Consider the following 87,125-nt stretch of genomic DNA (forward strand, 5'->3'; position numbering starts at 1 on the left):
TTCCTGGCTGCGGCTCGGGGCGGCGATCTCGAGACGTTGGTCCGGCTGCTGGATCCGGACGTGGTGGTCCACACGTACGGCGCGCTGCGGCCGGCCAGCGTCCTCCAGGGCCCGCAGGCGGTAGCCGATGGCGCCGCAACCTTCGCCCAACTGGCCGAAATCACTCGACCGGCGCTCCTCAACGGCGCCCTCGGCGCGGTAGCCCTCACCCGGGGCGCACCAACATCGGCCGTACTCTTCACGATCGCCGCCGGCCACGTCGCAGCCCTCGACATCCTCACCGACCACACCCTCCTGACCGGCGTGTCAATCACCTACCTCGACGAGACCTAGCCGAGCCGTACCCGCGACCGGTCGTGGACCCCGCCGTCAGACGCGCCTCTGCGGCCTCCCAGCTCTCGACCACGACCTCACCGATGGTTGCTGCGCTCCAGGGTCATGGTCTGCGCACCGACGGCGTCGCCCAGCAGATCGGTACGACGACCACACACCCCAACAGGACCTAGTCGTTCGGCTCCTCGGCCACGATCAGCGCACCGCGGGCCTCGCTGAGCAGGTCGGCGTGGCGATCACGTACCTCGACGGGGCCTAGTTGTTGGGTTCCTCGGTGATGATTTGGGCGCCGAGGGTGTCGCGGAGGAGGTCGGTGTGGGAGCGGGAGTCGTCTTCCAGCACCACGTCGTCCTCGCCGATCGCGTCCGCCTCCTCCTCAGGCGTCAACGGGACCTCCGGAGCAACCGACGCGGCAGCCGCCCGCCGAGCCTGCTCAGCAGCCACCGCCGCCTCCGCCGCCCGCCGCTTACTCCCCGCCGTCTCCCGCGCAGCCGCGCTGTCCGGCGTGGCTGACGTTGCTGGTACGGCCGGTCGACCTGCGTCTGAGGTTGGCCGCCGGACCGGGCCGTCCTCCCACGGGTCAGGCTCCGGCGGTACGTCGTACTCGTCCGGCGGCTCCTGTACTGCGATGGCCGCACCCGCCCCGTCAGACCACTGACCCGCCCGTGCCGACCCAGATCCGCCCGCCCCCGGACCACCGCCGGCCCGGTCAGGCCCCGAAGCCGAAACACCGCCGGCACCTCGTGCCGACGTACCGCCCGACTGGTCTGCGGACAGCCCCTGCGCGGCGCCGCCACCTGGTCCGCTCGCCGCCGGACCGTGCCCACCCGAGCCGGCCGCTTGGGTGCCCGCAGGTCCACCCGCCGCCGGCCCACCGGCCGAAGTCACGTTCGCTCCAGCACCAGCCGCGGGGCCTCCCGCTGCCGCAACACCAGCCCCGGCGCCGCTCGCCTCTGGCCCGCCCCAACCGGCACCGCTCGTCCCTGGCCCGGTCGAACTGGCATCACCCGGCCCTACTCCACCCCGTCCTGTTGGACCGCCGCCGAGGGCGTTAGCCGCGCCACCTGCTCCGGGACCCGCTAGGCCCGTCCCGCTGGCACCTTGCCCGCCGGATCCGCCGTCACCCCAGCCGCCCGCCGTGCCGGCAGCGCCGCCGCCTGTGCCGCCCGCATGGCCGCCGGGTGCTCCGACGCCCGGACCGCCGCCGTGAGGTCCACCGCCCGCGGTACCGCCGTCGGCCGCACCGCCTCCGGGACCGGCGCCGTGGGGACCAACGCCCGGACCGCCAGCTTCCGAACCACCGCCGGGGCCGTGCAGGCCGGCGCTTGGGCCGCCAGCCTGCGCACCACCGCCGGGGCCGCCCTGTGGACCGCCGCTCGGGGCACCGCCTTGCGCTCCGCCGCCGGGGACGCCGTGCGGGCTGCCGCCGGGAGCGCCCTGTGGGGCGCCGCCTTGGGGGCCGGTGGGGCGGGGGGCGGCTTGGCCGCCGGTGGGGCCTGGGTCGGTGGAGGGGTCTACTACGGCTTCTACGCGGCGGTTGAGGCCGATGGTGTCGATCATGGCCTGGCGGAGGATCTCGTCGCTGCCGGAGCGGGCGAAGCTGTCGCGGGCGCCGGAGTTCACCAGGCCTAGGGTCAGGGTCTGGTCGTCGATGGCGACGACCTGTGCGTTCTGGCTGAGCATGATCCAGGCGAAGCGGCGCTTGCTCTTCACCGCCTCGAGGACCTCAGGCCACAAGCGCCGGATGTCCGCCAATCCCACAGCCCCCGCAGACGGAGCCGCCGCCGCACCGCCCGCCGGCACCCCGCCGCCAGCCCCAGCCGAACCGGTGCCACCTACCGGAGCAGCCGCACTGCCCGCAGCTGGGGCGGACGAAGCGCCCGGAGCGGGTGACGTGCTCGGAGGGGGCGACGCGGGGGCGGGTTGCGATGAAGGTGCGGGTGCAGAGGGTGCGTCTGACCAGGAGCCTGTTCGTGCCGAGGCGGCATCTGCTGGTCGCGCGGCATCTGCGACGCCGCGGTCGCCGCTCGGACCCGCCGTACCACTCCCGCTGGCCGCAGCGTTGCCTTGAGCCCCAGCGGTTGCCGCCACGCCTTCGGCGCTCGGCGCCTCAGCAGCGCCGCCGGCCGCGGCTCGGGCTGCGGCTCGGCTCGTGGCGGCATCTGGGCCTGGGGCCGGGGCGTATTCGGCTGGTTGGGTGCCGGCGGGGGCTCCGATGGTGAGGCGGCGTTCCATGCGGTCGAGTCGGGCCTGGATGCCGTTGGTGGAGTCGTCGGCGCCCGGCAGCAGCACCTTGGCGCAGATGAGCTCCAGCTGCAGCCGAGGCGCCGTCGCCCCGCGCATCTCCAGCAGACCGGCCGCGACGATGTCCGCCGCACGCGTCAGCTCTGCCGCCCCGATCCCGGCGGCCTGCGTCTGCAGTCGCTCGCCCTGGTCCTCAGCAGCCTCGATCAGACCCGACAGGATGGCATTCGGTACGGCGGACAGCACCACAAGATCACGCAGCCGCCGCAAGAGGTCCTCGGCGAACCGCTTCGGGTCCTGGCCGGTCTCGATGACCTTCTCGATCGTCTCGAACACGGCTTTGCTGTCGTGCGCCGCGAATCCGTCCACGCACGCGTCGAGCAGTGAGTCCGGCGTGAACCCGAGCAGCGCGACGGCCAGCTCGTACGTGACGCCGTCCGGTCCCGCGCCACCGATCAGCTGGTCGAGCACACTCAGCGAGTCCCGGACCGACCCGGCGCCGGCCCGCACGACCAGCGGCAGCGCGGCCGGCTCGATCGCGACGCCCTCGGACTCGCACAGCGAGGCCATGTAGTCGCCGAGCACCTTCGGCGGGACCAGTCGGAACGGGTAGTGGTGGGTCCGGGACCGGATCGTCCCGATCACCTTGTCCGGCTCGGTCGTGGCGAAGATGAACTTCAGGTGCGGCGGCGGCTCCTCGACCAGCTTCAGCAGGGCGTTGAAGCCCTGCGTGGTCACCATATGCGCCTCGTCGATGATGTAGATCTTGTAGCGGCTCTCCACCGGCGCGAAGAACGCCCGCTCACGCAGGTCCCGCGCGTCGTCGACACCACCGTGCGAGGCCGCATCGATCTCGATCACGTCGATGCTGCCGGGGCCGCCGCGGGCCAGGTCGGTGCACGACTTGCACACCCCGCAGGGCTCGGCGATCGGGCCCTTCTCGCAGTTGATCGCGCGGGCCAGGATCCGGGCGCTGGTGGTCTTGCCACACCCGCGCGGGCCGGAGAACAGGTAGGCGTGGTTGACCCGGTTGTTGCTCAACGCGTTCCGCAGCGGGGCGGTGACATGGTCCTGCCCGATCACCTCGGCGAACGTCTCCGGGCGATACCGGCGGTACAACGCAAGGGGTGCTTCCACGCCCGCAACCCTAGCGCCGCTCGCCGACAAATCCTCCCCGCGCCCGGTCAGGTACAACTTTGCCCCCGGCCCAGGAGTCGTACCCGTACGACGAAACATCCAGGGGACCATGACAGGACAAGGTTTCGACATACGGCGTCGCACGCGCCGTCGCGCGATCATCAGCGCCGCCGCTGCCGCCACGCTGCTTGCGGGCACAGCCGTCTCGAGCTCGGCAAGTACGACGGACGCCCGCCGACCCTCTGCCGCCACAGCGGCCGCATGCCAAATTGATGCCGGCTCAGTAACCGCTGGAGGCAACCACAGGTCACCGACCGGCCGTACGTCCTGGACCGGATCGGCGGGGGCTGGGACCCGTTCGTGGCGCTCAGCAGTTCACAGCGGGTCGCATCGGACCCCGCCGGCGCCACCGAGCGACTGTACGCGCTGCGCGAAGATGGCACGCTGTACCGCTGGACGATCGAGAACCGTCCCACTCAAGGCGCGGTCTACCAGGCGGCGTCGTACCCGGGCTTCGGCGCTGTGAAGGCGATGGCACTGCTCAGCCGGACTAGCACCTACGACACGCTGCTGATGACGACCCGTGGCGGGGCGCTCTACACCGTGCGGATCCCGTTGACGTCGCCGATGCGCCCGGTGGTGAAGGTGGTCCGCAGCTCCACGTGGCAAGGCTTCGAGTCGCTGATCGGCAGCCGCTGCGGTCAGTCTGGGACGCTGCTGCTCGGCATCGACAAGGGCACCGGCGCGGGTTACCTGTACTCCGTCGGCCACGCCGCCGGGACCGCAACCGTCATCCGCGACTCGGCAAGGTGCCCGGCACGTTCGGCGATCCGGTCGACTTCCGGTGGGCCGATTACCACGGGCTGCCGTTGTACGGCGAGTAAGTACGCTGGCGCGGGTGACGATCGGAGACGACAGGCAGCAGCAGGTCATCGAGCGCGCCCGCGCCGTACTCCCCGCCGACGAACGTATTCTCGCCGTCTACCTGATCGGCAGCTACGGCACCGGCCAGGCAGACAGGTTCAGCGACGTCGACGTCCACCTGGTCGTTGCCGACGACACCATGGACTGGTTCGCGGAGCACTGGGCCGACGTACTGCGGTCCATCACCGGACCGACCGTTCTCGTCGACCAGATCCCGGGGCTGGTGGGCGCCGGTCTCGCGATCACGCCCGACTGGTTGCACGTCGACCTCGTCATCCATCCGCTGGCTGCTTTCGATCGCTTCCAGTACGACGGAGTCCGGGTGCTGTTCGACCGGGACGGCACGCTGTTCCCCGATGGCGACCAGCCGGCGACAGGCGGTCGCCCTGGTACGCCGTACTGGCCTGAGCAGACCGTGAGCCTGTTCTTCTACTTCCTCGGCAACCTCGTGACTGTGCTCGGGCGTGACGAGCGCATCGTGGCCAACCAGGGCGTCGGTGTGCTCCGCGACCAACTCATCGCGCTGATGCTGGCTGAGCGCGGAGTACGCCGTACCAGTGGAGCGAAACGCCTCAACGCGCTGCTGTCCGACGAGCAGCGCGCTGTTCTCGAAGCGATCCCGGCCGCTGGCACCGATCGGGCCGACATCCTCGACGCCAATCGGTACATCGTGCGCGACTTCATCCGCCGCGGGTGCGCGCTGGCCGAGCAGACCGGCGAGCGCTGGCCGGCGGAGCTCGTCCAGGCAACGCTCGACCATCTGCAGCGGCACTTCGGCGCGGACTTCGCCTGAGATCTATGCGAATCGCATGCAATTGGCCGTATGGAGTCTGCCCTGGAAGTAGCAGTCAACCGATGGCACGCGCACTGGGTCGGGCGATCGGGGATCCGGCTCGTGCCGAGGTCGTGGCATCCGGTCAGTGAGCGGCTCATGGTGGTCGAACAGGACGCTGCGTGGCCCGGGAGCACGTCCCCTACCCTGGTGGCGACGCTGTTCAGAGTCACCGGCGAGCAGGTCTCGGCAGCGCTTCGGCTTCCGGATCTCAAGTCGGCGCTCGAACTGGCCTACACCCGACGCCGCCACGTCACCGTCACCCAAGCCGGCCTCGACATGCTTGACCACGAGCACCAGTGGCAGGAGGAGGTGTTCGACCACCTGACCACCGGTTGGACCATCCGCCAACGCACCACCTTTCACCAGGCGATGCAATCCCTCCTCAACCGCTCGCACACCCTCCCGCTCTGACCCGAGCGGGCGCAGGCGCTACTCCTCCAGGTGGTAGTCGGCGAACCGCGTGCGCAGGTCCTTCTTGGAGAACTTGCCGACAGAGGTCTTGGGGACCTCCTCGATGAACTCGACGGCATCGGGGAGCCACCACTTGGCCACCCGCGGGCGCAGGTACTCCAGGATCTCTTCGGCCGTGGCGGTTTCGCCTTCGGCGAGAACGACGCAGGCCAGCGGGCGCTCGTCCCACTTCGGGTGCGGCACACCGATCACAGCGGCCTCCTTGACCGCCGGGTGGGCCATCAGCAGGTTCTCCAGCTCGACCGAGCTGATCCACTCACCACCGGACTTCACCAGATCCTTGGTGCGGTCCACCAGTCGCACCGAGCCGAACTGGTCGATCGCCGCCACGTCGCCGGTCTTCATCCAGCCGTCTTCCGTGCTCAGCTGGACCCCCGCGTCGGGCCGGTAGTAGTCCGCCGCGATCCACGGCCCACGCACCTGCAGCTCACCCGTCGCCTCGTCGTCCCACGGCAACGGCGTGATCGACCCGGGCTCGACGATTCGCACCTCGACACCGGGCAGCGGCTGCCCTTGCCGAGCCCGCAACCGCGCCTTCTGGTCCTCGGGCAACTCCTCGTACCGAGCCGGCACGTGCGCCGCCGTCGCCACCGGGCTGGTCTCGGTCATCCCCCACGCCTGCAGAATCGGTCGCCCGAGCTTCTCCCGGAACGCCTCCGACAAGGCCATCGGTACGGCGGACCCGCCACAAGGCACCCGCCGCAGCTTCGGCAACTCGACCCCGTCCAGCAGCGGCAACAACCCCTGCCAGATCGTCGGCACGCCGGCCGCCAGCGTCACCTCCTGCTCCTGCAAGAGTTTGAGAATCCCCTGCGGACTCATGTCCGGCCCCGGGAACACCAGCGAGGCACCGGCCATGGGCGCCGCGTGCGCAAGCCCCCACGCGTTCGCGTGGAACATCGGCACGACTGGCATCACCGTGTCCGTCTCCGTCAGGCCGATCCCGGCGTTGGTCAGTACGCCGATGGAGTGCAGCCAGGTGGATCGGTGTGAGTACACCACGCCCTTCGGATGTCCCGTCGTACCGCTCGTGTAGCACATCGCGGCCGCCTGGTTCTCGTCGTCGACGTGGAACTCGACCGGGTCCGCAGCGGCCAGCAACTCCTCGTAGTCGTGGAACCGGGGATCGTCGGGCACCTCCGCCCCGGGCGCGCCGGCCGGCAGGTCGTCCATCACGACGACATGTCTGACCAGCGGCAGCCGATCGAGCAGCGGCAGGAAGAGCCCGAGCAGCGAACGGTCGACGAAGACGACCTCGTCCTCCGCGTGGTTCGCGATGTAGACGACCTGGTCGGGGAAGAGCCTGATGTTCAGCGTGTGCAGGACCCGGCCGGTGCAGGGCGCACCGAAGTACAGCTCGAGGTGCCGCCCCGAGTTCCACGCGAAGGTCGCCACCCGGCCGTCCGCGCTGATCCCGAGGGCTTTCAGCACGCCGCCCAGTCGCCTGGTCCGCGCGGCCCACTCGGCGTACGTCAGTCTCGACGGCGCCGGACCGCCGGTGTAGACGATCTTGTCCGGGTAGAACTGCTCAGCCCGGCGAAAGATGGCGTCCAGGGACAGCTGGTAGTTCTGCATCAGACCCTTCATGCCGACACTCTGCCAGCCGCGACGACGCCTTGACCATGACCTCATCCGGACTTTCTCACGCACTCTTCACGCATTCCGGACAGACAGATGACACGACACACATGTCGTGTAATGTATTACCCATGACGACCATCTCCCGAGTGTCCGTGGTGAGCACCGGCACCGTTCAGATCCGGCCCGAGCACGTCGGGCCGACCAAGAAGAACACCTACGTCTGGCTGGCAACCTCGCGACAATGGACGGCCCCGCGCCCGATCAACGCGTACGTCGTCGAGCACTCCGAGGGCCTGGTGCTGTTCGACACCGGCCAGGACCGTGCGTCGGTCACCGACGCCGGCTACTTCCCCGGCGGCCTGAACGGCCTGGTCTACGACCGGCTGGCGAAGTTCGAGATCGGGCCGGAGCAGACGCTGACGCGGCAACTCGCGGCGAACGGGTACGACATCCGCGACGTCCACACCGCGGTCCTGTCACATCTCCACCAGGACCACATCGGCGGGCTGCCCGAACTGACGCAGGCCCGCATCGTGATCAGCGAGCCAGAGTGGAGGTCGATGCGCCGGCCGCTGGCGGCCGCCCGCGGCTTCCTCCGCCGGCACATCGAACTGCCCGGCCTGCGATGGGAACTCGTCCGGCCGGAGCCCCTCGGTGACCCGAGTGTGTCGCCGTTCAGCAGCGGGCACGACCTATTCGGCGACGGCAGCCTGGTCCTGCTGCCGACGCCCGGCCACACCCCTGGCTCACTGTCCTTGCTGGTACGGCGTCCGGACGCACCTCCGCTGCTGATGGTCGGAGATCTCACCTACGACGCCGAACTGCTGGCGGCGGGCGACATCCCTGGGGTCGGCTCCCGCCCGGCCCTGCGCCAAACCGTTGCCCAGGTCAATGAATTGCGCGCGGCCCACCCCGGCCTCGTCGTTCTGGCCGCACACGATCCGGCCGCGACGTCGGCGCTGGCGACGGCGGGGGCACGATGAGGGCCGCGGAGGAGTTGCGGTACCTGATCCTCGCCATCCAGCGCGAAGGGAACCGGTTGCTGGCCGCCGAACTGCGGGAGATCGGGGTGACCCCGTCGCAAGCCGAGGTGCTGCGCGTCCTCCGCGACCACGGCCCGCTGACCCTCAACGCTCTCGGCGGTCTGCTGGTCTGCGAGACCGGCAACAGCCCGAGCCGGCTGGTCGACCGGCTGGTGACCCAAGGACTGATCCAACGCGACACCGATCCGGTGGACCGCCGCTACCTCACTCTCAGCCTCACCGCCGAAGGTCGAAAGGTCAGCCGGCGGATCGTCGCCGCGGAGAATGTTCTGCACGAAGCGATCGACGAGCGCATCGCCGGTCAGCCTGTCGACCAAACCATCGAAACCCTCCGCGCGCTGGCCGCCGCATTCCCCGCCGGCGAGGCCCTCGCTCGCCGCCGCGCGGCCGTCAAGGACAGCTGACATGGAGCAAGCGACCATGGTCATCCCGGCCACCCCGAACCGGATCCGCGCCGTACTCCTCGACCCCCGCGCGCTGCCCTTGTGGAACGAGGCGTTCCTCAGCGTCGACGGGCCGGCCCAGCCCGCAGTGGGACAGCGTTACGCCCTCCGTGTCCGGCCGGGCCTCAGCGGTCGGCTGGAGTACGCGGTGATCGAGGCCGACCGGATCGAGTTGCGGTGGGAGGTCCCGGGCTTCCGCGAGTCCGGGACCTGGACCATCGGCGAGTCCGGACTGGTCGGACACGCCTTCACGCAGGCCGGACCGCTCGCGACCCTCCTACGGACCGCCTACCGCGGTATCGCAGCCGTCCGATTGGACCGCCTGGCCGACCGTGTTCGTCAGCTACCGCAGGTCGGCTGAGGCCGGATCAGACCGCGAGGGGTACGGCGCGTTTGTGGGCGGTGCGGCGGTGGGTGGCGATGATCGTGGCCGCGGCCTTCTCGCTGACTTCGCGGCCCTCGAGGAAGTCGTCGATCTCGTCGTACGTGACGCCGAGGGCGACCTCGTCCGGGAGGCCGGGCTTGCTGGTCTCCAGGTCGGCGGTCGGGACCTTGCCGGTGAGCTCGTCCGACGCACCCAGGCGGGTGGCGATCGCGCGGACCCGGCGCTTGGTCAGTCCCGACAACGGCGTCAGGTCGCAGGCGCCGTCGCCGTACTTGGTGTAGAAGCCCATCACCGCCTCCGCGGCGTGGTCGGTGCCGACGACGAGCCCACCGCGGGCGCCGGCGACCAAGTACTGCGCGATCATCCGCTGCCGGGCCTTGATGTTGCCGGTGTGGAAGTCCTCGCGCTCGCCGAGACCCGCGTGCCGGACCGACTCGACCAGCGCGTCGGTGGCCGGCTTCACGTCCACCGAGAGCGTCTCGTCCGGCTTGATGAACTCCAGCGAGCGCTGTGCATCCGCCTCGTCCACCTGGACGCCGTACGGGAGCCGCATCGCGACGAACGTCGCCTGACCGCCCTCGGCCCGGACCCGCTCGACCGCGAGCTGGCAGAGGCGTCCCGCCGTAGCGGAGTCGACGCCGCCGCTGATGCCCAGCACGTACGACGTCGCGCCGGTCCGCCGGAGCTGGTCGGCGAGGAACTCGATCCGGCGCTCGATCTCGGTGTCCGCGTCGAACGATGCGGGGACGCCGAGCTCGGCGATGATCAGTTCCTGCAGGTAGCGGCGTTCCGCGCTCATCGGGCTCCTCGAATGTCTGGGGTTCCGGACCAGCCTAGACATGAGGATTCCCCGCGCACCCGGAAGAGCTCACTTACCCTTGCTGCCTTCCGGCCCTGGGGGAGTTGGGCGAGATACCGCCACGCGGGGAACCAGCCAGAAGTGTACGTGATGCCCGCGTGCGGTCCGAAATCGAGCGGCCTACGCTGGTTACGTGACGAATCATCAATTCGGTCCGTTCAGGATCACCACAGGCCTGACCAGCAGCCCCGAGTCGGTGGCCGCCGCCGCTGCGGCCGAGGAGCTCGGCTATCCCGCGATCTGGTTGTCCGGCGGCCCGCTGCCCGGGCTCCAGACCATCGTCGACCTGGTCGGTGCGACCTCGTCGATCAAGTTCGTCAGCGGCATCCTCTCGGTCGACGAGTACGGCGCCGAGGACGTCAGTACGACGTACGCCGCGCTGGAGGCGTCCGCGCCGGGCCGGTTCACAGTGGGCCTCGGTGGTGCGCGCGGGCCCAAGCCGATCGCGACACTCAACGCCTACCTCGACACGCTGGACGCCGTACCGGAAGAGCGCCGGCTGCTCGCCGCGCTCGGGCCGCGGATGCTCGGGCTGGCCCGGGACCGGTCGGCCGGTGCGTACCCGTTCCTGATCGCGCCGTCGTACTCCGCCGAGGCGCGGAAGGTGCTCGGCCCGGACAAGCTGCTCGCGGTCAGCCATCTGGTCGTCGTGGAGACCGACGCGGAGCGGGCGCGGGCGATCGCGCGCAACACGATCGGCTTCTTCCCACGACTGCCTGGGTACGCCGCCTCGCTCGAGCGGCAGGGGTTCAGTGCGAAGGACCAGGCCGAGCTGCCGGATCAGATGGTCGACGCACTGGCCGCGTGGGGCACGCGGGCGGACATCAAGGCCAAGCTGAGCGAGCACCTGGACGCCGGCGCCGACCATGTGGCTGTCAACGTCATCACTGGCGTCACTGGACCGCAGCCGGTCGAGCAGTGGCGCGCACTGGCGAGCACACTGCTGGGGTAGCCCGCATCACGCCTCGAGGTCGTCGATGGTGCCGGACATGATGGCGCGGACCTTCGCGGTGACTCGCTCGACGGGCCAGTCCCACCAGGCGACCCTCAGCAGGCGCTCCACGTCGCCTGCCGGGAATCTGGTACGGATCAGCTTCGCCGGGTTGCCGCCGACGATCCCGTACGGCGGTACGTCGTCCACCACGACCGCACCGGACGCGATGATCGCGCCGTCCCCGATCGTCACGCCGGGCATCACCAGGCTGCGGTACCCGAACCAGACGTCGTTCCCGACCACGGTGTCGCCGCGGCCCGGCAGCCCGGTGATCAGGTCGAAGTGCTCCGCCCAGCCGCCGCCCATGATCGGGAACGGGAATGTCGACGGTCCGTCCATCCGGTGGTTGGCGCCGTTCATGATGAACGTCGTGCCCTCACCGAGCGCGCAGTACTTGCCGATGCGGAGCCGCTCGGGGCCGTAGTGATACAGCACGTTCCTGGTCTCGAACGCGGACGGGTCGTCGGGGTCGTCGTAGTACGAGTAGTCGCCGACCTCGATCAGCGGCGACTTGACCACGCCCTTCAGCAACACCACCCGTTCGACGTCGGGCATCGGGTGTACGACGTTCGGGTCCGGCGCTGCGTCCATGCCGCCGACCCTAGATGAGCAGGCCGATCACCAGCAGCAGAATTAGCGCCGCCGCGACCACGACGGCTCCACGCTTCGTGCCGAACCGTCGCATCGCAATCGCCAAGGGACCGATCGGTTTCATCCTCGTTGCTCCAATCGCCTTCTGGTGTGCCAGGTGAATGTCAGGAATCCGAGCGCCACGATCGCGATCGGCAGGCCGAGCAGGCCGCGGCCGGCGAGCGCCAGCCCCACCGCGAGCAGGACAGCGAAGCCGGCCGCGATCCAGCCGGCGATGACGCGATCCCGCGCGAAGAGGTGGCCGCGGCGGCGGAGCGTGCGGGCCGCTCCGAGCATGGTGAGCAGTCCGGTGAGGACGATGGCGGCGAAACCGACCTGTGCCCGGACCGGGAGGCCGTCCTCGGTCAACCAGAGGATCGTGACGAGCGTGACCACCGCCGCCGCGCCGGTCAGTTGCACCAGGGACCGGATCCGTCGCCGCAACGACAGGGCGTCCTGCAGTCCCGCGATCGTCTGCTCTGCCGAGATCACGACTCCGCTCCTTCCCGCAGCATCCGCCGCGCTCGGTGGAGGCGGGACTTCACCGTTCCGACAGGTACGCCGAGCACGTCGGCGCACTCCTCGAGACTCAGGTCCTCCAGGTGAAACAGCACCAGCACCTCCCGCTCGACCACAGGCACCCGATCGACCAACCGCCGTACGTCGACCCGGTCGACCACCTGCTCCGCCGGGTCCGGCTCGTCGTACGGCGTCTGCCGCGGCTGGTCGACGTACGGCGTCTGGTCGGCGTACTGGCCCCGGAGCTGGTTGACGACGCTGCGCCGGGCGATGGTGAACAGCCAGGCGGCGAACCGCTCCGGCTCCCTCAACCGCGGCAGCCCCCGCACGACCGCCAGCCATACCTCCTGCGACACGTCATCGGCCACGTCGTCCCGGCCGAGCATGCGCCGTACGTAGCCCCACACCGGCTCGTGCCACCCCCGCACCAGCTCGGCCACCGCCTCCCGGTCCCCCACCTGCGCCCGCACCACCACCGCCACCCACTCCCGCTCCACGCTCACCTCCTACAAGCACAGTCGCGCGACGGCCCCACCAGGTTCACGCCCCGATTTCAGGTTCCCGAGCCGTCTCGCGTATCCTCTCCGCTTGGAGGATTCGCCTAGAGGCCTAGGGCGCACGCTTGGAAAGCGTGTTGGGGGCAACCCCTCACGAGTTCGAATCTCGTATCCTCCGCCACTCCCCGGAGTCGCATAGGGTCAGGTCAGAGGGCGGTCCCAGACTCACGGAGGACGAACACGAGCCGGGGCGGCTCCCACATCTGGGAGCCGCCCCGGAGTCGTTTGGTCTCGGTCTTGGTCTCAGTTGTTCCTAGGTTCTGTCTGACGGTCGAGCCCCTCAGCCACTTCTCCGTCTTCCGCTTGCCCTCCTGAGGGCGAGACTGTTCACCATGGCCGCTGACCAACTGTTCACCCGCCTGGCACCCGTCCTGAACGTCTCCGATCTCTCCGCCGAGCGCGCCTTCTACGAGAAGCTCGGTTTGCCGGTGATCTATGAGGGCGAGGAGTATCCCGACTTCATAGCCTTCGGGACGGACACGATCCACTTCGGCATCCAGCAGGCAACCGCCGAGAACGACCCACCGAGCGTCCTCACCTGGCAAATCGCCGTTTCCGACGTCGACGCGGCGGCTGAGCGGTGCCAGGCGGCAGGCCTGGAGTTCGAACTCGAACACAACAATCCAGCCCCCGGCTGGACCTACCGCCGTCTCCTCCTCCATACCCCCAGCGGCTACCGCCTCGCCCTCGAAGGCGAATCCGAGTAGGTGTCCGGGACCAGAGCGCAGGCCACGCCGTCATCTGGCGACTCATCGCCGAACCTGTAGGTCATTTCCCAGCGGTTCGGTGATGGGTCAGCGGCACAGGCAGAAGGGGTTGCCGTGTGGGTCGAGCATGACCCGGACGTGCTCCTGCGGCTGGTCCTCGGCGAGACTCGCGCCTGCCTGGAGGGCCCACGCGACCGCCTCATCGAGGTCGTCCACGCCTATGTCGAGGTGCATCGTCGCGTTCTGACCACCGGGCTTGCTCGGCCAGGTCGGCCGCTCGTGCTCCTGATCAGACTCGATGTTGATGCCGAGCAGCGTCCTGTCTGTCTCGCCCTCGGGCGGGTGAAGCTGGACCCAACCGCCCTTCGGCCCTTCGTCGACGATCCGCCAGCCAAGCAGCTGCTCATAAAACCTGGCCAGCTCCCGGGCGTGTGGAGCCGGTGCTGCCGTGATCGTGACGGCCCCAATCCGCATTCGCGGTCGTGTCATGCGGAGACCGTACCCCCGTTGTCTGTGCAGTGCCCGCTAGGCGTCAGGTGAGCTGTTCAGCGAGGCCGAGGATGATGCCGGCGGGGCCGCGAAGGTAGCAGAGGCGGTAGGTCTCGCTGAACTTGACGATCTCGCCGAGAAGTTCGGCGCCGTGAGTGCGGAGCCGGGCGACGGCATCCTCGATGTTGTCGACGGCGAACATGACGCGGTGCATGCCGAGGGTGTTGTGCGGCGGGTTGGGCGGGTTCGGGACGATCGCGGCAGGGATCAGGTACTGCGACAGCTCCAGGCGGCTGTGGCCGTCCGGAGTTCGCAGCATTGCGATCTCGCAGCGGACTTCGTCGATGCCGACTGTGCGGTCCGCCGCGGGGCCCTCGACCTGCGCACGGCCCTCCAGCTCCATGCCGAGCTCCACGAAGAACGCAACCGCAGCATCCATGTCGTCGACGACGATGCCGACGTTGTCCATCCGGTGCAGCGCCATGGTGATTCCCCTTCGTCACGCGACCCGTCGTGGCCGCTGGTGCACAGGGGACGGAGCCAAACCCACATTCTCGACACGCGGCGCGAGACTATTCGGGGTGAGGGGGTCGCGATGGGTGATGTGCTGAGTGTGCTGGCGGGGCAGGAGTTCGAGTGGGGGAAGCACGAGGCGTTGCGGCTGGATGCGCGGTATCGGAGGCGGCATCTTCCGTTGTTGAGGGATGGGGTGCGAGGGCCGCTTGGCCCGGATGTCGGGCCGGGAGAGTTCTGGCCGCCGGTGCGTTCGGTGGTCGTGCCGTTGCCTGATCCGCGGCCGGAGGCATTCTTGGCGGCGCTGGCTGATTCTCGCCTGTCCAACCTCGTCTGGTGGCGCGGGCTCGAGCTGAGGGCGGATCGGGTGCATGCGACCTTGGTGCATGGAAGCGACGAGCCGCGGGTGCTCGACGGACCGATCGATCTCGTTGTGCGCGGGCCGTGGATCGGGCAGTTCAACACCGGGCGGATCTACCTTCCGGTCGAGCCGGCGGATGAGCGGGCCGTACGAGCGCTTGACGTGGAGCGTCCGCTGCTGGCGGGCTATCTGCAGCTGACGTCGGACGTGACCGGCGCCGAGTACGCCGAGCTTCGCGACCTGGTAGCGGTGTTCCAGCCGGCACGGACAAAGGTGCGGGTCGATCGATTCCTGGTGCTGGAGACGATGGACGACCTCGCGCTGAGGTCCCGGGTCGTGAACCTGCAGCTGGAGCAGGGCCGCGAGGAGTAAGGATCCCTCAATGCAGGGTTCGGACTGTGGTTCGGCCGTGGATCATGAGGAGGTGGCCGTCGGGACGGAGTTGGAGGACGGTGCCGGGACGGCGGGAGTCGATGAGGTAGGTCTCGTGGCCGTCCTGGTTTCGGGTGGTGAATCGGCCGTTGGCGTCGATCGCGGCCGACGAGTTCGGCCAGCCGGTGATGTTCGTGCTCCACAGGACGGTCTTGCTGTTCTGGAGCAGGACGAGGTTGCCGTCCGGGCGCATCTCCACGGTGTACACCCGGTTCGTGGCGTACAGGGTCACGTCGGCGCTGAGCTCACTGCCCCGCATCAGGGTGCCGATCGCCCGGGTGGCCGGTCCGGCCGCCGCGGTCCGGCTACGAGGGCCATCGGCAACAACGATCACGGCTCCCGCAACCGCCACCACGGCGAGCGCAGGCGCCAGCCACCTCCAAGTCGACGTCCCATGCCCTCTAGACGCGCGGGCTACCCCCGGTTGCTGCGTCAGTGGCCAGGACCCGCATCGAACCGCTCGTCACGCGGACCTGCCGCCCGCGGAGGAAGCCCAGGTTCTCGACACGCGGGATCAACCGGGACACAGGATCGAGGAGCTCACGCAGACGGCCGGCGACGAACGGAACAGCGTAGTACTGGTAGGCGGGGTCGACCGCGAGGGTAGAGAAGCCGGTGCGACGCAGCAGTTCGGTGATCGTGACCGGGTCGTAGTAGCTGACGTGCTCGGGGATCTTGAACGAGACCCACCGCGGCCCGGAGACCCGGGCCAGCAGGCTCTTGATGTTCGGCGTGACGAGCACGATCACGCCGCCCGGATTCAACAGCCGTGCCGCTGACGACAGGAAGGCGCCCGGATCCGTGACGTGCTCGATCAGGTGCGAGCCGAAGATGACGTCATACTTCTGCTCCTGGATCTCCGCGACCTCGTCGAGCATCCCGCAGAACACCCGGCCGGGAAATCGCTCGGCCGCCCACTTGATCGCGGTCGGCGAGAGGTCGACGCCGTAGACGTCGTACCCGGCGTCGGCAGCGCACTGGAGGAAGTAGCCGTACCCGCAGCCCACTTCGAGCACCCGGCCCGACGGCACGAACTCCGCGATCCGCCGGACGTCCGCACGGAACGTCGCCAGGTACTCGCGCTCCTGGCTCTCGTACTCCGAGTACCCCGAGCCGCCGTCCCCGTCGAAGTACGACGATCCCTCGTAGAGCGCACGCAGTGTCTCGGGCGTGGGAGTCGGCACGAGCTGCACGAGCCCGCAGGCCGCGCACTCCTTGATCTCGTAGCCCTCCTTGGCTCCACGAGGTCGGAACGGCCCTGTCGCAGAGCAGAGGATGCATGTCATGGACACACCCTGCTAGCGATCGCCCGGAGATACCAGCCCTGTCTCGTAAGCAAGTACGACTGCCTGCGCGCGATCACGCAGCGACAGCTTCGCGAAGATGCGGGCGACATGGGTCTTCACCGTCGCTTCGCTGAGCGTCAGCTCGGTCGCGAGCTCCGCGTTGGACAGGCCGTGCCCCATCAGTGTGAGCACCTCGAGCTCGCGCGGCGTGAGGACTGCAAGATCCCTGTGTACGGCGGGCTGCTGCACCGGCCCCTGGTCGCCGGTCGCGAACCGCTCCACCAGCCGCCGTGTGATCGACGGCGCGAGCAACGCGTCCCCGGTGTTGACCAGGCGGACCGCTGCCGCCAGGTGCTCCGGCGTCACGTCCTTCAGAAGGAACCCGCTGGCGCCTGCGGCCAAGGCGGCGTACACGTAGCGATCCAGGTCGAACGTCGTGAGCATCAGCACCCGGCAGTCCGGCGACTCGGCCAGGATGCGCCGGGTGGCTTCCAGACCGTCCATCGTCGGCATCCGGATGTCCATGAGTACGACGTCGGGCCGCAGCCGCCGTACCGACTCGACGGCCTCGTGTCCGTCGGCGGCCTCACCGACCACCTCGATCCCGCGCGCAGTCAGGATCATCCGGAACCCGATCCGCACCAAAGCTTGATCGTCTGCGATCACCACGCGCGGCTCGACCGTCACGGCCGCTCCAACGGAATCTTCGCGCGCACCCGGAACCCGCCGCCGAGTCTCCTCCGTGCGTCGAGGTCCCCGCCGTACACGGCCACTCGCTGCCGCAGGCCCAACAGTCCGCGACCCTCCCCTTCCGACCGCGGTGCACGACCGCCGGACAGCACGCTGGGCCCGGTGTTGAGTACCTCGACCCGCAGCGCGTGGTCGGTGTACCGCACCGTCACCTCCGCCTTCACCCCGTCACCGTGCTTGAGCGCGTTGGTCAGCGCCTCCTGGATGATCCGGTACGCCGTGACGTCGACGCCGGCGGGCAGCGGCCGGGGCTCACCCGAGATGCGCACCTCGACCGGCAGCCCGGCAAATGCGATCCGATCTATCAACGGACTCAGCCGACTCAGGCTCGGCTGCGGCGACAACTCGTCTGCCGAGGCCGACGCTGCCGACGAGCCCGACGAGCCCGAGGCCGTGCCGTCCGCCGACGGCGCGAGCAGGCCGAGCAGATGCCGGAGCTCGGTCATCGTGTCCCGGCCGGCCGCCTCCACCGCGAGGAGTGCCGCCTCGGCCTCGGCCGGTTCGCCCAGCACGTGCCGGGCGGCGCCGGCCTGGATCACCATCACGCTCACGTTGTGGCTGACGATGTCGTGCAGGTCCTGGGCGATCCTGGCCCGCTCTGCGTCGACCGCGCTCTGGGCCGCGCTCTCGCGTTCGCGTTCGAGTAGCCAGCCGCGTTCCTCGAGCGCCCGGGCGTGCGCCCGCCGGGCCCGGACGAGCGCGACCGCGAGCGCGACCGCCGCCAGGCAGGCGATGACGAGCAACCAGGTCGTGATCACAGGACCACTGTCCCAAGGGCCCGGTGAATCCGCATCATCCGCAGGTGGCACGCCGTACATCCCCAGGATGACGGGGCCCGCACGTTACGCCCGCAGGCTGACGTACGGCGCCCGCCGGCAGCCCTAGCGTGAAGGCATGACGGATGCAGAAGGCAACGAACAGGCGGTCGTGCGGCTCACCGAGGTCCGCAAGGAGTACGGCGAGTCCGTCGCACTGGACGGGGTGTCGCTGGAGATTCGCGCCGGTGAGGCGGTCGCGGTGATGGGACCGTCCGGCAGCGGCAAGTCCACGCTGCTCAGCATGGTGGCCGGGCTGGACCGGCCGACCTCCGGATCCGTCGTGGTACACGGCGAGGACCTGGGCGCGCTGGACGAGAAGGGCCTGGCGCTGTACCGGCGCCGGCGGATCGGGATGATCTTCCAGTTCTTCAACCTGCTCGACGACCTGTCGGCGCTGGACAACGTCGCACTGGCCGCGCAGCTCACCGGCACCTCCGCGACGCACGCCCGCAAACGCGCACTCGAGCTCTTCGAGGAGCTCGGCATCGCCGCACGACGCAACACCTACCCGGCCCAGCTCAGCGGCGGCGAGCGCCAGCGGGTCGCGGTCGCCAGGGCGCTGATGAACCGCCCTGCCGTGCTGCTCGCCGACGAACCCACCGGCGCGCTGGACACCAGGGCCGGCGAACAGGTGATGGACCTCCTGCTCGACCTCAACCAGATCGGCCAGACCCTGCTGCTCGTCACCCACGACCAGCAACTCGCCACCCGCTGCGCGAGCCGGCTGATCGAGGTCGTCGACGGACAGGTCGCCCGCGAACGCAGTCTGGAGCCGACGCTGTGAGCGCCGTGTGGCCGGTCTCCCGGGCCGCGGTACGGCGCCGCCGGCTGCAGACGGTCGTGATCGGAGTGGTTGTCGGATTGTCGACAACCATGATCGTGGTCGCCTTGGGGCTGCTCGCCGCCTCCACTGGACCCTTCGAACAGGCATACGCGCGGCAAAGCGGCGCGCACCTGGTGGCGTCGTACGACCGGAGCAAGGTCTCCGACACGCAGCTGACCGAGGCCGCGGGCAAGGCCGAGGCGACAGCGGGACCGTTCGGCCTCGCCGACCTGGAGCTGAACATGGGTGGACCCCCGATGCCGCTCGTGGTCGTCGGTCGCGCGGACCCCGGTGGCGCGGTCGACCGGCTCAACGTGTGGGAGGGGCGCTGGCCGGACAAGCCCGGTGAGATCGTGCTCAACCGGAACCCGATCGAGACCAGCAACCAACGCGGTGCGGCGAAGGTCGGGACCGAGCTCACGACCGGCAGCACCAAGCTGACCGTTGTCGGGTTCGCCTACAGTGTCAGCAAGTCGGGCGACGCCTGGGTCACGCCCGAGCAGATGACTGCGCTGAAGCCGACCATCACGCAGATGCTCTACCGCTTCTCCCCGGCTTCGACCAACGCGGACGTCACCGCCGGTCAGGCCGCGGTGACCGCGGGCCTTCCGTCCGCCGCGCTGCTCGGCACGCAGTCCTATCTCGCGCTCAAGGCCACCGCTGCCGGTGAGCCGAACACGTTCGTCCCGTTCCTGCTGGTGTTCGGGTGGATCGGCCTGATCGTCGCCGTACTGATCGTCGCGAACGTGGTCAGTGGCGCGGTGGTGGCCGGCTTCCGGCACATCGGCGTACTCAAGGCGCTGGGATTCACGCCGACGCAGGTGATGACGGTCTATCTCGCGATGATCTCCATCCCGGCGATCGTCGGCTGCGCGCTGGGCACTTTGCTCGGCAATGTGCTCGCGACCTCCTTGCTGACCAGGGCTTTCGAGAACTACGGCGCCGAGGGGCTTGGCGTCCCGCTCTGGGTCGACGTGGCGGCGTTGCTCGGCGTACCGCTGCTGGTCGCTCTGTCTGCGCTCGTGCCCTCGCTGCGGGCTCGTGGGTTGTCGGCCGCTGAGGCGATCAGCGCGGGAAGTGCGCCGCGGGCCGGGCGAGGTCTGCGGGCCCAGCGCTGGCTGAGCGGGACTCGGTTGCCGCGAGCAATCAGTCTGGGACTCGGCCTGCCGTTCGCCCGTCCTGCGCGTACGGCGTTGACGCTGGCGGCCGTCGTACTCGGCGTCACGAGCGTGACGTTGGCGGTCGGCCTCGGTACGTCGTTGACGAACTACCAGACCGCGGCGAGCCGCGCCGGCGCCGTCGACGTGACGATGTTCGCCGGAATCGAGGAGGGCAACGGTGCTGGGCCTGCTCCGGGGAGCACCGCGCCGCAGCGGCAGCTGGCCAAGCTGAGTGACCCGGCGGACGAGGCGTTGCTGCGATCGACGTCCGGCGCTGCGTACGTGACGGCCAGTCGGGACCTGCCGATGCGGCTCGCCGGGACGAACCAGGAGCTCCGGGTCGCCTTCTACCGTGGCGATTTCACGCAGATCGGCTTCCGGCTGCTGGAGGGAAAGTGGTTCGACGGGCCGGGCCAGGTGGTCGTGTCCGAGCGGTTCCTCAAGCAGCGCGGGCTGTCGGTCGGTGACACGATCACGCTGGAGTCGAAAGGGAAGCGCGCCCAGGTGCAGATCGTCGGCAAGGCGCTGTACAACTCGGGCGACGAGGTGCTGTCCAACTGGCAGACGCTTGCGCTGATCGCACCGGACCTGCGGGCGAACATCTACGAGATCCAACTCGATCCCGGCACCGACATCGACGCCTACGTGAAGGCCGTCCAGGCGGGCGACCCCGGGCTGGAAGAGGTCCCCGGTCAGGATCCGGGCACGTTCGTCGCGGTGGTCCTTGCCACCGTCATCCTGCTCACGCTGATGCTCGGCACCGTGGCCGCGCTCGGCGTCTTCAATACCGTCGTACTCAACACCCGCGAACGCCGCCGCGACCTCGGCATGCTCAAGTCCATCGGCATGACTCCCGGCCAGGTCACCGTCATGGTGGTCACCTCGATGGCCGCATTGGGCGCCCTCGGCGGAGTCCTGGGCATCCCCCTCGGCATCCTCGCCCACCGCCTGGTCGTCCCCGCCATGGCCAACGGCGCCCAGGTCGCCATCCCCGACTTCATGCTCGACGTCTACCCCCTCCCCCTCCTCGCCCTCTTCGTCCTCTCCGGCATCCTCCTGGCCGCCCTAGGCGCCTACCTCCCAGCCCGAACCGCCGCCCACACCACCATCGCCAAGGTCCTCCACAACGAGTAAATCCAGCTGACCGGCGGCCTCGTTGTGGGGGAGACTCGGCGGGTGGATGAGGCTGTGCGGGGTAATCGGGTGGCTTGGGAGACGGCGTCTCAGAAGCACATTCGGGAGTACGACGAACTGCTCGAGGAGGCGCTGAGTGGGCCGCGGCTGTTCGAGCGGGAAGCTGAGCTGCTGCAGCCGTTGCTCGATCGCCGGCCGACGGTTGTGCACTTTCAGAGTGGGCATGGGCTCGACGACGTGGCCTTGGTGAACGCGGGGGCCGATCGGGTCGTCGGAGTGGATTACAGCTCGGTGGCTGCAGGGGCGGCTCAGCGGCGGGCGGTCGAGCTGGGGGTGAGTTGCCGGTACGTCGTCGCCGAAGTCCCCGGCGTACCGGTGCAGGACGGTTGCGCGGATCTCGTCTACACCGGCAAGGGTGCGCTGATCTGGATGCGCGACATCGACGCGTGGGCACAGGACGTGGCGCGAGTACTGCGACCAGGCGGCCACCTGTTCGTCTACGAGGCGCACCCGGCCGTGCCGTTGTGGACGTGGGACGAGGACGAGCCGCGGATCCGCCCGGACCGCAGCTACTTCGCCGAGTCGCACATCAACGACACGTTCCCCGCCAACGGCGCACGCGAATGGCAGTGGAACCTCGGCCACATCGTCACGGCCGTCACTGCTGCCGGCCTCCGCCTCGAAACCCTCGAGGAGTACGCCGAACCCTTCTGGCGACCCGCGGACGGACATGCCGCCGCTGCCTGGGCCGGCCGCCTCCCGAACGCCTACGCGCTGCTGGCCAGCCGCCCCTGAATCACCAGGTACTCCGCGGGCAGCACGGAGTCATAAGAGGCGAACAGCTCCACGAGATCGTCTCGAAGCTCCGGCCACCGATCACCCAACGCCGCCCGTGCCATCACGACCGGCCCGAACTTCGTCGCGTAGAACTCAGCCGCCGCTGCAGGCGAGGAATGCCGGATCACAGCCACCTCGCGGGCGAACCGTAGCGAGATTCCGGTGCCCTCGAACAGCTCGCGCACGTGGTCCTCATCGCCCCAGCCGAGCGGCGGATCGACGTACGACGGATCCGGCGGGAAGTATCCGCCGACGACCCGGAAGAAGTCACCGATCGCGCCGGACGCGGTCCACGTGCACACCCCCATCCGCCCGTCCGGCCGTAGTACCCGGGCGATCTCGTCGGCGACCACCTCGTGCCTTGGCGCCAACATGCAGCCGAAGGTGGACAGCACCACATCGAAGCTCCGAGCCGGGTAAGGCAGCTCCTCCGCATCGCCCTCGACCCACGAGATGTCCAGACCAGATGCCCGTTCCCGAGCCGTCGCGAGCATCGCCGGAGTCAGGTCGAGCCCGGTCACCCGCGCCCCGGCACGAGCCGCCGGGATCGTCGCATTCCCTGTCCCACAAGCGACATCGAGCACATCCTCGCCGGACTGCACGTCCACGGCCTGCACCAGCCGCTCACCGACGACGTACAGACCCTCCTGACGCATCATCGCGTCGTAGTCCCCGGTCGCCCAGGTCGTCCGCACCGATTCCTTGTACTCCGCCAACTGCTGCATGGCACCCAGGATCGGCGCACCACGACCCCACCGCGTCGCCCGGAGCAGCCAACTCCGGACATGGCCTGCTCAGGCCATCAACCCCAGCTGGGTAGCGCGAGAGACGGCCGCCGCCCGGGTCGAGCAGCCCAACCGCGCATAGATGTTGGCCACATGCCGATGCACCGTGTGCTCGCTGATCACCAGCCGAGCCGCGATCTCCCGGTCGCCCAGCCCGGCCGCCACCAGACGCAGTACCGCTACCTGCCGCGTGGTGAGCGTCCCACCGCGGGGCACTCGAGCCAGCTCCGCCCGAGCGCGATCGACGTCGTACGGCGCCAGGTACAACTCGCACGCGTCCTCGAAGCAAACATTCGCCGCCCCGTGCTCGCCGAGAGCAGCCGCATACAGGCCTTCCAGAAAGCGCGCCGCCGCCCGCAGCGGCCGCGTCCCCACCGTCAGCGCGATCCTGCGGAACTCCTCGAGATGCACGCCGGCCGCCTCGACCTCCCCCAGCGCAGTCTCCGCCCGGACGAGCAACTCGAGCGGCCACGCGCGATCGACGGACCCCTCAGCCGGCAGCTGCCGCAGTACCCGCTCCAGCACGGCCCGCGCGGCCGCCGGATCGCCGCGGTCCAGACTCAGCTCAGCCAGCCCGCGCTTCGCCAACGGATGCCACGGCACGTCGTTGAACAGAGACTCGGCCTCCACCAGCCGCCCCTGCCGCCTGCGCAGCTCACCGAGCCGCACGACGGCCTCGGCCCGCCAGTACGGCCGGTTGGCCGTCAGATCCTGCTGCGCTCCGGCCAGCTCCTCCTCCGCCTCGCTCTCCCGTCCGTACCAACCGAGGATCGCGGCGTAGTGCGCCCGGCAGACCCCGTGGACGAACCGCGCCTCCATCCGCCGGCTGAACTCCTCCACCTGCCGGCACCACTGCGCGCCGCGCTCGTAGTCGCGAACCTCCTCACACACCTGCATCAACCGGCAGCACGTCCACGCAGCCGGCGCGAGGTTCTCGTACTCACCGCCGAGCGCAGCCGCCGTCGCCTCGTCGAGGCACCGCATCCCCTGTTCGACGGCGCCCTCGGTCACCAGCGCAACGCCTTCGGTCGCGAGGCTGAACATCTCCAGATCCACAGCCCGATGCCGTCGCCCGATCTCCTCAGCCTGTACGGCGAGCTGCCGCGCCCGACCGGTCTCCTGCCGGCCGAGCGCGGCGTTTGCATCGAACACCGTGAGCCAGCCGCGCTCCGGACAGTCCAAGTCGCCGAGCAACCGCGCGGCCCGGTTGAACCAGCCCTCAGCCACCGCCCCGGCACCGTGGAACTCGTTCTGGTCGTCACCGAGCCACAAGGCCATCCGAGCCGCGCCCCGTACGTCATCGGCCTTCCGGTACAGCCGATACGCCTGCTCACGCGCCTGCAGACAAGCAGCCACGTCCTCCAACCACCAGTTGGCCCAGCTCAGCCCTTCGTACGCCTCAGCAGTAGCCGCAGCCTCGATCGCGCGCCCGAACTGCAGCCGAGCGTCCGGCCAGGCGCCCCGCGACAGGGCGGCCCGGCCGGCCTCGACGGCGTCGTCGTACACGCGTCCCACGCTGCCATGGAACCAATCGGCGCACTACAGGTAAGCCAGCAGCGTGGCCTCCTCATGGTCCAGGTGGGCGTTCAGAGCATCGATCAGCCGATCCACTTGCGAGACGAGGTCAGGCGATGGATCGGACAGCTGCTTCTCCAGCTCCTCCAGGAGTACGGCGATCCGGTCGTGCTCGGACTGCAGTACGGCGATGGTGTCGGCCAGCTCGGGATGCTGGTCGGCCAGAGCCGGGAACAGGCCAAGGGACTCGCCGGTGTGATGGTTGTGCAGCCCCTGGCAGACGGTCAGGCAGTTGATCCGGAGCTGGGCGCCGAGGCCGGCTGTGCCCGAGGTGGCGACCTCCTTGCGGATCAACTCGAGCTCGCGGCGGAACACCATGTGGATGCTCTTCAAGAACTCGCCCACCGTGCCTGTGAACGTGGGCGGGCCGGGTGGCTGGACCAGTGCCACGACCGGGATGGTCCGGGTCGTTCGCTCCTGGTACTCACCCCACCCGGCGTCGGCCTCGACGAGCCGGGCGAACACCTCGTCGCGCTCGGCGTCGCGCAGTACGACGGCCGTCGCCGGGTAGGTGAACAGGCCGGTCTCGACGGTGGCCTCGGGGTTGGCGACCACGTTGTGGTACCAGTCCGGATGCTTGGGTCCGCCGCCGGCCGAGCCGACGACGAGGACGCGGTCCCCGTCCGGGTAGTACCCGAGGATCGCGGTGTGTTGCTTGCCCGAGCGAGCGCCAGTGGTCGTCAGCAGCAGGTACCTGCCGTCGCCGATCTGGCCGGCGTTCGCGCGGAAGCTCTCGATGATTTCGTTCAGGATTCGCTTCTCTCTCGATGGTTTCGGGCATGCGGAAATGACCTTGTCAGCAAGGAGAAACGAGGGCGGGCCGCGAGCGGCCGCACCGGCGCTCAGAAGGCAGCCGGGAACCCGACTCGTGAATGGCCCCGAAGGACCGACCCGGCAGTCACGCCCTGAATCCTAACCGCAGACCGGGCTCTTCACGAGGCGCGGCGGGCATAGGCGTCGACGTACTCCTGCTGCGAGTGGCCTCCGCCACGGCCTGGCCACCTTCCGCACCCAGTCGAGCCCTCGACCTCCTCGGAACAGAAGACGTCCCCTCGTGCAGGAGATCATCCGCGCCCACCTTCGCCAGATCACGCTATGTAACGAACACCCGTCCCAGGACGATGGAACGGTCGGCAGCCCAGTTCTGAGGGGGGCAGGGGGCCGCGATTCGCCGCGTCGACGCCGTGGTGGAAGTCCGGGCTGACCATCGGTGGCGCCGCGTTCGTCGTCGGCGCCGCGGTCGGTGCGGTCACCGTCAACGGTGGCACCACCTCGTCGTCGGTTGCCAGTTCGACCCCGACCGTCACGGTCAGCGTTCCGACGGAGACTGCTACTGGGCTCGATTGAAGAACACCAGTGGAGACTTCGAGGCGATTCTTGCCAACGGCAACGGAGCCAACCAGGTCGTCACGATCAAGAAGTCGGACAAGGCGTTCGAGAGCGCACGATGTGCGCCGTGGACCAAAGTGCGCTGACCGTCAGCTAGTTCCGCGTCAAGCAATGTTGTGGTCGTAACTGTACGAGGCGAGATCGAGCTGTCCTGCCGCCTGTACGGGTTGGCCGGGCTGGTGGGGAGTTCTGCGCCCCTGAAGCGACCAGCCGGACTCTCCGGTCGTGTGGAGGGGCCCATCGGACAGGTAGTGCACCTGCGGGACGCCGTACACTCCGATGCGCTCACGCTCAACCGCACTGCCCGCGCAGTGACACCACCTGTCCGTCTGTCCACCAACCCATCGCGGCGCCACCCGAGGCCGCTGCCCCCTCACCGGCTGACCCCGCCAGCGCTTGGCAACGCCGCGGCGACAGCCTCGACCTATCTGGATGCGGCACTAGCGCGCAGAGCGTCGTACACGTCTCGGACGTAGTAGGTATCTGCGAGGGCGTCGTGGATGGTGTAGTCGGCTTGGTCGACTCCGACGGCGGCGGACATGGCGGCGACGTCGGCGGTTGGTTCGGCGTTGGTGCGGGCGATGAGTTGGCTGATGATGCAGACGAGGCGGAAGTCCCAGGGGACGTCGGCGGCCTCGGCAGCGACCAGGCCGTTGCGGTGCATGAGGTGGAGGACGTCGGTCGCGTCCATCCAGGGTGCTGCGCCGACCCAGAGCGGCTGGTCGGCAGTGAGGTCGACCATGAGCTCGCCGGCCTCGCGGCCGGAGCAGACGTTCTCGGCGGAGTCGTTCAGGGAAGGATGGCGGCGGAAGCGGCTGACCTCCAGGGCCTGCTCGGTCGAGGTCGACAGGTCGAGCTCGTCGAGGCGGATGAACCGGTTGTACGCCGTCTCGCGCCCGTCGTCCTCGCGGCGGATGACGGCCAACTGCCAGATCTGTCGCCCGCCGGGCAGCCAGGGCTCGCGCACACTCGTGGTTTCCAGGTCGACGAAGACGATCGGCATGCCGACGAGTATTCCGGCGATCAGATCAGTTCGTAGTTCAGATCGGTGAGTACGCCGAAGTGGTCGCTGAGCCAGGTGTTGTCGACGGGGGCGTCACCGACGAGTTCGGTGTGCTGGATGTGGGCGCGGGCGTCTGGGTGGGCGTGAGTGGAGCCGACGAAGATGTAGTCGATGCGGCGGCGGTGGCGGGGCTGGCCGATCAGGTGGTCGATCTCCTCGGCGGCCAGCGGGTTCGCGACGGTCCAGGTGAAGCCGAGGCCTTGGCCGGCGACGGCCCAGGCGTCGTGGTAGTGCGTGCTGCGCCCGCGGAGGGCCTGCAGGCCGGCCAGGAAGCGGATGCCGGCCGACTTCGGTGTCGCGTTCAGGTCGCCGGCGATGATCGAGGGCAACCGGAACCGATGCAGCTCGTCGACCTCGACCGCCGCGATCAACTGCTGCTCCCGGGCCGCTGCCTGATCGAGCCGCCACGGCGTCGACGGGTGGATGAACAGCAACTCACCCAACTCGGGTACGTCGACCGCCGCCGCCAGCGTCCACCAATGGTCGTCCGATCCCGCTTCCGGGCGGTGCTCCGCCACGTCGACGACGCGATGCGGCCACCGGGACGCGAATACCGAACCGTGCCGCCAACGGGACACCAGCACCTCGGACTGGTGCGTCGTGTGGGTCAGCCCGGTGCCCTCGATCAACTGACCGAGTTGGGGATCGCAGACCTCCTGCAACGCCACCAGGTCCGGCTCGAGCCGCCGGAGCTCGGCGTTGATCAGCTCGGTACGGCGGGGGTCGCCGGCGTCGTGCTGGACGTTCAGGGTGAGCACGCGGATCCGCATGCTCTCTTTAGTTCCCCAGCGAGGGTCCGCCTACCCACCGTCGCCCGACGGCCGCGAAACGTCGTACGAAAGCGGCATTTCGCAGGAACGCGCAGAAATCCTCCGGAAAGTCGCCCAGAAATCCGGACGAATGATGTAACGACGGCCACACTGTGCCGATAAAAGGGTGAGCGACCCGGCGGGGGGAACCGAGTGGGAAGCTCCGGTGTTTCTTCGGGACCACCGCGTGTTGTGGGGGGCCTCGCAGGTGCTCACCCGGGGCGGGGTGAGCACCTGTACGAGGTTTCTGCCCTCCACCGCCCCGAGCGGGGGCGGTTGCTACCTCTCTCTCCCCGCCCCGAGCGAAGCGAGGGGCGGTTGCTTTTCAGCCCTTGATGCCGACGTTGGCCATTCCTTCGATGAACCGCTTCTGCGCGAACACGAACAGCACGATCATCGGCAGCGCGGCCAGCGCCGTACCCGCCATCAGGTAGGGCCACTGGATGTCGTCCGGATTCTGCGCGAAGATCGCCAGCCCGAGCTGCAGCGGCCGCATCGAGTCCGATGTGGTGATCATCAACGGCCACAGGAACCCGTTCCAGGCCGCCTCGATCTGGAACACGCAGATGGTGATCAGGGCCGGCTTGATCAGCGGCGTCATGATCCGCCAGAAGATGCCGAACTCACCGAGCCCGTCGACCCGGGCCGCCTGCGCCAGCTCGTCCGGCAGCGAGACGAAGAACTGCCGGGCCAGGAAGGTGAACAGCGGCGCGGCGCCGAGCGGGATGATCAGGCCCCACCAGGAGTTCAGCCAGCCGATCCCGCCCTGGCCGAGGATGTTGTTGCCGCCGAACAGTGGGATCGACTTCACGATCAGGAACAGCGGCACCAGGATGATCTGGAACGGCACCAGCAGCAGCACGATGAAGTAGTTCAGCAGCGCCTTCGAGCCGCGCAGGGGCAGTTTCGCCAGCGCGTACCCGGCCGTCGTGCAGACCGCCAGCGTGAACAGCGTCTCACCGACCGCGATGAACAGGCTGTTGCGGAAGTATCGCAGGAACGGCGCGGTCTCCATCGCCTCGGTGAAGTTGCGCCAGCGCAGCTCGTTCGGCAGCCAGGAGAAGTCCATGATCTCCTGGTTGCTCTTCAGCGCGGTCAGCACCATCCAGACGAACGGCGTGATCATCAGGATCGAGCCGACCGTCAGTACGACGTACAACAGGATCCGGCCGACCCGGATCGACGACGGCTTCGGCGCGGCCGCGGGGCCGGCCACAGTCACGCTAGTCATTGGAATCCGCCTTCTGGAGCAGGCGCCCGACGCCGATGAACGCGGCGATCACGATCATCATGATCACCGTCTCGGCGGACGCGTAGCCGAGTTTCAGGTCCGTGAACGCGTTCTGGTAGATGTCCAGCACCAGCACCCGGGTCTCGGTGCCGGGGCCGCCCTGGGTCATCACGTAGACCAGGTCGAACACCTGGAAGGTGCCGACGATCGACGTGATCAGGACGAAGAACTGCACCGGGCCGAGCGCCGGCCAGGTCACGTTGGCGAACTTCTGCCAGCGGCCGGCGCCGTCGATCTCGGCCGACTCCAGCAGGTCCCGGGAGACGCCCTGCAACGCGGCCAGGTAGATGATGATCTTCGTGCCCAGGCCCTGCCAGACACCGATCACCATCAGCGACGGCAGCGCGGTCGCCGGGTCGGACAGCCACTGGGTGGGCGCGAAGCCGAACAGGCTGAGGAAGCCGTTCGCCAGGCCGGAGCCCGGGTTGTAGATCCACAACCAGACTGTGGCGATCGCGACCGTCGCGGTCACCGTCGGGATGTAGAACGCGGTCCGGAAGAAGCCGAGCGCCTTGATCTTCTGGTTCAGCCCGACCGCGACCGCGAGCGCGATCGCCATCGAGACCGGGATCACCACCAGCGCGTACAGCACGGTGTTCCACAGCGACGCCTGGAAGTCGACGTCGCGGAACAGGTCGGCGTAGTTGCCGAACCCGACCCAGGCCCAGGAGTCACCGAAGCTGTAGTCGGTGAGGCTGAGCACCAGGACGGCGATCACCGGGATCACGATGAAGACCCCGGAGTGCAGCAGCGCCGGGGACAGCAGGATCCAGCCGGCCCGGGCCTGGCCGCGGATCAGCGTCCGGCTGTCCTTGGCGGGTGCCACCTTCCGCGGAGTGCTGACCGCGGGACGTTCCAGAGTTGTACTCATCTGCTCTGCCCTGCCAGGTTGGCCAGCACCTTGGCGGGATCCTTCTGACCGAGGACCGCCTGGGTGAGCTGGATGTCGAAGTTGCCACGCATCTCGAGCCAGTTGGACGGCACCTCGTTCTCGTTGACCGCGTAGACGAGGCCGTCGGCGACGAACTGGCTCAACGGGTTCGACTTCGCCTGCGGCGAGTTGCTGGCGTCCTTGTAGGCCGGGATCTTGCGGTTCAGCTTGGCCAGCGCGTCCAGCGTGGTCGGCTTGGTCAGCGACTGGATGAAGGTCCAGGCCGCGTCCTTGTGCCGGCTGCGGGACCCGATCGACGCCAGGTCGCCACCGACGTACTCGATCTCCTTGCCGCTGTTGAAGCGGAAGAACTTGAGGTCGTCGCAGTTCTTCTTGCCGATGCCCTTCTCGGAGCAGTCGACCGCGCCGGTGACGATGCCCATCGCGGCCTTGCCGCTGAACACGAGCGCCGTCTGCGACGCGCTGCGCTCGCCGTACGGCTGGACGTTGTTGATCATCGACTTGATCCACAGCAGCGTGTCCAGGCCCTGCTGGTTGTCGAAGTTCGGCTCGCCGCCGACGTAGAGCGGTGTGCCGGTCGAGGCCAGGAAGGTGGTGAACGACTGCCGGAAACCGGTCGGCGAGGCGAGGTCGAACCCGCTGCGGGTGATCGCCCCGTTCGCGTCCCGCTTGGTCAGCTTCTCGGCCGCCACCTTGATGTCGGCCAGCGAGGTCGGCGGCTTGTCCGGGTCGAGGCCGGCCTCCCGGAACGCGCTCTTGCGCAGCGCGACCGCGCGGGCGTCGGCGAGCAGCGGGTAGGCGTACAGCTTGTTGTCGTACGTCGCCGCCGGGATCAGCGCGGCGACACTCTTCTCCCGGATGACGTCCGGCGTCACGCCGTACTTGCCCAGGTCGGCGAAGATCCGCTTCGAGGCGAACGGCTGGACCCAGCCGACACCGGTGACGATCACGTCGTACGGGATACCGGCCGCGATCGAGGTGGACAGCTTCTCGTTCAGGTTCGTGTACGTCGCGAAGTCCGGCTCGACCTTCATGTTCGGATAGGTCTTGCGGAAGTCGTCGACGACCTTCTGGAACTCCTCCCGGCCCTGCGTACTGGGCGGGAAGGACGGGATCAGTACCCGTAACGTCCCGGTGGCCTCGGCCGGCGGGACGCCGTCCGTGCTCTTGTCGATCACCCCGTTGCCACAACTGCTGACCAGCACGCTGAGCGCGGCCGCCAGCACGGTCAGTCCCACACCACGTCTCACAGGGGAGCTCCTTCGCTGCCGAACCCTGGGTTTTGCCCAAGTGCAGCGAAAGTATGGGAAAGGGCTTTCCTCGTCAATACCTGGACGCTCGAATGATCACTATCGATCAGTTCCGGAACAAAGCGATGCCCGGTTCCACGCTGCGCGCCGCCCCGCAGGAGGTCCGGATGTTGAGGTCGGGCAGCAGGCTGAGATGCTGCACCGGGCCTGGACCGGCCTGGAGCTTGCGCAACAGCAGCTCGCAGGCCATCTCACCGAGGGCGAACTTCGGCGGGCAGACAGCAGTCAGCGGTACGACGGCCAGCGCAGCCGTCACGTCGTTGTACGCGATGACGGCCAGGTCCTCGGGCACCCGCAGATCACGCTCCATCGCCCGCTCGACCAGCCGCGCACCGTGCTCGTCGGAGTGCACCAGCACCGCCCGGCTGCCGAACGACTCGCACTCGGCGAGGAACGCGTCGAGCTGAGCCACCGCGGCCGGATCCTCCCCATGCGCCGGCAGGTCCACCGGGGACAGGAACAGCTCGACGTCCAGCGTGGACGCGGCTGCCTCGATTCCACGCCGGAGCCAGTGCGCCGTCACCGTCGCCTGCAAGTTGATCGCGACCCGCCGGTGCCCGAGTCCGACGAAGTGCCGCAGGGCGAGCATGGCGCCGTACGCGTGGTCGGTGCGGACGTGGTCGTACTCGCGCGCCACCTGCGGGAACCCGAACGCCCGCTCCATCAGCACCACCGGCACGTCGATCTCGTCCAGCCGGGAGCCGAGCCGGTCCGCGTCGCCGTCGCCGAGCGCGGTGCTGATCAGCAACCCGGCCACCCCGACCCCGAGCACCCGGTCGATCCGTTCGCGCTCCTTGTCGGCGTCGTACCCGGAGACTCCGAGCACCAGGCGGGAGCCGTACCGGTCGGCCATCGCCTCGGCGCCACGGATCACGTCGGAGTAGTACGACGCCGCGCTCGGTACGACGATGCCGATCGTCAACTGGCTGCCGTGCCCGGCCCGGCCCTCCGGGCTGGCGCCGATCGCGCCACCGTGCACGCGGCGGAGCAGGCCGGCGGAGTCCAGCTCCGCGAGGTCCCGGCGTACTGTGATCGCGGAGACGCCGAGCTCGGCGGCCAGCTCGGCCACCCGGAGCCGGCCGTGCCGCCGCAGGCTCCGCAGGATCAGCTCGTGGCGCTCCGGTGCAAGCATGCAGTCCCCTTGCTGTGTCCCAGTGATCCCGCGCAGTGATCTGGCGCGTGATTGAACGTGATCATACGATCAACGCAGCCCGCGCGGAACGAGGAGGCAAATCAGTGGAAGGTGCCGGCCGGACCAACGCCGTCCTGGCGAAGCTGACGATGATCGGCGACCTGCTCCTGCTGCAGCTGGTCTTCCTGGTCCTGAGCGTCGGCATCGTCACGCTGTTCCCGGCGGCGTTCGCGATGCAGCGGGTGGTCCCGGACGCGATCAGCCAGGACCGCCCGGCGCTGATGAGGCGGTTCTTCCAGCAGTTCCGCTGGGCGTTCAGGCGGTTCTGGCTGCTCGGGCTGGGGCTGTACTTCGGCGGGATCGCGCTCGCCTTCGGCCTGGCGTTCTGGGCCTACAGCGACGGCGCGATGCGGATCTTCGCGCTGGCCGTGCTGATCCCGCTGACCGGGATGATCGCCGGCCTGTACCTGAGCGCGCTCGCCGTCCTGCCCGAAGCCGGTGACGAGACGACCACGAAGAGCCTGTTCCGGTCCGCGAACCTGTTCCTGCTCCGCCGGTCGCTGCCGGTCGCCGGCGGGGTGGTCGCGCTGTTCACCTGGTTCGCGCTGGTGTCGCAGGTCGTGACCCTGTTCGTGGTCGGATCCGGCCTGGTCCCGGCGCTGATCGCGTACTGGATGTCGAGGCCGTCCAGAAAAACTTCGGAGGACGTGTCAATCTGAGCGGTCCTGGTCCGACGTAAGGGTGTAAGGCCCCCTTCGGACCAAGGAGAGAAACCGGAATGTACGCGACGACCGAAACCCTGGCGACGACGCCGGCCGCGCAGGGCGGCCGCTCGCGCTGGCTGGCCCTCTACACGCTGTGCGCGGGCATGTTGATGATCGTGCTCGACGTCACCGTGGTGAACGTGGCCCTGCCGGCCATCCAGGACGACCTCGGCTTCACCAGCTCCTCCCTCGCGTGGGTGGTGAACGCCTACCTGATCGCCTTCGGCGGCCTGCTGCTGCTGGCCGGCCGGCTCGGCGACCTCCTCGGCCGCCGGAACGTCTTCGTCGGCGGACTGATCGTCTTCACCGCCGCCTCGGTGCTGTGCGGGCTCGCGCAGAGCCAGGAGGTGCTGGTGATCGCCCGCTTCGTCCAGGGTGTCGGCGGCGCGCTGACCTCCGCGGTGATCCTGGGCATGATCGTGACCCTGTTCCCCGAGCCGCGCGAGCAGGCCAAGGCGATCGGCGTCTACGCCTTCGTCGCGTCGGCCGGCGGTTCGATCGGCCTGCTTGCGGGCGGTGTCCTGACCCAGGCGATCAACTGGCACTGGATCTTCTTCGTCAACCTGCCGATCGGCGCGCTGACCGCCGTCCTGGCCGTCCGCCTGATCGACAAGGACAGGGGGCTGGGGCTCGGCCGCGGCACCGACGTGCCGGGCGCCGTACTGATCACCGCGGCGCTGATGGTCGGCGTCTTCACCATCGTCAAGCCGGCCGCCGAAGAGGGCTGGACCGCACCGCGGACGCTGGTGCTCGGCCTGGTCACCGTCGTCCTGCTGGCTGCCTTCATCGTCCGTGAGGCCACCGCCGCCAACCCGCTGGTGCCGCTGCGGATCTTCCGCTCCCGCAACCTGACCGGCGCGAACCTGGTCCAGGCGCTGACCGGCTCCGGGATGTTCGGCATCTTCTTCCTCGGCTCGCTCTACCTGCAGCGAGTGCTCGGGTACGACGCTCTGGAGATCGGACTGGCGTTCCTGCCGACGACCGTGGTGATGGGCCTGCTGTCGGTGCGGTACTCGGACAAGCTGGTGATGCGGTTCGGTCCGCGCCGCCCGCTGATCGCCGGACTGGTGCTGATCGTGGCCGGGCTGGTCCTGTTCACCCAGGCGCCGGTCGGTGGCAACTACTTCGTCCACGTGCTGCCCGTCCTGGTTCTGCTGGGCCTCGGCGCCGGCGTCTGCTTCCCGGCGCTGATGGGGCTGTCGATGGCAGACGTGAAGCCCCAGGACGCGGGGCTGGCCTCCGGGCTGATCGGCACCACCGCCCAGGTCGGCGCTGCCCTGGGCCTGGCGGTCCTGGCCACGCTGTCCGCCACCCGCACCGCCGGACTGGAGGTCGCGGGCAAGGCTTCGCTGGACGCGCTGACCTCCGGCTACCACCTGTCCTTCGCGATCGCAGCGGTCATCGTGGCCGCGGCAGTGGTGATCGCCTGCACCCTGATGCGCCCGGCAAAGCAGCCGGTTGAGGTCGCTCCCGAGGAAGTTGCTCTGGAAGCAGCCTGACGAAGTACGGCGACCTCCCCACACCGCGGGTATGGGGAGGTCGTCACCAACTCCCCCCGCACCGAATTGTCTTTGCCTTTATTTGCGGTGTCTGGCGTGCGTCTCCGCGTACCACTGCCACCAGGCCAGGCCGCGGCGGCGGGCGCCGATGGTCAGCAACAGCATGGCAAGCAGGAGAAGGGCCAACCCACCACCGGCCAGGCCGAGGCCCAGCCGGTAGGTGTTCTTGTCGGCGACCCACTTCTCCGCGTCGACGAGGGCCAGCGCCTTCGCCGGTTCGGACTGGCGGTAGACGATGTGCAGCGGCGAGGCGTAGCGAGTGCCGGCGGCGGGCGTCTGCACACCTTCCGCCATCCCCTGGCGATCGTCCTCGATGTGGTCGAGCGTAGTCCGGATCCGGTCCACGCCACCGGCCGTGAAGTCGACGCGCACCTCGCTGATCGCCGGCCGGCCCGCGCCACCGGTGACCTCGACCTGGACCGAGTCGGCCACCGTCTCGATCCCGTTGTCGAGCAGCTCACGGCTGAGCCGCTGCCGGGACGAGACGTCGACCAGCACCAGGACGCCGAGCACGATCAGGACGACCGCGGGCAGCGCGATCCACGTCGGCCACCGACCCCGGGACTCGTTCTCCCGGCTCATCGGCGTACCGCCGCATCGAACTGCGCCATGTGTTCCTCCCAGGCCGTGGCGTGATCATTGCACGGAAGATGTCCACAGGCTGGGGTATCGGGTTTCGGAGTGGGGGGTGGGATGGGGAAGGATATGGGCCACGCGGGTGCGGGTCGCCCGGGCAGGTTGTCGGTAGAGGGGAATCGGACAGTGGTGGTGCAGTCGGTCGAGCAGCGGATCGCCAGCGAGCTGGAGGTCGGCGAGAACCAGGTGCGGGCAGCGGTGGCGCTGCTCGACGAGGGGTCGACGGTTCCGTTCATCGCGCGGTACCGCAAAGAGGTCACCGGGATGCTCGACGACGCGCAGCTGCGCACGCTCGAGGAACGCCTGCGGTACCTCCGCGAGCTCGAGGAGCGCCGGCAGACGGTGCTCGAGTCGATCGAGAGCCAGGGCAAGCTGGACGACGCGCTGAAGGAGCAGATCCTTGCCGCCGACACCAAGTCGCGGCTCGAGGACATCTACCTTCCGTTCAAGCCCAAACGCCGTACCAAGGCGATGATCGCCCGCGAGGCCGGGCTCGAGCCGCTCGCCGACGGGCTGCTCGCCGACCCGGACGTCGAGCCGTTCGCGGCCGCCGCGGTGTTCGTCAACACCGAGGCCGGCGTGGCCGACCCGCAGGCGGCGCTGGACGGGGCGCGCGCGATCCTGGTCGAGCGCTTCGCGGAGAACGCCGACCTGATCGGCGAGCTGCGCGAGCGGCTGTGGACGCAGGGCCGGCTCGCCTCGGCGGTCCGGGAGGGCAAGGAGACCGACGGCGCGAAGTTCTCGGACTACTTCGACTTCGACGAGCCGTTCACCAAGATGCCGTCGCACCGGATCCTGGCCATGTTCCGCGGCGAGAAGGAGGACGTGCTCACGCTGACCGTCGAGCCGCTCCCGGCCGGCGTCGAGCCCGACGGCCCGACCGAGTACGAGACGACCATCGCCCGCGCCCACGGCATCGAGAACCAGGGCCGCGCCGCGGACAAGTGGCTGGTCGAGACGGTCCGCTGGGCCTGGCGGACGAAGATCCTGGTGCACCTGGGCATCGACCTGCGGATGCGGCTGCGGCAGGTCGCCGAGGACGAGGCGATCCGGGTGTTCGCGGCCAACCTGCGCGACCTGCTGCTCGCCGCCCCGGCCGGAACCCGGGCGACGATGGGCCTGGACCCGGGTTTCCGGACCGGCGTGAAGGTCGCCGTGGTGGACGCCACCGGCAAGGTGGTCAACACCGGCGTCATCTACCCGCACGTCCCGCAGAACCAGTGGGACAAGTCGATCGCCACCCTGGCTGCGCTAGCCGCCGCGCACAACGTCGAGCTGATTGCCATCGGCAACGGGACGGCGTCGCGCGAGACCGACAAGCTGGCCGCCGAGCTGATCGCCAAGCACCCCGAGCTCAAGCTGACCAAGGCAGTCGTCTCCGAGGCCGGCGCCTCGGTCTACTCGGCGTCCGCGTTCGCCTCCCAGGAGCTGCCCGGGATGGACGTGTCGCTGCGCGGCGCGGTCTCGATCGCCCGCCGGCTGCAGGACCCGCTGGCCGAGCTGGTGAAGATCGACCCGAAGTCGATCGGTGTCGGCCAGTACCAGCACGACCTCGCCGAGAACGCCTTGTCCCGCTCGCTCGACGCCGTCGTCGAGGACTGTGTGAACGCGGTCGGCGTCGACCTGAACACGGCGTCCGCGCCGCTGCTGACCCGGGTCTCCGGGATCACCCAGGGGCTGGCCGACAACATCGTCCAGCACCGCGACGTCAACGGCCCGTTCAAGTCCCGCACGGCGCTGAAGGAGGTGGCGCGGCTCGGGCCGAAGGCGTTCGAGCAGGCGGCCGGCTTCCTCCGGATCCCCGACGGCGACGACCCGCTGGACGCCTCCAGCGTGCACCCGGAGGCCTACCCGGTGGTCCGCCGGATCCTGGACGCGACCGGCTCGGACGTGAAGGCGCTGATCGGGTCCGCGGAGCTGAAGCGGCTCAAGGCGGCGGACTTCGTCGACGACATGTTCGGCCTGCCGACGGTGACCGACATCCTGGCCGAACTGGAGAAGCCGGGCCGGGACCCGCGGCCCGCGTTCAAGACCGCGGTGTTCGCCGAGGGTGTGGACAAGATCGCCGACCTGAAGCCGGGGATGCGGCTGGAGGGCCAGGTCACCAACGTCGCCGCGTTCGGGGCGTTCATCGACATCGGTGTGCACCAGGACGGGCTGGCGCACGTGTCGGCGCTGTCGAAGAACTTCGTCAAGGATCCGCGCGAGGTCGTCAAGCCCGGTGACATCGTCAAGGTGAAGGTGCTCGAGGTCGACATCCCGCGGAAACGGATCTCGCTGACCCTGCGGCTCGACGACGAGCCCGGCGCCGGCGGGGGTCGCCCGGGTGACCGTGGCGCGCGCGGCGGCAACCAAGGTGGCCAGGGCAACCAGGGCAACCAGGGCGGTCGAGGCCAGGGCGGTCGCGGGCCCGGCGGTCAAGGCGGTCGCGGTCAGGGTGGCCGGGGTTCCGGTGGTCAGGGCCGCGGCGGGCGTGGGCAGGGCGGTCAAGGTGGCCGCGGCGGCTCGCAGCAGGAGACGCCGATGGACGAGACCTCGCTCGCCGACGCGTTCCGGAAGGCGGGCTTCACCGTCCGTTGATGTCGACGGGTGGCGGTCGGTTCCGACGTACCAGCTGAAACTCGCTGTCAAGGAGGAGTGCTGATGCGGGATCTGGTCGTCACCCAGAACATCACCGTGGACGGTTGCGTCGAGGCGGGTGACTGGTTCGACCCGGGCGGCGGCGGGCAGGACCTGCTCGACGTGCTGAACGAGCAGGCGGCGCGGGCGGACGGGTTCCTGACCGGGCGGCTGACGTTCGAGTCGATGCGCGAGTTCTGGCCGCAGCAGACCGACGACACGACCGGGGTCACGGCGTACCTGAACCAGGCGCACAAGTACGTCGTCTCGACCACGCTGCAGGATCCCGGCTGGGAGCCGACCACGATCCTGCGCGACCTGGACGACGTACGGCGGATCAAGACCGAGTCGGGCCGGGACATCGTCTGCACCGGCAGCATCAGCCTCGCGCACGCACTCATCGCCGCCGACCTCGTCGACGAGTACCGACTGTTCGTCTACCCGACCGTGCTCGCCACCGGCCGGCGCCTCTTCCCCGACGGGACGCCACAGTCCCTACAGCTGACTGACATGCAGTCCTTCGACTCGGGCATCGTCCTGCTGATCTACCGGCCCGCCAGCTCGTAGCCGGCCGCCTCGACCGCCGCCCGGACGGCAGCCGGCTCCAGCTCGCGTTCGCTCACCACTGTGACCAGTTCGGTGGGCAGGTCGACGCTCACCGACTCGACCCCGGGCAGCGCCTCGAGCTCCTCGGTCACGAAGCGAACGCAGTGCCCGCAACTCATCCCGAGCACACGGAACTCCTGGGTGCTCATCGCTCGCTCACGTCCCGCGTCGCCTGCGTCGTACGGCGGATCCGCCCGTCCGGCGCCACCTCGCCGAAGAGATACACCTCGGTAGAGATCGTCCGTCCCCGCCGCAGCTCCGCGTGCACCGTGAAACGCGCGGCCAACTGGTCATCCGATCGCAGCGCCTCATGCACGTCGTACTTCCAGGCCACGAGGTTCTTCTGCACCGGTCGCAGGTGATCGATCAGCCGCTGCCGATCCAACGTCACGCCGTCGGCGACCTGCTCGACCTCCGGCGTGTAGTACCGATCCACGATCGCCCCGGCGTCGCCGCCCGCGACGATCTCCCGGGTGAACGAGTCGAAGAAGTCGGCGACGTACTCCCGCGCACTTAAGTCTGACATGCTGTCAAAGCTAACCCCGTCCGCTAACCTTGACAAGGTGTCAAAGGAAGAGCCGGTACGGCGACGACGGCGCAGAGCGGACGCGGACCGGAGCCGGGGCGCAGTGCTGGCCGCCGCGATCACGCTGCTGGACGAGCGGATCGACGCCAGCATGGAGAGCGTCGCAGCGACAGCAGGGGTCACGCGCCAGACGGTGTACGCGCACTTCCCGTCTCGCGACGTACTTCTGAACGCAGTCGTCGACGAGCTCACCCGCGAGACCATGGCGGCGATCGACGCGCTCGACCTCGACCACGGACCGGCGTTGGACGGAGTGCTGGCGTTGCTCGACGTGGGCTGGCGTGGATTCGAGCAGCACCCGCTGCTCCTGCACCTACCGCTGTCGCTGGAACAGGACGAACGCCACGAACCAGTGTCCGACCGACTCGAACAACTGATCCGCCGCGGTCAACGCACCAACGAAATCACCCGCGACCTCCCGGTCACCTGGCTGATCCCAGCCCTAATCGCCCTCGGCCACACAGCAGGCGATGCAGCAGGCGCCAACCGCCTGCCGCCGAGGAAGGCCGCAGCGGCCCTCCGCACCAGCGTCACCCGCTTGCTGGCTCCGTAAGACCGCGCGGCGATCAGCGGAGGTCGGTGAGGTGGCCTCCGGGGTCGCCTAGGTGGACGGCGGTGGCCTTGGGGGCGTAGCCGAGGCGGCGGTAGATGCGGTCGGCGCCGTCGTCGCCGGGGGTCAGCCAGGCGAGGGTGGCGCCGGCGAGGGTGAAGGCGTGGTGGGTGGCGTAGGCCGTGGCGATTGCGCCGAGACCGCGGCGGCGGTGGGTGTGGATGGTGCCGACGCCGGCGACCTCGGTGACGGCGTCCGCGACTGCGGTCCACGAGGCGCTCGCGGCGGCCACGCCGTCGACGCGGACGAGAACGGTACCGCCGTCGGCCGGATCGCCATGCCGACCGAACTCGGCGCCGGGCATGTCGTACGCGTCGGCGGACACCGTGTTCGCCTCGGCATGAGCCTCGTCGGTCGTGGTCACCTCGACGGTGACGCCGTCCGCGAGCTCCGGAAGCTGCAGGTCGGCCGGCTCGACCACGAGCAGCGGCGGACGGGAGACGACTGTCATCCCCTGCGCCTCGAGGGCCTCGGCCAGGCCCGGATTGGCCTCGTCGACGAGCTCGGCGCTGAGCCAGCGCCCTTCGGCCGCGAACGCCTGGCGGACGGTCGCAATCGCCCACGGAACCTCGTCCGGGTCGAACGGTTTGCCGGGTTCGGCCGCGAGCATCGAGGACAGGTACCAGGCGTCACTCTCGTGCAACAGCCCCACCAAAGGCCCGGCCACCACCTGACGCTTCGACCTCGACAATCCGGCCAGCTGAGCCGCGGCGATCCGCGCACCGATCTCCATACTCCGGACCATACGGTGCGCGCACCGCACGACTCGACTGGTTATCCCCGATCGGCGAGCAGCAGCAGGTCCAGCAGACGGTCGAGATCGGCGCCTGAGGGCGAGCGACCGAGTACGACGGCCAGCGAGTCGAGCGTCCCGATCAGACCGGCCCGGACCGCGGCACGCGGGCGGGACTGAGCTGCCGCGACGGCGGCGATCACCCGAGCAGCTCGGGGGGACGCGCCCACGAGGTCCAGGCCGATCGAGGACGGCGGCGCCGGTTCGTCAGGACCGATGCGCACCTCCAGGTGGGCGCCGAGGGCAGTGGCGAGCCGGTCGAGAGCAGAGACGGTCGGGTTGCCGCGCCCGTTCTCGAGGTTGGCGATGTAGGGCACGGACAGACCGGCGTCGACGGCGACCGACGCGATCGTGCGGCCGGCGGCCTTGCGGCGCTCACGCAGTACTTCACCCAGTTCCACGCCGACACTCTATTTCCACAGAACACTCTTGCCAAGATCTATCTCGTCAGGATAGCTTCCCGAATCGTGAGGAACCGCGACTTCCGCCGGCTGTGGATCGGCAACGGCATCTCCGGGATCGGCTCCTGGCTGCTGATCGTCGCGATCCCGTTCCACGTCTACGACCTGACCGGATCGCCGGTGGCGACCGGGCTGGCGCTCGGCTTGGAGGCGCTCCCGGCCCTGCTCATCGGGCCGTGGGCCGGCGTCCTGCTCGACCGGTGCGACCTGGTCCGGGCGATGTGGATCGCCGACCTGGTCAGCGCGGCCGCCGTCGGGCTGATCCTGCTCGCCGACACCGACCGGATCTGGCCGATCTACCTCGCCATCCTGATCGAGAGTACGGCGACCACCGTCTTCCGGCCGGCCTCCCGGGCCCTGCTCCCCGCAGTCGTTGGCACCGGCAACGAACTGGCGGCGGCGAACTCCCTGAACGCCTTCACCGGCAGCGCGATCCGGCTCGCCGCACCACCGCTCGGCGCCCTCCTGCTCGCCGGTCCGGGGATCGAGTTCGTCCTCGCCGTCGACATCGTCAGCTACTTGTTGTCCGCGGCAATCATCGCGACCGTCCGCACCCGCCGGCACGCGACCACCGAGCGTTTCGACAGCCCGCTCGCCGGCTTCCGGTATGTCGCCGGACACCGCGCACTGCGTGGGGTCCTACTCGGCCAAACGGTCTTCCTGACCGCGAACGCCGGCCTGACCGCCCTGCTCGTTCCCTTCACCGTCGACCGCCTGCACGCCCCCGGCTACGTGCTCGGCTACCTGATCTCCGGCCTCGGCGCGGGTTACCTGATCGGCGCCGCACTCAGCACGAAAGCCCCTACCTGGTTGAAGATTCGCGACCTGCTCGTCGTCACCCAGCTCGCCAACGCAGTCGGCTACTTCGCCCTCTTCAACTCGCCCAGCGTCCCGTGGGCGATCGCAGCCGCGGCCCTCATCGGACTCCCCGGCAGCATCTTGCTGATCACGGCCGAGACCGCCATCCAGCGCACCGCGCCGGCCGGCATGTTGGGCCGCGTCGGAGCGCTCTTCTTCGCCGCCGACTCCCTCGCCCTCCTCGTCGGCGCGCTCGCCGCCCCCGCGTTGACGTTGGCCCTCGGGCTACCCCTGACGCTCAACGTGCTCGCTGGGTTCGCCGTCCTCGCGGGGGCTCTGACGTTGGTCGCCGTACCTGGTCATCCGGCGAACTTCACACGGACGCCGCTGCCGCGTCGTACCTAGCCCGGGCGGCGGCGATCTCGGACTGGTGCGTCTCGGTCCAGGTGACCAGGGACTGGATGGTGGCGTGCAGGGTGACGCCGAGCGGGGTGAGCTCGTAGTCGACCCGCGGCGGCACGACCGGGTGCACGGTCCGGCTGACCAGTCCGTCGCGCTCGAGTTGGCGAAGCGTCACCGTGAGCATCCGCTGGCTGATCCCGTCGATCGTCTTCTTCAGCTCGGTGAACCGCATCGACTCGTTGTCCAGCAGCGCGATCACCAGCAGGGACCACTTGTCGCCGATCCGGTCCAGGATCTGCCGGACGTCGCAGTCCTCCCGGGTGTCCCACTGGAACGCCTCTTCGTTGCAGCAGGAGTAACTCGGTTCCTTTGAAGTGCCTTCTTCCACAACTCCAGATGGTTCCTGATGATGGGGTCAGTTACAAGAGGTAACCGTCATCTCGAAGGAGTCTTTCGTGTCGTCAACCGTCACCCAGGAGCGGCTCACCGGCCGCGCCTGGGCCGTTCTCTTCGTGCTCTGCGGCGCGATCTTCCTGGAAGGCATCGACGTCTCGATGATGGGCGTCGCACTGCCGTCCATCCGGGCCGAGCTCGGCCTGGCCACCGGTGAGCTGCAGTGGATCGTCAGCGCCTACGCGCTCAGCTACGGCGGCTTCGTGCTGCTCGGCGGCCGGGCCGCGGACCTGCTCGGCCGGCGCCGGATGTTCGTCGGCTGGCTGGTCGTGTTCCTGCTGTTCAGCGGCCTCGGCGGGTTCGCCACCGAGGGCTGGGTGCTGATCCTGGCCCGCTTCGCCACCGGCGTCGCCGCCGCCTTCATGACCCCGGCCGGCCTGTCCATCATCACCACGACCTACCCCGAGGGACCGCAGCGCACCAAGGCCCTGCTCGTGTACGCCGGTACCGCTGCCGGCGGATTCTCGTTGGGCATGGTCACCGGCGGACTGCTCACCGCGATCGACTGGCGCTGGGTGTTCTTCGCGCCGGTGATCGTCTCGGCGGCGATCCTGGCCGGCGCGATCGCGCTGCTCCCGCGGGACGCCCCGAACACCCAGCCCCGCCAGAGCTTCGACATCCCGGGGGCCCTCACGCTGACCGGCGCCATGCTGCTGGTGGTGGCGACCGTCGTACGGGCGCCGGACGTGTCGTCGGCGCAGACCCTGGCGACCGGCATCAGCGGCGTGGCCGTGCTGGCCGCCTTCGTGGCGATCGAGAAGCGGTGCGCCTCACCGCTGATCCGGCTCGGGCTGCTGCGGAACACGTCGCTGATCCGGGCCAACCTCGGCGCGATCATGCTGGTCGGATCGTTCGTCGGGTTCCAGTTCGTGGCTGTGTTGTACCTGCAGGAGCTGCTGCACTGGTCCGAGCTGGAGACCGGGCTGGCGATGATGGTGATCGGCATCGACTCGGTGCTCGCGCCGACGCTGACGCCCTGGCTGGTGAATCGCTTCGGCAACGGGCGGGTGGTGTTCGGCGGGTTCATCCTCGCCGCGATCGCCTACACGGCGTTCCTGCCCATGGGGTCGAGCTTTGCGGCCATGCTGCCGGCGTTCCTGCTGCTCGGGCTCGCGTTCGCGCTCGCCTATGGCCCGTTGACGATCGCGGCGACCGAGCGGGTGTCGGAGGACGAGCAGGGGCTGGCGAGCGGCGTGCTGACGACGTCGTTCCAGTTCGGGTCGGCGCTCGGGCTGGCCGTCGTGGCCGCCGTACTGACCGCTGCGGACGAGCTCACGGTCGACGGCTTCCGCAACGGGCTGATCGTTCCACTGGCGGCCGCCGTGCTCGGAATCGCGATTTCGATACCGGCGCGTAAGCAGGTGAGCGCAAACAGTTAGCAGGACGTCATATACTTCGGTCCCGGTCGAAAAAGCAGCGCTGCCGAATCGTTATTGGCAAATTCCTGCAAACATTCTTGACAGGACATTTTCAGTGGTCCAGTCCAGTCCGCTGCACCCGCTCTGACCAGCAGGTTCGTAGGGTTTCCCTACTCTGCGTTAGGTGTCTGTAAAGGTCCCTTCGGAACTGTTCCGGAGGGACCTGCGGGTGTTGTGTTCTTTTCTCAGCGCCGGACAAAGCCGTCCGGGGCGCCGACCGAGACTGCCAAAGGGACCGCTGATGACCGAGACGCTCGAGACCCCCGCCTCGCACCGCCGCGTGCGGGTCTGGTTCGGCGCTCACCCGATCGCGGACCACACCGCCACAGCGGACCAGGCAGCGCAGTACGAGGAAGCCATGCGGCGGCGGTTCGCCTCCCTCCGGGTGACGAGCGAGCCCGTGCTGGTGGACAGCACCGCGGAGCCGGGACGATGACCACCCGGCCGACGGTGCTCGGGTACGTCAGGGCCGATGCGCTCAGTTGCGCGGAGGAGCTGGCCGCGGCGACGGACTCACTCGCCGCCTTCGCCAGCGCCGAGGGCTTCACCCTCGGCACCGTGTACACCGAGCGCGACGCGGCCGAGTCCGCAGCCTTCCACGCACTGCTCGAGGAGGTGAAGCGGACCGAGGTCCGCGCCGTCGTCGTACCGACGATGAACCACCTCGGCTCGGTCGGCACCCCGGCGGCGATGCGGCAGCACCTCGAGTTCCACCAGGCACATGTCTGGGCGGTCGACACGAGATAACTCCACACAGGCAAGCGGAGCTGACGTCTTGACCCCTGCATCGGCGTCGGTTCCGCTCTCCACCTCCACAGCTGCACCGGGGATGCCCGGGCGGTAGTGGACCAAACAAGGCCCCACCGGCTGCTACCGGTGGGGCCTTGCCGTTGGGTGCGGAGGTCAGGCGACGATCTTGTAGCCGTAGCGCGTCATCACCGCGGCGACGGCGGAGTTGAAGACCCCGGTGACCTCGAGCTCGAAGTGCAGCTGCACCTTGCGGATCACCCGCTGGAAGTGCAGGTGCCACGGCACGCCCTTCGGCGGCACCGTCTCCGCCTTCGTGATCGCGCCCACCTTCGGGTGCGCGGCCCAGGCGATCACCCGGGCCCGGTCCGCGCCCCACTCGCCGGTCATCACGTCGTGGGTCCGCGCATGCGCCATCGCGCCGAGCGAGATGGTCGAGTCGGGCATCGGCTGGGCCGGCGGGTGCGCCTTCAGGTACAGCTCCCAGGTCATCCCGTAGTACCCGGCCGGGCCGTCGTCCTTGCCCCGGTCGGCCAGCCCGTTGCGCTTGCGCCGGTACTCCGCGACCTGGTGCGCCGCGCCCCGGGACAGGTCCTTGTCGCCGACCGCGATCGCGTGCACGTGGTACGGCCAGTTGCCCTGCGCCGGCGTCCGCAGCCAGGCCGCGAACCCGACCTGCCGCAGCGCCTTCACGACCGCCTGCCGCTGCGCCGTGCTCTTCGAGGCGACGTCGATGTCGACCGCGCCGCCGCCGTCATGGGTGCCGGCCGACGCGGTCACGCCGCCGGCGTTGTACGACCCCTGCAGGATCGCGAACTTCGACCTGTACAGCTTCTCCGCGGCCTCGACCATCGCCGCGGTCCGCTTGTTCAGCTGCTTGCCACGCCAGACGATCCTTGCTTCAGGCATCCGCCGACTCCTCGGCCGGGAACGCTGCGAGAATCAGCTCCGCGTCCTCCGCGGCGCCGAGCGCCTCCAGCTCGTCCAGGTCGTCGTCGGTCAACTCGTCGTCGAACAGGTTCGACATGCCTCATCCTTCCCCCGGTCACGTCCCGTGGCCTCCCCCGGTCACGGAATCGCCGTACAGCGTAGGGCGGCACGGGGTCGGGGGAAACGTTCTGCCGGGCAGCGAAGGTTCGATGAATGTGAAGATCTCGGGCGGATCTGCGCGCCGGTATGTATGATTCGCCCCCATTGGGGTACCTGTAGGTGGTCCCGCGGTTCGGTCAGTGCCATTCGGGCATGGGTGGTGTTCACCGAGCCGCGAGTTCTCCCTCTGAGGGGCGGGAGAACGACCGGCCCCGGCGGGCGTATCCCCAGGGTGCGCCCGCCGAGTTCGGACCTCTTTCAGAGTGCGGACGCGACGAACAGGTAGCGGTTCAGGCTGAAGAAGTAGCCGGGGCCGAGCGTCCGGAGGTCATCGGCCCACGCGCGTGCCTCGTCCGCGCCGACCCCGGCCCGTCCGGACACGAACTCGGCGATGATGTCGATCAGGCCCGCGCTCAGCGAGTGCGCGTCGTACCCGACGTTCAGCATCGGCACCACCTGCAGGTGGGTGAGCGTGAAACCGCTCTTCTCGAGTACGTCGCCCAGCGTGCGGGGCAGATGTGGATCGACCAGGTGCTCCTCGAACGCGGTCAGCACGCGCTGCATCCGGGCGTCGTCACTCGACCGCCACACCACCGAGTCCCAGTCGGTGTCCAGCAGTACGACGCGACCGGCCGGCCGGAGCACCCGTCGCACCTCTTCCAGCGCGCCGGCGACGTCGTCGACGTACTCGAAGACCTGGGTGGAGACGACCACGTCGAAGCTCTCCGCCGGGTGCGGGATGCTCGTCGCCGACCCCGGTTCGAGCTCGATCCGCGGCCCACCCGGCACGTCGGCGCGCGTCTGCGCGATCGCCAGCATGCTGTCGCTGATATCGATCCCGCAGATCCGCCCTTCCGGCCCGACCTCCGGCGCCATCTCGGCCGCGAGCAACCCCGGCCCGACCCCCACGTCCAGCACCCGATCCCCCGGCCGCAACGCCAACGCCGCCCGCACCACCCGCCGCTGCTCCACCACGTCCGGCGCGGTGTACACCACCTCCATCTGCCGCGAAATCCCCGTGTCGAACTGCAACCCATCTCCGCCCATGCCCCACATCATCGTGCGCCGACCGTCGGGCGGACAGGGCTGATTGAGGGGCAGACCGATCTGCCCGGGCTAGCTTGGGGCAGATGATCGAGCTGCCTGAGGGTTTCTTGGGGATGCCGCGGTGGTGGCGGGAGGGGGCGGAGTGGCTGGGTGGGTTGCCGGGGGCGGTGGAGCGGCAGTGTGCGGCTTGGGGGGTGGCGGTGAGTGGGGAGGTTGCGTACGGGTCCAACGCGATCGTGGTGCCGGTCGGGGTGGATCGGGTACTGCGGATGTCGCCGCCGGGGCGTGAGGTCGAGGAGCTGGCGCAGGCGCTGGCCTGGTGGGACGGGCGGGGCATGGTCCTGCTGTACGACGTCGACGTCGAGGCCGGCGCGATGCTGCTGGAGCGGTTGTCGACGCCGTTGGCGACGAGGCCGGTGGACGAGGCGGTCGCCGTACTCGGGCAACTGATGCGACGGCTGGCGGTGCCGGCGCCCGAGCACGCGCTTCACACCACCGACGTGGTGACCAGGCGGGCGGCGGAGTTGGAGGCCGAGTGGGAACGGCACGACCGGCCGTTCGACGCCGGCATCCTGCGCGAGGCGCTCGCCGTTGCGCCGCAGCTCGCCGAGACCGCATCGGACCTCGCGGTCAACGGCGACCTGCACTCCGACCAGGTGCTCGCCGGGACGCGCGAGGACTGGCTGACGGTCGACCCGGTGCTGATGCGCGGCGACCTCGCGTACGACCTCGCGCGGGTGCTGTGGACCCGCCTCGACGAGATGACCGACATCGTCGCGCACTTCGACATCGCCGTACGCGAGGCCGCCCTGGACCGGGACCGCGCTCGCAACTGGGTCGTCTTCCGCGCCGTCGACTACTGGCTCTGGGGCCTCTCGAACGGCCTCACCGAGGACCCCGTCCGCTGCGCACGCCTGATCTCGGCGTTCTGACGTCAGTGCGCCGGGGCGAAGTCGTGGAACCCGATGACCTGCTGGATACGGCCGTCGGCGGTCAGCAGCACGATGTCGGTCCCGCCGGCGACCGGCTCCTGGCCTTCGGCCTTCAGGTGCCAGGTCCAGCGCAGGTAGCTGTGGTGCTCGTCGATCTCGCCGATGCGGACGAAGGCCAGGCCGGGGAACATCTGCTGGGCGCCGCCGACCAGCTTGTTCAGCTCGTCGTGGCCGGTGGCCTCGAAGCTCGGGTCGACGAACGTCCCGTCGGTGGCCCAGTTCGCCTCGATCAGCGCGGCCCGGCGGTCGGCGTCGGCCTCGTTCCACATCGCGAAGTACTGGTCGGCAAGGGTGCTCATGGTGTGTCCTCCTGAGTCGGAATCTCCTGATGACCAGAACCCTGCCGCCGGACGTCGTACCCGGTCGATGACGCCGGGGGTAATGGCGGCGACCACCCCACCGGCTACGGTCGGAGCATGGCAGTGACGATCGAGGAGACGTTCCAGCGCCCGGTGGGTGAGCTGCTGCGCGGCTGGCGGGAGCGCCGCCGGCTGAGCCAGCTCGAGCTCGCGAACCGGGTCGAGGTGTCCACCCGGCACGTGAGTTTCGTCGAGACCGGGCGGTCGAAGCCGAGCCGCGAGATGGTGCTCCGGCTGGCCGAGCACCTCGACGTACCGCTGCGGGACCGCAACCAGTTGCTGCTCGCCGGTGGCTTCGCGCCGATCTACAGCGAGGCGTCCCTGCACTCGCCGTCGATGCTGGCGATCCGTACGGCGCTTCGCCGCCTGCTGAAGGCACACGAGCCGTACCCGGCGCTCGTGGTCGACCGCTGGTGGAACATCGTCGAGCACAACGCCGGCATCCGGATCTTCACGGCCGACGTCGACGAACAGTTGCTCAGGGCCCCGATCAACGCACTCCGGCTCACCCTGCACCCGGACGGCCTGGCACGCCGGCTCACCAACCTGGCCGAGGTCCGCGCCGCGGCTCTCGCCAGCCTGCAACGCCAGGTCTCCAGTACGGCGGATCCCGAGCTCCAGGACCTGTACGACGAGTTGCGCGGGTACGCCGCCGCTGACAAGCCGGTGCAGCCCGGGCCGGCCGAGGTCGTCGTACCGATGAATGTCCGGCACGAGGGACACGAGTTGTCGCTGCTCACGACGATCGCGACCTTCGGCACGCCGCTCGACGTCACCGTGTCGGAGTTGATGATCGAGTCGTTCTATCCGGCCGACGAGCCGACCGCGGAGTTCCTGCGAGGGCTCTCGTGACGCAGCCACCGCCGCAGGACGTCGGCGACACGATCGAGCTGCACCTCGGGTTCCTGGACTTCTACCGCGGGGTGATCGAGGCCAAGCTGACCGGGATGAGCGACGCCGAGCTGACGTCCAGCCGGCTGCCGTCGGGCTGGTCGCCACTGGAGATGCTGAAACATCTGGTGTTCATGGAACGGCGCTGGCTGCGCTGGGGATTCGACGCCGAGCAGGTCGACGAGCCGTGGGGTGACTCCGGCGGCGATCCGGACGGCCGTTGGTCGGTCGGTCCCGACGAGACCTTCGCCGGGCTGATCGCCCGGCTGCACGAGGGTGGCGAGACCACCAGGCGCCTGGTGACCGGGGCGGATCCCGCCACCCGTGCTGCTACCGGCGGCCGATTCGGCGAGGAACGGCCGACGGTGAACTGGATCCTCTTCCACGTGCTCCAGGAGTACGCGCGGCACGCCGGCCACCTCGACGTGGTCCGCGAGCTCGCGGATGGGGTCACCGGCGAGTAGGGACTCGCATTCGCCTACCCGCCGGTGACCACCCGGGGTGCCCTACCGGTTTGAGGAGGGGAGACCGGTGGGGAAGCTCGGGGTTTCCGTGGGGATGCTGGGCTTCGTGGTGGGGAACGACGGCTTGGTCGTCGGGTACGACGGCTGCTTGCCCGGGTCGACGGTGATCTTCACACCGCCGGAGACCGTGACGGTCGGCACGGCCGGCTTCGGCGCGGACGGCTTGGCGCTCGGCGTCGGCAGCGACGGCTTGCCCGGCAGGGTCGGCTTCGGCGCCGGCGCGGACGGCTTGTCGGACGGCACGCCGTGCACGCAGTCCGGCACGGTCGGCGTCGCCACCGGCTCGCCCGGAACCGCGGGCTTGGCCGACGGAAGCTCACTCGGGACCGCCACCGACGGCAGCGACGGCTTGGCCGTCGGCACGGACGGAAGCGTCGGCTTGGCCGGCAGGCTCGGCTTCCCGGTCGGGACCGACGGCGTGCCCGGCAGTGTCGGCGTCTTGGCAGGGATGCTCGGCTGACCGGACGGGATCGACGGCTTGCCCGTCGGGAGGCTCGGCTTCGGCGGCACGGACGGCGTACCTTGCGGCAGCGTCGGCATCTTGGTCGGGATGCTCGGCGTCCCGGGCAGCGAAGGCTTCGTCCCCGGCAGCGAAGGCTTCACCGACGGCACGGTCGGCTTGGCCGGGACCGAGGGCTGCTGGTTCGGGTCGATCGTCTTGTGCACCGAGATGGTGGCCTTCGGCAACGCCGGCTTGCCCGGCAGGCAGGTCGGGTCGACCGACGGCGTCGGGGTCTCGGCCGGAACGACGGCCGGCACCGACGGCTTGCCGTCGCCGGCCAGCAGGTTCTTGGCGGCGGTGGGCCCGCCGACCGCGGCGGACACCGTCGCAACGGTTCCGGCCAGGGCGGTGACGCCCGCCGCGGCCAATCCACGGCGGAGCCAGGCCAGCCGCTTGCCGCGCCGCATCAGCTCGGACGCGTTCGGCTGCCAGGGCTCCAGGTCGTACTCGAGAGCGCTGCGTACCCGCTGCTCGTCACTCATCAGTGTCCTCCAACTCCTGTTTCGATCAGGTCGGGTGCCAGCCGCAACTTGGCCAGGGCGCGGGACGCCGTGCTCTTCACGGTCCCGGTCGCCAGGCCCAGCAGCTCGGCAGTCTCGGCCTCGGAGAGATCCTGCGAGTAGCGCAGCGCGACCACGGCTCTCTCCCGCACGGTCAGACCGGCGAGCGCCGAGAGCACGGCCTCCCTGGTCTGGACCTCGCCGGCGAAGTCCGCCACCGCTCGCCGGTCCCAGTCGTTGACCACCGGGTCGCTGGGAACCTCGTTGTTCCAGCGCCGGCGGGACTGGGAGAGGAACCGGTTGACCAGGACCCGGCGTACGTAGCGCAACGGGTCACCGTCCAGCCGGTGCCATTTCGGATAGGACCGCATCAACGCCTGCTGCACCAGGTCCTCGGCGGTGTGCCGATCGCCGCACAGCATCTCCGCGAAGCGGAGCAAGGGGGTCGACTGCGCCAACACGAAGCGCTCGAAGTCGGCGTCCGCGGTCCGGGTCATCGAATCTCCTCTGCCTTTGTCACACCGGTCCAAACCCGCTGGGTGATCGATCAGGTTCTGTCCGTACACCAACTCCTACGAAGAAATTTATTGACGGGCTGTGCAGAAGCCAGGTTGATTTGTCACATTGGGTCGAGAAGCGCAGCACACCTTCACCGCCCCGGAGGTAACCGCCCATGCGTATCACCCGATGTGCGCAGCTCACGGCCGGTCTGGCCGCGACGCTCGCGATCTTCACCGCCACCTTGCAAAGCACCGCTGCCCCGACCGATCCGGTCGCCGTCACGGCCCAGCCCGTGGCCGGATCCAGCAACGTGAAGGTCGAAGGCAGCCGGATCATCCTCGGCGACGCCCCGGCCGCCATCGGCTCCAGCGAGATCAAGCAACGCTCGGGTCTCGCCGAGCTCACGCCGGTCCGCTTCGACGCCGCCACCTCGGCCGTCGTCGTCGGCTACACGTCCGGTACGCCGGACGGTTCGTCGGCGGAGGTCGACGTACGGGCCTGGGTCAAGGACAAGTGGACCGAGTGGACCCCGGCAAAGTCCGGTACGCCGACCGCACTGCCCGGTGCCAGTGACCAGGTCCAACTGCGGATCGTCGTCAGCGCCCCACCGGCCGGCGGCAGCCCGTGGGTCGGCGACGTGACGGTTCAGCCGACCGACAAGGTCGACCCGAGCCGGATGAGCATCCAGGCCGCGCCGCTGAAGTCCCGCGTCTTCGCCACCCGCGAAGGCCTGGTCGGAGGTACGACGGCCAACGGCCACGTGATCGTGAACCGCGACCACTTCGTCGCACTGCCGTCCCGCCGCGGACTGTCCGCGAACGGCTCCGGCACCTACTCGGTCAAGGTCTGCACGGCGTCGCGGTGTGCCTTCGAGCCGGTGTGGGACGTCGGCCCGTGGAACACCAAGGACGACTACTGGAACCCGAGCGCCACCCGGGAGATGTGGAAGGACCTGCCGCAGGGCAAGCCCGAAGCGCAGGCGGCGTACCAGGACGGGTACAACGGCGGTAAGGACCAGTTCGGCCGGACCGTCGCGAACCCGGCCGGTATCGACCTCGCGGACGGGACGTTCTGGGACGGGCTCGCGCTGACGAACAACGCCTGGGTCGACGTGACCTACCTGTGGACCGGAGACGGCGGCCGCGGCACGGTGTCGATCTCGTCCGGCTACCTCAACGTGCGGAACGCGGCCAGCTCCTCCGGCGCGATCGTCGGGATGGCGGGCAAGTCCGCGCAGGTGACCGTCGAGTGCCAGACGACCGGTCAGAGCGTCACCGGCTCGCAGGGCACCAGCAACATCTGGCTCCGCGTGCACCCTGGGATGTACGTCGCGAAGGCGTGGGTCTCGGCCGGGACCTTCGGCGCCTGCTGAACGCCCAGGCCATCACAATCGCGCCTCCCGGCCTCGTCCGCCGCGTGCGGATCGCCCGAGGCGGCGATTGTGATGGCCTGGCGGTTCGCAACTCTCAGCAGCCGTGGCTGATCTGGGCGCAGGTGTCCTCGCCCCAGGTGAGGATGAAGTTCCGCAGCGGCTGGCCGTTCGGCGCCCACAGAATGACCTGGATCTGCGGTCCTTCGGCGGACCCTTCCTTCCAGGGCGTCGCGGTCTGGTGCTGCATCACCCAGTAGTTGCCTTTGACGACGGCCTGGGTGGTCTTGCCGTCGGGGAAGGTGTAGGAGATCTTCGCGACGTTCGACGGCAGCTGGCCGGCGGCCCAGTAGTACTCGTACTGCTTGCCCTTGATCGAGATCAGGTTGTTCGCGACCGCGAATGCCTCGGCGTCACCGGGCGCGGGCTTGGCGATCTTTGCGGGCTGCCGGATCGAGCCTTCGCCGCCGCCGTTGCGGGCGAAGGCGGTGTCGCAGCCGGCCCAGTACTTGCTGTCGGCAAGGATCAGCACGGTGCCGGGAGCGCCGTTGAGCTGGGCGACGACCTTGGCGTTGGAGCCAGGCACGGGTTCGCCTCGTTCCGCGGCGACCTGCTTCAGCCAGCTCTTGCAGGCGGCGACCGGGTCGGCCGGCGGCGCTTGCTCGGCCTGTTTTGTCGGCATCGGCTTGTGCACCCCGACGGAGCTCGGGATCTGGCTCGGCGTCGGCGCAGCACGAGTCGGTGTCGGCCTCGGCACCGGGGTTGCGAGGCTGCTCGGGGTCGGGGCCGGAGTCTCCAGTCCGGCCGGGCTCGGCGTGGCGACGGCCGGAGTGTCCGACCCGCCCGCGGCCGCGGTGTCGGCTGACGAGTCCCGGTTGCGAGCCACCGCCGTACCGGCGATTGCGACACCGGCCACCGCGGCGACGGCGAGTCCGCTCACCAGCACTCTGACCATCCGCCGCTTCCGGTCCTGTTCGATCATCATTGCCCTTTCGTCCGGTCGGTTCGGGCTGAAGGACGCCCGCGACGGCCGGAAAGGTTCTGTCTCAGCAGCCGTGCGTGATCTGGGCGCAGGTCTGCGTCCCCCAGTTCAACCGGACGTCGTTCAGTACGGCGCCGGTCGGCGAGAGCAACTGCACTCGGACGCGATCGCCCAGGTCGTGGGCGCCGGGCGGCCGGCTGGAGACGTGCCGCATCATCCAGAAACCGTTGCTGACCTTGGCATCCACGACCGCGCCGTCGACGAAGCTGTACCGCACGGTCGCGACCCCGGCGGGCAGCATCCCTGCTGCCCAGAAGTAGTCCCGGTGACCGGCTGCGGTCTCGATGACGTTGTTCGCGACCGCGAAAGCGTCGTTGTCCTGCACGGCCAGCCGTTGCAGCTCGGCCGGCCGTCGCGCCGACGGCGTCGTCCGGAAGGTGGTGTCGCAGGCCATCCAGTAGTTGCTGTCAGCAACGACGATGAGGCTGCCGTCCAGGATGCCGCGCTGCTTGGCGGCCGGCCCGGGGGCAGGCTCGCCGGCCGAGGCCAGCAGGCAACTCGTCACCGTCGGCGTACTGGCGCTTCCCTGGGTCGGCGGGTCGGACGCGGTGGGCCCGGGTGTGGTCACGCTTGATCCGGACGTGATGGTCGACCCGGGCGTCAGACTCGACGGCGTCGGCACCAAAGGTGTCGGAAGCGGTGTCGGCCGCACAGTCGGCGTCGGCGTCGGCTCGGTCGACACGACCAGGGGTGGGTCCGCGGGCTCGGGCGAGGTGCCGAGGGTCCAGTCGCTGGCCAGGAGTCCGCCGGCCGCAATCGCGAGCACCGCGGCCGACGCGACTCCCGCGGTGGCGAGGCCGCGGACCTTCCGGCGGCGGCGTGCGCCCGCGATCACCCGGGCCGGGTCGAGCGGCGTGATCGTGTCGTCCGGCGCGAGGGCGGCCCGCAGGTCGTCCTCGGGGGTGACTCTCCGCTCGTCGTTCATGCTCGTTCTCCTACGTACCGGCCGCTCAACTCCGGAGCCGTGCGCAACTTCTCCAGCGCGCGGGCGTTCGCACTCTTCACCGTGCCGACCGCGACCCCGAGGACGGCGGCGGTCTCCTTCTCCGTCAGATCCTCGACGTACCGCAGTACGACGACCGTCCGCTCGCGCCGGGTCAGGGTCGCCAGCGCGGCGCCGATCGCCACCCGGCGGGCCACCGCGCCGGCCGGGTCGGCCACCGACGCATCGAGGTACTGGTCGAGCTCCACCGCGTCGCCACTCGGCCGCTCGCGCCAGGGACGACGCCGTACCCAGGACAGGTGCTGGTTAACGACGGCCTGCCGGACGTAGCCGAACGGGTCGGCCATCTCGATCCGCTCCCAGCGCAGGTAGGCCTTCTCCAGCGCCGTCTGGACCAGATCCTCCGCGAGTTCGGCGTCGCCGCAGAGCATCCGCGCGAAGTGCACCAACCGCGCGGACCTGGCCAGCACAAAGGCGGTGAAGTCGTCGTCACGACTCCCCGGACTCGCCATGCCCTCTCCGTCCTGCAGCCCTCACACACAGGACGCCGTACCCGGCCGAAAGGTTCTGCCGGATCAGCTGCGATCGGTGGGAGCCGCGGCCCCGGTGGCCACCGCGTGGTCGGCCGGGGCGGCATCGCGGTCCGCCGGGCGGTCAATGGGAGCGGGCACCGGCGTCGGCAAGGGACGCGGCGGAGGTACGACGTCCGCGGCCAGGCGGACGCGGTTGCGACCGGCGGCCTTGGCGGCGTACATCGCGCGGTCGGCCCGCAGCAGCAGGTCGTCGACGGTGATGCCGTCGGCGGGGTAGACGGCGACGCCGATCGAGACGGTGAGCTGGAAGGTGTCCGGGTCGAGCTCCGGGTCGTCCAGGACGCCCGCGCACATCGCGGCCAGCGGGCTCGCGGCGACCGCGTTGCGGAGCCGGTCCGCGGTCACGGTCGCGTCGTCGAGGCCGGTCTCCGGCAGCGCGATCACGAACTCCTCGCCACCGAACCGGCCGATCACGTCCTTGGCCCGGATCGCGCTGCGCAGGATGGTCGCGACCGCGCGCAGCGCCTCGTCGCCGACCAGGTGCCCGTGCCGGTCGTTGACCTGCTTGAAGTGGTCGATGTCGATCAGCAGGACTGCCATCGGCTCGTTCTGGTTCCGCGCGGCGCGCAGCATCTCCTCGGTCCGCCGGCGCCACCAGTCGACCCGGGTCAGGCTCGTCTTCGGGTCGGTCTGCACCTCGGACTCGAGCTGCGTGAGCAGCAGCGCCCGCTGCGCGGTCAGCGTGATCGGGATCGCCACGAACGCGAACCAGGGGCTGACCAGGCAGGACGCCGCAAGCAGGCAGCCGAGCGTCGCGGCCGTCGCGTCGGTGCACAGGTCGTCCATGCCGCCGAACGCCTCCCGCCAACTGCTGCCCGGGAGGATCAGCGAGATCGCCAGACCACAGAGCACGGTGTCGGTGACGACGTACGCCATCCCGGCCGCGACCATCGACACGACCAGGCCCAGCCCGCCTCCTCCGGTCAGGCCGCCCACCGCGGTGCAGGCGGCGTGCGCGGAGCCGACCGCGAGCACGTGCACCGCAGTGGAGAAGGCCCAGCGGTACGGAATGCACTTGCCGGCCCGGATCCGCCACCAGATCCGGAGCAGTACGGCGACCAGGATCGCCAGCGCGGGGTGAAGCACGATGGCGGCCGCGATCATCCAGGCCGGGGCGAGGTCCTTGTGCAGCGCACCACCGCGCCGGCGCCGGTTCTCCACCCGGCGCGCGCCCTCGACCGCGATCAGCGCCGAGGCGATCAGCGCGAAGACCACGTCGAGGCCGTCCCAGCTCGGCAGGCCGGTGAAGGCCTGCACCGCGTACCCGACGGCGGCGAGGTCGACGAGCACGACAACAGCGAACGCCGGGACCGTCAGGGTCCACAGCGCCCATTGCCGCATCGCTCGCCTACTCTGCGCAACCATCGCGTAACACCGTACGACGAGTCGGCGTCTCGTCCCAATCGGCGGCGGCGCGCTGTGGATGACGATGTGGAAACGATGGACACTGGTTGATGATTCAGTCGTTTGGATCAAGGATCAAACGTCGGAATCCCTTGCAGGACAGGTAAATCCCGAGCACTGAATCCCTAGCGCCGCCGCCGCGCCGCCCCGAACAGGCCGCGGACGATCTCCCGCCCGGCCGAGCGCGCGAACTGCTTGAAGGCGGACGAGCCGATCACCTGCTCGACCATCGACTTCTCCTGCTTCTGCGCCCGCTGCCGAGGCTCCGGCGCCGGCTTCGCCTGCTCCTGCGCCCGCTTCTCGGCCTCGGCCGCCTCCGCCCCGGCCTGCACCTTGGCGGCGAGCTTCTCGTACGCCGACTCCCGGTCGATCACCTCGGTGTACTTGGCGTTGTTCGGCGACGCCTGCACCGCGGCGGTCAGCTGCTCGGCGGTGGCCGGCGCCATCAGCGACAGCGGTGCCCGCAACCGGGTCCAGGCGACCGGCGTCGGCGCGCCCTTCTCGTTCATCACCGTGACGACCGCCTCGCCGATGCCGAGCTGGGTGAGCACCTCCTCCAGGTCGTACGACGAGCTCGGGAACGTCGACACCGTCGCCTTCAGCGCCTTGGCGTCGTTCGGCGTGTGCGCCCGGAGCTGGTGCTGCACCCGGGAGCCGAGCTGCGCGAGCACCTCGTCCGGCACGTCCTTCGGCGTCTGGGTGACGAAGAAGACGCCGACCCCCTTCGACCGGATCAGCCGGACGGTCTGCGCGATCGACTCCAGGAACGCCTTCGACGCGTCGTTGAACAGCAGGTGCGCCTCGTCGAAGAAGAACACCAGCTTCGGCTTGTCCACGTCGCCGACCTCGGGCAGGTCGTCGAACAGGTCGGCCAGCAGCCACATCAGGAAGGTGGAGAACAGCGCCGGCCGGTCCTGCAGGTTCGGCAGCTCGAGCAGCGAGATGACGCCCTTGCCGTCGCGCTCCTGCATCAGGTCCGCGGTGTCGAACTCGGGCTCGCCGAAGAACGCCTCGGCACCCTGGTCGGCGAACCCGATCAGCGCCCGCAGGATCACGCCGGCCGTCGCGGCGGACAGCCCGCCGAGCTCCTTCAGGTCCGCCTTGCCCTCGTCGCTGGTCAGGTGCGTGATGACCGAGCGCAGGTCCTTCAGGTCGAGCAGCGTCAGGCCCTGCTTGTCGGCGTAGTGGAAGATCAGGCCGAGCGAGGACTCCTGGACGTCGTTGAGCCCGAGCACCTTGGACAGCAGCACCGGCCCGAACGACGTGATGGTGGCCCGGATCGGGACACCGGTGCCCTGGCCGCCGAGCGCGTAGAACTCGGTCGGGAACCCGGTCGCGGTCCACTCCTGGCCGATCGTCTTGGTCCGGGCCAGCAGCTTCTCGCTCTCCTGCCCCGGCTGCGAGATGCCGGACAGGTCACCCTTGATGTCGGCGGCGAACACCGAGACCCCGGCGGCGGACAACTGCTCGGCCATCAGCTGCAGCGTCTTGGTCTTGCCGGTGCCGGTAGCGCCTGCGACCAGGCCGTGCCGGTTCACCATCGCCAGCGGGATCCGGACCGCCGCCTCGGGTTTGGGCTCGTCTCCGGCCAGCAGCGCGCCGAGCTCGATCGCGGCCCCCTCGAACGCGTACCCCTGCTTGACGGTCTCCACGACGTCGGCATTCTCGGCCATGTCAGCGTGCCTTTCCCCGATTGACGGAACTACCCGCTGCGCATGCTAGTGCTTCTTCGAGGGCCGTTGGTGCGGCTCGACAGGAGGTGTCCGCCGGTCACGCGCGGTTCCCCGCTCGGCTCAGACCGGCAGTGGCCGGCCATGGACGTACACGTCCTGTCGGCCTGCACCCCGATCAGCGCATCACGACGACGCGGACCGACTTGGCCGTGAACGACCAGATCGTCGCCGACATCGAGGCCGACACCCGGATGCAGCCGTGCGAGGCCTTGTAGTTCGTCCCGAGCAGCCAGTCGGCGTGGATCTGCCGGCCGTTCGACTTGTAGGTCGGGATCTGGTGGAAACCGATCCCGCACGGGGCGAATCGGACGAAGTTGTTCAGGTACAGCGATCCGCCGTCGGTGTTCCTCCGGATCCGGGCCGCCCGGCCGCACTTCGAGCCGCTGGTGTACGTCCCGGCCCGCAGGTACCGCGGGTTGTCGATGATCCCGCCCTGCCGGACGACCTTGCCGCGGGCATCGATCAGCCAGACCCAGTTCTGCGACTGGCTGATGACGATCCGGCGGCCGCTGCCGGACCGGGCCGGGACCGGGCGGACGTCACAGCGCTTCGCCGTACTCGCCATCAAACGGGTGTACGTCGTCCCGGTCGGCGAACCGTTCTGGCTGAGCCGGTTGGCGGACTGGAACCGGACCGTGGCGGCCTTGGTCATCGAGCCGATCCGGCCGTCCACCGGGCCGGCGGCGCAGCCGAGCTTGTTCAGCCGGGTCTGGGCGGCCTTGGCCTGGGTCACGGTGATCGCGTCGGCCGGCAGCGCCGTACCGGCCGCGACCAGCGTGACGGTGGCGGCGGCGACGCCGAGTTTGGAAAGAATTCGCATGCGGTTTACCCCCCAATCCGTGGGCCGCGCGGAGACGCCCCACCTCTCCCTGCCCCTAGTGACGCTGATCGTGCCCAAAAGGTTGTGCCGCCACTCCGGTCTGTTCCGGTGACATTCACGACCTCTCGCACGACCTGTTCCCCCGCTAGACTTCGAGGGGTGATCTTCAAGCGCGTCGGGGAGGAACGGCCGTACCCGGACCACGGGCTCAAGCCGAAGGACTGGTCGTCGCTGCCGCCACGGCAGGTGCGGCTGGACGAGCTCGTCACGACCAAGGGCACCCTTGACCTGAACGCGCTGCTCGACGAGGACTCCACCTTCTACGGCGACCTGTTCGCGCACGTCGTGGAGTGGAAGGGTGAGATGTTCCTCGAGGACGGGCTGCACCGGGCCCTCCGGGCCGCGCTGCAGCAGCGTTCGGTACTACACGCCAGGGTCCTGGTCGTGGACTGAAACATGGCTGCTCACGGGGGGTTGAGCCGATGACCGCGATCCATCCGCAACCGCGGCCGCACTCACGTATCCGCTGGCGGACGCCGATCACGATGGTGATCCTGCTCGGGATGCTGGTCGGCGGCGCCTGGTGGGGCTGGAACTCGCTGATCAACAGCAGCGCCGAACCGACCTGCGTCGAGCAGAAGCTGCCGAACAACCGGCTGGTGCCCAAGCAGGTCGTGGTGAACGTCTACAACGGCGGCGCCAAGGCGGGGACGGCGGCCGCGGTCGCCGAGGTGCTGAGGAAGCGCGGATTCCACGTCGCGAAGATCGCCAACGAGCCGAAGGGCGACAAGATCGACGTCGTCGCGATCCGCGGCTCGGCCGACAACTCCCCCGAGCTGCTGCTGTTGGCCGGCCAGCTCCGGCAGACGGCCCTGATCATCGGCGACGGCCGTACCGACCACACCGTCGACCTGGTCGTCGGCGGCGGCTACACCTCCCTCAAGCCGAAGGGGCCGGCCTCGGTCACCGTCCCGCCGGACTCCACCGTCTGCCTCCCGGTGATCCACACCCCGCAGCCGATCCCCTCGGGCCAGAACCCGAACTGATCAGCGGGGTTCCCGGCCGCGTTCCCCGAACCAGCCGGCCAGGCGGCCGGCCCGGGAGACGGCGCGGAGCCGCCGTACGGCCTGGTCCCGGAGCGGGCTGGGTGCGACCACGAGGAGTGAATCCCCGGCCCGGAGCACCGTCCGCAGGTCGGGGACGAAGGCGCGGTCGCCGCGGATGACCAGCGAGACCGAGACCCCGCCCGGCAGCCGCAACTCGCCGATCTCGACACCGGCCAGGCGGGACTCGCTGGGCACGTGCACCTGGAGCATGTCGGCACCGAGCGACTCCAGCGGCGCCACGTCGATGTCCACCTCGTACGCCGCGTTCTCGTCCAGGACCCTGAGGCGCTTCGCCACCCACGGCAGCGACGGGCCCTGGAGCAGCGTGAACAGCAGCACCAGCACGAAGACCACGTCGAACACCCGGTCCGAGTTCGGAACCCCCTCGGCCAGCGGAATCGTCGCCAGGACGATCGGGACTGCCCCGCGCAGCCCCGCCCAGGAGATGAACGCCTGGTCGTTCCACGGCATCCGGAACGGCGCCGCCGACACCGCCACCGAGGCGAACCGGCCGACCACCGTCACCGCGATCCCGATCACCAGCGCGACTCCGACGTCGTCCCACCCGATCCGGTCCGGCGAGGCCAGCAGCCCGAGCATCACGAACAGCCCGATCTGGGCCAGCCAGGCGATCCCGTCCACGAACGACCGGGTCGCCATCCGGTGCGGCAACTCGGCCCGCCCGAGGATCAGCGAGGTCACGTAGACGGCGGCGAACCCCGACACGTGCAGCAGTACGGCGCCACCGGCGTACGAGATGATCGCCACCGACAGGACGGCCAGCGGGTAGAGGCCGGCCGAGCCGAGCGCGACCCGACGGATCACGCCGACGCTGACCCAGCCGATCAGGAACCCGAACAGGGCGCCGACCACGAGCTCGTAGATCACCAGGCCGGAGAAGTACAGCAGGCCCTTCTCGCCGACCTCGCCGGTGCTGACCAGGGTGACCAGGAGCACGGTCGGAGCGTCGTTCAGACCGGACTCGGCCTCCAGGGCCCCCCGCAACCGCGGTTTGATCGGCACCCTCCGCAGTACCGAGAACACGGCCGCCGCGTCGGTCGGTGACGTGACCGCTCCGATCAGTACGGCGGTCTGCCAGTCCAGCCCGAGGACGTAGTGCGCCACGCAGGCGACGACCCCCACGCTGACCGCGACCCCGACCGTGGCCAGTACGACGCCCAGCGGCATGACCGGCCGGACTTCGTTCCACCGGGTGGTCAGGCCACCCTCGGTCAGGATCACCACCAGCGCGGCGAACCCGAGGGCGTGCGCGAGCTCGGCGTTCTCGAACTGGATCCCACCTGGCCCGGCCTCGCCGAGCAGCAGGCCCATCAGCAGGTAGATGAGCAGCGACGGGAGCCCGAGCCGCCCGGTCAGCCGGATCGCGACGATCGCGACCAGCAGCACGGCCGCCCCGGCCAGCAGAATCCGGTCCAGCTCCGCAACGTCCACGTGGGGCCCTCTCCCGCATCAGGTCCCGAGAGACGAAAACCCTGACGCATCACACAGCATCAGGGTCTCCGGTCGTGCTCCACCCTAAAGGGTGGTTGGCGGTGGCGGAGGGAACCGTCGCAGGCTCCTCCCAAATCCCACAGCACTTGATATGCGACTGGATGGTCCCACACTCCGTGCGGAACCATCCAATCGCATGGCGGTGGCGGAGGGATTTGAACCCTCGGACGGGGGTTGCCCGTCACGCGCTTTCGAGGCGCGCTCCTTCGGCCGCTCGGACACGCCACCGCCGGTGACCTTATCAAGGTCTGTGCCCGATAAAGAAATCGCGCAGCCGCGCACCCGCCTCGTCGGCCATCACGCCGCCGATCACCTCGGGCCGGTGGTTCAGCCGGCGGTCCCGGACCACGTCCCACAGCGACCCCACCGCGCCGGCCTTCTCGTCGTACGCCGCGAAGATCAGCCGCTCCAGCCGGGACAGCACGATCGCGCCCGCGCACATCGTGCAGGGCTCCAGCGTGACCACCAGCGTGCAGCCGGTCAGCCGCCACTCGCCGACGTGCCGGGCGGCCTCCCGGATCGCGACCATCTCGGCGTGCGCGGTCGGGTCGCCGGTGGTCTCCCGCTCGTTGTGACCGCGGCCGATCACCGCGCCGTCGGCGTCCACCACGACCGCCCCGATCGGCACGTCCGGAAGCGCCTTCTCGCCTTCCGCCAGCGCGAGCGTCATCAGCCGCACCCACTCGCGCTGCACCGCCGGGCTAACCAACGGCTTCGATCGCCTCGTGGAACTGGTTGCCGAACCCAAGCGTCTCGGCGATCTCCTCGAGCATCTCCTCGGGGTAGAGGTCGACGTCGTCGCACAGCGCGCCCAGGTCCATCGCGCTCATCCCGAGGTCGGCGATGATCGCCAGGTCACCGGCCGGCACCTGCTCGTCGTCGTCATCGGCCAGCGGGATGTCGAGCTCGTCGACCACCTGCCGGGCCAGCGGCCACTCGGTGGCCGCGGTGACGTCGGAGATCAGCAGCCGGGCCCGGCCGCCGATCACCCGGAGCAGGACGAAGAAGTCCTCGTCGACCGAGATCATCCCCAGCACGCCGGCCTCACCCGGGTAGCGCCGGAGCGCGGACACCAGGGTGGACAGGTCGGCTTCACCGCGCAGCACCAGCGGTGTGACGTTCCAGACTCCGTCCTCGGTGTAGGCGGCTACCGCGAAGTCGAGGTCGGTGGTCATCGGCCCTGCCGTGGCATCAGACACCGGTTCATCGTCGCAGAGAAGCGCCCCGCACGGGAGGTTTTCGGGTTTCGACGCGGTATCAGATGCTTACTCCCACCCCACCGCCCCGGTCATCAGTACCCCTAACCATCAGTGATGGTACGTCGCTCTGCGCATAGCCTCCCGGAGCTGCCGGACCCGGGCTCGGCGCGGCGCGATCCGGTCTCTGAGCGCCTTGGCCTCCTCCAACTCCCGCAGGAAGGCGGCACGCCGGCGGAGCCGGTCCAGCTGATCGGGCGACTTACCGGCGCTCTCGGTCATCGGCGTGCTCCTGTTGGGGCGAGCAGGGCATATCCGGTGCACTTTCAAGTCTGGCAGCGAGCGCGCTTTCCCGCCGCGAATCGCCGACGGTACCGTTCCGGCCATGCAGATCCTCGTCGTGGACCACCCGCTCGTCGCCCACAAGCTCACCGCGCTGCGGGACGAGCGCACGGACTCGCCCACCTTCCGGCGGCTGACCGAGGAGCTCGTCACGCTGCTCGCCTACGAGGCGACGCGGGACGTCCGCACCGGGCCGGTCACTGTCCAGACCCCGGTCGCTGAGGCGGAGGGCGTGAAGCTGACTGCGCCGAAGCCGCTCGTGGTGCCGATCCTGCGCGCCGGTCTCGGCATGCTGGAGGGGATGAGCCGGCTGCTGCCGACCGCGGAGGTCGGGTTCCTCGGGATGATCCGGAACGAGGAGACGCTGACCGCGTCGACGTACGCCGAGCGACTGCCGGAGGACCTGCACGGGCGCCAGTGCTACGTGCTCGACCCGATGCTGGCGACCGGCGGCACGCTGGCCGCGGCGATCCAGTTCCTGGTGGACCGCGGCGCCGACCACATCACCGCGATCTGCCTGCTGGCCGCCCCCGAAGGCGTCGAGCGGATCGAGCGCGAACTGGCCGAGCTCGCCGTACCGTGCAACCTCGTCATCGCCGGCATGGACTCCCACCTGAACGACAAGGGCTACATCGTCCCCGGCCTGGGCGACGCCGGCGACCGGCTGTACGGCGTTGCGCAATGAGAAAGAAAGAAAGAAAGAAGTTGTCAGAAGTAGTGGCCTGGGCGACGCCGGCGACCGCCTCTACGGCGTCGCCCAGTAAGAAAGGTAGCCGGGGCTATGACCGTTGCCGTTGCAGGAGGCAACGAACGGGATCGTGGTGTCAGATGAGTCGGCTGCGGTAGAAGAGGTTGGCTCGGCGGTCGCCGGCGACTCCGGAGGCGAAGCCGAAGCAGAGGCGGGAGCGGCCGTAGGGGTCGGTGTAGACGCCGACACCTTCGGCCTCGCGGTGGGTGAGGTCCGGGGCGTCCAGGACGCGAGCCGATTCGACGACCTGGCCGGAGTTCATGTCGTAGCACCAGAGTTTCGACGTCGCCAACGCTGGATCGGGCGCCCCGGCGTACGCCTCGCCCTCCCAGAGGTAGGCGTACGAGCCGTGCAGCGCCCAGCCCTGGAAGTCGATTCCGGCCGTCATCGCCGGCTGCTTGAAGGACACGAGCGGGTTCGAGAAGTTGCCCGCCCGGGCAGCGGCCAGCGAGTACACGTTGATGTGCATGCCGTCCGGCAACGAGTAGCGCACACCGAGCCGGTCGTAGCGCTGGTCCACCGACGGCGTGAACACGCTGCCCGCCTCCACCGGTTTCCACTTCCGCAGTCCTGGTGAGTCCTTGGTCAACGTCAGCCCGTTCTGCCACCGGAAGCGGGCGATCTGCCGCCCGCGCGTTGGCCGTATCCACGTCGGTCTCGGTCCAGAGGTACGTCGTACGCCCGACAGACTCGGCGCCGATCGACACAGCATGGCCGTACCCGAGCAGGTACATCCGCCCGAGGACCTCGCCGGTCAGGCTCAACTGGGTCAGCGTGAGGTCGCCACTCGTGCCCGGCCTGCCCGACCGTAGCTGGCCGGTGTAGAGCCGCTGGTTCAGCCCGTCGAACGCGAGCGACTGCATGACGGTGACGTCGGCCAGCGGCTTGCCGCGGAAGAGTTCACCACCCGGGCCGTCCAAGGAGAAGCGCTTCGTCGGCGGCAGGCCGAGACTACGGACCGGGCGGGCGGAGGCGGTGGATGTGCCCAGCGCACCGGCGGCGAGAACAGCGCCGGCACCACTGAGCAACCCACGACGGGAGAGGTTGTCCATACCGCCCGACCGTAAGCCTCCTCCCGCGAACTGTCACGACTTCGCACAGAAGTCTCTGAGAATTACTCAGCCATCACTGTTATGAACGACGGCAGGCAGAGGCGAGACCTTCAAATCACCGGCACCCGGGCCGACACTCGAAGGACGGCGCATTCACGCCGGGGTACCGCTGGGGTGGCGGTCAGGAGGGGGAGCTATGTCCGATCAGACTCACTTGGTGCGCACGATCTACGACGCATTCGCGCGCGGTGACCTGCCTGAGATGCTGGGGATGCTCGATCCGCAGGTGGAATGGAACGAGGCCGAGCACGTGACGCTGTGGCCGGGTGAACCGATCTACGGCCACGATCAGATCGTGGCTCGAGTGTTCGCCCGCTTCCCCGAACTGTTCGGGGACACGTTCCGGATCGAGGTCGAGCGACTGCACGCCTGCGGTGACACGGTCGTCATGCAAGGGCGCTACACCGCCACTGTGCAGCCCACGGGCCGGGACTTGAACGTGCAGGTCGTCCATGTCTGGGACATCGAGCACGGCAAGGTCGTGCGGTGGCAGCAGTACACGGACACCTGGGCTTTCGCGGAAGCGACGAGCATCCGGCCGCTCGAGTCGTCCGCTGCCGGCTAAAGATAGATCAGAACGCGTACGGGTACGGCGACCAGTCGGCCGGGCGCTTCTCCAGGAAGGAGTCGCGGCCCTCGGCGGCCTCGTCGGTGCCGTAGGCCAGCCGCGTCGCCTCGCCGGCGAACAACTGCTGGCCGACCAGGCCGTCGTCGATCAGGTTGAACGCGTACTTGAGCATCCGCTGCGCGGTCGGCGACTTGGCGCAGATCTTCGTGCCCCACTCCAGCGCCGTCGCCTCCAACTCGGCGTGCGGCACGACCTTGTTCACCATGCCCATCCGGTAGGCGTCCTCGGCGCTGTACTCGTCGCCGAGGAAGAAGATCTCCCGGGCGAACTTCTGCCCGACCTGCCGGGCCAGGTAGGCCGACCCGAACCCGCCGTCGAACGACGCAACGTCCGCGTCGGTCTGCTTGAACCGCGCGTGCTCCGCCGACGCCAGCGTCAGGTCAGCGACCACGTGCAGGCTGTGCCCTCCACCGGCGGCCCAGCCCGGGACCACGCAGATGACCACCTTCGACATGAAGCGGATCAGCCGCTGCACCTCGAGGATGTGCAGCCGGCCCGCCTTGGCCGGGTCGATGGACTCGGCCGTCGTCCCCTCGGCGTACTTGTAACCGTCCTTGCCGCGGATCCGCTGGTCGCCGCCGGAGCAGAACGCCCAGCCGCCGTCCCGCGGCGACGGCCCGTTGCCGGTCAGCAGCACGCAGCCGACGTCGGTCGACATCCGCGCGTGGTCGAGCACCCGGTACAGCTCGTCCACGGTGTGCGGCCGGAACGCGTTGCGCACCTCGGGCCGGTCGAACGCGATCCGCACCACCCCGGCGTCGACCGCGCGGTGGTAGGTGATGTCGGTCAGGTCGAACCCGTCCACCTGCTTCCAGGCCGACGCGTCGAAGATCTCGGAGACGGTCACCCCGTGAGCATATTTCAGAGTCCCCAGACGCCCTCAGGCCCGGGCGGTGCTCTCCCGCAGGACGACCTCGGCCTTGAACGTCTCGGTGGTCGCCTCGCCGCCCGCGATGGCCAGCTCGAGCGCCCGGCGGCCCATCTGCTCCAGCGGCAGCCGGACCGTGGTCAGCCCCGGCCACACGTCCCGCAGCGTCGCGATGTCGTCGAACCCGGCCACCCCGAGATCCTTAGGTACGTCGACTCCGCGCGCCCGCAACGCAGACATCGCGCCGACCGCCATCACGTCATTCACCGCGAACACGCAGTCCACGTCGACCTTGCGGTCCAGCAACTCCCCGGCGGCCACGTGCCCGCCGTCCCGGGTGAACTCACCGGCCTCGACCGCGACCGGCTGCAGCCCGGCCTCCGCCAGCCCGGCCACGAAACCCTCCCGCCGGTCCTTGGCGGTCGCCAGTGTGTCCGGCCCACCGAGTACGGCGAACTTCCGCCAGCCGAGGCCGACCAGCGACCGGGCCAGCTCGGCCGCGCCGGAGCGGTTGTCCGGCTCGATGGTGTGCGCCGGCATCCCGGACTGGCTGACCAGCGCCAGGCCGGCGCCGGAATTCAGGAACGTCTCGACCTCGTTCGCCGTCCGGGCCAGGCTGTCGGGATCGGTCCGCCGGCTGCCGATCATCACCGCGGCCCGGGCGCGCTGGGCCCGCAGCGACGAGAGGTAAGCAATCTCGCGATCCGCGTCACGGAACGTGCTCGCCATCATCACCAGCAGGCCGCGCTCGTCGGCCGCCCGCATCACCCCGTTCGCGATCGCCGCGAAGTACGGGTCCTCGATGTCGTGCACCAGGATGCCGACCACGTTCGTCGACGACTTGGCCAGCGCCTGGGCCTGCGCGTTCGGCGTGTACCCGAGCTCGTCCGCGGCGGCCTTGACCCGTTCCTGCAGCTCAGGACGGGGAACCCGGTCCCCGCCGTTGAGCACGCGGGAAGCGGTCGCGACCGACACACCCGCGCGCTGCGCCACGTCCAGCAATGTCACCGGTGCTCGCAGATTCACTGGCCTACCCTTCCGTACGCTCCCCCTGGGTGGTGGCCGTCACCTTATCGGAACCAGTCCATCACTACTCTGTGTGGCAGGGAAGTGCTTGCCAATCTCGGCAGAACCTGGCGTTGGACCTCCGGAGTGACTAGCCTTCCCAGCCATGACGACCGTCCGCGCCAGGGTGACGATCCTGGTCTCGTCCACCGTGCTCAGCCTGGGTACCGTCACCGGTACCGCGACGGCTGCTCGGATGCCGGACGACCCCAGTGCGCCGCCTCCCGGCGCATCCGCGGGGGCCCCAGGGGCGCCGCCGTACGTCGATGCCGCGCACAAGAGCACGCAGCCGATCTACGACTACTCCGACGCGCTGCGCGAGTCCGTCTACGTCGACACCAACATGGACACCGACTCCGACGGCAAGAACGACGTCGTCGCCGTCGACATCGTCCGGCCCCGGGAGACCGACCAGTCCGGCCTGCGGATCCCGGTCATCATGGACGCGTCGCCGTACTACTCCTGCTGCGGCCGCGGCAACGAGAGCGAGAAGAAGACGTACGACGAGAACGGCGTCATCCAGAAGATGCCGTTGTTCTACGACAACTACTTCGTCCCGCGCGGGTACGCCGTCGTCGGCGTCGACATCGTCGGCACCGGCCGGTCGACCGGCTGCGGCGACGTCGGCGGCAAGGACGAGATCGACTCGGTCGTCGCCGTGATCGACTGGCTGAACGGCCGCAACACCGCGCACACCGCGGACGGCCAGGACGTCGAGGCGACCTGGTCCAGCGGCGCGGTCGGCATGATCGGCAAGTCGTACGACGGCACGCTGGCCAACGGAGTCGCCGCGACCGGCGTCAACGGCCTGAAGACGATCGTCCCGATCTCCGCGATCTCCTCCTGGTACGACTACACCCGCTCCGGCGGCGTGCCGTACTCCGACGACTACATGCCGTGGCTCGGCAGCTATGTCGGCCACGACTCGCCCGCCTGCGACGCCGTCCGCGCGGACCTCGGGGACAACGACGACGACGAGACCGGCGACTACACGTCGTTCTGGGCCGAGCGGGACTACCTGCGGACCGCGTCCAAGGTGAAGGCGTCGGTCTTCATCACGCACGGGCTGAGTGACTACAACGTGCAGACCAACCACTTCTCGCAGTGGTGGACCGCACTCGCCAAGAACAAGGTGCCGCGCAAGCTGTGGCTCGGCCTCGAGGACCACGTCGACCCGTTCGAGTTCCGCCGGGACGAGTGGGTCGACGAGCTGCACAAGTGGTTCGACTACTGGCTGCAGGGCCTGCAGAACGGCGTCATGAAGGAGCCGATGGCCTCGATCGAGACGGCCCCCGACGTCTGGCGCGACTACAAGACCTGGCCGGCCGTGAACCGCACCGTCGGCGTCCCGCTGGCCGCCGGCAAACTAGGTGCCCCCGGCAAGGGAACGGTCACCGTCACCGACGACCCGGAGCTGACCGAGGACGACATCGTCTCCGACCCGTCCGAGGTGATCGCCGGCCGGCAGATGTTCCTGTCCGCGCCGCTGCCCGCCCCGATCCGGATCAGCGGCAGCGCGTCCGTCACGCTGAAGATCAAGGCCGACTCCACGACCACGCCGATCACTGCCCGGCTGATCGAGTACGGCGAGGCCGATCGGTTCTCCGGCATCCGCCGTACCGACGACAGCACGTGTGAAGGCGAGAGCACGTCGTACGACGACGCCTGCTACTACACGGTCGAAAAGCTCACCACCGAAACCGACCACGGCATCGTCTCCCGCGGCTGGATCGACGCCGCCCACAGCAAGTCCCTGAGCAAGCCCACCCCGCTCACCCCCGGCCAGTGGACCACCGTCACCGTCCCCCTCCGCGCCCAGGACGAGGTCATCCCCAAGGGCCGCATCCTCGGCCTCGCCGTAACCCTCAGCGACACCGAGTGGACCAGCCCCAACGACACCGGCGCCACCATCGACATCGACCTCGCCGGCTCCAAACTCAACCTCCCCGCCACCTCCGGCAAACTCACCGCCCCCACCAAGCCCCAACCCATCGACGTAGACATCACCACCCCCACCCACCGCCCCGACCTCCACGACCAAAAGAACTGACCATGGTCTGACCCCGCAGCGTCGCCGACGCGTGGACCACAGTGGTCACGAGTCGTCGGCCTGCACACCATCCAGCGCCCTTGAACACGCAATGACCTGTTCAAACCCACCGGTTCCTACGACATCCCCCGTCGTACACCAGGTCGCTGCCGTCAGACTGCCCGGAGTGCCTCGCTCAGGTCGTGCACCAAACTCTCGGCGGGATAACGCGACCGTAGTTCCTGGTCCAGCTCGCCGGCGACCATCATCAGGTGGACTCGGCTCTGCCGACCGTCTCGGAGTCCGTCGAGGCCCAGCCCGACCGCCTGCTCGAGATCGCCTTCCCGTCCCGCGACGAACCCCAGTGTCAACCGGCACTCCGCGATCCGCATCGGACTCAACTCGGTGCCGTCCGGTGCGATGTTGTCCCGGATGACCGTCTGCGCGTGCGCGCGAGCACGGTCGTTGTCCCTACCGATCCGATGGACGTCCATGCTGTAGTAGTCCCACTTCGCGGGATCGACCTTGAAGTGATTGTCCGGCCGGTCCGGGTACGGAAGGCGCTCCAGCATCGCGCGGCCCGTTTCGAGCAGCTCCCCAAGACCCGATTCGCCGAGCCGCGCCTTGGCTTTCGCCTCCTGAGCAATCAGCTGGACATGGACGCTGGAGAACTTCGCGACCTCCTGTCCTCGCCGCGCAGCGTCGACCGCCTGCCTGAACCGCCCCTGCGTCAGCGCAAACCACGCGGTCATCTCATGACCCCACCCGACGATCTCGTGATGCTCAGCCTCGACGCCCAGCTGAACAGCCGCCGTACGCGTGGCCTCCGCCGCCGAACGCAACCCCAGGTCGTACTCGACGCACCCAGCGAGCAGTGCAAGCCATCCGCCGGCGACCAGCAGTTCCTGATGCGCCTTCAGTCCGATCGGCCGATGCAGGAGCTCGGCGACATGCTGAAGCCAGGTGTGCGCCTCCCGTCGGAGCTCCAACGCATCACGCCGGTTGTACTGGCAACACAGCTCCTCGACGGCCGCATGCAACGTCTCGAGCGTCCGAGAAGTGGTGTCACTCGCCTGCATCCGCTGCACCAACTCAGCCGTCTCCCACGGCGTCAGATCCAGACGAGCTACCGCTTCAGCCTCGAACGCACCGATCAATTCACCCTTGGCCCGCAACGCCCGGTCACACGCCCGCACCAGCTCTTCCGTCGGCGCCTTCCGCCCATTCTCGACGTTGCTCAAATGCCCCCGGCTGTAATGCGTAGCCCGCGCCAAATCCCCCAACGACCAACCCCGATGGTCGCGATACTCACGCACCCGCTCGCCGAACGTCACAAACCGAGTGTCCCCCGTGGTCCGTATTCCTGTCGCCTCTTCCCGGGGAATACACGCGAACAGTCCGTAACCACACGGCTACCCGTCATGGTGAGAGCATGGCCAAGGACGCACCTGACTCGGATGCAGCAAGAGACCTGCCGGTGCTGCACGGGTACTTCCGCGAGCACCTCCTGATGACTGCCGCCGAAAAGGCCGAGATCCGTGCGGGTTTCGCGGCCTTCGCCAAGAAGAATGACTACCGGCTCGGCAAGATCTTCATGGAACGGGTGGAGACCGCACCCGATGCTCTCAGCGCGCTTGTGACAGCTGCCCTCGACGACAAAGCTGCTGCGATCGCGGTTCCCAGCCTCGCGCACTTCTCGGTCTTCGGCCATCCAATCGCGATCCAGAAGCAGCTCGAGGCAGCGCTGCACACCCCAGTGCTCTGCACTCGAACCACCACTTGAGCAGGCGGGGCCGGCGCGTCGATTCGTGGATCCGCGCCGGTCCCGCCCACCAGCCGGTCCGTCAGATGCAGCCGTTCAAGAAGGAACCTACGTGGAGAGATCGCGATCGATTGCCCGTCAGCATGCTGGAGCCGGCCGGCAGCGATGCCGTGGGTCGTGGCATTTGTCCCGCAACTGCGTGACCCGATCGCTGCGGCGATCACGGACTTCCTGGAGATCAGTAGCCGATGAATCAGCAGGTCATCGATCAGTGGGCTCCGGAACTGCGGAGGACGCTGGTCGGGGCGCTCGCCGCGGATGGCTCGATCACGGATGCAGCTTGGCGGGCTGCATTCGCGGCCGCGCCGAGGCATCTCTTCGTTCCGCGGTTCTACCAGAACACCAGCGAGGGTTCAGCGCAGATCGATGTGTCTGCAGGCGACCAGTGGCTGCGCACGGTCTACTCGGATACGCACCTGGTGACCAAGGATGACGTCACCTCGTCCTCCACGGCTCCGAGTCTGATGGCGACCATGCTCGAGGCGCTCGACCTGTCCGGCGACGAGACCGTCCTCGAGGTCGGGACCGGCATTGGTTACAACGCAGCCCTGCTGTCGGAGCGCCTCGGCGACACACAAGTCGTGAGCATCGGCATCGACCCACAATCGGTCGACGACGCCCGGCGCCACCTCGCAACGGCCGGCTACCACCCATTGCTGATCGATTACGGCGAGGCCGATCGGTTCTCCGGCATCCGCCGTACCGACGACAGCACGTGTGAAGGTGAGAGCACGTCGTACGACGACGCCTGCTACTACACGGTCGAAAAGCTCACCACCGAAACCGACCACGGCATCGTCTCCCGCGGCTGGATCGACGCCGCCCACAGCAAGTCCCTGAGCAAGCCCACCCCGCTCACCCCCGGCCAGTGGACCACCGTCACCGTCCCCCTCCGCGCCCAGGACGAGGTCATCCCCAAGGGCCGCATCCTCGGCCTCGCCGTAACCCTCAGCGACACCGAGTGGACCAGCCCCAACGACACCGGCGCCACCATCGACATCGACCTCGCCGGCTCCAAACTCAACCTCCCCGCCACCTCCGGCAAACTCACCGCCCCCACCAAGCCCCAACCCATCGACGTAGACATCACAACCCCCACCCACCGCCCCGACCTCCACGACCAAAAGAACTGACCATGGTCTGACCCCGCAGCGTCGCCGACGCGTGGACCACAGTGGTCACGAGTCGTTGGCCCGCACACCGTCCAGCGCGCTTGAACACGCAATAACCTGTTCAAACCCACCGGTTCACGGTGTCTCCCGCGTGTTCTGGCCGGCTGGATGAGCCAGCAGCGCATCCCAGGCAAGCTGCCAAGGAAACAGATGGATGTACCGTTCCCCTGTCCCGGGATCGTGCTGCTTGTAGACCTCGTCGCCGACCAGCACCGTCACGCCCCAGCCGGACAGCTTCGCCATCGCCTCTTGCACAGCAGGAAATCCGATCTGCGCCCAGTTCGAGAACGGCATCGCGACCACCGGCTGCCCCTTTCCCACCGCCTCGACCAGCAGCCCCAGCGGCAACGTGTCCGAGATGCCCGCCGCCCACTTCGCCAAGCTGTTACAGGTGATCGGAGCAACGATCATCGCGTCCGCGGCCGGCAGCACATCCGGAGCATCAGGATCCTTGTACGAACTACGCACCTGATGGCCGGTCTTCGCCGCCAACGCGTCGACATCGATGAACTGACGCCCGTTGGGAGATGCGATCACACACACCTCCCACCCATCGGCCTGCGCGAGATCCACCAACTTCCCGACATCCCTCGCCGCAGGAGACCCAGTGACGATCGCATAGAGGACGGGCGGCTGCTGCGCACTCATGGTCGGAACTCTCCGATGCTAGGTGCGAATGCCGCACCAAGCCGCGAAGCGAGCAAGGCTGACAGTCATCCGCGAGTCGCTGATCGCCAGCGACTGTACGGTCTCATGAACCTGAGGGTGGTACCGGGTGAGCAACGGAGCGATTCCACGAGCAATGTTGAGCGCCTCCAGGGCCCGCCGACGATCACCATGCAGAAGCCAACCCCGGGACAGGTCGATCCAGTAGTGACCGGATCGACTCGGCGCAGTGTCGACCGGGAGCTTGATCTTGGCAGCCCGAGCGACGGCGGTCGTGCCGTCGGCCATTTCGACGGGTACGGCCACACGGTGGATATCGACGTTGGTCGGGCCGAACTTGGTCCCGTAGTAGTTCGCCGCTTCCTGTTTCGGAGCAGCTAGCCGTTCGGCGTCGGCAAGGTATGCGTCCGCCAGGTCGGTATCGGTCATTCGTGCGGCAAGGATTGATCCGCGGAGGTGCAGAGCTCCTCGCAAGGCCTGCGCGGCCTCGATGTCCGGCGCCTCGCCAACTACCTCCTGGGCCCGGCTGATGGCCCGCAACCCGGCACGATAGGACCCGTCGCAGAGCAATATCAGTGCGTGGTGCCATTCCGCGGTTGCTGACCTCAGCGGGTCGTTCCCGCGGTCCGCAAGTCGGCGAGCACGCTCGTCCGCAAGGTGTGCCAGATCCAGGTGGCCCAGCCGGTAGAGCCCGATCACGGCGAAACAGTAGGTCGACGCCAACAACTCCGCCGCGACCGGACTCTCGGCCGTCGACGCGTCGTTGTGAGCGCGATGGAGATGCCTGAGCAAGTCCGGAAGCGCGCGAATCACCGCGGCATGTTCGGTGCGGCGGTCCCACTCCTTGAGCTTGGCGACGTCAACCCGAAGTTCGGCGAGGCTACGTCGAGGGACGTCCAAGTCCGGGTCATCGCCCTCGACCAGTGCCTGACGCAAGGCGGGAACAGCTGCCTGGTCAGACTCCGGGCTTGCATTCCAGGCGCCGTACGGCTGCTCGGTGATGTCCGTGATGTTGACGTTCAGGGCTCGGGCGAGAGCAGCGACCATGGCCGGCGAAGCCGCCCGGTCGCCCGCCTCGATCTTCCGGATCGCCGATTCGGACACGTTCGCCTTTTGAGCCAGGCCGACCTGCGTCGCTCCGTGAATCTTCCGCAGTTCAGCGATTCGACGACCGATCCTCGTGGCCTTCGTTTCGCTCATGGCCCACTCCTCCGACGCACGGGCGGCTGTGACGGTTCTGTGGCAGTTCAGGCAACCAAGTCTGCACCACTATCTACGGTACGCGACGAGCTGGTTACAGGAGGGGCGACGGATGTGAACGACCTGAGCGAGGACGAGATCGCAGAGTACGTCCGGCGTTGCCCCGAACAGAGTCGGCCGGCGTTCGAAGGATGGCTACGTGGAGAGCGCCATCTCGACGGCGAACGCATAGAGGTGGGAGAGCGCAGTGCGAACGACGGCGGCAAACGGGGAGCGTGAAACCGAGTGGAGACGCGTGCGCCTGTGGCTTGGCGAACACCTGATAACGGACTGGATCGGAGACCTGCACGACTCGGCCCGTTACGAGGCAGTTGCTCGCCAACAGTTCGGCGATCTGTCCGTGACGAACGAACTAGCACGAACCTCAGCGCTGTGACCGCGCGGCGTTATTGGCGCGTGCGCGTCGTCCGCGGCGATGTCGTGATAGCAAGCCGCATCGCGCCGATCGAACTGGCCGAGCAATACGCGTCTGTACTGAGGGTTCTCTATCCGAACGATCAGGTCCGCTGCGATCGGATACCCGAGAACGAGACGGCCGACCCGACAGACCGACCGTACGACCCCCGCGACTGACTCGAAGCCACAAGCGGCGGGGCTGCCGTGCCGATGCCGCAATCCGCGGCAGCCCCGCTCACCACCAGGACCCACAACTCCGAACCTCCGAGGAGCACATCATGTGGAGAGATCACCTGGCCTGGTCCATTGGGGGACGGGGCGGCCGGATTTCGTCCACCAGGTGGCGGTGGGGTGTTGGGGCCAGCCGGCGGGAGAGTCTTCCCAGGCTTCTTGGCGGCCGTAGACCGTGAGGTCGAGCAGGTGGGCCTGCAGCATGGTCGTTTCGACGCCGCGGCCTACAATCTCGTTGGTGAGGAAGACGCGCTCGCCGTCGCGCAGGTAGCAGGCGATGTTGCCCGGCTCGTCGATGAGGCCGGGTCCGACGCCGCGGTCGTCGACGCCGAGCATCGAGTACCACGGCAACGTGTAGCCCATGAACTCGCGGAACGGCGCGATCTCCTCCCACGGTCCCTCGCAGAAGATGGCGAACGACACGCCCCGATGGTTCAGGTAGCTCGCGTCGTGGACGTCGAAGATGCTCGCGGTGCAGCCCACGCACTGGCCTTCGATCCCCGCGCCGGTGTGCCACATGTGCTTGTACGCGATCAGCTGATCGCGGCCGTCGAAAACGTCCAGGAAGGACACCGGGCCGCTCTCCCCGATCAGGGTGACGGAGGCGTCGACCTCGGTCATCGGCAGCCGGCGCCGTACCGCCGCGATCGCGTCGCCCTCGCGGGTGTGGGCCTTCTCCCGATCGAGGAGGGTACGGCGTTCGCGGCACCAGGTCTCGCGGTCGACAATCGGCGGCAGTGCGGTCATGGGTTCCTCCAGGTGTAGTCGTCAGGTGTTATGAATACGGACGAGCGACCAGGCGGATCGTCATCGCACTTTCTCCGCGACGGCGTACCCGGCGGGCGGGAGGAGGTCCGAGCGGATGGCGAGCACCGCGGACGAGGCGTGGTTCCGGGAAGCGTTCGAGGAGCACCGGCGGCCGTTGCACGCGCACTGCTACCGCCTGACCGGGAATGTCGCGGACGCGGACGACCTCGTCCAGGAGACCTTTCTGCGGGGCTGGCGCTCCCGCGCGCAGTACGAAGGACGGGCGTCCCTCCGGACCTGGCTCTTCCGGATCGCCACCAACGTCTACCTCGACCACCGGAAGGCAGCGGAGCGGCGGACCCTGCCGGTCGGCGACCCGATGGAGTGGTCCACCGAGATCGGCCCGTATCCCGACTCGCTACTGGGCGGGGACCCGCCGTCGGACGTGGCGGCCCGGGAGACCATCGAGCTCGCGCTGATCGCCGCGCTGAGGTACCTGCCGCCGCGGCAGCGAGCGGCGTTCGTACTGCGTGACGTCTCCGGCTGGACCCCGGCCGAGATCGCCGACGGGCTCGAACTCGCCGTACCGGCGGTGAACAGTCTGATCCAGCGGGCCCGGAAGACCATCCGGCACTATGCGCCAGGTGATCCGCGGGACTGGCGTAGGCCGCCGCTGACCAGCGCGGACGAGGAGATCCTGCGGCGTTATGCCGCCGCGACGGATCCGGCCGGCTTCCGGGAGTTGCTGGCCGAGGACGTCCGCATCACCATGCCGCCGGATCCCCCGGTCGTGGGCCGCGAGGCGGCCGCCGAGTTCCTCGGCCGTCCCCTCGACTGGCGCACGTTCCCGTCCGCCGCGAACGGCCGGCCTGCGCTGATCTGCTACCTCCGCCACCCCGGCAGCGAACGGTACGACGCAACGGTCGTCGACGTACTCACGATCGCGAACGGGCGGATCGTGGCGAGCAACGCCTTCGTCGGAGCTCATCACGTCGCAGCGTTCGGAATGCCGGCGAGCATCGGCCCCGGCGACTCTTGAGCAGGGTGGCTACTTGCCTTCGGCGACGTGGTGCATGGGGTCGCCGAAGCCCAGGTCGGTGATGCCGGCGGTGTAGAAGGCGCCGATCAGGAGGGAGCGGCGGTGGGCGGCGAAGGTGAGGACGTGGGCGACCATGCCGCCGTACGTGAAGACGCGCGGTGGTTCGCAGGTGGTGTCGACGAAGGACTCGTCGAAGCGGCCCTCGTCGTTCAGCTGGTTGATCAGGGCAACGAAGCGGGAGCCGGCGAGCGCATGGCGTTCGCGGAGCTCGGGGATCGGGGTGACGACCTGGCGGCCGCACTCGGGGACCTTGAACGGGCGGTCCTCGACCGACGCCAGCCACATCTCCTCCTGCCAGACCAGCCGGTCCAGCAGGTACCGGATCGAGATGTCGTCGTCGATTCCCTCCACCGAGAGCTCGATCGGCCGGTCGAGCGTGGCCGCGTCCAGGCGGGCGCCGCGTTCGATCATCTCGCCGGTCAGCCAGACGTGGTGCTCGACCATCCGGACCAGCACATCCATCCCTCTCACCTCTTTCCGCGCCGGCAGCCGTAGGCCCGCCGGTGGCTGAAAATGAACCCCGCTGGGCGCCGACAGGAAGAACACCCGCGACGACTCCCGACGCCACTCCCGCGGCGACATCCCATAGGCCCGCACGAACGCCCGCGTGAACGCCTCGTGCGACCCGTACCCGGCCTCCACCGCGACGTCGAGCACCGGCGAGTCCTCCGCCAGCAGCCGGTACGCCGCCCGCTCGAGCAGAACCCGTCTCCGGAACGCGTACGGCGACTCGCCCGCCACCGCCCCGATCACCCGGTCGAAGTGGAACCGCGACAGATGCACCCGCCCCGCCAGATCCGCCCCACCCACCAGCTCGCCCGGCGCGGCCAACCCCTCAGCCACCACCGCCACGAACTCCTCGAACACATCCACCATCCCCCTACTGTGCCCGCCCCACCTCCCACAGCACTTGATCAAAATTGCGGACCTGGCGCGCCGGGGCGCCGATCTGGATGATTGGCCGGTGCAGAGGTTCTTCTCCGGGTGGCGTGGATCGGTGGCGTGCGGTCTGATCGGCGCGGCGGGGATCGGCGTCTTCGTCAGGACCGACGGGGCGAGCTGGGCGACAACAGTTGGGTTTGCCGCGTTCGGCGGTGTGTTGTTCGGCTTTGCGATGTGGCGGTTCGAGCCGCGGATACGGCGCGAGCTCGCGGAGGTCGAGGGTGACCTGCCGGCCGAGAAGCTGGAGCTCGCGCACCGCGCCGCTCGACGGGGACCGGTGCCGTCCGACCCCGAAGTCCGGGCGGCGGCGCTCCGGATCGCCTCGCACGAGCTGGGGTCCACATCCACCTGGATCCCGGGCCCTCGGATCAGATCCGCGATCGGCGCGCTGATGGCGCTCAACGCCGTCGGCTCCGCGGTGTCAGGCTCGCTCTGGGCCCTGATCTACGGCACATCGGCCGCCCTGCTGCTGCACTCCGGCCTCTACTACCCACGCCAACTCCGCAGCCGCATCAGGCTGCTCTCGGCTGACGGTTCGAGCGACTAGACCCGCGACCACGCTGGTTTGGAGATCCACAGGTCGGCGGGTCTACGGGGTGGTCGACTTGCGGGCGGCAGCGCGCGGGGGCGCGCGGTAGCGCGCAGAAGGGCGGGTGGGTGCGAGCGCGGCGAGCACGCGACGTAGGAGCGGGCGTGGCGGTGCGTGGGTATGTGGTGTGTTGTGGAGTACTGCGCATTGTGTAGTAGTGTGGTCGGTGTAGGACTGGAGGCCGCGGTCTTCTGGTGGGTGAGGAGGTTGGTGTGGATACGAGCCAGTTGCTCAAGGGTGTGCTGGATCTGGCGGTGCTCGCGGTGTTGCGGGATGCCGACGGGTACGGGTACGACGTGTTGCGGCGGTTGCGGCAGGCGGGGCTGGAGGATGTCGCGGACGCGTCGGTGTACGGGACGTTGCGGCGGCTGTTCGCGGCCGGGGCGCTGACGTCGTACGTGCAGCCCAGTGAGGAGGGGCCGCACCGGAAGTACTACGGGCTGAACAAGACCGGCCTGGACATGCTGGCCCAGTCGACCAAGACCTGGAACCACTTCGCCGACACGATGTCGGTGCTGCTGTCGGAGGAGGAGGCCGCGTGAACAGCACGCTGACCGGAGCCGTCGCGATCTACCTGGCCCAGGTGCGGGCCGAGCTGAGCGATCTGCCGCCGGGCGAGCTGGAGGACGTGCTCGAGGACGTCAGCGGTCACCTCACCGAGGTGGCGGCCGAGTTCGAGCACGAGCCGACCACCGCCGGCCTGCAGGAGCGGCTCGGGACACCGCGGGAGTACGCCGACGAGCTGCGGACCGCAGCCGGCTACCCGCCCCGCACGCAGCCGGTCGCCGATCGCGACGCAGCCCGGAAGGCGCTCCGCTGGGGCCTGATCGCGGCGACCGTGGGACCGTTCTTCGTTGCTATCGGCATCTTCGCGTGGTCACACGAGGAGACCTTGTTCTTCGGGGTTCTCGGCTTCGGCGTGCTGTTCGCCGCGGCCTACCTCGGCGTCCGCGCTCTGCGCGGCCACGATCCGCGGATCGTGCTCGAGACGCCCCGCGGCGCGCAGGGCGCCGAGGCCGTCCGCGGCCTGGTCGACCAGATCCCGCCGAACGTCCGCCGCGAGCTGGTCACCATCGGCCAGCCGGTCTGGTGGGTCGCCCGCGGCGCCACCGGCGGCGGTGGCTTCTTCGCGCTGTTCGGCGCCGGCGCGGTCACGGTGGTCGGCGCGCTGGCCGGCGCCGCGGTGTCGATCTGGATCGGCCGCAAGACCCAGGAGGACGCGCGCTGGCTCTGGTACGTCGTACCGCTCAACGTCGTCGCGACCGTCGCCGTGCCGGCCTTCCTGGCCGCCGCCTACATGGGCGCGTCGTTCGGCTTCCTCAACGGGTACGACGACTACAGCGGGAGGTCGGCGTCGTACCAGGACGGCCTGGTCCTGAACGGCACGCCGGTCACGAACATCTACCCGTTCGATGCCCAGGGCAAGCAGGTGCCGGTCCGGCTGTACGACCAGGACGGCTCTCCGATCAGCCTGCGCAAGCAGGACTGCGCGACGTACTTCGACAACGCCGATGCCACCAGCAACAGCTTTCCGCTGCCCGTGATGATCGACGACGGGGCCGGCATGGAGCCGCGGACCTGCAAGGACTCCGACAAGGCCTCGTTCTCCCCGCCACCGGCCCCGGCCACCACAACCACGCCGAGCGCCAGCACGACACCAAGCGTGAGCACCAAACCGACGACGACCCCAAGCACCAGCGTGACCCTGACCGTCCAGCCCACGCGCTGAACAGTGAACCCCACCACACACTAGGGTGACGGGCCTTGTCGCCCGTCGTGTGAGGAACGCCTTGTGTGGATCGTGCTCGGAATCGTTGCCGTCGTCGTCCTGCTCATCGCCCTGGCGCTGTGGTGGTTGCTCCGCGGTCCTGACGACGAGCTGGACGAAGAGTTCGCGGTGGAACGCAAGTGGGACTGGGAGTCCGCGCTGGCCGAGGAGCAGGAGACTGCTCTGATGTCCGGCGTGCAGGCGTATCACAAGAGCAAGGACGGCCCGGTCTCCGTCGACGGCAGCAGCGGGCAGCTCATGCTGTTCGCGCCGCACTGCGTCATCTCGCTCTACCTGCTCGCCCAGCGGTTCGTTGCCCTCGGCCCGGATGCGGTGTCGTACCCGGTGAGCGCGGTCGGGCGGCTGCTCGACGAGTTCGCCGACCGGGAGCAGCCCGGGGTCCTGCACCTGCGGGACGGCTGGTGCCCCGCCGAAGGCGTCGACGGGATGGACGGCTCGGAGTTCGCTGACCTGGTGATGGACGTGCTGATGCAGCACAACGACCAGCGAGTCACCGGCGGATCGTGGAACGGCGACAGCATGGTCGAAGCAGTCGTCCATGCGACCGGGCTCAGCCTGCGCGAGGAGCGGGACGCCATGTCCGACCAGGCGGAGCACGCGAGGCAGCACGGCGCGTCGGACGAGGAAGCCTTCGACCGGGCCCGCGAACGGATGGAGGCGGACCGGAGCCGGCACACCAACCACCTGGTCCTGGACCTGGGCCGCGTGCTGGACCACTACGGCCAAGCCCGGCAGGCCCAGCCGCAGACACCGCCGATCGACCTCCTGCGCGGTCTGCTGGCCCGCATGGTGGCCTCCGAGGTGCCCGGCGTTCTCTGGACCCGTCCGGCCACCGACGACGAGCGAGCCATCCTCGCCGACTCCGCCTGGAACAACGGCGCGTGAAGGCGGACGACCTCCTCGGAGCGATCGCACGCACGGTCGCGGAGGACGGACCGGAAGGCTGGCAGCAGGCCACGCTGACCGCGACAGTCGGCGAAACCTGGTCCTACCGCAGCGGCCCCCGCTACCAGCCCGACGACGGCCCCTACCGGGAGGGCGACGACGAGCGGCTCCACAAGCAGCTCACCCAGCTCCACGAGGCGGTCGATGCGGTCGACTCCGTCCTGCTCGACCTCGTCGTCCACGCCTCCGGCGAGTACGAGGCTGTCACCAGCGAGTCGCTCAAAGAGCTCAACCCCGGCTACCTCTACGTCTTCGACGCCTACGACCTGCCTTTCGAGCCCGCCGAGCTCCAGTCCGGCCCGGCGAACGCCGTACCAGCAGGTGACCCGGCCGAGGCCGTCGAGCTCCTGCACCGGTACGTCGCCCACGTCGAGCGGATCCTGGACCGGAAACCGGGTGAGCTGTTCGGCAAGCTGCCTCCGCCGGTGCAGGCGGACGAATCCGACCTGCCTCCGGACCTGCTCGCGCTCTGCTCCGTCAACGACGGCGACGGCGGCGCCGGGATCTTCGACAACCACGTGTGGTTCGGGCTCGAGTCGGTCGCGGCACCGCCCCTCGAGCGGTGGTGGGGCGAGCGCGACTGGGCGACCGAGGTGTCCAGCCCGCCACAGCTCGACTGCGTTCCGGCCCTGGCAGTACGGCGAGCAGTCGACTGGCCGGCGTGGATCCCGTTCGCCGGTGACACCTTCGGCAACTTCCTCGCCGTCGACCTGGATCCAGGTCCACAAGGCAGTCCGGGACAGGTCGTCCGGATCGGCAAGGACCACCCTGGCCCGGTCTACGTCGCCGACTCGGTGACCACGCTGCTACGGCTGCACGTCGAGGCGCTGGACCGAGGCGACTACACCGAGTCCAACGGCGTGGTCACCACGAACTGGAACACGGTCGAAAACGACCCCGTCCTGCTCGAAGTCAACGGCCATGCCGTTCCACTTCGAGGCGTGCACGACGGCATCCAGGATCTGCGCGTGAAGAACGCCTTCCAGGTTGACCTCGAGCCGGTCCGCGGCCTGCCCGTCCTCTGGCACGTCGCCCTGACGAACTGCGCTTCCGCCGACCTCGCGCCACTCCAGGACACCCCGGTCGAGGAGCTCTTCATCGGCCTCGACCAGATCGACTTGAGCGCGCTGAGCGGTCACCCGACGCTGCGCCGCCTCAAGATCCAGACCCGCCTACCGGTCGACCTCACCCCGCTGCGCACCCTGCCGGCACTGCAGTCGCTGGACCTCTCGAAGGCGGTAGCGCAGGACTACCAGGTGCTGGAGGAACTAGCCCACCTGAAGTACCTCGGCCTCCGCGCCGACCAGTGGCAACAGGCCACCGCCCCACCAAATCTCGCCGCCGCCGGCCTCCTCGGCGACCCGACCTTCGCCGACGCAACCACCTGGGCCGCCCGATTCTCGCCAGACGACCCGTCCCGCCACCACGGGACCTACTGAAAGCCCGCCGCAGCCACGTACCGGTACGTGTAGCCGAGACGGTGGTAGACCGCGATGGCGGCAGCGTTGTCGCGGTCAACCATCAGGCCGGCGCGCCCGTGACGCTTCACCAACTCGTCCGTGACGAACCCACACACCTCACGGGCCAAGCCTTTGCCGCGGGCAACGTGTGCGGTCGCAACACCGGCCAGGAACCCGATCTCCGGCGCACTCCACGCATCCGCCGCGATGCTCAGCAGCTCCCCGCGATCACCGGTCACGGCCGCCCACCGCCGTACGCCGGAACGCCCGGGCCACGCGTACGACGACGGCCCGGCCTCGGTGAGTAGCGCCTCGACACCGTCGTCGCCGTCAAGCCAGGCCGCCGTGGTGGTCACCACGGAAAGCTCTGCGGTATCCATCCAGCCGAAGGCAGCCGTGAAGGACAGCCCAGGCACCCGGTCGGCGAGCTCCCGGATCGACTGCTCGTCGCCGAACGGACGGAAGCTCGTCCCCACCTCGGCGAAGACCTCGACCGCGAGACGCGCGACCGCGTCCGCCGGGCCGAGGACCGCGAGACGGTCCCGCTTGGAGAGGTCAGGCGCAGCGACGGCCACCGCGTCCCCGTCGTACCAGGCTCGGACGCCCGGACCGAGGCCCTGCCCGGCCCAGACGATCAGCGGATCGCCGGCACTCGCCTTCGCCAAGTCGGCCGTCGTCAGAATCTCGCGCACACGGGCAATTCTGACTCACTCCGCGCGTTGCACGGCGTACGGGACCAGGTGGTGGTAGCCGCGGACCGAGACTCGCCGGAGCCGGCGCAACCGGTAGTCGGGGTGGCCGTCGAGCGCCGCTGCCAGCTCGCGGTCGGCGAGGACACGGCCGGGTTTGCACTCCGAGGTGAGGCGGGCGGCCAGGTTGACCACCTCGCCGTACACGTCGCCCAGCCGGATCAGGATGTTGCCGTAGGCAAGACCAATGCGCAGCTCGGGCAGGTCGCCCGCCACGGTGACGGCGTCCTGCAAGGCGAGAGCGACCGCGGCGCCCTGCGCGGCGGTGTCGGTGACGAACAGCACCTCGTCGCCGATCGACTTGATCACCCGGCCGCCGTTCAGCGCGACCACGTCCGCGGCCGTGCCCTCGAAGCGCTCGATCAGCTGACCGAGCTCCACCTCACTCAGCCGACGAGCCAGCCGGGTGTAGCTGACGATGTCGGCGAACCCGACCGCGCGGATCCCGCGCGCCAACTGGTCCGAACCCGCCACCGCCCGACCGGCCGCCGCGGCCAGGTGGCGGCGCCAGACGTACGTCTGCAGCCGCTCCATCGCCGGGAGCAGCAGCCCGGCCACCTCGATCGCCTCGTCGGCCGACAGCTTCGAGTTGCCGAGGAACTCCAGGAACATCGCGGACTGCCAGGACGCGAGCCGGGACTGGGTCTGGCCTAGCTTGCGGGCCAGCGAGGACTCCAGCTCGGGGTCGATGAACCCGTCGTCCTCGAGGGCCGCGACCAGCCGCAACGCCTCGACGTCGCCGTCGGTGAAGGCGACCTCGTCGTCCGGCACGGTCGCGAACCCGAGCGCGTGCCACATCCGCTCGGCGCGGGCGATCGAGATCCCGGCGCGCTCCGACACCTGGATCCGGGTGAACTTCCGCTCGCCGCCGAGCAGCGCCTGCTCGAAGTCCCGCTGCACGGCAGCCGGATCGGCAGGCTCCGCAGTGTCAGGAGCCACCACGGCGCTCGGCGATGGTGGCGTCGATCGCGTCCCGGAAGGCCGGCAGCCGGTTGGTCAGGTCGTCGAACTTCTCCCGGGTGAAGTGCAGCAGCTGCAGCCGCGACTTCGCCGTCACCGTTGCCGTCCGCAACGTGTTCTTCCGGACCGCCACCTCGCCGGCGATGTCACCCGGGCCGAGCTCGGCGATCTGCTCGCCCTTCACCCGGACCGCGGCTGTGCCGCTCAGGATCAGGTACGCCGCGTCCGGTGGGGTCTGCTCCAGGATCAGCGACCAGCCGGCCGGCACCGAGACCTCCTCGCCGGCCTTGAAGATGTCCCTGATGTCGCGTCCGGACAGATCCGCGAATAACGGCAGGTCCCGCGGGGATGTCCTACCCAAAGCCACGTCGATCCTCCGAGCCCGCCGGGCCACCCCGGCGATCAGCCGATGTTTCCAGTCAGTAACTCTAACGGACGGCCGCGACCAGGAGTAACGCCGGCCGACGCCGGTGTACGGCGAGATGCGCATGACGCTCGACCTGCGCACGGGTCGGCACCGGTTCGTCCACCACCTCCAGGCGGAATCCCTGCTCCCGCAGCACTCCCAGCAAGGTCCCGATCGTGCGGTGATACTTGATCACACCGTCGACGAACCACATCCGTTGCCGCGGGCCCTCGTCCGCGTAGTCGTCGACCACGCAATCGGCCGCGGTCAGTGGGGCCGTCACCACCGGATGCTCGACCGAGAACACGAAGGACCCGCCCGGCGTCAGCCACTGCGCAACCCGCCCGACCAGGCCCACGAAGTCCTCGACGTAGTGCAACGCCAGGCTGCTTACCACCAGGTCCACCGATCCGGACGGAAGGTCGAAGTCGGCCAGATCCGCCCGGACATAACGCACTGCGGGATGCCGCTCCGCAGCCGCCAGCATCTGCTCCGACGCATCGACCGCGATCACCTCAGCTCCACCCGCAGCCAGCCGAACAGCCAGACCGCCTTCGCCGCACCCGAGATCCACGACCCGCAGCCCCTCGACCGGCGGCAGTACGGCGTTCATCGCCGGAATCTCGAGCTCGTCGTTGAGCCCGAGGCCGTCCCGCCGCAACTCTCGATACCCGCTGAGGAAGACCGGATCGTCGTACAACTCGGCGCCGTTCACAGCCACCGAACCAGGTCGTGGATGTCGATCATCGGCAACTCCCAGCGCAACGCGAACTGCTCCAGGTCAGCCGGCCCAGCCATCACCCCGTCCGGCCGCATCACCTCGCAGCACACGCCTACCGGCGCAAGCCCAGCCGCACGACACAGCGCGACCGTCGCCTCGGTGTGCCCGAGCCGCTCGGCCAGCAGCCCGGGTCGCGCGGCCAGCGGGAACACGTGCCCCGGCCGCAGGAAGTCCGTCGGTACGGCGTCCGCCGCCGCCAGCCGGCGGATCGTCGCCGCCCGCTCGGCCGCGGACACCCCGGTCCCGGCGGCGGACGCCAGATCGATCGACACGTGCATCGCCGTACCCTGCCGGTCGCCCTCGCCCGGCATCGGCGGGATCTCCAACCGCTCCAGTACGTCGGCCGCACACGGGATCGTCGTGTGTCCACAAGCGTTCGTCAGCAGGAACGTCATCGCCTGCGGCCGGAACCGCTCACCGGCGAAGACGACATCGCCCTCGCTCTCCGCGGTCGGGTCCCAGACCACGACGCCACCACCGGCGGCGATCTGCGCGACGACCTTCTGCACGCCGATCTCCCCACTGAGCTGACCCGCCCATGGCAACTGGCTGACCGCTTTCAGGAGATCGGGACCCTGCCCGTCGCGGGCCATCCGGACGAGCAGATCGCTCTCCAGGTTGACCCGATCGCCTTCGGCCAGCGCGCCGAGCGTGGTCTTCTCCAATGTGTTCGGCACGAGCACGACCGAGAACCGGTCCTTCAGCACCTCGGCCACGGTGATGCTGACGCCGTCGATCGCGACCGAGGTCTTCGCCACCAGCTTGGCGAGCAGGCGGTCCGGCGGCTTGATCCAGACCCGGCGCCCGGCCGGTTCGGCGGCGACCCGAAGCACCTTGCCGACCCCTTCGACGTGCCCCTGGACCAGGTGCCCGTCGATCCGGTCGCCGGCCGCGATCGGGAGCTCGACGTTCATCGTCGTACCGGCCGAGATGCGGTCCAGCGTCGTACGGCGCCTGGTCTCGTCCGTCACGCTCACCCGCACCTCGCCGGCGCCGGCCGGCTCCGCAGTGAACCTGACCCCGTCCAGACACACCGCGCCACCCGGGGCGACGGCGATCGCGGACTTCACCCGCAGGACATCGCCGGCGACCTCGACGACCGTGGCCGTGTGCTCAATTCTTCCTGTGAACATGCTTCGCTCTCCGGCTGTGGCGGTGTCTCCTGGTCCCCCGCCGGAGGCGCGGGACCCGATCGGAAGTGCACACGGATGAAAACCAGTCACACCAGCAGAT

The 87,125-nt window shown here is 69.2% G+C and carries 96 protein-coding genes, 2 tRNA genes, 1 other RNA gene and 1 pseudogene (1 of these 100 running past the window's edge); 41 read left to right on the forward strand and 59 right to left on the reverse strand.

The window, feature by feature from the left end; all coding sequences use genetic code 11:
- Nucleotides 1-333, forward strand: the 3' portion of a protein-coding gene (locus AB0H36_RS09235; protein WP_360519134.1) for a sigma-70 family RNA polymerase sigma factor. The gene continues 552 nt to the left of window position 1, outside the view; only the last 333 of its 885 coding nucleotides appear in the window; its start codon lies beyond the left edge, outside the window; its stop codon occupies nt 331-333.
- A gap of 255 nt (nt 334-588) precedes the next feature.
- Here AB0H36_RS09235 and AB0H36_RS09240 read toward each other — a convergent pair whose 3' ends face one another.
- Complete coding sequence (locus AB0H36_RS09240; protein WP_360519137.1) at nt 589-3,714, reverse strand: DNA polymerase III subunit gamma and tau; 3,126 nt, start codon at nt 3,712-3,714, stop codon at nt 589-591.
- A gap of 898 nt (nt 3,715-4,612) precedes the next feature.
- Between AB0H36_RS09240 and AB0H36_RS09245 the strand changes: the two genes are divergently transcribed.
- Together AB0H36_RS09245 and AB0H36_RS09250 are read left to right on the forward strand one after the other, a co-directional pair.
- The gene (locus AB0H36_RS09245; RefSeq protein ID WP_360519140.1) at nt 4,613-5,431 is read left to right on the forward strand and encodes an aminoglycoside 6-adenylyltransferase; all 819 of its coding nucleotides are present in this window, start codon (nt 4,613-4,615) and stop codon (nt 5,429-5,431) included.
- A 189-nt stretch (nt 5,432-5,620) separates the two neighbouring features.
- Nucleotides 5,621-5,884 (forward strand): hypothetical protein, encoded by a 264-nt coding sequence (locus AB0H36_RS09250; RefSeq protein WP_360519144.1) that lies wholly within the window; start codon nt 5,621-5,623, stop codon nt 5,882-5,884.
- Between the two features lie 18 nt (nt 5,885-5,902).
- Here the strand turns inward: AB0H36_RS09250 and AB0H36_RS09255 are convergent, their stop codons facing one another.
- Nucleotides 5,903-7,531 (reverse strand): long-chain fatty acid--CoA ligase, encoded by a 1,629-nt coding sequence (locus AB0H36_RS09255; RefSeq protein ID WP_360519147.1) that lies wholly within the window; start codon nt 7,529-7,531, stop codon nt 5,903-5,905.
- Between the two features lie 122 nt (nt 7,532-7,653).
- Between AB0H36_RS09255 and AB0H36_RS09260 the strand changes: the two genes are divergently transcribed.
- From AB0H36_RS09260 to AB0H36_RS09270, 3 genes are read left to right on the forward strand one after another with little or no spacing between them, the layout of a single operon-like run.
- Nucleotides 7,654-8,508, forward strand: a complete 855-nt coding sequence (locus tag AB0H36_RS09260; protein WP_360519150.1) for an N-acyl homoserine lactonase family protein — start codon at nt 7,654-7,656, stop codon at nt 8,506-8,508.
- Nucleotides 8,505-8,972: a winged helix DNA-binding protein gene (locus tag AB0H36_RS09265; RefSeq protein ID WP_360519153.1), complete on the forward strand. Its 468-nt coding sequence runs from the start codon at nt 8,505-8,507 to the stop codon at nt 8,970-8,972. The genes AB0H36_RS09260 and AB0H36_RS09265 overlap by 4 nt, the downstream gene beginning before the upstream one ends.
- Before the next feature lies 1 nt (nt 8,973).
- Complete coding sequence (locus AB0H36_RS09270) at nt 8,974-9,372, forward strand: SRPBCC family protein (RefSeq protein ID WP_360519156.1); 399 nt, start codon at nt 8,974-8,976, stop codon at nt 9,370-9,372.
- A 7-nt stretch (nt 9,373-9,379) separates the two neighbouring features.
- Here the strand turns inward: AB0H36_RS09270 and nadE are convergent, their stop codons facing one another.
- Nucleotides 9,380-10,195, reverse strand: coding sequence for an ammonia-dependent NAD(+) synthetase (nadE, locus tag AB0H36_RS09275; RefSeq protein WP_360519159.1), 816 nt, complete (start codon nt 10,193-10,195; stop codon nt 9,380-9,382).
- Between the two features lie 39 nt (nt 10,196-10,234).
- Nucleotides 10,235-10,331: signal recognition particle sRNA small type (ffs, locus tag AB0H36_RS09280), an RNA gene on the reverse strand.
- A gap of 57 nt (nt 10,332-10,388) precedes the next feature.
- Here ffs and AB0H36_RS09285 point away from each other — a divergent pair.
- Nucleotides 10,389-11,207: a TIGR03620 family F420-dependent LLM class oxidoreductase gene (locus AB0H36_RS09285; protein ID WP_360519162.1), complete on the forward strand. Its 819-nt coding sequence runs from the start codon at nt 10,389-10,391 to the stop codon at nt 11,205-11,207.
- Nucleotides 11,208-11,213: 6 nt separating this feature from the next.
- Here the strand turns inward: AB0H36_RS09285 and AB0H36_RS09290 are convergent, their stop codons facing one another.
- The 3 genes from AB0H36_RS09290 to AB0H36_RS09300 all read right to left on the reverse strand — a co-directional run bounded on the left by AB0H36_RS09290 (nt 11,214) and on the right by AB0H36_RS09300 (nt 12,895).
- Nucleotides 11,214-11,840 carry a CatB-related O-acetyltransferase gene (locus tag AB0H36_RS09290; RefSeq protein WP_360519165.1) on the reverse strand — a complete coding sequence of 209 codons (627 nt, stop codon included), beginning with the start codon at nt 11,838-11,840 and terminating at the stop codon, nt 11,214-11,216.
- 120 nt (nt 11,841-11,960) lie between these two features.
- On the reverse strand, nt 11,961-12,371 hold the full coding sequence (locus tag AB0H36_RS09295; protein WP_360519167.1) for a hypothetical protein: 411 nt from the start codon (nt 12,369-12,371) through the stop codon (nt 11,961-11,963).
- On the reverse strand, nt 12,368-12,895 hold the full coding sequence (locus AB0H36_RS09300) for a sigma-70 family RNA polymerase sigma factor (protein WP_360519170.1): 528 nt from the start codon (nt 12,893-12,895) through the stop codon (nt 12,368-12,370). The genes AB0H36_RS09295 and AB0H36_RS09300 overlap by 4 nt, the downstream gene beginning before the upstream one ends.
- A gap of 93 nt (nt 12,896-12,988) precedes the next feature.
- Between AB0H36_RS09300 and AB0H36_RS09305 the strand changes: the two genes are divergently transcribed.
- Nucleotides 12,989-13,076: transfer RNA gene (locus AB0H36_RS09305), tRNA-Ser, on the forward strand.
- A gap of 211 nt (nt 13,077-13,287) precedes the next feature.
- Nucleotides 13,288-13,662, forward strand: coding sequence for a VOC family protein (locus AB0H36_RS09310; RefSeq protein WP_360519173.1), 375 nt, complete (start codon nt 13,288-13,290; stop codon nt 13,660-13,662).
- A gap of 87 nt (nt 13,663-13,749) precedes the next feature.
- Here the strand turns inward: AB0H36_RS09310 and AB0H36_RS09315 are convergent, their stop codons facing one another.
- Complete coding sequence (locus AB0H36_RS09315) at nt 13,750-14,151, reverse strand: VOC family protein (protein ID WP_360519176.1); 402 nt, start codon at nt 14,149-14,151, stop codon at nt 13,750-13,752.
- Between the two features lie 43 nt (nt 14,152-14,194).
- The gene (locus AB0H36_RS09320; protein ID WP_360519179.1) at nt 14,195-14,635 is read right to left on the reverse strand and encodes a VOC family protein; all 441 of its coding nucleotides are present in this window, start codon (nt 14,633-14,635) and stop codon (nt 14,195-14,197) included.
- 111 nt (nt 14,636-14,746) lie between these two features.
- Here AB0H36_RS09320 and AB0H36_RS09325 point away from each other — a divergent pair, with 111 nt between their 5' ends.
- Entirely contained in the window at nt 14,747-15,397 is a 651-nt protein-coding gene (locus AB0H36_RS09325) for a hypothetical protein (protein WP_360519182.1), read from the forward strand.
- A gap of 7 nt (nt 15,398-15,404) precedes the next feature.
- Here AB0H36_RS09325 and AB0H36_RS09330 read toward each other — a convergent pair whose 3' ends face one another.
- The 4 genes from AB0H36_RS09330 to AB0H36_RS09345 are packed head-to-tail and all read right to left on the reverse strand — an operon-like array spanning nt 15,405 to nt 18,251.
- Nucleotides 15,405-15,809 carry a hypothetical protein gene (locus AB0H36_RS09330; protein WP_360519185.1) on the reverse strand — a complete coding sequence of 135 codons (405 nt, stop codon included), beginning with the start codon at nt 15,807-15,809 and terminating at the stop codon, nt 15,405-15,407.
- Nucleotides 15,810-15,858: 49 nt separating this feature from the next.
- Nucleotides 15,859-16,743, reverse strand: a complete 885-nt coding sequence (locus AB0H36_RS09335; RefSeq protein ID WP_360519188.1) for a class I SAM-dependent methyltransferase — start codon at nt 16,741-16,743, stop codon at nt 15,859-15,861.
- A 12-nt stretch (nt 16,744-16,755) separates the two neighbouring features.
- Nucleotides 16,756-17,430 (reverse strand): response regulator transcription factor, encoded by a 675-nt coding sequence (locus AB0H36_RS09340; protein ID WP_360519191.1) that lies wholly within the window; start codon nt 17,428-17,430, stop codon nt 16,756-16,758.
- Nucleotides 17,427-18,251: a histidine kinase gene (locus AB0H36_RS09345; RefSeq protein ID WP_360519194.1), complete on the reverse strand. Its 825-nt coding sequence runs from the start codon at nt 18,249-18,251 to the stop codon at nt 17,427-17,429. Before AB0H36_RS09345 ends, AB0H36_RS09340 begins: the two co-directional genes overlap by 4 nt.
- Nucleotides 18,252-18,387: 136 nt before the next feature.
- Between AB0H36_RS09345 and AB0H36_RS09350 the strand changes: the two genes are divergently transcribed.
- From AB0H36_RS09350 to AB0H36_RS09360, 3 genes are read left to right on the forward strand one after another with little or no spacing between them, the layout of a single operon-like run.
- Complete coding sequence (locus AB0H36_RS09350; protein WP_360519197.1) at nt 18,388-19,095, forward strand: ABC transporter ATP-binding protein; 708 nt, start codon at nt 18,388-18,390, stop codon at nt 19,093-19,095.
- On the forward strand, nt 19,092-21,428 hold the full coding sequence (locus tag AB0H36_RS09355) for an FtsX-like permease family protein (RefSeq protein ID WP_360519199.1): 2,337 nt from the start codon (nt 19,092-19,094) through the stop codon (nt 21,426-21,428). Before AB0H36_RS09350 ends, AB0H36_RS09355 begins: the two co-directional genes overlap by 4 nt.
- Before the next feature lie 42 nt (nt 21,429-21,470).
- Nucleotides 21,471-22,223 carry a class I SAM-dependent methyltransferase gene (locus tag AB0H36_RS09360; protein ID WP_360519201.1) on the forward strand — a complete coding sequence of 251 codons (753 nt, stop codon included), beginning with the start codon at nt 21,471-21,473 and terminating at the stop codon, nt 22,221-22,223.
- On the opposite strand, the gene AB0H36_RS09365 is transcribed toward AB0H36_RS09360, so the two are convergent.
- The 3 genes from AB0H36_RS09365 to AB0H36_RS09375 form a co-directional block, all read right to left on the reverse strand.
- On the reverse strand, nt 22,196-22,990 hold the full coding sequence (locus AB0H36_RS09365; protein ID WP_360519204.1) for a class I SAM-dependent methyltransferase: 795 nt from the start codon (nt 22,988-22,990) through the stop codon (nt 22,196-22,198). The genes AB0H36_RS09360 and AB0H36_RS09365 overlap by 28 nt on opposite strands.
- 69 nt (nt 22,991-23,059) lie before the next feature.
- Nucleotides 23,060-24,565 (reverse strand): LuxR C-terminal-related transcriptional regulator, encoded by a 1,506-nt coding sequence (locus AB0H36_RS09370; protein WP_360519207.1) that lies wholly within the window; start codon nt 24,563-24,565, stop codon nt 23,060-23,062.
- A gap of 24 nt (nt 24,566-24,589) precedes the next feature.
- Nucleotides 24,590-25,471 carry a nitroreductase/quinone reductase family protein gene (locus AB0H36_RS09375; protein WP_360519421.1) on the reverse strand — a complete coding sequence of 294 codons (882 nt, stop codon included), beginning with the start codon at nt 25,469-25,471 and terminating at the stop codon, nt 24,590-24,592.
- A gap of 497 nt (nt 25,472-25,968) precedes the next feature.
- On the opposite strand from AB0H36_RS09375, the gene AB0H36_RS09380 reads away from it, so the two are divergent.
- Complete coding sequence (locus AB0H36_RS09380; protein WP_360519210.1) at nt 25,969-26,100, forward strand: hypothetical protein; 132 nt, start codon at nt 25,969-25,971, stop codon at nt 26,098-26,100.
- Nucleotides 26,101-26,438: 338 nt separating this feature from the next.
- On the opposite strand, the gene AB0H36_RS09385 is transcribed toward AB0H36_RS09380, so the two are convergent.
- The 6 genes from AB0H36_RS09385 to AB0H36_RS09410 form a co-directional block, all read right to left on the reverse strand.
- Nucleotides 26,439-27,017: a hypothetical protein gene (locus tag AB0H36_RS09385; protein WP_360519213.1), complete on the reverse strand. Its 579-nt coding sequence runs from the start codon at nt 27,015-27,017 to the stop codon at nt 26,439-26,441.
- A 20-nt stretch (nt 27,018-27,037) separates the two neighbouring features.
- Nucleotides 27,038-27,847 (reverse strand): endonuclease/exonuclease/phosphatase family protein, encoded by an 810-nt coding sequence (locus AB0H36_RS09390; protein ID WP_360519216.1) that lies wholly within the window; start codon nt 27,845-27,847, stop codon nt 27,038-27,040.
- A 364-nt stretch (nt 27,848-28,211) separates the two neighbouring features.
- The gene (locus AB0H36_RS09395) at nt 28,212-29,117 is read right to left on the reverse strand and encodes a carbohydrate ABC transporter permease (RefSeq protein ID WP_360519219.1); all 906 of its coding nucleotides are present in this window, start codon (nt 29,115-29,117) and stop codon (nt 28,212-28,214) included.
- On the reverse strand, nt 29,110-30,048 hold the full coding sequence (locus AB0H36_RS09400) for a sugar ABC transporter permease (protein ID WP_360519222.1): 939 nt from the start codon (nt 30,046-30,048) through the stop codon (nt 29,110-29,112). Before AB0H36_RS09400 ends, AB0H36_RS09395 begins: the two co-directional genes overlap by 8 nt.
- The gene (locus tag AB0H36_RS09405) at nt 30,045-31,319 is read right to left on the reverse strand and encodes an extracellular solute-binding protein (RefSeq protein WP_360519225.1); all 1,275 of its coding nucleotides are present in this window, start codon (nt 31,317-31,319) and stop codon (nt 30,045-30,047) included. Before AB0H36_RS09405 ends, AB0H36_RS09400 begins: the two co-directional genes overlap by 4 nt.
- Nucleotides 31,320-31,425: 106 nt before the next feature.
- The gene (locus AB0H36_RS09410) at nt 31,426-32,511 is read right to left on the reverse strand and encodes a LacI family DNA-binding transcriptional regulator (protein WP_360519228.1); all 1,086 of its coding nucleotides are present in this window, start codon (nt 32,509-32,511) and stop codon (nt 31,426-31,428) included.
- Nucleotides 32,512-32,615: 104 nt separating this feature from the next.
- On the opposite strand from AB0H36_RS09410, the gene AB0H36_RS09415 reads away from it, so the two are divergent.
- Nucleotides 32,616-33,230, forward strand: a complete 615-nt coding sequence (locus AB0H36_RS09415; RefSeq protein ID WP_360519231.1) for a DUF624 domain-containing protein — start codon at nt 32,616-32,618, stop codon at nt 33,228-33,230.
- Nucleotides 33,231-33,289: 59 nt separating this feature from the next.
- Nucleotides 33,290-34,774 (forward strand): DHA2 family efflux MFS transporter permease subunit, encoded by a 1,485-nt coding sequence (locus AB0H36_RS09420; protein ID WP_360519234.1) that lies wholly within the window; start codon nt 33,290-33,292, stop codon nt 34,772-34,774.
- 78 nt (nt 34,775-34,852) lie between these two features.
- Here AB0H36_RS09420 and AB0H36_RS09425 read toward each other — a convergent pair whose 3' ends face one another.
- The gene (locus tag AB0H36_RS09425) at nt 34,853-35,416 is read right to left on the reverse strand and encodes a hypothetical protein (RefSeq protein ID WP_360519237.1); all 564 of its coding nucleotides are present in this window, start codon (nt 35,414-35,416) and stop codon (nt 34,853-34,855) included.
- 180 nt (nt 35,417-35,596) lie between these two features.
- Between AB0H36_RS09425 and AB0H36_RS09430 the strand changes: the two genes are divergently transcribed.
- A complete protein-coding gene (locus tag AB0H36_RS09430; RefSeq protein ID WP_360519240.1) occupies nt 35,597-38,050 on the forward strand; it encodes a Tex family protein in 2,454 nt (817 codons plus the stop codon).
- Nucleotides 38,051-38,113: 63 nt separating this feature from the next.
- Nucleotides 38,114-38,656, forward strand: a complete 543-nt coding sequence (locus AB0H36_RS09435) for a dihydrofolate reductase family protein (RefSeq protein WP_360519243.1) — start codon at nt 38,114-38,116, stop codon at nt 38,654-38,656.
- On the opposite strand, the gene AB0H36_RS09440 is transcribed toward AB0H36_RS09435, so the two are convergent.
- Together AB0H36_RS09440 and AB0H36_RS09445 are read right to left on the reverse strand one after the other, a co-directional pair.
- Nucleotides 38,635-38,844, reverse strand: a complete 210-nt coding sequence (locus AB0H36_RS09440; protein ID WP_360519246.1) for a heavy metal-associated domain-containing protein — start codon at nt 38,842-38,844, stop codon at nt 38,635-38,637. The two genes, AB0H36_RS09435 and AB0H36_RS09440, sit on opposite strands and share 22 nt — an antisense overlap.
- Nucleotides 38,841-39,221, reverse strand: a complete 381-nt coding sequence (locus tag AB0H36_RS09445) for a nuclear transport factor 2 family protein (RefSeq protein ID WP_360519249.1) — start codon at nt 39,219-39,221, stop codon at nt 38,841-38,843. The genes AB0H36_RS09440 and AB0H36_RS09445 overlap by 4 nt, the downstream gene beginning before the upstream one ends.
- Nucleotides 39,222-39,258: 37 nt before the next feature.
- On the opposite strand from AB0H36_RS09445, the gene AB0H36_RS09450 reads away from it, so the two are divergent.
- Nucleotides 39,259-39,834, forward strand: coding sequence for a TetR/AcrR family transcriptional regulator (locus AB0H36_RS09450; RefSeq protein ID WP_360519252.1), 576 nt, complete (start codon nt 39,259-39,261; stop codon nt 39,832-39,834).
- A gap of 13 nt (nt 39,835-39,847) precedes the next feature.
- Here the strand turns inward: AB0H36_RS09450 and AB0H36_RS09455 are convergent, their stop codons facing one another.
- Complete coding sequence (locus tag AB0H36_RS09455; RefSeq protein ID WP_360519255.1) at nt 39,848-40,624, reverse strand: GNAT family N-acetyltransferase; 777 nt, start codon at nt 40,622-40,624, stop codon at nt 39,848-39,850.
- A gap of 41 nt (nt 40,625-40,665) precedes the next feature.
- Nucleotides 40,666-41,085, reverse strand: a complete 420-nt coding sequence (locus AB0H36_RS09460) for a helix-turn-helix transcriptional regulator (RefSeq protein ID WP_360519258.1) — start codon at nt 41,083-41,085, stop codon at nt 40,666-40,668.
- Between the two features lie 66 nt (nt 41,086-41,151).
- Between AB0H36_RS09460 and AB0H36_RS09465 the strand changes: the two genes are divergently transcribed.
- Complete coding sequence (locus AB0H36_RS09465; RefSeq protein ID WP_360519261.1) at nt 41,152-42,348, forward strand: MFS transporter; 1,197 nt, start codon at nt 41,152-41,154, stop codon at nt 42,346-42,348.
- Here AB0H36_RS09465 and AB0H36_RS09470 read toward each other — a convergent pair.
- Nucleotides 42,317-42,733 (reverse strand): helix-turn-helix domain-containing protein, encoded by a 417-nt coding sequence (locus AB0H36_RS09470; protein ID WP_360519264.1) that lies wholly within the window; start codon nt 42,731-42,733, stop codon nt 42,317-42,319. The two genes, AB0H36_RS09465 and AB0H36_RS09470, sit on opposite strands and share 32 nt — an antisense overlap.
- A 67-nt stretch (nt 42,734-42,800) precedes the next feature.
- On the opposite strand from AB0H36_RS09470, the gene AB0H36_RS09475 reads away from it, so the two are divergent.
- The 3 genes from AB0H36_RS09475 to AB0H36_RS09485 all read left to right on the forward strand — a co-directional run bounded on the left by AB0H36_RS09475 (nt 42,801) and on the right by AB0H36_RS09485 (nt 44,963).
- Complete coding sequence (locus AB0H36_RS09475; protein ID WP_360519267.1) at nt 42,801-44,177, forward strand: MFS transporter; 1,377 nt, start codon at nt 42,801-42,803, stop codon at nt 44,175-44,177.
- Between the two features lie 280 nt (nt 44,178-44,457).
- Nucleotides 44,458-44,652, forward strand: a complete 195-nt coding sequence (locus tag AB0H36_RS09480) for a hypothetical protein (RefSeq protein WP_360519270.1) — start codon at nt 44,458-44,460, stop codon at nt 44,650-44,652.
- Nucleotides 44,649-44,963, forward strand: a complete 315-nt coding sequence (locus AB0H36_RS09485; RefSeq protein WP_360519273.1) for a hypothetical protein — start codon at nt 44,649-44,651, stop codon at nt 44,961-44,963. Before AB0H36_RS09480 ends, AB0H36_RS09485 begins: the two co-directional genes overlap by 4 nt.
- Before the next feature lie 156 nt (nt 44,964-45,119).
- Here the strand turns inward: AB0H36_RS09485 and AB0H36_RS09490 are convergent, their stop codons facing one another.
- From AB0H36_RS09490 to AB0H36_RS09500, 3 genes are all read right to left on the reverse strand, one after another.
- Entirely contained in the window at nt 45,120-45,872 is a 753-nt protein-coding gene (locus tag AB0H36_RS09490) for a hypothetical protein (RefSeq protein ID WP_360519276.1), read from the reverse strand.
- Nucleotides 45,865-45,990, reverse strand: coding sequence for a hypothetical protein (locus tag AB0H36_RS09495; protein ID WP_360519278.1), 126 nt, complete (start codon nt 45,988-45,990; stop codon nt 45,865-45,867). Before AB0H36_RS09495 ends, AB0H36_RS09490 begins: the two co-directional genes overlap by 8 nt.
- Before the next feature lie 320 nt (nt 45,991-46,310).
- A complete protein-coding gene (locus tag AB0H36_RS09500; RefSeq protein WP_360519281.1) occupies nt 46,311-47,099 on the reverse strand; it encodes a methyltransferase domain-containing protein in 789 nt (262 codons plus the stop codon).
- Nucleotides 47,100-47,182: 83 nt separating this feature from the next.
- Here AB0H36_RS09500 and AB0H36_RS09505 point away from each other — a divergent pair, with 83 nt between their 5' ends.
- Nucleotides 47,183-48,031 carry an aminoglycoside phosphotransferase family protein gene (locus tag AB0H36_RS09505; RefSeq protein WP_360519284.1) on the forward strand — a complete coding sequence of 283 codons (849 nt, stop codon included), beginning with the start codon at nt 47,183-47,185 and terminating at the stop codon, nt 48,029-48,031.
- Nucleotides 48,032-48,033: 2 nt separating this feature from the next.
- Here the strand turns inward: AB0H36_RS09505 and AB0H36_RS09510 are convergent, their stop codons facing one another.
- The gene (locus AB0H36_RS09510) at nt 48,034-48,390 is read right to left on the reverse strand and encodes a nuclear transport factor 2 family protein (protein ID WP_360519287.1); all 357 of its coding nucleotides are present in this window, start codon (nt 48,388-48,390) and stop codon (nt 48,034-48,036) included.
- 117 nt (nt 48,391-48,507) lie between these two features.
- On the opposite strand from AB0H36_RS09510, the gene AB0H36_RS09515 reads away from it, so the two are divergent.
- Together AB0H36_RS09515 and AB0H36_RS09520 are read left to right on the forward strand one after the other, a co-directional pair.
- Nucleotides 48,508-49,302 carry a helix-turn-helix transcriptional regulator gene (locus AB0H36_RS09515; protein ID WP_360519290.1) on the forward strand — a complete coding sequence of 265 codons (795 nt, stop codon included), beginning with the start codon at nt 48,508-48,510 and terminating at the stop codon, nt 49,300-49,302.
- Nucleotides 49,299-49,805 (forward strand): DinB family protein, encoded by a 507-nt coding sequence (locus tag AB0H36_RS09520; RefSeq protein WP_360519293.1) that lies wholly within the window; start codon nt 49,299-49,301, stop codon nt 49,803-49,805. The genes AB0H36_RS09515 and AB0H36_RS09520 overlap by 4 nt, the downstream gene beginning before the upstream one ends.
- A 42-nt stretch (nt 49,806-49,847) precedes the next feature.
- On the opposite strand, the gene AB0H36_RS09525 is transcribed toward AB0H36_RS09520, so the two are convergent.
- Both AB0H36_RS09525 and AB0H36_RS09530 read right to left on the reverse strand, forming a co-directional pair.
- Entirely contained in the window at nt 49,848-50,849 is a 1,002-nt protein-coding gene (locus AB0H36_RS09525; protein WP_360519296.1) for a hypothetical protein, read from the reverse strand.
- Nucleotides 50,849-51,364, reverse strand: a complete 516-nt coding sequence (locus AB0H36_RS09530; RefSeq protein ID WP_360519299.1) for a SigE family RNA polymerase sigma factor — start codon at nt 51,362-51,364, stop codon at nt 50,849-50,851. Before AB0H36_RS09530 ends, AB0H36_RS09525 begins: the two co-directional genes overlap by 1 nt.
- Before the next feature lie 176 nt (nt 51,365-51,540).
- On the opposite strand from AB0H36_RS09530, the gene AB0H36_RS09535 reads away from it, so the two are divergent.
- Nucleotides 51,541-52,740 (forward strand): hypothetical protein, encoded by a 1,200-nt coding sequence (locus AB0H36_RS09535; RefSeq protein ID WP_360519302.1) that lies wholly within the window; start codon nt 51,541-51,543, stop codon nt 52,738-52,740.
- Nucleotides 52,741-52,834: 94 nt separating this feature from the next.
- On the opposite strand, the gene AB0H36_RS09540 is transcribed toward AB0H36_RS09535, so the two are convergent.
- From AB0H36_RS09540 to AB0H36_RS09565, 6 genes are all read right to left on the reverse strand, one after another.
- Nucleotides 52,835-53,722, reverse strand: a complete 888-nt coding sequence (locus AB0H36_RS09540; RefSeq protein WP_360519305.1) for a hypothetical protein — start codon at nt 53,720-53,722, stop codon at nt 52,835-52,837.
- Nucleotides 53,723-53,783: 61 nt separating this feature from the next.
- Entirely contained in the window at nt 53,784-54,704 is a 921-nt protein-coding gene (locus AB0H36_RS09545; RefSeq protein WP_360519308.1) for a hypothetical protein, read from the reverse strand.
- A complete protein-coding gene (locus tag AB0H36_RS09550) occupies nt 54,701-55,234 on the reverse strand; it encodes a SigE family RNA polymerase sigma factor (protein WP_360519311.1) in 534 nt (177 codons plus the stop codon). The genes AB0H36_RS09545 and AB0H36_RS09550 overlap by 4 nt, the downstream gene beginning before the upstream one ends.
- A 63-nt stretch (nt 55,235-55,297) precedes the next feature.
- Complete coding sequence (locus AB0H36_RS09555; protein ID WP_360519314.1) at nt 55,298-56,680, reverse strand: GGDEF domain-containing protein; 1,383 nt, start codon at nt 56,678-56,680, stop codon at nt 55,298-55,300.
- 164 nt (nt 56,681-56,844) lie between these two features.
- Entirely contained in the window at nt 56,845-58,392 is a 1,548-nt protein-coding gene (locus AB0H36_RS09560) for a helicase HerA-like domain-containing protein (protein ID WP_360519317.1), read from the reverse strand.
- Between the two features lie 175 nt (nt 58,393-58,567).
- On the reverse strand, nt 58,568-59,272 hold the full coding sequence (locus tag AB0H36_RS09565) for a L,D-transpeptidase family protein (protein WP_360519320.1): 705 nt from the start codon (nt 59,270-59,272) through the stop codon (nt 58,568-58,570).
- Nucleotides 59,273-59,431: 159 nt separating this feature from the next.
- Between AB0H36_RS09565 and AB0H36_RS09570 the strand changes: the two genes are divergently transcribed.
- Nucleotides 59,432-59,725, forward strand: a complete 294-nt coding sequence (locus AB0H36_RS09570; protein WP_132149481.1) for a type II toxin-antitoxin system VapB family antitoxin — start codon at nt 59,432-59,434, stop codon at nt 59,723-59,725.
- 29 nt (nt 59,726-59,754) lie between these two features.
- Nucleotides 59,755-60,318: a LytR C-terminal domain-containing protein gene (locus tag AB0H36_RS09575; RefSeq protein ID WP_360519323.1), complete on the forward strand. Its 564-nt coding sequence runs from the start codon at nt 59,755-59,757 to the stop codon at nt 60,316-60,318.
- On the opposite strand, the gene AB0H36_RS09580 is transcribed toward AB0H36_RS09575, so the two are convergent.
- From AB0H36_RS09580 to AB0H36_RS09600, 5 genes are all read right to left on the reverse strand, one after another.
- The gene (locus AB0H36_RS09580) at nt 60,319-61,830 is read right to left on the reverse strand and encodes a potassium/proton antiporter (RefSeq protein WP_360519326.1); all 1,512 of its coding nucleotides are present in this window, start codon (nt 61,828-61,830) and stop codon (nt 60,319-60,321) included. It lies immediately after the preceding gene.
- A 197-nt stretch (nt 61,831-62,027) separates the two neighbouring features.
- Nucleotides 62,028-62,118: transfer RNA gene (locus tag AB0H36_RS09585), tRNA-Ser, on the reverse strand.
- 13 nt (nt 62,119-62,131) lie between these two features.
- A complete protein-coding gene (locus tag AB0H36_RS09590; RefSeq protein ID WP_360519329.1) occupies nt 62,132-62,560 on the reverse strand; it encodes a nucleoside deaminase in 429 nt (142 codons plus the stop codon).
- Nucleotides 62,561-62,591: 31 nt separating this feature from the next.
- Entirely contained in the window at nt 62,592-63,089 is a 498-nt protein-coding gene (locus tag AB0H36_RS09595) for a tRNA adenosine deaminase-associated protein (RefSeq protein WP_360519332.1), read from the reverse strand.
- A gap of 108 nt (nt 63,090-63,197) precedes the next feature.
- Nucleotides 63,198-63,368 (reverse strand): hypothetical protein, encoded by a 171-nt coding sequence (locus tag AB0H36_RS09600; protein WP_360519335.1) that lies wholly within the window; start codon nt 63,366-63,368, stop codon nt 63,198-63,200.
- Between the two features lie 103 nt (nt 63,369-63,471).
- Between AB0H36_RS09600 and upp the strand changes: the two genes are divergently transcribed.
- A complete protein-coding gene (upp, locus tag AB0H36_RS09605; RefSeq protein WP_360519338.1) occupies nt 63,472-64,113 on the forward strand; it encodes a uracil phosphoribosyltransferase in 642 nt (213 codons plus the stop codon).
- A gap of 139 nt (nt 64,114-64,252) precedes the next feature.
- Here the strand turns inward: upp and AB0H36_RS09610 are convergent, their stop codons facing one another.
- A complete protein-coding gene (locus AB0H36_RS09610) occupies nt 64,253-64,726 on the reverse strand; it encodes a hypothetical protein (RefSeq protein WP_360519341.1) in 474 nt (157 codons plus the stop codon).
- Nucleotides 64,727-64,829: 103 nt separating this feature from the next.
- Nucleotides 64,830-65,228, reverse strand: a pseudogene (locus tag AB0H36_RS09615) (hypothetical protein); the annotation flags it as partial.
- Between the two features lie 196 nt (nt 65,229-65,424).
- On the opposite strand from AB0H36_RS09615, the gene AB0H36_RS09620 reads away from it, so the two are divergent.
- A complete protein-coding gene (locus AB0H36_RS09620; RefSeq protein ID WP_360519344.1) occupies nt 65,425-65,853 on the forward strand; it encodes a nuclear transport factor 2 family protein in 429 nt (142 codons plus the stop codon).
- 7 nt (nt 65,854-65,860) lie between these two features.
- Here AB0H36_RS09620 and AB0H36_RS09625 read toward each other — a convergent pair whose 3' ends face one another.
- Both AB0H36_RS09625 and AB0H36_RS09630 read right to left on the reverse strand, forming a co-directional pair.
- Nucleotides 65,861-66,763 (reverse strand): 1,4-dihydroxy-2-naphthoyl-CoA synthase, encoded by a 903-nt coding sequence (locus AB0H36_RS09625; protein ID WP_360519347.1) that lies wholly within the window; start codon nt 66,761-66,763, stop codon nt 65,861-65,863.
- A gap of 33 nt (nt 66,764-66,796) precedes the next feature.
- A complete protein-coding gene (locus AB0H36_RS09630) occupies nt 66,797-67,810 on the reverse strand; it encodes a LacI family DNA-binding transcriptional regulator (protein ID WP_360519350.1) in 1,014 nt (337 codons plus the stop codon).
- A gap of 145 nt (nt 67,811-67,955) precedes the next feature.
- Between AB0H36_RS09630 and AB0H36_RS09635 the strand changes: the two genes are divergently transcribed.
- A complete protein-coding gene (locus AB0H36_RS09635; protein ID WP_360519352.1) occupies nt 67,956-69,899 on the forward strand; it encodes a Xaa-Pro dipeptidyl-peptidase in 1,944 nt (647 codons plus the stop codon).
- Between the two features lie 152 nt (nt 69,900-70,051).
- Here the strand turns inward: AB0H36_RS09635 and AB0H36_RS09640 are convergent, their stop codons facing one another.
- Nucleotides 70,052-71,212 carry a helix-turn-helix transcriptional regulator gene (locus AB0H36_RS09640; protein WP_360519355.1) on the reverse strand — a complete coding sequence of 387 codons (1,161 nt, stop codon included), beginning with the start codon at nt 71,210-71,212 and terminating at the stop codon, nt 70,052-70,054.
- Between the two features lie 98 nt (nt 71,213-71,310).
- Between AB0H36_RS09640 and AB0H36_RS09645 the strand changes: the two genes are divergently transcribed.
- Nucleotides 71,311-71,661, forward strand: a complete 351-nt coding sequence (locus AB0H36_RS09645) for a hypothetical protein (protein WP_360519358.1) — start codon at nt 71,311-71,313, stop codon at nt 71,659-71,661.
- 227 nt (nt 71,662-71,888) lie between these two features.
- Entirely contained in the window at nt 71,889-72,833 is a 945-nt protein-coding gene (locus AB0H36_RS09650) for a CocE/NonD family hydrolase C-terminal non-catalytic domain-containing protein (protein ID WP_360519361.1), read from the forward strand.
- Nucleotides 72,834-72,947: 114 nt separating this feature from the next.
- On the opposite strand, the gene AB0H36_RS09655 is transcribed toward AB0H36_RS09650, so the two are convergent.
- A complete protein-coding gene (locus AB0H36_RS09655; RefSeq protein WP_360519364.1) occupies nt 72,948-73,520 on the reverse strand; it encodes a flavoprotein in 573 nt (190 codons plus the stop codon).
- 18 nt (nt 73,521-73,538) lie between these two features.
- The gene (locus AB0H36_RS09660; protein ID WP_360519367.1) at nt 73,539-74,738 is read right to left on the reverse strand and encodes a helix-turn-helix domain-containing protein; all 1,200 of its coding nucleotides are present in this window, start codon (nt 74,736-74,738) and stop codon (nt 73,539-73,541) included.
- A gap of 432 nt (nt 74,739-75,170) precedes the next feature.
- Between AB0H36_RS09660 and AB0H36_RS09665 the strand changes: the two genes are divergently transcribed.
- Complete coding sequence (locus AB0H36_RS09665; RefSeq protein ID WP_360519370.1) at nt 75,171-75,371, forward strand: hypothetical protein; 201 nt, start codon at nt 75,171-75,173, stop codon at nt 75,369-75,371.
- 99 nt (nt 75,372-75,470) lie between these two features.
- Here the strand turns inward: AB0H36_RS09665 and AB0H36_RS09670 are convergent, their stop codons facing one another.
- Nucleotides 75,471-76,172: a DUF899 family protein gene (locus AB0H36_RS09670; RefSeq protein WP_360519373.1), complete on the reverse strand. Its 702-nt coding sequence runs from the start codon at nt 76,170-76,172 to the stop codon at nt 75,471-75,473.
- 115 nt (nt 76,173-76,287) lie between these two features.
- On the opposite strand from AB0H36_RS09670, the gene AB0H36_RS09675 reads away from it, so the two are divergent.
- Nucleotides 76,288-77,211, forward strand: coding sequence for an RNA polymerase subunit sigma-70 (locus AB0H36_RS09675; protein ID WP_360519376.1), 924 nt, complete (start codon nt 76,288-76,290; stop codon nt 77,209-77,211).
- 9 nt (nt 77,212-77,220) lie between these two features.
- Here the strand turns inward: AB0H36_RS09675 and AB0H36_RS09680 are convergent, their stop codons facing one another.
- A complete protein-coding gene (locus AB0H36_RS09680; RefSeq protein ID WP_360519379.1) occupies nt 77,221-78,147 on the reverse strand; it encodes a helix-turn-helix domain-containing protein in 927 nt (308 codons plus the stop codon).
- An 88-nt stretch (nt 78,148-78,235) separates the two neighbouring features.
- Between AB0H36_RS09680 and AB0H36_RS09685 the strand changes: the two genes are divergently transcribed.
- From AB0H36_RS09685 to AB0H36_RS09705, 5 genes are all read left to right on the forward strand, one after another.
- Nucleotides 78,236-78,760, forward strand: a complete 525-nt coding sequence (locus tag AB0H36_RS09685) for a hypothetical protein (RefSeq protein WP_360519382.1) — start codon at nt 78,236-78,238, stop codon at nt 78,758-78,760.
- Nucleotides 78,761-79,014: 254 nt separating this feature from the next.
- Nucleotides 79,015-79,344 (forward strand): PadR family transcriptional regulator, encoded by a 330-nt coding sequence (locus AB0H36_RS09690; RefSeq protein WP_360519385.1) that lies wholly within the window; start codon nt 79,015-79,017, stop codon nt 79,342-79,344.
- Entirely contained in the window at nt 79,341-80,531 is a 1,191-nt protein-coding gene (locus AB0H36_RS09695; RefSeq protein WP_360519388.1) for a hypothetical protein, read from the forward strand. Before AB0H36_RS09690 ends, AB0H36_RS09695 begins: the two co-directional genes overlap by 4 nt.
- Before the next feature lie 63 nt (nt 80,532-80,594).
- Complete coding sequence (locus AB0H36_RS09700; RefSeq protein WP_360519391.1) at nt 80,595-81,476, forward strand: hypothetical protein; 882 nt, start codon at nt 80,595-80,597, stop codon at nt 81,474-81,476.
- Nucleotides 81,473-82,975 carry an SMI1/KNR4 family protein gene (locus AB0H36_RS09705; protein ID WP_360519394.1) on the forward strand — a complete coding sequence of 501 codons (1,503 nt, stop codon included), beginning with the start codon at nt 81,473-81,475 and terminating at the stop codon, nt 82,973-82,975. The genes AB0H36_RS09700 and AB0H36_RS09705 overlap by 4 nt, the downstream gene beginning before the upstream one ends.
- On the opposite strand, the gene AB0H36_RS09710 is transcribed toward AB0H36_RS09705, so the two are convergent.
- From AB0H36_RS09710 to AB0H36_RS09730, 5 genes are all read right to left on the reverse strand, one after another.
- The gene (locus AB0H36_RS09710; protein ID WP_360519397.1) at nt 82,969-83,688 is read right to left on the reverse strand and encodes a GNAT family N-acetyltransferase; all 720 of its coding nucleotides are present in this window, start codon (nt 83,686-83,688) and stop codon (nt 82,969-82,971) included. The genes AB0H36_RS09705 and AB0H36_RS09710 overlap by 7 nt on opposite strands.
- Nucleotides 83,689-83,703: 15 nt before the next feature.
- Nucleotides 83,704-84,684, reverse strand: coding sequence for an adenylate/guanylate cyclase domain-containing protein (locus tag AB0H36_RS09715; protein WP_360519400.1), 981 nt, complete (start codon nt 84,682-84,684; stop codon nt 83,704-83,706).
- Complete coding sequence (locus AB0H36_RS09720; RefSeq protein ID WP_360519403.1) at nt 84,674-85,072, reverse strand: cyclic nucleotide-binding domain-containing protein; 399 nt, start codon at nt 85,070-85,072, stop codon at nt 84,674-84,676. Before AB0H36_RS09720 ends, AB0H36_RS09715 begins: the two co-directional genes overlap by 11 nt.
- A 61-nt stretch (nt 85,073-85,133) precedes the next feature.
- On the reverse strand, nt 85,134-85,832 hold the full coding sequence (locus AB0H36_RS09725; RefSeq protein ID WP_360519406.1) for a class I SAM-dependent methyltransferase: 699 nt from the start codon (nt 85,830-85,832) through the stop codon (nt 85,134-85,136).
- Nucleotides 85,823-87,025, reverse strand: a complete 1,203-nt coding sequence (locus AB0H36_RS09730) for a 3,4-dihydroxy-2-butanone-4-phosphate synthase (protein WP_360519409.1) — start codon at nt 87,023-87,025, stop codon at nt 85,823-85,825. Before AB0H36_RS09730 ends, AB0H36_RS09725 begins: the two co-directional genes overlap by 10 nt.
- Between the last annotated feature and the right edge of the window lie 100 nt (nt 87,026-87,125).

Origin of the sequence: Kribbella sp. NPDC050820, from assembly GCF_040653975.1 — a bacterium.
GTDB lineage: Bacteria > Actinomycetota > Actinomycetes > Propionibacteriales > Kribbellaceae > Kribbella.

Bases quoted from the DNA above. Each gene is read 5' to 3' on its own strand.
- AB0H36_RS09540 (WP_360519305.1), bottom strand. From the start codon at position 53,722: ATGATGATCGAACAGGACCGGAAGCGGCGGATGGTCAGAGTGCTGGTG.
- AB0H36_RS09535 (WP_360519302.1), top strand. From the start codon at position 51,541: ATGCGTATCACCCGATGTGCGCAGCTCACGGCCGGTCTGGCCGCGACG.
- AB0H36_RS09730 (WP_360519409.1), bottom strand. From the start codon at position 87,025: ATGTTCACAGGAAGAATTGAGCACACGGCCACGGTCGTCGAGGTCGCC.
- AB0H36_RS09440 (WP_360519246.1), bottom strand. From the start codon at position 38,844: ATGAGCACCCAGGAGTTCCGTGTGCTCGGGATGAGTTGCGGGCACTGC.
- AB0H36_RS09445 (WP_360519249.1), bottom strand. From the start codon at position 39,221: ATGTCAGACTTAAGTGCGCGGGAGTACGTCGCCGACTTCTTCGACTCG.
- upp (WP_360519338.1), top strand. From the start codon at position 63,472: ATGCAGATCCTCGTCGTGGACCACCCGCTCGTCGCCCACAAGCTCACC.
- AB0H36_RS09550 (WP_360519311.1), bottom strand. From the start codon at position 55,234: ATGGCGAGTCCGGGGAGTCGTGACGACGACTTCACCGCCTTTGTGCTG.
- AB0H36_RS09590 (WP_360519329.1), bottom strand. From the start codon at position 62,560: ATGACGCTCGCGCTGGCGGAAGGCGAGAAGGCGCTTCCGGACGTGCCG.
- AB0H36_RS09505 (WP_360519284.1), top strand. From the start codon at position 47,183: ATGATCGAGCTGCCTGAGGGTTTCTTGGGGATGCCGCGGTGGTGGCGG.
- AB0H36_RS09650 (WP_360519361.1), top strand. From the start codon at position 71,889: ATGAATCAGCAGGTCATCGATCAGTGGGCTCCGGAACTGCGGAGGACG.
- AB0H36_RS09490 (WP_360519276.1), bottom strand. From the start codon at position 45,872: ATGCCTGAAGCAAGGATCGTCTGGCGTGGCAAGCAGCTGAACAAGCGG.
- AB0H36_RS09425 (WP_360519237.1), bottom strand. From the start codon at position 35,416: ATGAGCCGGGAGAACGAGTCCCGGGGTCGGTGGCCGACGTGGATCGCG.
- AB0H36_RS09400 (WP_360519222.1), bottom strand. From the start codon at position 30,048: ATGAGTACAACTCTGGAACGTCCCGCGGTCAGCACTCCGCGGAAGGTG.
- AB0H36_RS09480 (WP_360519270.1), top strand. From the start codon at position 44,458: ATGACCGAGACGCTCGAGACCCCCGCCTCGCACCGCCGCGTGCGGGTC.
- AB0H36_RS09290 (WP_360519165.1), bottom strand. From the start codon at position 11,840: ATGGACGCAGCGCCGGACCCGAACGTCGTACACCCGATGCCCGACGTC.
- AB0H36_RS09510 (WP_360519287.1), bottom strand. From the start codon at position 48,390: ATGAGCACCCTTGCCGACCAGTACTTCGCGATGTGGAACGAGGCCGAC.
- AB0H36_RS09420 (WP_360519234.1), top strand. From the start codon at position 33,290: ATGTACGCGACGACCGAAACCCTGGCGACGACGCCGGCCGCGCAGGGC.
- AB0H36_RS09495 (WP_360519278.1), bottom strand. From the start codon at position 45,990: ATGTCGAACCTGTTCGACGACGAGTTGACCGACGACGACCTGGACGAG.
- AB0H36_RS09350 (WP_360519197.1), top strand. From the start codon at position 18,388: ATGACGGATGCAGAAGGCAACGAACAGGCGGTCGTGCGGCTCACCGAG.
- AB0H36_RS09260 (WP_360519150.1), top strand. From the start codon at position 7,654: ATGACGACCATCTCCCGAGTGTCCGTGGTGAGCACCGGCACCGTTCAG.
- AB0H36_RS09670 (WP_360519373.1), bottom strand. From the start codon at position 76,172: ATGACCGCACTGCCGCCGATTGTCGACCGCGAGACCTGGTGCCGCGAA.
- AB0H36_RS09410 (WP_360519228.1), bottom strand. From the start codon at position 32,511: ATGCTTGCACCGGAGCGCCACGAGCTGATCCTGCGGAGCCTGCGGCGG.
- AB0H36_RS09255 (WP_360519147.1), bottom strand. From the start codon at position 7,531: ATGAAGGGTCTGATGCAGAACTACCAGCTGTCCCTGGACGCCATCTTT.
- AB0H36_RS09680 (WP_360519379.1), bottom strand. From the start codon at position 78,147: ATGGTGGATGTGTTCGAGGAGTTCGTGGCGGTGGTGGCTGAGGGGTTG.
- AB0H36_RS09655 (WP_360519364.1), bottom strand. From the start codon at position 73,520: ATGAGTGCGCAGCAGCCGCCCGTCCTCTATGCGATCGTCACTGGGTCT.
- AB0H36_RS09575 (WP_360519323.1), top strand. From the start codon at position 59,755: ATGACCGCGATCCATCCGCAACCGCGGCCGCACTCACGTATCCGCTGG.
- AB0H36_RS09675 (WP_360519376.1), top strand. From the start codon at position 76,288: ATGGCGAGCACCGCGGACGAGGCGTGGTTCCGGGAAGCGTTCGAGGAG.
- AB0H36_RS09310 (WP_360519173.1), top strand. From the start codon at position 13,288: ATGGCCGCTGACCAACTGTTCACCCGCCTGGCACCCGTCCTGAACGTC.
- AB0H36_RS09395 (WP_360519219.1), bottom strand. From the start codon at position 29,117: ATGACTAGCGTGACTGTGGCCGGCCCCGCGGCCGCGCCGAAGCCGTCG.
- AB0H36_RS09270 (WP_360519156.1), top strand. From the start codon at position 8,974: ATGGAGCAAGCGACCATGGTCATCCCGGCCACCCCGAACCGGATCCGC.
- AB0H36_RS09385 (WP_360519213.1), bottom strand. From the start codon at position 27,017: ATGCCGATCGTCTTCGTCGACCTGGAAACCACGAGTGTGCGCGAGCCC.
- AB0H36_RS09525 (WP_360519296.1), bottom strand. From the start codon at position 50,849: ATGAGTGACGAGCAGCGGGTACGCAGCGCTCTCGAGTACGACCTGGAG.
- nadE (WP_360519159.1), bottom strand. From the start codon at position 10,195: ATGAGCGCGGAACGCCGCTACCTGCAGGAACTGATCATCGCCGAGCTC.
- AB0H36_RS09500 (WP_360519281.1), bottom strand. From the start codon at position 47,099: ATGGGCGGAGATGGGTTGCAGTTCGACACGGGGATTTCGCGGCAGATG.
- AB0H36_RS09635 (WP_360519352.1), top strand. From the start codon at position 67,956: ATGACGACCGTCCGCGCCAGGGTGACGATCCTGGTCTCGTCCACCGTG.
- AB0H36_RS09545 (WP_360519308.1), bottom strand. From the start codon at position 54,704: ATGAACGACGAGCGGAGAGTCACCCCCGAGGACGACCTGCGGGCCGCC.
- AB0H36_RS09555 (WP_360519314.1), bottom strand. From the start codon at position 56,680: ATGGTTGCGCAGAGTAGGCGAGCGATGCGGCAATGGGCGCTGTGGACC.
- AB0H36_RS09335 (WP_360519188.1), bottom strand. From the start codon at position 16,743: ATGACATGCATCCTCTGCTCTGCGACAGGGCCGTTCCGACCTCGTGGA.
- AB0H36_RS09515 (WP_360519290.1), top strand. From the start codon at position 48,508: ATGGCAGTGACGATCGAGGAGACGTTCCAGCGCCCGGTGGGTGAGCTG.
- AB0H36_RS09365 (WP_360519204.1), bottom strand. From the start codon at position 22,990: ATGCAGCAGTTGGCGGAGTACAAGGAATCGGTGCGGACGACCTGGGCG.
- AB0H36_RS09645 (WP_360519358.1), top strand. From the start codon at position 71,311: ATGGCCAAGGACGCACCTGACTCGGATGCAGCAAGAGACCTGCCGGTG.
- AB0H36_RS09620 (WP_360519344.1), top strand. From the start codon at position 65,425: ATGTCCGATCAGACTCACTTGGTGCGCACGATCTACGACGCATTCGCG.
- AB0H36_RS09560 (WP_360519317.1), bottom strand. From the start codon at position 58,392: ATGGCCGAGAATGCCGACGTCGTGGAGACCGTCAAGCAGGGGTACGCG.
- AB0H36_RS09325 (WP_360519182.1), top strand. From the start codon at position 14,747: ATGGGTGATGTGCTGAGTGTGCTGGCGGGGCAGGAGTTCGAGTGGGGG.
- AB0H36_RS09530 (WP_360519299.1), bottom strand. From the start codon at position 51,364: ATGACCCGGACCGCGGACGCCGACTTCGAGCGCTTCGTGTTGGCGCAG.
- AB0H36_RS09265 (WP_360519153.1), top strand. From the start codon at position 8,505: ATGAGGGCCGCGGAGGAGTTGCGGTACCTGATCCTCGCCATCCAGCGC.
- AB0H36_RS09485 (WP_360519273.1), top strand. From the start codon at position 44,649: ATGACCACCCGGCCGACGGTGCTCGGGTACGTCAGGGCCGATGCGCTC.
- AB0H36_RS09565 (WP_360519320.1), bottom strand. From the start codon at position 59,272: ATGCGAATTCTTTCCAAACTCGGCGTCGCCGCCGCCACCGTCACGCTG.
- AB0H36_RS09660 (WP_360519367.1), bottom strand. From the start codon at position 74,738: ATGAGCGAAACGAAGGCCACGAGGATCGGTCGTCGAATCGCTGAACTG.
- AB0H36_RS09435 (WP_360519243.1), top strand. From the start codon at position 38,114: ATGCGGGATCTGGTCGTCACCCAGAACATCACCGTGGACGGTTGCGTC.
- AB0H36_RS09455 (WP_360519255.1), bottom strand. From the start codon at position 40,624: ATGGAGATCGGTGCGCGGATCGCCGCGGCTCAGCTGGCCGGATTGTCG.
- AB0H36_RS09320 (WP_360519179.1), bottom strand. From the start codon at position 14,635: ATGGCGCTGCACCGGATGGACAACGTCGGCATCGTCGTCGACGACATG.
- AB0H36_RS09315 (WP_360519176.1), bottom strand. From the start codon at position 14,151: ATGACACGACCGCGAATGCGGATTGGGGCCGTCACGATCACGGCAGCA.
- AB0H36_RS09600 (WP_360519335.1), bottom strand. From the start codon at position 63,368: ATGACCGAGAGCGCCGGTAAGTCGCCCGATCAGCTGGACCGGCTCCGC.
- AB0H36_RS09390 (WP_360519216.1), bottom strand. From the start codon at position 27,847: ATGCGGATCCGCGTGCTCACCCTGAACGTCCAGCACGACGCCGGCGAC.